This window comes from Pectobacterium peruviense (genome assembly GCF_002847345.1).
GTDB classification, from domain to species: Bacteria; Pseudomonadota; Gammaproteobacteria; order Enterobacterales; family Enterobacteriaceae; genus Pectobacterium; species Pectobacterium peruviense.
The window spans coordinates 173015-288357 of the sequence record NZ_LXFV01000001.1 but is presented as its reverse complement, the minus strand read 5'-3'; the positions used below and the strand labels follow the sequence as shown (position 1 = coordinate 288357).

The 115343-nt window shown below is 49.3% G+C and carries 110 protein-coding genes, 1 tRNA gene, 1 riboswitch and 1 other annotated feature (1 of these 113 cut by a window edge); of the genes, 64 read left to right on the top strand and 47 right to left on the bottom strand.

The genetic code is table 11. The features are described 5' to 3' along the window. Positions 1-101 precede the first annotated feature (101 nt). Both cysB and topA read right to left on the bottom strand, forming a co-directional pair. On the bottom strand, positions 102-1076 hold the full coding sequence (gene cysB / locus A0G03_RS01335) for an HTH-type transcriptional regulator CysB (protein WP_048260151.1): 975 nt from the start codon (positions 1074-1076) through the stop codon (positions 102-104). Positions 1077-1727: 651 nt separating this feature from the next. Next, positions 1728-4328 (bottom strand): type I DNA topoisomerase, encoded by a 2601-nt coding sequence (topA, locus tag A0G03_RS01325; RefSeq protein ID WP_048260152.1) that lies wholly within the window; start codon positions 4326-4328, stop codon positions 1728-1730. 370 nt (positions 4329-4698) lie between these two features. On the opposite strand from topA, the gene A0G03_RS01320 reads away from it, so the two are divergent. Next, positions 4699-4968, top strand: coding sequence for a YciN family protein (locus A0G03_RS01320; RefSeq protein WP_039291754.1), 270 nt, complete (start codon positions 4699-4701; stop codon positions 4966-4968). A 115-nt stretch (positions 4969-5083) separates the two neighbouring features. Here A0G03_RS01320 and sohB read toward each other — a convergent pair whose 3' ends face one another. Then, positions 5084-6130: a protease SohB gene (sohB, locus tag A0G03_RS01315; RefSeq protein ID WP_039294973.1), complete on the bottom strand. Its 1047-nt coding sequence runs from the start codon at positions 6128-6130 to the stop codon at positions 5084-5086. 357 nt (positions 6131-6487) lie between these two features. Here sohB and A0G03_RS01310 point away from each other — a divergent pair, with 357 nt between their 5' ends. Together A0G03_RS01310 and cobO are read left to right on the top strand one after the other, a co-directional pair. After that, positions 6488-7249: a YciK family oxidoreductase gene (locus A0G03_RS01310; RefSeq protein WP_039294970.1), complete on the top strand. Its 762-nt coding sequence runs from the start codon at positions 6488-6490 to the stop codon at positions 7247-7249. Between the two features lie 18 nt (positions 7250-7267). Further along, positions 7268-7858 (top strand): cob(I)yrinic acid a,c-diamide adenosyltransferase, encoded by a 591-nt coding sequence (cobO, locus tag A0G03_RS01305; protein ID WP_039291749.1) that lies wholly within the window; start codon positions 7268-7270, stop codon positions 7856-7858. Positions 7859-7940: 82 nt separating this feature from the next. Here cobO and rluB read toward each other — a convergent pair whose 3' ends face one another. From rluB to A0G03_RS01285, 4 genes are all read right to left on the bottom strand, one after another. Beyond that, positions 7941-8825 (bottom strand): 23S rRNA pseudouridine(2605) synthase RluB, encoded by an 885-nt coding sequence (rluB, locus tag A0G03_RS01300; protein WP_039291746.1) that lies wholly within the window; start codon positions 8823-8825, stop codon positions 7941-7943. 161 nt (positions 8826-8986) lie between these two features. Next, a complete protein-coding gene (locus A0G03_RS01295; RefSeq protein WP_014915351.1) occupies positions 8987-9607 on the bottom strand; it encodes an L-threonylcarbamoyladenylate synthase in 621 nt (206 codons plus the stop codon). Positions 9608-9758: 151 nt separating this feature from the next. After that, positions 9759-10655 (bottom strand): RNase RNM, encoded by an 897-nt coding sequence (gene rnm / locus A0G03_RS01290; RefSeq protein ID WP_173361608.1) that lies wholly within the window; start codon positions 10653-10655, stop codon positions 9759-9761. Positions 10656-10758: 103 nt separating this feature from the next. Then, positions 10759-12597: a glycosyltransferase family 2 protein gene (locus tag A0G03_RS01285; RefSeq protein ID WP_011093852.1), complete on the bottom strand. Its 1839-nt coding sequence runs from the start codon at positions 12595-12597 to the stop codon at positions 10759-10761. 318 nt (positions 12598-12915) lie between these two features. Between A0G03_RS01285 and A0G03_RS01280 the strand changes: the two genes are divergently transcribed. The 8 genes from A0G03_RS01280 to A0G03_RS01245 all read left to right on the top strand — a co-directional run bounded on the left by A0G03_RS01280 (position 12916) and on the right by A0G03_RS01245 (position 21972). Continuing rightward, complete coding sequence (locus A0G03_RS01280) at positions 12916-13953, top strand: AraC family transcriptional regulator (protein ID WP_011093853.1); 1038 nt, start codon at positions 12916-12918, stop codon at positions 13951-13953. A gap of 167 nt (positions 13954-14120) precedes the next feature. Then, positions 14121-14225, top strand: a sequence feature (Trp leader region). 31 nt (positions 14226-14256) lie between these two features. Then, entirely contained in the window at positions 14257-15819 is a 1563-nt protein-coding gene (locus A0G03_RS01275) for an anthranilate synthase component 1 (RefSeq protein WP_011093854.1), read from the top strand. Next, positions 15819-16397, top strand: coding sequence for a glutamine amidotransferase-related protein (locus tag A0G03_RS01270; protein ID WP_010275261.1), 579 nt, complete (start codon positions 15819-15821; stop codon positions 16395-16397). Before A0G03_RS01275 ends, A0G03_RS01270 begins: the two co-directional genes overlap by 1 nt. Before the next feature lie 83 nt (positions 16398-16480). After that, positions 16481-17479, top strand: a complete 999-nt coding sequence (gene trpD / locus A0G03_RS01265; protein WP_011093855.1) for an anthranilate phosphoribosyltransferase — start codon at positions 16481-16483, stop codon at positions 17477-17479. Positions 17480-17486: 7 nt separating this feature from the next. Continuing rightward, positions 17487-18854: a bifunctional indole-3-glycerol-phosphate synthase TrpC/phosphoribosylanthranilate isomerase TrpF gene (gene trpCF / locus A0G03_RS01260; RefSeq protein ID WP_011093856.1), complete on the top strand. Its 1368-nt coding sequence runs from the start codon at positions 17487-17489 to the stop codon at positions 18852-18854. A gap of 13 nt (positions 18855-18867) precedes the next feature. After that, positions 18868-20061: a tryptophan synthase subunit beta gene (gene trpB / locus A0G03_RS01255; RefSeq protein WP_173361630.1), complete on the top strand. Its 1194-nt coding sequence runs from the start codon at positions 18868-18870 to the stop codon at positions 20059-20061. Continuing rightward, positions 20061-20867, top strand: a complete 807-nt coding sequence (gene trpA, locus A0G03_RS01250) for a tryptophan synthase subunit alpha (RefSeq protein WP_048260156.1) — start codon at positions 20061-20063, stop codon at positions 20865-20867. The genes trpB and trpA overlap by 1 nt, the downstream gene beginning before the upstream one ends. Before the next feature lie 385 nt (positions 20868-21252). Then, the gene (locus A0G03_RS01245; RefSeq protein WP_048260159.1) at positions 21253-21972 is read left to right on the top strand and encodes an oligogalacturonate-specific porin KdgM family protein; all 720 of its coding nucleotides are present in this window, start codon (positions 21253-21255) and stop codon (positions 21970-21972) included. 137 nt (positions 21973-22109) lie between these two features. On the opposite strand, the gene ompW is transcribed toward A0G03_RS01245, so the two are convergent. Further along, a complete protein-coding gene (ompW, locus tag A0G03_RS01240) occupies positions 22110-22745 on the bottom strand; it encodes an outer membrane protein OmpW (RefSeq protein ID WP_048260161.1) in 636 nt (211 codons plus the stop codon). A gap of 348 nt (positions 22746-23093) precedes the next feature. On the opposite strand from ompW, the gene A0G03_RS01230 reads away from it, so the two are divergent. The 3 genes from A0G03_RS01230 (at position 23094) to yciA (ending at position 25060) form a co-directional block, all read left to right on the top strand. Next, positions 23094-23846 (top strand): YciC family protein, encoded by a 753-nt coding sequence (locus A0G03_RS01230; protein ID WP_048260162.1) that lies wholly within the window; start codon positions 23094-23096, stop codon positions 23844-23846. A gap of 200 nt (positions 23847-24046) precedes the next feature. Next, a complete protein-coding gene (locus A0G03_RS01225; protein WP_048260165.1) occupies positions 24047-24613 on the top strand; it encodes a septation protein A in 567 nt (188 codons plus the stop codon). Between the two features lie 24 nt (positions 24614-24637). Further along, complete coding sequence (yciA, locus tag A0G03_RS01220; RefSeq protein WP_048260167.1) at positions 24638-25060, top strand: acyl-CoA thioester hydrolase YciA; 423 nt, start codon at positions 24638-24640, stop codon at positions 25058-25060. A 131-nt stretch (positions 25061-25191) separates the two neighbouring features. Here the strand turns inward: yciA and tonB are convergent, their stop codons facing one another. Further along, positions 25192-25950, bottom strand: coding sequence for a TonB system transport protein TonB (gene tonB / locus A0G03_RS01215; protein WP_048260170.1), 759 nt, complete (start codon positions 25948-25950; stop codon positions 25192-25194). Positions 25951-26202: 252 nt separating this feature from the next. Between tonB and A0G03_RS01210 the strand changes: the two genes are divergently transcribed. Continuing rightward, positions 26203-26499 carry a YciI family protein gene (locus A0G03_RS01210; protein WP_048260172.1) on the top strand — a complete coding sequence of 99 codons (297 nt, stop codon included), beginning with the start codon at positions 26203-26205 and terminating at the stop codon, positions 26497-26499. 331 nt (positions 26500-26830) lie between these two features. Beyond that, positions 26831-28504, top strand: a complete 1674-nt coding sequence (locus A0G03_RS01200) for a Tar ligand binding domain-containing protein (RefSeq protein ID WP_048260173.1) — start codon at positions 26831-26833, stop codon at positions 28502-28504. 68 nt (positions 28505-28572) lie between these two features. Here A0G03_RS01200 and A0G03_RS21720 read toward each other — a convergent pair whose 3' ends face one another. Next, positions 28573-28749, bottom strand: a complete 177-nt coding sequence (locus tag A0G03_RS21720; RefSeq protein WP_005968698.1) for a YciY family protein — start codon at positions 28747-28749, stop codon at positions 28573-28575. 195 nt (positions 28750-28944) lie between these two features. On the opposite strand from A0G03_RS21720, the gene cls reads away from it, so the two are divergent. Then, entirely contained in the window at positions 28945-30405 is a 1461-nt protein-coding gene (cls, locus tag A0G03_RS01195) for a cardiolipin synthase (protein ID WP_048260174.1), read from the top strand. Between the two features lie 55 nt (positions 30406-30460). Then, positions 30461-30784, top strand: coding sequence for an HI1450 family dsDNA-mimic protein (locus A0G03_RS01190; protein ID WP_005968702.1), 324 nt, complete (start codon positions 30461-30463; stop codon positions 30782-30784). A gap of 89 nt (positions 30785-30873) precedes the next feature. On the opposite strand, the gene oppF is transcribed toward A0G03_RS01190, so the two are convergent. The 6 genes from oppF to oppA (A0G03_RS01160) all read right to left on the bottom strand — a co-directional run bounded on the left by oppF (position 30874) and on the right by oppA (A0G03_RS01160) (position 38272). Beyond that, positions 30874-31908: a murein tripeptide/oligopeptide ABC transporter ATP binding protein OppF gene (gene oppF / locus A0G03_RS01185; RefSeq protein ID WP_048260175.1), complete on the bottom strand. Its 1035-nt coding sequence runs from the start codon at positions 31906-31908 to the stop codon at positions 30874-30876. Then, positions 31905-32900 carry an ABC transporter ATP-binding protein gene (gene oppD, locus A0G03_RS01180; RefSeq protein WP_048260178.1) on the bottom strand — a complete coding sequence of 332 codons (996 nt, stop codon included), beginning with the start codon at positions 32898-32900 and terminating at the stop codon, positions 31905-31907. Before oppD ends, oppF begins: the two co-directional genes overlap by 4 nt. Before the next feature lie 11 nt (positions 32901-32911). Beyond that, a complete protein-coding gene (oppC, locus tag A0G03_RS01175; RefSeq protein ID WP_011093879.1) occupies positions 32912-33820 on the bottom strand; it encodes an oligopeptide ABC transporter permease OppC in 909 nt (302 codons plus the stop codon). Positions 33821-33831: 11 nt separating this feature from the next. Beyond that, positions 33832-34752: an oligopeptide ABC transporter permease OppB gene (oppB, locus tag A0G03_RS01170; RefSeq protein WP_048260180.1), complete on the bottom strand. Its 921-nt coding sequence runs from the start codon at positions 34750-34752 to the stop codon at positions 33832-33834. Between the two features lie 53 nt (positions 34753-34805). Continuing rightward, entirely contained in the window at positions 34806-36443 is a 1638-nt protein-coding gene (oppA, locus tag A0G03_RS01165; protein WP_048260182.1) for an oligopeptide ABC transporter substrate-binding protein OppA, read from the bottom strand. Between the two features lie 191 nt (positions 36444-36634). Then, entirely contained in the window at positions 36635-38272 is a 1638-nt protein-coding gene (gene oppA / locus A0G03_RS01160; RefSeq protein WP_072062029.1) for an oligopeptide ABC transporter substrate-binding protein OppA, read from the bottom strand. Between the two features lie 1040 nt (positions 38273-39312). On the opposite strand from oppA (A0G03_RS01160), the gene adhE reads away from it, so the two are divergent. Then, entirely contained in the window at positions 39313-41988 is a 2676-nt protein-coding gene (gene adhE, locus A0G03_RS01155) for a bifunctional acetaldehyde-CoA/alcohol dehydrogenase (protein ID WP_048260187.1), read from the top strand. Between the two features lie 135 nt (positions 41989-42123). On the opposite strand, the gene A0G03_RS01150 is transcribed toward adhE, so the two are convergent. Next, positions 42124-42720 (bottom strand): thymidine kinase, encoded by a 597-nt coding sequence (locus A0G03_RS01150; protein WP_048260188.1) that lies wholly within the window; start codon positions 42718-42720, stop codon positions 42124-42126. Between the two features lie 393 nt (positions 42721-43113). Between A0G03_RS01150 and hns the strand changes: the two genes are divergently transcribed. Next, the gene (gene hns, locus A0G03_RS01145; RefSeq protein WP_048260190.1) at positions 43114-43521 is read left to right on the top strand and encodes a histone-like nucleoid-structuring protein H-NS; all 408 of its coding nucleotides are present in this window, start codon (positions 43114-43116) and stop codon (positions 43519-43521) included. 144 nt (positions 43522-43665) lie between these two features. Here the strand turns inward: hns and galU are convergent, their stop codons facing one another. From galU to rssA, 3 genes are all read right to left on the bottom strand, one after another. After that, positions 43666-44577 (bottom strand): UTP--glucose-1-phosphate uridylyltransferase GalU, encoded by a 912-nt coding sequence (gene galU, locus A0G03_RS01140; RefSeq protein ID WP_048260193.1) that lies wholly within the window; start codon positions 44575-44577, stop codon positions 43666-43668. Between the two features lie 205 nt (positions 44578-44782). Then, positions 44783-45799, bottom strand: coding sequence for a two-component system response regulator RssB (rssB, locus tag A0G03_RS01135; RefSeq protein WP_048260194.1), 1017 nt, complete (start codon positions 45797-45799; stop codon positions 44783-44785). A 137-nt stretch (positions 45800-45936) separates the two neighbouring features. After that, entirely contained in the window at positions 45937-46842 is a 906-nt protein-coding gene (rssA, locus tag A0G03_RS01130; RefSeq protein WP_048260196.1) for a patatin-like phospholipase RssA, read from the bottom strand. A 132-nt stretch (positions 46843-46974) separates the two neighbouring features. On the opposite strand from rssA, the gene A0G03_RS01125 reads away from it, so the two are divergent. The 3 genes from A0G03_RS01125 (at position 46975) to A0G03_RS01115 (ending at position 48613) form a co-directional block, all read left to right on the top strand. After that, positions 46975-47442 (top strand): YchJ family protein, encoded by a 468-nt coding sequence (locus A0G03_RS01125; RefSeq protein ID WP_072062030.1) that lies wholly within the window; start codon positions 46975-46977, stop codon positions 47440-47442. A gap of 83 nt (positions 47443-47525) precedes the next feature. After that, positions 47526-48374, top strand: coding sequence for a formyltetrahydrofolate deformylase (gene purU, locus A0G03_RS01120; protein ID WP_039291718.1), 849 nt, complete (start codon positions 47526-47528; stop codon positions 48372-48374). Positions 48375-48528: 154 nt separating this feature from the next. Next, positions 48529-48613, top strand: a tRNA-Tyr gene (locus tag A0G03_RS01115). A 189-nt stretch (positions 48614-48802) separates the two neighbouring features. Here A0G03_RS01115 and A0G03_RS01110 read toward each other — a convergent pair. After that, complete coding sequence (locus tag A0G03_RS01110; protein ID WP_011093891.1) at positions 48803-49429, bottom strand: trimeric intracellular cation channel family protein; 627 nt, start codon at positions 49427-49429, stop codon at positions 48803-48805. 21 nt (positions 49430-49450) lie between these two features. Beyond that, positions 49451-49546, bottom strand: a riboswitch (glycine riboswitch). A gap of 326 nt (positions 49547-49872) precedes the next feature. Between A0G03_RS01110 and xthA the strand changes: the two genes are divergently transcribed. Continuing rightward, positions 49873-50679: an exodeoxyribonuclease III gene (gene xthA / locus A0G03_RS01105; protein ID WP_048260199.1), complete on the top strand. Its 807-nt coding sequence runs from the start codon at positions 49873-49875 to the stop codon at positions 50677-50679. 104 nt (positions 50680-50783) lie between these two features. On the opposite strand, the gene A0G03_RS01100 is transcribed toward xthA, so the two are convergent. From A0G03_RS01100 to A0G03_RS01090, 3 genes are all read right to left on the bottom strand, one after another. Further along, the gene (locus tag A0G03_RS01100; RefSeq protein ID WP_048260202.1) at positions 50784-51071 is read right to left on the bottom strand and encodes a YnjH family protein; all 288 of its coding nucleotides are present in this window, start codon (positions 51069-51071) and stop codon (positions 50784-50786) included. Beyond that, a complete protein-coding gene (locus A0G03_RS01095) occupies positions 51068-52993 on the bottom strand; it encodes a DNA topoisomerase III (RefSeq protein ID WP_048260205.1) in 1926 nt (641 codons plus the stop codon). Before A0G03_RS01095 ends, A0G03_RS01100 begins: the two co-directional genes overlap by 4 nt. A 96-nt stretch (positions 52994-53089) precedes the next feature. Continuing rightward, complete coding sequence (locus A0G03_RS01090) at positions 53090-53641, bottom strand: NAD(P)H nitroreductase (RefSeq protein WP_048260207.1); 552 nt, start codon at positions 53639-53641, stop codon at positions 53090-53092. Between the two features lie 268 nt (positions 53642-53909). Here A0G03_RS01090 and sppA point away from each other — a divergent pair, with 268 nt between their 5' ends. The 3 genes from sppA (at position 53910) to pncA (ending at position 57552) form a co-directional block, all read left to right on the top strand. Continuing rightward, the gene (sppA, locus tag A0G03_RS01085) at positions 53910-55760 is read left to right on the top strand and encodes a signal peptide peptidase SppA (protein WP_048260211.1); all 1851 of its coding nucleotides are present in this window, start codon (positions 53910-53912) and stop codon (positions 55758-55760) included. A gap of 105 nt (positions 55761-55865) precedes the next feature. Beyond that, positions 55866-56885, top strand: coding sequence for an asparaginase (gene ansA / locus A0G03_RS01080; protein ID WP_048260214.1), 1020 nt, complete (start codon positions 55866-55868; stop codon positions 56883-56885). 19 nt (positions 56886-56904) lie between these two features. Beyond that, on the top strand, positions 56905-57552 hold the full coding sequence (pncA, locus tag A0G03_RS01075; RefSeq protein ID WP_048260218.1) for a bifunctional nicotinamidase/pyrazinamidase: 648 nt from the start codon (positions 56905-56907) through the stop codon (positions 57550-57552). Positions 57553-57641: 89 nt separating this feature from the next. On the opposite strand, the gene A0G03_RS01070 is transcribed toward pncA, so the two are convergent. Both A0G03_RS01070 and msrB read right to left on the bottom strand, forming a co-directional pair. Then, complete coding sequence (locus A0G03_RS01070) at positions 57642-57914, bottom strand: YeaC family protein (RefSeq protein WP_048260221.1); 273 nt, start codon at positions 57912-57914, stop codon at positions 57642-57644. Between the two features lie 132 nt (positions 57915-58046). After that, a complete protein-coding gene (msrB, locus tag A0G03_RS01065) occupies positions 58047-58466 on the bottom strand; it encodes a peptide-methionine (R)-S-oxide reductase MsrB (protein ID WP_048260223.1) in 420 nt (139 codons plus the stop codon). Positions 58467-58823: 357 nt separating this feature from the next. Between msrB and gapA the strand changes: the two genes are divergently transcribed. Continuing rightward, a complete protein-coding gene (gene gapA / locus A0G03_RS01060; RefSeq protein ID WP_048260224.1) occupies positions 58824-59819 on the top strand; it encodes a glyceraldehyde-3-phosphate dehydrogenase in 996 nt (331 codons plus the stop codon). 107 nt (positions 59820-59926) lie between these two features. After that, the gene (locus tag A0G03_RS01055; protein WP_011093902.1) at positions 59927-60796 is read left to right on the top strand and encodes a D-hexose-6-phosphate mutarotase; all 870 of its coding nucleotides are present in this window, start codon (positions 59927-59929) and stop codon (positions 60794-60796) included. 61 nt (positions 60797-60857) lie between these two features. On the opposite strand, the gene A0G03_RS01050 is transcribed toward A0G03_RS01055, so the two are convergent. Further along, positions 60858-61709, bottom strand: a complete 852-nt coding sequence (locus A0G03_RS01050; RefSeq protein WP_048260227.1) for an aldo/keto reductase — start codon at positions 61707-61709, stop codon at positions 60858-60860. A 136-nt stretch (positions 61710-61845) separates the two neighbouring features. Further along, positions 61846-62595: a MipA/OmpV family protein gene (locus tag A0G03_RS01045; protein WP_048260230.1), complete on the bottom strand. Its 750-nt coding sequence runs from the start codon at positions 62593-62595 to the stop codon at positions 61846-61848. Between the two features lie 453 nt (positions 62596-63048). Between A0G03_RS01045 and yeaG the strand changes: the two genes are divergently transcribed. From yeaG to A0G03_RS01025, 4 genes are all read left to right on the top strand, one after another. Beyond that, positions 63049-64983 carry a protein kinase YeaG gene (gene yeaG / locus A0G03_RS01040; protein WP_005968768.1) on the top strand — a complete coding sequence of 645 codons (1935 nt, stop codon included), beginning with the start codon at positions 63049-63051 and terminating at the stop codon, positions 64981-64983. A gap of 36 nt (positions 64984-65019) precedes the next feature. Next, positions 65020-66294 (top strand): YeaH/YhbH family protein, encoded by a 1275-nt coding sequence (locus tag A0G03_RS01035; RefSeq protein WP_048260579.1) that lies wholly within the window; start codon positions 65020-65022, stop codon positions 66292-66294. Positions 66295-66439: 145 nt separating this feature from the next. Next, entirely contained in the window at positions 66440-66850 is a 411-nt protein-coding gene (locus A0G03_RS01030) for a hemerythrin domain-containing protein (protein ID WP_048260231.1), read from the top strand. Between the two features lie 197 nt (positions 66851-67047). Further along, positions 67048-68247 carry a multidrug effflux MFS transporter gene (locus A0G03_RS01025; protein ID WP_048260233.1) on the top strand — a complete coding sequence of 400 codons (1200 nt, stop codon included), beginning with the start codon at positions 67048-67050 and terminating at the stop codon, positions 68245-68247. Positions 68248-68278: 31 nt separating this feature from the next. Here the strand turns inward: A0G03_RS01025 and A0G03_RS01020 are convergent, their stop codons facing one another. Further along, entirely contained in the window at positions 68279-69532 is a 1254-nt protein-coding gene (locus tag A0G03_RS01020) for a D-amino acid dehydrogenase (protein WP_048260235.1), read from the bottom strand. Between the two features lie 743 nt (positions 69533-70275). Here A0G03_RS01020 and A0G03_RS01010 point away from each other — a divergent pair. The 8 genes from A0G03_RS01010 to A0G03_RS00975 all read left to right on the top strand — a co-directional run bounded on the left by A0G03_RS01010 (position 70276) and on the right by A0G03_RS00975 (position 76956). Continuing rightward, positions 70276-71256: a 6-phosphofructokinase gene (locus tag A0G03_RS01010; protein ID WP_048260237.1), complete on the top strand. Its 981-nt coding sequence runs from the start codon at positions 70276-70278 to the stop codon at positions 71254-71256. A gap of 10 nt (positions 71257-71266) precedes the next feature. Further along, positions 71267-71560 carry a PTS sugar transporter subunit IIB gene (locus tag A0G03_RS01005; protein WP_048260239.1) on the top strand — a complete coding sequence of 98 codons (294 nt, stop codon included), beginning with the start codon at positions 71267-71269 and terminating at the stop codon, positions 71558-71560. 13 nt (positions 71561-71573) lie between these two features. After that, complete coding sequence (locus A0G03_RS01000; protein ID WP_039295716.1) at positions 71574-72911, top strand: PTS sugar transporter subunit IIC; 1338 nt, start codon at positions 71574-71576, stop codon at positions 72909-72911. A gap of 73 nt (positions 72912-72984) precedes the next feature. Next, positions 72985-73263, top strand: coding sequence for a hypothetical protein (locus tag A0G03_RS00995; protein WP_048260241.1), 279 nt, complete (start codon positions 72985-72987; stop codon positions 73261-73263). 6 nt (positions 73264-73269) lie between these two features. Then, positions 73270-73707 (top strand): PTS sugar transporter subunit IIA, encoded by a 438-nt coding sequence (locus tag A0G03_RS00990; RefSeq protein WP_048260244.1) that lies wholly within the window; start codon positions 73270-73272, stop codon positions 73705-73707. After that, positions 73704-74237: a P-loop nucleotide/nucleoside kinase family protein gene (locus tag A0G03_RS00985; protein ID WP_048260246.1), complete on the top strand. Its 534-nt coding sequence runs from the start codon at positions 73704-73706 to the stop codon at positions 74235-74237. The genes A0G03_RS00990 and A0G03_RS00985 overlap by 4 nt, the downstream gene beginning before the upstream one ends. A gap of 36 nt (positions 74238-74273) precedes the next feature. Then, positions 74274-75173, top strand: coding sequence for a tagatose-bisphosphate aldolase (locus A0G03_RS00980; RefSeq protein WP_048260248.1), 900 nt, complete (start codon positions 74274-74276; stop codon positions 75171-75173). Between the two features lie 241 nt (positions 75174-75414). Next, positions 75415-76956, top strand: a complete 1542-nt coding sequence (locus tag A0G03_RS00975; RefSeq protein ID WP_048260251.1) for a SpoVR family protein — start codon at positions 75415-75417, stop codon at positions 76954-76956. Positions 76957-77062: 106 nt separating this feature from the next. On the opposite strand, the gene fadR is transcribed toward A0G03_RS00975, so the two are convergent. Next, positions 77063-77782, bottom strand: a complete 720-nt coding sequence (gene fadR, locus A0G03_RS00970; protein WP_039300136.1) for a fatty acid metabolism transcriptional regulator FadR — start codon at positions 77780-77782, stop codon at positions 77063-77065. Between the two features lie 230 nt (positions 77783-78012). Between fadR and nhaB the strand changes: the two genes are divergently transcribed. Beyond that, complete coding sequence (nhaB, locus tag A0G03_RS00965) at positions 78013-79593, top strand: sodium/proton antiporter NhaB (RefSeq protein ID WP_048260254.1); 1581 nt, start codon at positions 78013-78015, stop codon at positions 79591-79593. A gap of 194 nt (positions 79594-79787) precedes the next feature. After that, positions 79788-80318 (top strand): disulfide bond formation protein DsbB, encoded by a 531-nt coding sequence (gene dsbB / locus A0G03_RS00960; RefSeq protein ID WP_048260256.1) that lies wholly within the window; start codon positions 79788-79790, stop codon positions 80316-80318. Positions 80319-80412: 94 nt separating this feature from the next. On the opposite strand, the gene A0G03_RS00955 is transcribed toward dsbB, so the two are convergent. After that, positions 80413-80610, bottom strand: a complete 198-nt coding sequence (locus tag A0G03_RS00955) for a DNA polymerase III subunit theta (RefSeq protein ID WP_010275471.1) — start codon at positions 80608-80610, stop codon at positions 80413-80415. A gap of 365 nt (positions 80611-80975) precedes the next feature. Between A0G03_RS00955 and A0G03_RS00950 the strand changes: the two genes are divergently transcribed. Next, complete coding sequence (locus A0G03_RS00950) at positions 80976-81386, top strand: hypothetical protein (RefSeq protein ID WP_053075312.1); 411 nt, start codon at positions 80976-80978, stop codon at positions 81384-81386. A gap of 75 nt (positions 81387-81461) precedes the next feature. Here A0G03_RS00950 and A0G03_RS00945 read toward each other — a convergent pair whose 3' ends face one another. From A0G03_RS00945 to A0G03_RS00935, 3 genes are all read right to left on the bottom strand, one after another. Beyond that, the gene (locus A0G03_RS00945) at positions 81462-81908 is read right to left on the bottom strand and encodes a YcgN family cysteine cluster protein (RefSeq protein ID WP_048260258.1); all 447 of its coding nucleotides are present in this window, start codon (positions 81906-81908) and stop codon (positions 81462-81464) included. 106 nt (positions 81909-82014) lie between these two features. Next, positions 82015-82671 (bottom strand): fumarylacetoacetate hydrolase family protein, encoded by a 657-nt coding sequence (locus A0G03_RS00940; RefSeq protein ID WP_039300151.1) that lies wholly within the window; start codon positions 82669-82671, stop codon positions 82015-82017. Positions 82672-83012: 341 nt separating this feature from the next. Next, a complete protein-coding gene (locus tag A0G03_RS00935; protein WP_048260261.1) occupies positions 83013-83270 on the bottom strand; it encodes a YcgL domain-containing protein in 258 nt (85 codons plus the stop codon). A gap of 136 nt (positions 83271-83406) precedes the next feature. On the opposite strand from A0G03_RS00935, the gene minC reads away from it, so the two are divergent. The 3 genes from minC to minE are packed head-to-tail and all read left to right on the top strand — an operon-like array spanning position 83407 to position 85199. After that, positions 83407-84093, top strand: a complete 687-nt coding sequence (gene minC / locus A0G03_RS00930; RefSeq protein WP_048260263.1) for a septum site-determining protein MinC — start codon at positions 83407-83409, stop codon at positions 84091-84093. Positions 84094-84113: 20 nt separating this feature from the next. After that, the gene (gene minD / locus A0G03_RS00925; RefSeq protein WP_048260266.1) at positions 84114-84926 is read left to right on the top strand and encodes a septum site-determining protein MinD; all 813 of its coding nucleotides are present in this window, start codon (positions 84114-84116) and stop codon (positions 84924-84926) included. A 3-nt stretch (positions 84927-84929) separates the two neighbouring features. Further along, entirely contained in the window at positions 84930-85199 is a 270-nt protein-coding gene (gene minE / locus A0G03_RS00920) for a cell division topological specificity factor MinE (protein ID WP_011093926.1), read from the top strand. A gap of 220 nt (positions 85200-85419) precedes the next feature. Here minE and rnd read toward each other — a convergent pair whose 3' ends face one another. The 5 genes from rnd to yoaA form a co-directional block, all read right to left on the bottom strand. Next, entirely contained in the window at positions 85420-86544 is a 1125-nt protein-coding gene (gene rnd, locus A0G03_RS00915) for a ribonuclease D (protein WP_048260268.1), read from the bottom strand. Between the two features lie 143 nt (positions 86545-86687). Continuing rightward, positions 86688-88373 (bottom strand): long-chain-fatty-acid--CoA ligase FadD, encoded by a 1686-nt coding sequence (gene fadD, locus A0G03_RS00910; protein WP_048260584.1) that lies wholly within the window; start codon positions 88371-88373, stop codon positions 86688-86690. Positions 88374-88711: 338 nt separating this feature from the next. Beyond that, complete coding sequence (locus A0G03_RS00905) at positions 88712-89341, bottom strand: Slp family lipoprotein (RefSeq protein WP_048260270.1); 630 nt, start codon at positions 89339-89341, stop codon at positions 88712-88714. Positions 89342-89439: 98 nt separating this feature from the next. Then, on the bottom strand, positions 89440-90141 hold the full coding sequence (gene tsaB, locus A0G03_RS00900; protein ID WP_048260272.1) for a tRNA (adenosine(37)-N6)-threonylcarbamoyltransferase complex dimerization subunit type 1 TsaB: 702 nt from the start codon (positions 90139-90141) through the stop codon (positions 89440-89442). Positions 90142-90255: 114 nt separating this feature from the next. Then, positions 90256-92175, bottom strand: coding sequence for a DNA repair helicase YoaA (gene yoaA, locus A0G03_RS00895; RefSeq protein WP_048260274.1), 1920 nt, complete (start codon positions 92173-92175; stop codon positions 90256-90258). A gap of 195 nt (positions 92176-92370) precedes the next feature. On the opposite strand from yoaA, the gene A0G03_RS00890 reads away from it, so the two are divergent. Then, a complete protein-coding gene (locus tag A0G03_RS00890; protein ID WP_048260276.1) occupies positions 92371-92715 on the top strand; it encodes a RidA family protein in 345 nt (114 codons plus the stop codon). A gap of 29 nt (positions 92716-92744) precedes the next feature. Here the strand turns inward: A0G03_RS00890 and A0G03_RS00885 are convergent, their stop codons facing one another. Then, entirely contained in the window at positions 92745-92987 is a 243-nt protein-coding gene (locus A0G03_RS00885) for a YoaH family protein (RefSeq protein WP_048260587.1), read from the bottom strand. A 130-nt stretch (positions 92988-93117) separates the two neighbouring features. Here A0G03_RS00885 and pabB point away from each other — a divergent pair, with 130 nt between their 5' ends. The 3 genes from pabB to sdaA all read left to right on the top strand — a co-directional run bounded on the left by pabB (position 93118) and on the right by sdaA (position 96870). Then, a complete protein-coding gene (gene pabB / locus A0G03_RS00880) occupies positions 93118-94572 on the top strand; it encodes an aminodeoxychorismate synthase component 1 (protein WP_048260278.1) in 1455 nt (484 codons plus the stop codon). Then, on the top strand, positions 94573-95166 hold the full coding sequence (locus A0G03_RS00875) for a CoA pyrophosphatase (RefSeq protein WP_048260279.1): 594 nt from the start codon (positions 94573-94575) through the stop codon (positions 95164-95166). Positions 95167-95505: 339 nt separating this feature from the next. Continuing rightward, the gene (gene sdaA / locus A0G03_RS00870) at positions 95506-96870 is read left to right on the top strand and encodes an L-serine ammonia-lyase (protein WP_048260281.1); all 1365 of its coding nucleotides are present in this window, start codon (positions 95506-95508) and stop codon (positions 96868-96870) included. A gap of 158 nt (positions 96871-97028) precedes the next feature. Here sdaA and A0G03_RS00865 read toward each other — a convergent pair whose 3' ends face one another. Continuing rightward, positions 97029-97970 (bottom strand): LysR family transcriptional regulator, encoded by a 942-nt coding sequence (locus A0G03_RS00865; protein ID WP_048260284.1) that lies wholly within the window; start codon positions 97968-97970, stop codon positions 97029-97031. 102 nt (positions 97971-98072) lie between these two features. Here A0G03_RS00865 and A0G03_RS00860 point away from each other — a divergent pair, with 102 nt between their 5' ends. Further along, positions 98073-98705, top strand: a complete 633-nt coding sequence (locus tag A0G03_RS00860) for an NADPH-dependent F420 reductase (RefSeq protein ID WP_048260286.1) — start codon at positions 98073-98075, stop codon at positions 98703-98705. A gap of 30 nt (positions 98706-98735) precedes the next feature. Next, entirely contained in the window at positions 98736-99566 is an 831-nt protein-coding gene (locus tag A0G03_RS00855) for an isochorismatase family protein (RefSeq protein ID WP_223250519.1), read from the top strand. 199 nt (positions 99567-99765) lie between these two features. Here the strand turns inward: A0G03_RS00855 and A0G03_RS00850 are convergent, their stop codons facing one another. Further along, positions 99766-101322 (bottom strand): TerC family protein, encoded by a 1557-nt coding sequence (locus A0G03_RS00850; RefSeq protein WP_048260288.1) that lies wholly within the window; start codon positions 101320-101322, stop codon positions 99766-99768. Positions 101323-101891: 569 nt separating this feature from the next. On the opposite strand from A0G03_RS00850, the gene manX reads away from it, so the two are divergent. From manX to mntP, 5 genes are all read left to right on the top strand, one after another. Next, positions 101892-102860: a PTS mannose transporter subunit IIAB gene (manX, locus tag A0G03_RS00845; protein ID WP_048260290.1), complete on the top strand. Its 969-nt coding sequence runs from the start codon at positions 101892-101894 to the stop codon at positions 102858-102860. Between the two features lie 177 nt (positions 102861-103037). Continuing rightward, positions 103038-103835, top strand: coding sequence for a PTS mannose/fructose/sorbose transporter subunit IIC (locus A0G03_RS00840; RefSeq protein WP_048260292.1), 798 nt, complete (start codon positions 103038-103040; stop codon positions 103833-103835). 14 nt (positions 103836-103849) lie between these two features. Then, positions 103850-104692 carry a PTS mannose transporter subunit IID gene (locus A0G03_RS00835; protein WP_048260294.1) on the top strand — a complete coding sequence of 281 codons (843 nt, stop codon included), beginning with the start codon at positions 103850-103852 and terminating at the stop codon, positions 104690-104692. 73 nt (positions 104693-104765) lie between these two features. After that, positions 104766-105224, top strand: coding sequence for a DUF986 family protein (locus A0G03_RS00830; RefSeq protein WP_048260296.1), 459 nt, complete (start codon positions 104766-104768; stop codon positions 105222-105224). Positions 105225-105652: 428 nt separating this feature from the next. Then, on the top strand, positions 105653-106225 hold the full coding sequence (mntP, locus tag A0G03_RS00825) for a manganese efflux pump MntP (RefSeq protein ID WP_048260298.1): 573 nt from the start codon (positions 105653-105655) through the stop codon (positions 106223-106225). A 247-nt stretch (positions 106226-106472) separates the two neighbouring features. Here mntP and rlmA read toward each other — a convergent pair whose 3' ends face one another. From rlmA to A0G03_RS00810, 3 genes are all read right to left on the bottom strand, one after another. Beyond that, positions 106473-107303 (bottom strand): 23S rRNA (guanine(745)-N(1))-methyltransferase, encoded by an 831-nt coding sequence (gene rlmA / locus A0G03_RS00820; protein WP_048260300.1) that lies wholly within the window; start codon positions 107301-107303, stop codon positions 106473-106475. Positions 107304-107431: 128 nt separating this feature from the next. Beyond that, entirely contained in the window at positions 107432-107641 is a 210-nt protein-coding gene (gene cspE, locus A0G03_RS00815) for a transcription antiterminator/RNA stability regulator CspE (RefSeq protein WP_005968829.1), read from the bottom strand. Between the two features lie 41 nt (positions 107642-107682). Continuing rightward, positions 107683-107799: a DUF2627 domain-containing protein gene (locus tag A0G03_RS00810; protein ID WP_085996916.1), complete on the bottom strand. Its 117-nt coding sequence runs from the start codon at positions 107797-107799 to the stop codon at positions 107683-107685. 949 nt (positions 107800-108748) lie between these two features. Between A0G03_RS00810 and A0G03_RS00805 the strand changes: the two genes are divergently transcribed. From A0G03_RS00805 to A0G03_RS00785, 5 genes are all read left to right on the top strand, one after another. After that, complete coding sequence (locus A0G03_RS00805; RefSeq protein ID WP_048260302.1) at positions 108749-109663, top strand: metal ABC transporter substrate-binding protein; 915 nt, start codon at positions 108749-108751, stop codon at positions 109661-109663. Then, positions 109660-110550, top strand: coding sequence for a manganese/iron ABC transporter ATP-binding protein (locus A0G03_RS00800; RefSeq protein WP_048260304.1), 891 nt, complete (start codon positions 109660-109662; stop codon positions 110548-110550). The genes A0G03_RS00805 and A0G03_RS00800 overlap by 4 nt, the downstream gene beginning before the upstream one ends. Further along, positions 110550-111413, top strand: coding sequence for a metal ABC transporter permease (locus A0G03_RS00795; protein WP_048260306.1), 864 nt, complete (start codon positions 110550-110552; stop codon positions 111411-111413). Before A0G03_RS00800 ends, A0G03_RS00795 begins: the two co-directional genes overlap by 1 nt. After that, positions 111410-112267, top strand: a complete 858-nt coding sequence (locus A0G03_RS00790; RefSeq protein ID WP_048260308.1) for a metal ABC transporter permease — start codon at positions 111410-111412, stop codon at positions 112265-112267. Before A0G03_RS00795 ends, A0G03_RS00790 begins: the two co-directional genes overlap by 4 nt. Before the next feature lie 398 nt (positions 112268-112665). Beyond that, a complete protein-coding gene (locus tag A0G03_RS00785; protein ID WP_048260310.1) occupies positions 112666-113526 on the top strand; it encodes a fructosamine kinase family protein in 861 nt (286 codons plus the stop codon). A 71-nt stretch (positions 113527-113597) separates the two neighbouring features. Here the strand turns inward: A0G03_RS00785 and A0G03_RS00780 are convergent, their stop codons facing one another. Then, on the bottom strand, positions 113598-114146 hold the full coding sequence (locus tag A0G03_RS00780; protein WP_048260312.1) for a YniB family protein: 549 nt from the start codon (positions 114144-114146) through the stop codon (positions 113598-113600). A gap of 307 nt (positions 114147-114453) precedes the next feature. On the opposite strand from A0G03_RS00780, the gene hxpB reads away from it, so the two are divergent. After that, entirely contained in the window at positions 114454-115119 is a 666-nt protein-coding gene (gene hxpB / locus A0G03_RS00775) for a hexitol phosphatase HxpB (protein ID WP_048260314.1), read from the top strand. A gap of 87 nt (positions 115120-115206) precedes the next feature. Here hxpB and A0G03_RS00770 read toward each other — a convergent pair whose 3' ends face one another. Further along, a protein-coding gene (locus A0G03_RS00770; RefSeq protein ID WP_048260592.1) for a cupin domain-containing protein crosses the window boundary here: on the bottom strand, positions 115207-115343 show its final stretch. 196 nt of this gene lie beyond the right edge of the window; only the last 137 of its 333 coding nucleotides appear in the window; its start codon lies beyond the right edge, outside the window; the stop codon is at positions 115207-115209.

The window sequence follows — 115343 nt, the reverse complement described above, 5'->3', positions numbered from 1 at the left end:
TTGAGGATAGATAGATAGATAGATAGATAGATGATAGATGATAAAAAGCCAGACACTGTCTGGCTTTTTTGCTTTCAAGGCTTAAGTACGGCTGTTGATGCTTACTTCACTGGCAGCGTAATGTCTTTAAACATCGCTTCAATTTCATCATTCGAGCGCAGCGCAACGGCAGAATCGACAACATCACGCGTTAAATGCGGAGCAAAACGCTGGATGAAATCGTACATGTAGCTGCGCAGGAATGTGCTGCGGCGGAAACCAATTTTCGTGGTGCTATAGCTAAAGATGCTGTTCGCGTTGATGGTCACCAGATCGGTTTCCGTCTGCGGATCAACCGCCATGTTGGCAATCACCCCCACGCCCAGTCCTAAACGCACGTAGGTCTTAATCACATCAGCATCTGTTGCGGTAAAGACGATGCGCGGCGTGAGACCCGCTCGGTTAAACGCGGTATCCAGCTCAGAACGCCCCGTAAAGCCAAAGGTATAGGTAACGATGGGATAAGCGGCCAGCTCTTCAATAGTGATGTCTGTTTTGGATGCCAGCGGGTGATCCGGTTTTACGACTACTGCGCGATTCCAGTGGTAGCACGGCAGCATGATCAGATCGTCGTACAGATGCAGCGCTTCCGTCGCAATAGCAAAATCAGCAGATCCTTTCGCAACAGCCTCGGCAATCTGCGTCGGCGAGCCCTGATGCATGTGCAGCGACACGCGAGGATAGCGGTCGATAAAACCTTTGATAACGCTTGGCAGCGCGTAGCGGGCCTGTGTGTGGGTAGTCGCGACGTACAGTGACCCTTTATCGGGATAGGTATGCTCTCCGGCAACCGCTTTGATGGCATCGACTTTCGACAACACTTCGCGTGCAATGCGGATGACTTCCTGTCCAGCGGGGGTCACCTGTGTCAGGTGTTTTCCACTACGGGCAAAAATCTGAATGCCCAATTCATCCTCCAGCATGCGGACCTGTTTACTGATCCCTGGCTGAGAGGTGTACAACCCTTCTGCGGTAGAAGACACATTTAGGTTGTGATTAACAACTTCAACAATATAACGAAGCTGTTGTAGTTTCATAATTTATCCCATTCCCAATTGAAGTGTGCGCGTGGCATCTCACAACGTTCTAACGACGTTCCGTTTTATACCCGTAATACTTCAAGTTGCATGTGCGTTGGCTGCGTTCAAATACTCGGCCCGTCGTGGGCCTCGCCCTGAAGGGCCGCTGCAAGCAGCGTTCAAATCTGCTCCCGGCAGATTTGTCACCCGAATCAATTACCTAAGTAAGCTCATCGGGATGAAATGAGAGACATCCTGTCTCTCACCGAAGGCCAGTCGCTGGCTGGTCAAATTCGTTCCAGACGAATTTGTCCCTCTCTTGCCGCCTTCCTGCAACTCGAATTATTTGGGATATATTGATCTTGATTACGCCTTAATCGTCCGGCGCATATTTCCATCAATTAATGTCATTTAATCATAAAAATTATTTTTATATAACCATTTTTACATGACGTAGGTGATTAAAGAACGCAGTGCGTGCGATTATCACCGAGGTAAACCGCATCATTCTCTATCACGGATCAACAATCCTCATGCTACCGCAGACAATCTTCATACATCTGTTTTATCAAGAGATATTCTGGGATAAAAAAAGCCAGCCTTGCGGCTGGCTTGATTTAGCTATTTTCTCTGCACAACCACAGTTGGTCAGAGGATGGCGGAAAGAGATTACTTCTTCCCTTCAACCCATTTTCCATCAACATAAAACGCGGACCAGCCTGTTGCCTTGCCGTCTTTCTCTGACGAGACGTATTGCTGTTTGGTTTTACGGCTGAAACGTACTTGGGTTTTATTGCCGTCTTTATCCGTCGCTGGGGCATCTGCCAAATAGCGCAGTTTTTCCGGCAAACGATCCTTGAATCGAACCAGTTCTTCTACCAGCGGCGCTCGCGTTTCACGAGATTTCGGGAACGTATTGGCCGCAAGGAAGACCCCTGCCGCACCGTCACGCAATACGAAATAGGCATCAGACTTCTCGCAAGGTAACTCAGGCAACGGCACCGGATCTTCTTTCGGCGGCGCAACATCGCCATTGCGCAGAATCTTACGCGTGTTGCTGCAAGTCTCGCCGGTGCAGGACATGTATTTACCGAAACGTCCCATTTTGAGGTGCATTTCGGAACCACATTTTTCGCACTCAACAATCGGACCATCATAGCCCTTGATGCGGAACTCGCCAGCTTCGATTTCATATCCGTCACAGGCTGGGTTATTTCCACAAACGTGCAGTTTGCGCTGATTATCAATCAGGTAACTGTCCATCGCCGTACCACATTTTTCACAGCGACGACGGGCACGCAATGCGTTAGTTTCGGCTTCATCACCTTCTAACACGTTCAGCACTTCAGCTTCCGGTATCAGGTTGATCGTGGTTTTACAGCGCTCTTTCGGCGGCAGTGCATAGCCGGAACAGCCCAAGAACACACCGGTACTGGCGGTACGAATACCCATTTGACGAGAGCAGGTTGGGCAGTCAATGCTGGTCAACACCATCGCATTGGGTCGCATACCGCCTTCTTCAGGATCCTGCTCAGCCTTTTCCAACTGCTGGCTAAATTCCTTGAAGAACTCATCCAGCACTGCTTTCCATTCCGCCTGATTATTGGCAACCTGATCGAGACGGCTTTCCATTCGCGCGGTGAAATCGTAATTCATCAATTCGCGGAAGTTTTCTTCCAGTCGATCGGTAACGATTTCACCCATTTTCTCGGCATAGAAACGGCGGTTTTCCGCACGGACATAGCCGCGATCCTGGATGGTTGAAATAATAGAGGCATAGGTAGATGGACGACCAATCCCACGTTTTTCCAACTCTTTAACCAGAGAGGCATCGCTATAACGTGCAGGTGGTTTGGTGAAGTGTTGCCCTGGCAGCAGTTTCTGCAGTGACAGCGCCTCGCCCACGGCCACAGTTGGCAACGTGCGATCTTCATCATTTTTACGCAACGCTGGCATGACTTTCGTCCAGCCATCAAAACGCAGCGTACGGCCTTTCGCACGCAGTTGATAATCTGCCGCTTCCACGATTAACGTGGTGGAATCGTATTGCGCAGGCGTCATTTGACAGGCAACGAACTGACGCCAAATCAACTGATACAGCTTCTGCGCATCGGCTTCCATATCTTTCAGACTGTCGGCCAGTACGCCAACATCGGAAGGACGAATGGCTTCATGCGCTTCCTGCGAATTTTCTTTGCTGCTGTAGGCGGTCGCCGCCTCAGGCAAATAGCGCTTGCCAAACTCTTCGCCGATATAGCCACGCACCATCGTCAGCGCATCCTGACTGAGGTTCGTTGAGTCGGTACGCATGTAGGTAATGTAACCCGCTTCGTACAGACGCTGGGCCATCATCATGGTCTTTTTCACACCAAAGCCGAGGCGTGTACTGGCAGCCTGTTGCAGCGTGGATGTGATGAACGGCGCGCCCGGTTTGCTGCTGGTCGGTTTATCTTCACGGTCACCAACGACATAGCGTGCGTTTTCAAGCAGACTGACCGCCGCATGCGTTTGCTCTTTATTAACCGGCTTAAACGGCTTGCCGTTGTGGTGCGTTACCTGCATTTGCAGTTGAATATCGCTGCCCGCCAACAAATCGGCGTGCAATTCCCAGTATTCTTCTGGCACGAACGCTTTGATTTCACGTTCGCGATCGACAATCAGTCGTACTGCAACCGACTGTACGCGCCCAGCGGACAGGCCACGGGCAATTTTTTTCCACAGCAGCGGGGAAACCATGTAACCCACCACGCGATCCATAAACCGACGCGCCTGCTGTGCATTAACGCGGTCAATATTCAACGTATCTGGTTTTTCAAACGCCTGTTTAATGGCATTTTTCGTGATTTCGTTAAACACTACACGGCTGAAACGCTGCTCGTCACCACCAATAATTTCCCGCAGGTGCCAGGCAATGGCTTCCCCTTCGCGGTCAAGGTCGGTTGCGAGATAGATGTGGTCAGCATTTTCCGCCAGCGTTTTTAATTCGGAGACAACCTTCTCCTTACCCGGCAGTATTTCGTAGTTGGCTTTCCAATCATGATAAGGATCGATGCCCATACGATTAACCAGCGCGGATTTCTCATCCTTTTTGACTTTCTTTTTCGTTTTATCTTTAGTCGTTGAGTCCGCGCTCTTTTTACTAACTGAGCCGCTCGTCGGCAAATCGCGCACATGACCGACGCTGGATTTCACCACGTAGTCATTGCCTAAATACTTATTGATCGTTTTGGCTTTTGCCGGGGACTCGACGATAACGAGAGCTTTACCCATATGTACTATTACCTGCTGAATTCTTCTGAAAATCAGATATTTTTCGGGGCATTCAGAGCGGATTCTACTGACTGCGCAAAATCCCACACTCTACCTGATAAATACTGCCACGCAACCTAATTAGCATGGAAATCCAGTTTTATCCGCTTCCTGCTAAATTGAATATCGGCAGGTAAGCCCCTAAAATGTAGCCCATTTGCATCATAATCTGCACTTTACGCTGAAACCGGATCGCAGTACCCTTTATCTTGATGCAGTTTTTGAAATAACAGTGTTTATTTTTGAAATAGCCGCATTGGTTTTCGAAATAACATTGTTGATATAGTGTAACTACCCCCCTTTTTCAAGGGTGAGTACAGGAGTAGTAATCATGTCACCTGAACACCAGGTTAATGAAGAAAAACGTCCTATTGACCGCCAGAGCTTATTAGTTGAAGCCAATGACATCATTAAACATCACGATGATTATTTGCACGGAATGGTCGCTGATAGCGTAGAACAAAAAAGCGGCGTGCTCGTTTTTCGCGGTGAGTTTTTTCTCGATGAGAGCGGAATACCAACCTTAAAAAGTACTGCTGTATTTAACATGTTCAAACATCTTGCGCATGTTTTATCCGAAAAATATTATTTGGTCGATTAGACGCAAATGCCCGCAGTTTGCGGGCATTTCCCCGTCATACTTCAAGCTGCATGTACGTTGGCTTTCCTGCAACTCGAATTATTTAGGGGAGATTGATAGGCATAACAATTATCGGTTACAGCAGAGGCTTCGAACCACGCTGCCACCAGCGTAGCATCAGACGTTCAGCGGTATCTCCCGCACTGCCCGTCAGACGATCCAGCAGACGTTTACGGCGCGTATAGCGTACGCTTAATACTTCATGATTCGCCATTTCGGCAATGAGCAGATCGTCACTGGTGCCGATAGCATCTATCAATCCTAAATCTTTCGCCTGAGTGCCAAACCAGTGCTCTCCGGTTGCAACCGAATCAATATCCAGGGACGGACGCATCTGCTGTACAAAGTCCTTAAACAGCGTATGCGTGACATTCAGATCTTCGCGGAATTTCTCGCGGCCTTGTTCAGTATTCTCACCAAACAGCGTCAATGTGCGTTTAAATTCACCCGCGGTATGCAGTTCAACATCAATGTCTTTGTTTTTCAGCAAACGGTGGAAATTGGGGATTTGTGCCACAACGCCAATAGAACCCACAATGGCAAAAGGCGCTGCTACGATACGGTCGGCCACGCAGGCCATCATATATCCACCGCTGGCAGCCACTTTATCGACCGCAACCGTCAAACGTACGCCGCCTTGGCGCAGACGTTGTAATTGCGACGCAGCCAACCCATAACCGTGTACTACACCGCCGGGGCTTTCGAGACGCAACAACACTTCGTCTTTCGGTTTCGCCACGGCGAGTACGGCGGAGATTTCTTCACGTAGCGAACTGACTTCTCCCGCATCCATACTGCCATTGAAATCGAGAACGTACAGGCACGGTTTTACACTTTTCTCTTCGCCACGCTTGGCGCGCTGTTTATCTTGCTTAGCCGTTTCTTTTTCTTTCTTTTTTTCTTGTTTAGATAACAGCTTACGTTCGGTGTCGCTCATACAGGCGGTCTGCATTTCACGCTGCATTTCCTGATATTGCTCGCCCAGATTCGTGACCTGCAACTCACCCTTATGCTGGCGCTTACGCTGCGTCATCCCGAATGCCAGAACGACTAAGGCACCAATAGCCACCACGATGGTGAGTGCCTTAGCCAGGAATAAACCGTACAGAGAAAGTAATTCCACAAACACCGTCCTCATTGACTGAGTATTAATTAATGTTGGCCTACTCACCAACCATGGCCTTGACGTCGCACGCCATTCCCTTCCTATAACCTAACTGATGGCACGCAATATGGCGATGTTATTCCTGTGGTTTTTATGCCTATTGCTGCTTTTTACAACAGCACAGGGATAAATAGAGGCAGTCTCATTGAAAACGTGCGGTATTTGAGGCATAACACCCCCATTCGCCCTGTTTGGATGCGCCTTCACCTGACGTTCCGAACCGCACGCCCCGACAGCTCGCATCGGGTCGATATGCTATGGCAGGTCTATTATCTGAAGCGTGAACGTTCTGCGTCGCGGCAAGAGGAATTCATTGTGCACTACCAACCTAAAATCGATTTACTGCAAAACCGCATCATTCTGGTCACCGGCGCGGGTGACGGCATTGGTCGGGAAGCCGCACTGACTTATGCTCGGTATGGCGCACACGTTATCTTATTAGGACGAACGGAAAGCAAACTGCAAACGGTTAAGCAGCAGATCGAACAAGAACACGGTACGACAGCACACGTTGTCGTCTGCGATATGCTGGCCTTATCCTCTGCACAGTGCTTTCAGTTGGCAGACGAGCTGTCACAGGTTGTACCCCATCTGGATGGCGTGCTTCACAACGCCGGATTGCTCGGGGAAATTGTCCCTGTTGTACAGCAAACACCGGAGATCTGGCATCAGGTTATGCAGGTCAACGTCAACGCGACTTTCATGTTGACGCAAGCGCTACTGCCGCTGTTATTGAAATCGCCATGCTCTTCTCTGGTTTTCACCAGTTCCAGCGTCGGCCGCGAAGGTCGTGCTAACTGGGGAGCCTACTCCGTATCCAAGTTCGCTACAGAAGGCCTGATGCAGGTGCTGGCAGATGAGTATCGTTCGCACAATCTGCGGGTGAACTGTATTAATCCCGGCGGAACGCGTACGGGTATGCGCGCGTCGGCATTCCCCAGCGAAGATCCAATGAAGCTGAAAACGCCAGCAGATATCATGCCGCTGTATCTCTACCTGATGGGCGATGATAGCCGCCGTAAAACAGGGATGAGTTTTGATGCTCAGCCGGGTAGAAAAGCCGGTCCAGCCGAATAATAGACAAGAGCACTCAATATGAGCGATGAACGCCACCAGCAACGCCAACAGCGTCTGAAAGAAAAGGTCGATGCCCGTATTGCCGCCGCGAATGAAACGCGCGGTATCCTGATTGTGTTCACTGGGAATGGGAAAGGGAAAACGACAGCCGCGTTTGGCACCGTCACGCGGGCGATAGGCCACGGGTTACAGGCTGGTGTGATCCAGTTTATTAAAGGTGAATGGCCAAACGGTGAAAAGAACCTGCTGCAGCAGCACGGCGTAGAATTTCAGGTGATGGCAACCGGTTTTACCTGGGATACGCAGAATCGCCAGACGGATACCGAAGCGGCACAACATGTCTGGCAAGCAGGGAAACGGATGCTGGCCGATCCACTGCTTGACCTCGTCGTATTAGATGAGCTGACGTATATGATTAGCTATGATTATCTAGATTTAAGTGACGTTGTCACTGCATTGAAGCAGCGCCCCGCAGGACAGACTGTGATCATCACCGGTCGTGGCTGCCACCGTGATTTGCTCGAAATGGCCGATACCGTGACGGAAATGCGTCCAGTAAAGCATGCGTTTGATTACGGGATTCAGGCACAACAAGGCATTGACTGGTAGTCTTTAGTCCCATAGCTATCAGTAATGGGCTAAATGAAAACGGGCAGCGAAGGCTGCCCGTGAAGCGTATATAGAGAAAAGCTTAGCCGTTACGTTTCGGCTTTGGAGATGTACGACGTGCTGGCGCGCTGTTGATCTGGCTGTGACGTTTTACCGCACGGCGGATCTGGTTCGCTTTCACCCGACGGCGTTCACGCTCAACCGGCAGTTTCGACACTGTCTCTGCTGGAAGCTGCACTAATTCACGCAGATAGTTCAGCTGTTCCAGCGGCATTTCTGCCCAGCCACCGCGTGGAATACCTTTTGGCAACGTAATGTCGCCGTAGCGTACGCGAATCAGGCGACTAACCTGCACGCCAACCGCTTCCCACAGACGACGAACTTCACGGTTACGCCCTTCTGTCAGCGTTACGTTATACCACTGGTTCAGACCTTCACCGCCCTGATAGCGGATAGTGCGGAATGATGCCGGGCCGTCTTCCAGCTGTACGCCTTTGCTCAGCTGTTTGATCTTTTCGTCGTCAACTTCACCGAAAACACGCACGGCGTATTCACGCTCAACCTCACGGCTGGGGTGCATCAGGCGGTTGGCTAACTCACCGTCGGTCGTGAACAGCAGCAGGCCGGAGGTATTCACGTCCAGACGCCCTACTGCAACCCAGCGAGAACCCTGAATTTTTGGCAGACGGTCAAATACTGTCGGGCGGCCATCAGGATCGTTACGGGTGCACAACTCACCTTCCGGTTTGTAGTACATCAGTACGCGGCACACGGACTCTTCGGTTTCCTTAACGGTAACCACATGACCATCAATACGGATTTTGGTGGCTTTCGTCACTTCAACGCGATCGCCCAGAGTGGCAATCTTACCGTCAACGCTGACGCGTCCAGCCTGAATGATACCTTCAATTTCGCGGCGTGAGCCATGTCCGGCACGCGCCAGAACTTTTTGTAACTTTTCGCTCATTGAGCAACCTCTAGTGTCGCCTTCCCAGGCGTCGGGGGGAGTCATAACTGCTTATAAAAATCAGCAGGTTACGTAAAAATCGTTTGTCGTATTAAAAACTGGCGCGATTATACCGATCTTCACGCCATTTGTATTCCCATTGTTACCGCTCGTCGCCGCGTTTATAAGAACGGCGTGACATCACCGGTACCTTCGCGGGCGACGCGCGGCACGGACTCGGTCAAGTCGATAACCGTCGTCGGCTGTTGACCCAGCGAACCGCCATGAATAATCAAATCCACCTGTTTTCCCAATCTGTCCTGAATTTCTTCTGGATCGGATTCGGCGAAATCATTTCCCGGCAGCATCAGCGTCGTCGACATCAACGGTTCATTCAGCGCGGCCAGCAGCTCCAGTGCGATAGGATTGGACGGCACGCGCAGGCCGATGGTTTTACGCTTTTCATTCATTAAGCGGCGAGGAACCTCTTTCGTCGCTTTCAGAATAAATGTGTAATTACCGGGTGTATTATTTTTAATCAACCGAAAAGCCGAGTTATCAACATGGGCATACGTCGACAGTTCGGACAGATCGCGACACATCAGCGTGAAGTTATGATCGCTCCCCAGATCGCGAATCCGGCAGATGCGTTCCAGTGCGTTCTTTTCGCCCAACATACAGCCCAACGCATAACCGGAATCCGTTGGATAAACAATCACCCCACCTTTATGCAAAAACTCGACCGACTGATTAATCAATCGCGGCTGCGGATTCTGTGGGTGAATATAGAAAAACTGGCTCATGACCCTACCTCGTACGTCTGACATTTCGCGGCGCTGTTCATTCCAACCCGCTTCATCGTGCAATAAGGATTATTATAGAACGTGTTGACGGTAAAAGATTGTTATTCCATGAATTTGTTATTTCAAAAAGAGTGTCGTGGCATCAACGCGGCTATGCGCTGCCAGCCTCCACCAATAGCGGATGGTGCCAAACGGGTTCGACATCGGCAGGCAGCCACAGCTTGCGGCCCAGCTCAATCCAGGCGCACGGCAGGTGGAAATCCGATCCTTGCGACGCCATCAGGTTGTAGTCACGCGCATAGCGTCCCAACTGTGTTCGCTCATCCGGTGCCTGCTGGCATTGCGCCACTTCCATCGCGATCCCGCCGCTTTCTGCGAAGGTAGCTAACAGGCGCTTTAGCCATTTGGCCGTCAAATCGTAGCGCCCCGGATGCGCCAACACCGACACACCGCCGGATTGATGAATCGCCTCAATCGCTTGCGGGATGGTGCACCACTGCGGTGGCACGTAACCGATTTTGCCTTTCGCCAGATATTTTTTGAACACCTGATTCATATTCGCCGCGATACCCAGTTCGATCAGATAACGTGCAAAATGCGCGCGTGTAATCTGCCCTCCGGTCGCCAGACGCTGTGCGCCAGCCAGCGCATCAGGAATGCGGTTTTTTTCCAGTCGAGCCGCGATCTGCTCCGCCCGACTTTGCCGACACGCCGCCTGCTGTTGCAGCAACCTCGTCAATGCAGGGTGTGCAGTATCCATCCCCAATCCGACAATATGGATCTCATGGTTTTCCCACAGCGTGGAGATCTCCACGCCGGAAACCAATCTCAGCGGCAGCCCCTGTTGTGCAATCGCATGTTGCGCTTCGTCAAGTCCAGCCGTCGTGTCGTGATCGGTAATGGCCAGCACGCTCACCCGCATGTCTACCGCCCGACTGACCAGCGCCGTCGGCGTTAAAAGACCATCAGATGCCGTGGTATGGCTATGCAAATCATAAAGTGGGAACGACGATATCGGTTGAGAATCTTCTGGCACAAGCCTATCCATTAACAAGAATAATGCGAAGGCCGCATGATGCCATCAATAGGAGGAAAAGGGTAATTCTCATCTTCTCTGCGTGCCCTTTTCTCTCCTTTCCCCTACGAGATTTTTAAGGTGCTTCCAGGATACGCAAATTGTTTTCCAGTAAGGAAGCCACAAGCAGCGCACACAGGAAACCTATCCCTTTAACAAGGCATGCAATACCTGTAAGGAAAACAAAATCATTATAACCAGAATGATTTCCGGATAATAAAAAAAATGAGTATAAGAAAAAAAAGACACTCATTACCACCTCTATTTTTGATGCTAAAAATGCACGCTTAATGCTCTTCGAATTTTCAAATTTATTTGTCCTATCCCATTTCATTGAAAAACCAAACAGTGATGAAATGACTCCGTAAATAAAAGTCCACTCTAACGCCCGAGCCATAATCCCATGATAGAAAACGGGAAGAATCCCTGAGCAATTAAATAATCTAAAATAGGCCATTTTTTCAATAAAGGTGCTTATCAACATGCATAAAAAGAAAACGATAAATTCATAAGGAATAGATAAATAAACATTCCCGCTCAAGAGAAAGAAGCTCACCACCACCATAATATGAAGTGATATTAGCGAAAAAACGGGTTTGATTCTGGATGTACTATGTCTAATTTCCATGACTCTTTGATTGAGGGTCATTTTATTTTCACTCGAAAAACCGAAGTACAGCCGCCAATGTTTAAGTAATTGTTGAACAGGCCCCGCAGTCCATCTAACTTGCTGTTTTTTCATATCAGAAAAAGTTGTAGGAATCAGTCCTCTTCCTACCGTATCAGCGAATACGTAACCTATATATCCCTGCGCATGCATTCTTACTGCAAGCTCAGAATCCTCTGTCAATGCAGTTTCATCCCACCCTCCTACCTTCTCCAATATATTCCGCCTCAAAATACACATCGTCCCGACGGTAAATGCAGCGTTAATTTCGGTATATGATGGCAGTTCTATTTTATGGAATAATGTCCAGAAATAATAGGCGCCTTCCATAACAGGGCTTGATTGATGATTATAGTAATCATGGCTAGTCTGAACAAAACCGACGTTTTCATCTTTAAAAATTTTGACGTAGCGTCGAATAAAATCGGGTTCGGTGATATAATCCGCATCAATAACAGCGATCAACTCAGTATCAGAAGACGTGATTTTCAATGCATAATTCAATGCTCCAGCTTTTGCTCCTGCTAGTACAGGAACATGATAAAATCTGAATTTCTCACCCAACATGCTACAGTGTTTTTCCACGGGTTTCCAGAGTGTTTCATCCCGAGTGTTATTATCTATGACGATAACTTCATAATTGTCATAATCTAATGCGGAAATACTATTCAGCGTATTGATTACTATTTCTGGCGGTTCAGAATAGCAAGGCAGATGGATAGTGACTTTGGGTGAGTAGACTTCACTAACACTCTGGATATGCATCACTTTTTTATTTCTCTTGAAATTAAGATAAAACAAGGAGTTTTGAGAAAATGGCAAATAGTAAAATGAATAAATCGATGTTATTATCGAAAATAAAAAAATAGCAATAAAAATAGCCTGAAAACCATGTTCGACAAACGTTTCATAAAAAGAAAGCATGTAGCTGAGCAGACATAAAAGCAAAGTAGTGCTAATTGCTGTAAGTCCCGACCCAAACGGGGTTATCATTCCTGAGTATGTGAACCATGTGAAAGAGATAATACTGCCGACGAAAAACAGTGCCAAAAAATAAATAAGCGGCCACGATGAAAGGGAGGATGCTGTCATAAAGAGCAGAAAAAAAACCAGCATCAATATGTTGACATTGGCCTTATCAACATTGTTTCCTTTCGAAAAAATATAGAGTGACACAGATCTTATTATCACCAAGAAAGCAGCAATATATAAAACACCATCCCTATCAAGAGAGATAAATTCAAACATTAAAAGCCCCATTAAGAAATATTTGTAATAATCAGGGGGTGATAGTTTTCACACCATTAAGATGGTGATATCAAAACACGCCCTGAATGATGATAATCATCATGATTAACGCAATATTAATATCTTATTCGCCGATTTATTATTAAGGGAAATGATGACATTATTTTGATTATCTATGCCAAAAAAAATATTCTACATTTGACAATGTTTAACGATGACACTTATTTGCCATTAAATGACATTTTTGATAAATTAAACCTGTTCCCATAAAGTTACTTATTGGATGAGATAAAAAATAAAACAAGGAGTGTACCCACCATGTATTTAATAAGAAAAAAATATATAACATCATTAGAGAATATATTAAAAAAGGAAGGGGTAATCGTAGACGCGCTATCAAACGATGCAACAATACGCTATAGGAGTGAAGAAATCGGTGATGAATTCACCAGTGTTTATAACATTCAAAAATTGCTTAACATTGCCTATGCCAGTCAGGGAAAAGAAAGTTTTGGGTTACTATCTTATGAATACTTTCACCCTGGTGATTATGATATCGTTAATTATATTATGATGAGTAGTGACAATTTATTACATGCACTTGAATGCCTTTGCCGTTTTTCTAGACTGTTATACAGCGGCTGTCAGCTAACGTTAGATAAGAAAAACACAAACACATACTGCATAGGATTTACTTATCTTTACCCACAAGATAAAAACAAAGAAATCACTCGTCAATTTCATGAATTAACGGTTGCCAGTTTACTGGCTTATTGTCAGTGGCTCACTGCTGCTAATTTTACTCATTTTTCTTCCATGGAATTTAGTTATCCACAACCCTATGGCATAAGAAAATATGAAACGCTATTTGCTTGCCCAATGACCTTTGGCACACATCGAAATTGTGTTTATCTGAATGCAGAGATCCTGTTAATGCCATTGGTTACTTCCAATGCGTCACTTTTCAAATTGCATGAAAAACACGCAACCTGCTTGATCGACATTCTTTTTAATAAAACAATAAAGAGCCGAGTAAGAGACAGCATTAACAAAAAACTAGAAACCGGTTCGTGCAATATTCATTCTGTCGCATCTGACCTTTTTATGACTCCCCGGACATTACAGAGGCGTCTGGAAGAAGAAGGGGCTTATTTCAAGGATATACTTGAGGACGTTAAAATGAATCTTGCAGAATATTATCTCATATATAGCCAATATTCGCTTTCTCAAGTTGCTGAATTGGTTGGATATAAAGATCTCAGTAGTTTCCACCGTGCATGCCTACGCTGGTTCAGGTCATCTCCTGGGTTCTTTCGTGAAAGAGGTTGTAAGAAGGCATGCTTGCCTATGAAATGACATAACTGCTGCCTTTTTATGATGTAAAGCATCGATAAAATAATCCTATTGAAGGTGTTGACATTTTATCCCCGAACCAGTTAACTAGTACACAAGCGCAGTGCGCAGACAGTAATCAGTATACAAACAGTGAGATGATGATAATGGCAACGCAGAAAATGATGAAGCATGGTTGGTGGCGCTCTTCCCTCTCGCGGGTGGACTAATCACGCATCGCTGTTATCACACATGCAGATATTCCCAGGCCCGCTTAACTAAGCGGGCTTTTTATTTGATGGTCACAACATTAAACGGGTAGCAAGAATGCAAACAACACAACCTAAACTGGAACTGCTGCGTATTGAGGCCGTTTACCGTAACGACCCCAGCGCCATCTTCCATCAGCTCTGCGGTGCCAGACCGGCAACGTTGCTGTTAGAGTCGGCTGAAATCGACAGCAAGGAAAACCTGAAAAGCCTGTTGATCGTAGATAGCGCACTACGCATCACCGCACTGGGTCAGCACGTTTCCATTCAGGCACTCACGGCAAACGGCGCCAGCCTTCTGCCGCTTCTGGATGCCGCGCTGCCAGTGGAGATTATCAATCAGCCGCGTCCGAACGGTCGTGAACTCACGTTCCCACTGGCAGACGCCATGCAGGACGAAGATGCTCGCCTGCGTTCGCTGTCCGTGTTTGACGCCTTACGTCAGATTCTGACGCTGGTCGCCTGCCCGATAGATGAGCGTGAAGCTATGTTTCTCGGCGGCCTGTTCGCCTACGATCTGGTCGCCGGGTTTGAAGAATTACCTGCGCTGAACCAGCAGCAGCGTTGCCCGGATTTTTGCTTCTATCTGGCAGAAACGCTGCTGGTGCTTGACCACCAAAAACGTGTGACCGCTCTGCAAGCCAGCCTGTTTACACCGAACCATAGCGAAAAGCAGCGTCTGCAACAGCGTCTGGAACAGCTGCAACTTCAGCTCACTCAGCCCGCGCCCGCGCTGCCGCGTCAGTCCATCGAAGACATGACGCTGAGCTGCAACCAGAGCGATGAGGCTTTCGGGGAAGTCGTCAGCCAGATGCAGGAAGCTATCCGCATCGGTGAAATTTTCCAGGTCGTGCCGTCACGTCGTTTCTCTCTGCCGTGTCCTTCACCGCTGGCCGCCTACCAAACGCTGAAGGATAGCAATCCCAGCCCTTACATGTTTTACATGCAGGATCAAGACTTCACGTTGTTCGGTGCCTCGCCGGAAAGCTCGCTGAAATACGATGCAGACAGCCGTCAAATCGAAATCTATCCGATTGCCGGTACTCGCCCGCGCGGTCGCCGTGCCGATGGCTCGCTGGATCGCGATCTCGATAGCCGTATTGAACTGGAAATGCGTACCGACCATAAAGAGCTGGCTGAGCATTTGATGCTGGTAGATTTAGCCCGTAACGATCTGGCGCGCATCTGTCAGCCGGGTAGCCGTTACGTTGCTGACTTGACCAAAGTGGACCGCTATTCCTTTGTCATGCATCTGGTCTCCCGCGTTGTGGGGACATTGCGTGAAGATTTAGATGTGCTGCACGCCTACCGCGCCTGCATGAATATGGGCACGCTAAGCGGCGCGCCGAAAGTTCGGGCCATGCAGCTGATTGCCGAAAGTGAGAAAACCCGACGCGGCAGCTACGGCGGCGCGGTGGGCTACTTCACCGCTCACGGCGACCTGGACACCTGCATCGTCATTCGCTCCGCCTATGTCGAAGACGGTATTGCCACTGTTCAGGCCGGTGCGGGCGTGGTGCTGGATTCTAACCCTCAAGCCGAAGCCGACGAAACACGCAATAAAGCCCGGGCCGTACTGCGAGCCATTGCCAGCGCGCACCATGCAAAGGAGATTTTCTGATGGCCGATATCCTGCTGCTCGATAACATCGATTCATTCACCTACAACCTGGTGGATCAGCTGCGTGCCAGCGGTCATCAGGTCGTGATTTACCGTAACCATCTGCCTGCCGACGTCATCATCGCGCGGTTACAGCAAATGGAAAAACCGATCCTGATGCTCTCCCCCGGCCCCGGCACGCCAGCCGAAGCGGGTTGTATGCCTGAGCTGCTGCAACGTTTGCGCGGTCAGTTGCCGATTATCGGCATTTGCCTCGGCCATCAGGCCATTGTGGAAGCCTACGGCGGCCATGTCGGTCAGGCGGGTGAAATCCTGCACGGCAAGGCGTCTGCCATCGACCACGATGCCAGCGGCATGTTTAGCGGTTTACCGCATCCATTGCCCGTCGCTCGCTACCACTCGCTGGTCGGCAGCAACATTCCGTCGACGCTGACCGTCAACGCACACTTCAACACGATGGTCATGGCCGTGCGGAACGATGCCGATCGCGTCTGCGGTTTTCAATTCCATCCTGAGTCGATCCTGACCACGCACGGCGCTCGACTGCTGGAACAAACGCTGGACTGGGCGCTGGCTTAACGAGGGATACGATTATGCAACTGTCTTCTACACAACCGTCGTCTAAGACCCAGGAACCGTCTACTGCTCAGGATGTCATTACCATGCAACACATACTGGAAAAATTATACGGCGCGAACAGCATCAGCCGTCAGGAAAGTCAGGCGCTGTTTGGTGCCATTATTCGCGGTGAACTGGAAGCCAGCCAACTGGCAGCGGCGTTGATTAGTATGAAAGTGCGCGGCGAACATCCCGATGAGATCGCCGGTGCTGCCACGGCTCTGCTGGCCGATGCGCAGCCGTTCCCGCGCCCTGACTATTTATTTGCCGATATCGTCGGCACAGGCGGTGACGGCACCAACAGCATCAATATTTCGACGGCCAGTGCCTTCGTTGCTGCCAGCTGTGGTCTGAAAATCGCCAAGCACGGCAACCGTAGCGTATCCAGCCGTTCCGGTTCCTCTGACTTACTCTCCGCTTTCGGCATTAAGCTGGATATGAGCGCACAGGATTCCCGTCAGGCGCTGGACGACCTGGGCGTGTGTTTCCTGTTTGCTCCGCAATACCATCTGGGCTTCCGTCATGCCATGCCGGTACGTCAGCAGCTCAAAACACGCACCGTCTTCAACGTGCTGGGGCCGTTGGTTAACCCCGCTCGTCCACCGCTGGCGCTGATTGGCGTGTATAGCCCCGAATTGGTTCGCCCTATCGCCGAAACGCTGAAAGTGCTGGGCTACCAGCGTGCCGCGGTTGTACACGGTGGCGGAATGGATGAAGTCGCGATTCATGCACCGACGCAGGTTGCCGAGTTGAACCATGGCGAGATCGAAACCTACGAACTGACGCACCGCGATTTCGGGCTGGATACGCATCCGCTATCGGCATTACAAGGCGGTACGCCAGAAGAAAATCGTGACATTCTCGCGTCACTGCTACAAGGTAAAGGTGAACGCGCGCACGCCGCGGCGGTTGCCGCCAACGTTGCGCTGCTCCTGAGATTATTCGGACAAGAAGATCTGCGCCAAAATGCGCAACAGGCGCTTGAAGTCATTCATAGTGGACAGGCTTATCAGCGCGTTATCGCCCTGTCCGCCAGAGGATAATGGAACCATGCAGGAAACCGTATTACATAAAATTGTGCGTGATAAAGCGCTCTGGGTTGCGGAACGAGAAAAAGCACAGCCGCTGGCCTCTTTTCAGCATGAGATCGTTCCCAGCCAGCGCGACTTTTATCAGGCGCTGAAACAAGATAAGCCCGCCTTTATTCTTGAATGCAAAAAGGCGTCACCGTCGAAGGGATTGATTCGCGATGATTTCGACCCGGTAGCGATAGCTCAGGTCTATAAAGATTACGCGTCTGCTATTTCCGTTTTGACTGACGAAAAGTATTTTCAGGGCGATTTTGCCTTCCTGCCGCAGGTTAGCGCGGCAGTCCATCAGCCGGTGTTGTGCAAAGACTTTATTATTTCGCCCTACCAGATCTATCTGGCACGCTACTATCAGGCCGATGCCATTCTGCTGATGCTATCCGTGCTGGACGACGAGCAATATCAGCAACTGGCCGAAGTGGCGCACAGCCTGAAGCTGGGCGTGTTGACAGAAGTTAGTAATGAAGAAGAGCTGCTGCGGGCCATTCAGCTCGAAGCACGCGTCGTTGGGATCAACAACCGCGACCTGCGCGATCTCTCCATTGACCTCAACCGTACCCGGACGCTCGCACCGCGTCTGCCTGCTGGCGTCACCGTGATCAGCGAATCCGGTATCAACTGCCAGGCACAGATTCGTGAACTCAGCGCTTTTGCTCAGGGCTTCCTGATCGGCAGTTCACTGATGTCTGAACCGGATCTGAACGGCGCGGTACGCCGCGTTATTCTGGGTGAAAACAAGGTCTGCGGCCTGACGCGCGCAGCTGATGCACAGGCCGCCTATCATGCGGGTGCGCTCTACGGCGGTTTAATCTTCGTCGCCAGTTCTCCACGCTATATCGACGCCAAACAAGCGGCCGATGTCATTGAGGGTGCGCCACTGCGTTATGTCGGCGTTTTCCGCAATGCGCCCGTCGCTCATATCGTTGCTATCACGACGCAGTTGGGGTTAGCGGCTGTTCAACTACATGGCGATGAGGATCAACAGACGATCGACCAGCTACGCCAGCAATTACCTGCAACGTGCCAGATTTGGAAAGCACTGAGCATCACGGATGTGCTGCCAGAGCGTAATCTCACTCACGTCGATCGCTACGTGTTTGACAACGGTCAGGGCGGCAGCGGTAAAACCTTCAACTGGTCGCTGCTGGACAATCAGTCACTGGATAACGTGCTGTTAGCCGGTGGACTGAATAGCGATAACTGCGCACTGGCGGCACGGCAAGGTTGCGCAGGACTGGATTTCAATTCCGGGGTGGAAAGCGAACCGGGGAAAAAAGATTCACATAAAATTGCTGCCGTTTTTGCGACGTTACGTCAGCAGCAACACTAAAACAGACGGGAAAATTATGACATTACTCAACCCTTATTTCGGTGAATTCGGCGGACAGTTTGTTCCGCAGATCCTCATCCCGGCGTTGCGCCAGCTGGAAGAGGCTTTCGTCAGCGCACAAAAAGATCCTGAATTTCAGGCTGAATTTACCGATCTGCTGAAAAACTATGCGGGTCGCCCGACAGCATTAACCCTATGCAAAAACCTGACGGCTGGGACGAAAACCAAGCTGTACCTGAAGCGTGAAGATCTGCTGCACGGCGGCGCGCACAAAACGAATCAGGTGCTTGGACAGGCATTGCTGGCTAAGCGCATGGGTAAAAGTGAAATCATCGCTGAAACCGGTGCGGGACAACACGGCGTCGCGACGGCGCTGGCTTGCGCCCTGCTTGGCCTGAAATGCCGCGTTTATATGGGTGCAAAAGACGTTGAGCGTCAGTCGCCGAACGTCTTCCGCATGCGCTTGATGGGTGCAGAAGTGATTCCAGTTCATAGCGGTTCTTCCACGCTGAAAGATGCCTGTAACGAAGCGCTGCGTGACTGGTCTGGCAGCTATGAAACGGCACACTATCTGCTGGGAACGGCGGCAGGTCCGCACCCTTACCCGACTATCGTACGCGAATTCCAACGCATGATTGGCGAAGAGACGAAGGCGCAGATCCTGGAAAAAGAAGGTCGCTTACCGGATGCAGTGCTGGCCTGTGTCGGCGGCGGCTCTAACGCAATTGGCATGTTCGCTGATTTCATCGACGATACTCACGTTCGCCTGATCGGCATTGAGCCGGGCGGCTTAGGCATTGAATCTGGGCAGCACGGTGCGCCGTTAAAACATGGCCGCGTCGGTATTTATTTCGGTATGAAGTCCCCGATGATGCAAACATCTGACGGACAAATTGAAGAGTCCTACTCTATTTCTGCTGGGCTGGATTTCCCATCCGTAGGGCCGCAGCACGCCTACCTGAACAGCATCGGCCGTGCAGACTATGTCTCGATTACCGATGATGAAGCGCTGGATGCCTTCAAAGCGCTCTGCCGCGGTGAAGGTATTATCCCTGCACTGGAATCATCCCATGCGTTGGCGCACGCCTTGAAGATGATCAAAGCGGAGCCGGAGAAAGAGCAACTGCTGGTCGTCAACCTGTCCGGCCGTGGTGATAAAGACATCTTTACCGTGCACGATATTTTGAAAGATCGGGGAGAAATCTAATGGAGCGCTATCAACAGCTGTTTACACGCCTGTCAGAGAAAAAAGAAGGCGCGTTCGTCCCCTTTGTCACGCTAGGCGATCCGTCCCCTGATCAGTCACTGAAGATTATCGATACGTTGATTGCCGCCGGTGCCGATGCGCTAGAGTTGGGTGTCCCCTTCTCTGACCCGCTAGCGGACGGCCCAACCATTCAGGATGCTAACCTGCGCGCCTTTGCCGCAGGCGTCACGCCAGGGCAATGTTTCGAAATGCTGGCGACTATACGTCAGAAATATCCAGAAATTCCGATCGGTCTGCTGATGTATGCCAATCTGGTTTTCAGCAACGGCATTGATGCGTTTTATCAGCGCTGTGCAGAGGTTGGCGTCGATTCAGTTTTAGTAGCGGATGTTCCCGTCGTGGAATCTACCGCTTTCCGTACGGCAGCGCTGCGACACGGCATTGCTCCTATCTTTATCTGCCCACCCAATGCCGATGATGAACTTCTGAGAGAGATCGCCTCTTATGGCCGTGGCTATACCTATCTGGTTTCACGCGCAGGCGTAACCGGGGCAGAAAAGCGTGCTCAGTTGCCGCTGAATCATCTGGTGGCCAAACTGAACGAGTATCATGCTGCTCCACCGCTACAGGGATTTGGCATTTCTGACCCTGCTCAAGTGCGGGAAACCGTAGCGTCAGGTGCCGCGGGTGCCATTTCCGGTTCTGCGATCGTACGTATTATCGAAAAAAATCTGAACCAGCCCGATGTCATGCTGTCAGAGTTACACACCTTTGTGAGTGAAATGAAAGCGGCTACGCGTTCATAACACCTTTCAGGCGCGCGATTTGTATTTCACGCAAGCAATGTCGCGCGCCAAATAGTGTTTCAAATTATTTCTTATTTAATTAGCGAAAAATATATTCAATTATTATTTAATGTCCAATTCATTATAAATGTAAGAATTAATTTCAAATTGAAATAATTATTTACCCCCATTTTAAAGAAATAAATAAAATAACCATTATTTTTTAAACCGCATAAATCCCACCAATAAAATACGAAGAAAATCACATAATTGAGATCATTTGAAATTTTCTCTTTTTAACGATCTTGTTCACATTACTGTAAGAAATAATAAATAGAATGGAACCGCTGAACAAAAGTGGCAGCGCGTTTTTAAATAATAATTCTCTTTGACTTGGGATAATAAAATGAAAGTTAAAATATTGACGATGGTGGTAACCTCCTTAATCAGCTTAAGCTCCATGGCTGTGACGATTGATTATCGTCACGAAATGAAAGATACGGCAAAGAACGATCATAAAGATCGCCTGCTGATATCTAACCGTTTTGATAACGGTTTTGGCCTGTCAATGGAAGCCAAGTGGGGTCAATCTGACAAAGACACTACGCCAAATAAACCGTATAATGAAACCGTCAGTACCGGTACTGAAGTGACCGCCAGTTACCTGTACAAGTTCGATAAAACTTTTGGTTTGGAAGCTGGCTTAAATATGGTTTCCTCTTCAAAAGACAACAACTATCGTCCTTATATCAAAGGTACAGCCAACATCACCGATTCTCTGTACTATGGCTTGCGCTACCGTGCATCCTACCTGCGCAGAAGCGACCAAATCGGTTCAACAAATCCTACTGATATGAAAGGCTACACCATCACCAGTACATTGGGTTACAAACTGCCAGCGAATTTTGTCATTGAATACGAATTTGAATACGACAAGAAAACTAAAGCTGGTTCTGTTGGCTACCTCGCTGACAACGAGAACTATGACATGACCCACGATGTTAAACTGGCTTACAAATTCGACAAAAACTGGACGCCTTACGTTCAAGTCGGTAACGTTTCTGGTAGCAAAACTACTGACGAACGCCAGACTCGCTACCGTGTTGGTGTTCAGTACAGTTTCTAATGGTTAACGCCATTTAGAAAATAGCTTCAATAGTAAATAGTATTTCTTTATTGGTTTGTTATTTCCTGTCTATAAAAACGGCGAAGTATTAACTTCGCCGTTTTTTTATTCTTCTTCGCACAAGATTACGTTCGTAATCAGAAACGATAACCTGCACCAATCATAAACGCCCACGGGTCGAGACGGGTATGCACGCTTTGCTGATCGTTACCGGCTTTAAATTTCACATCGGTATCAATATCCATCCACCACACGGACATATTGAGCAGCCAGTTCTTATCCAGGTTGTAATCCAATCCAGCCTGAGCAGCAATACCCCAGGAGTTTTTCAGGCTCAGATCGCTTAGCCCTGCACTTTTCCCTGTATCATTAAATTTCTCATCGAAGAACAGGGTGTAATTCACACCTACGCCGAGATACGGGCGCAGCGTATCTTCTTTATCACCAAAGTAATATTGTGCCACCAGAGACGGCGGCAAATGTTTCACTTCCGCGATTGTTCCAGTGCTTTGCAAACCGACTTTGTGGTTAAACGGGGTTGCAGCCAGCAATTCAACACCAATGTTATCCGTCACCATGTAGCTGAAGGTCAGACCCAACTGAGTATTGTTATTAACCTGAAACGATCCCAGGCTACCCAGCACATTATCTGAGCTTTCAACGGGACGTACCGTCGTTGCTCCTGCCCGAACAATGAAATCACCCGCTTGATGAGCCTGCGCCAATGCGGGCATTAATGCCGCCGCCAACAATAAGAAAGATGTCTTTTTCATTACCCACTCCATATATAGGGTTTAAATTTCGAGCGAAATATACCCCTAAGTAGGTATTCTTGTTTTAAACCAGATCACATCTTTTAAAAATTCCACGCCCAAATTGAACTGAATCATTTATCACTAACCAATTAAATTTCATGGAATTGATCCAGATCAAAAACCGCATAGCGTCATAAAACACGTCACCGATAACAAGGAGAACGACTATGGGTAGCAATGTCACATTGATCTTGAGTGAAGGGAAAAGCAGCATTGTATCGTTGACGGGGTGCCACAGCGCGGATTAACAGGTTACAATCGCGAGTTAAGTTCTTTCGGTCGATTTATCTTTTTCAAGGAGCCTGCATGCCTATCACGGCTAACACGTTGTACCGTGACACAATGAATTTTACCCGTAACCAGTTCATCAGCATCTTAATGATGTCACTGTTGACGGCATTCATTACTGTCATACTGAATCATGCGTTATCGCCTTCTGGAGACGAGTTACAGATTCTGAGCAGTTCCAGCAGCGATCTGTCATCTTCTGTCGAATCTGGCTTAATGGATTTGATTCAGCAAATGACACCGGAACAACAAACCGTGTTGCTGAAAATGTCAGCGGCAGGCACTTTTGCTGCGTTAGTGGGCAACGTACTGCTGACGGGCGGGGTTCTGATGTTAATCCAGTTGGTTTCTGACGGACAACGCACCAGTGCCCTGCGCGCCATTGGCGCATCCGCACCTTTTTTACTGCGTCTGCTTTTCCTCATCCTGCTGTGCACCCTGCTCATCCAGCTTGGCATGATGCTTCTGGTCATTCCTGGCGTGTTGCTGGCTATTGCGCTGAGTTTATCACCCGTGATTGTCGTCACTGAAAAAAGCGGGATTTTCAGCGCCATCAAAACGAGCACCAAACTGGCCTATGGCAACTTACGTGCCACCGCACCAGCCATCGTGATGTGGCTGCTGGCTAAAATCGCTATTTTGCTGATCGTATCAAAGTTACCGATTTCCTCACCCACGGTGCTCAGCATAGTTCTGAACGGGTTAAGCAATCTGATCTCCGCTATCCTGCTTATTTATCTGTTCCGCCTTTATATGCTGCTGCGCGCTTAATTTCTCGTATTCCGCCTATGTCACTGCTCTGGTGGCATAGGCCTCGCCAAATTCTCGTTCGCTATCTACCCAATCGTAATTTTCTGCAAATTATTACAATATCTCGGGAATGGTGTTCCACAATAAAGGATAATGGCATGCGCTATCGGATAACTCTCGCGGGTTATGATTACGACACTGTTGAGTGATGGATTGACATAATGAAGCAACTTCTTGATTTTATACCGTTGGTCGTTTTTTTTGCGGCCTATAAACTTTATGACATCTATATCGCATCGGGCGCATTGATTGCGGCAACCGCGCTGTCACTGGTGGTTACCTGGGTGGTGTATCGCAAAATAGAGAAAATGACGCTGGTCACCTTTGCGATGGTTGTCGTTTTCGGCTCACTCACGCTGGTGTTCCATAACGATCTGTTCATCAAGTGGAAAGTCACCATCATCTATGCGTTGTTTGCCATTGCCCTGCTGGTTAGCCAGTTTGTCATGAAACAAACACTGATTCAGAAGATGCTGGGTAAAGAGCTCACGTTACCGCAGTCCGTCTGGGGAAAATTGAATCTCGCCTGGGCCATGTTCTTTCTGGTGTGCGGATTGGTTAATATCTATATTGCTTTCTGGCTACCGCAAAGCGTTTGGGTCAATTTTAAAGTCTTTGGTCTGACCGGTGTGACGCTGCTGTTTACGCTGATTTGTGGCATCTATATTTATCGCCACTTACCTAACGACCAAGAGAAATCAGAAGAAGAAAAAAGCGAGCAACAGTAACCGCACTAAACCGAGGCATACACAATGAGCACACAAAACGTGTTACCACAGGGTGAACTGGTTCTCCGTACGCTGGCAATGCCAGCCGATACCAATGCAAATGGCGATATTTTTGGCGGCTGGCTGATGTCGCAAATGGACATGGGCGGTGCGATTTTGGCGAAAGAAATCGCCGAGGGACGTGTCGTTACTGTACGGGTTGATGGAATGTCATTCTTAAAACCTGTTGCCGTGGGCGATGTGGTTTGCTGCTATGCGCGTTGCTTACGCACTGGCCGTAGCTCTATCAACATCAACGTTGAAGTGTGGGTAAAGAAAGTGTCGTCTGAGCCGATTGGTCAGCGCTATCGGGCAACCGAAGCGTTATTCACCTACGTTGCAGTGGATGAAGACGGTCACCCACGCGAGTTGCCAGCAGGGAAAAGCAACTTCACGCCAAGCGAGTAAACTCGGCATCATTTTTGGGCGTAGCTGTAACACTACCTACCCTGAATAATTAACGGATAGGAAGAACTAACGAAAACGGGGCGTCATCTTTAGCTGATGACGCCCCGTTTCTTTTTTTGTCCTGACGTGAATTATTCGACGGCTGCACCGCCATCAATTTTAAAGACGATGGTCACAACCAGATCTTTACCCGGTTTGCCTGCTTCGTAACGCCATTTGCGCATCGCCTGTTTAATGTCGCGCTCAAACATATTGCGCGGTTCGGCAGAAAGCACGCGAACGTTATCAACGCGTCCAGAGTCGTCCACATCAAACTGCATTTTCACTCGACCTTCAACACGCAAAGAGAACGCGCGTGCAGGATACTGTGGCTGTGCGCGGCTCAGCGGGCGCGGCCCACTTGACTGTGAACTTGCTGCGGGCGCAGGCGCCTGCTTCACTGGCGCATTATTGATATTGCGCGTCGGCTCTTCGCTGGTAAACGGCGAAGGCGGCTGTTTTTCAACGGTTGGCTCCCGCTTAACCGGCTTCGGCTGCTCAACCTTCTTCACGGGCTTAGGTTCCGGTTTAGGTTTCGGCGGCTTGGGCTTAGGCTCGGGTAATGGTATAGGAACCGGCTGCGGCACTGGCTCCGGTTCTGGAATCGGCTCCGGCTCAGGTTCTGGTTGCTTAACTGGCTCTGGTTCAGGCGCAGATTTGGCAGCGGGTGCCGCTTCATAGGCCGCAGGGTTAACCATCACAACGCTGATAGGCTTAGATTCCTGCGGTAATTCGATTGAATTATTAAACGATGCGTACAGCAAACCTGCAATCAGTGAACCGTGAAAACCAACTGAAAGTATGAATGGCCATGAGTAACGGCGGGTTAAAAAAAACTTTTTTTGCGGCATAGTCTGTCTTTATCCTCTTATGCCGCCCAAGTTTAAATGCAAATAGCAATCATATTCAATAACAACGCATGGAATTGTAAAAAAAACAGAAACCGTGGGGGGATTAGTCTGGCAAATCAACCTATTGTCCTCGAACAACATCACGTATGATGATAAAAACACGTTTTTCTTACCCGATAGCGTTTGGCCGCTGGGGATCTCTACCCGGTATCCCAAACGAGAAAGGGTATCTTCCTAACCAGTGAGGTCGCTATGCTCTATGTCATTTATGCTGAAGATAATGTTGATTCATTAGCAAAACGCCTGTCGGTAAGACCAGACCACCTTGCCCGTTTACAGACATTACGCGATCAGGGTCGACTGATTACCGCAGGCCCGTTACCCGCTATCGACAGCGAAGATCCCGGTCAGGCTGGTTTTAGCGGTTCCGTGATTATCGCTGAATTCGCGTCGTTGGGCGAAGCAACAGAATGGGCCGACGCCGATCCCTATATCACAGCCGGTGTCTATCAACACGTCAGCGTGAAACCTTATAAAAAAGTGTTTTAAGAGTCACACTCTAAATAATTCGAGTTTCAGTAAGGCGGCAAGAGAAGGAATCCCGATGAGCTTACTCAGGTAAGTGATTCGGGTGAGTGACAAATCAGCCAGAGGCAGATTTGAACGCTGCTTGCAGCGACCCCAACGGGGCGAGGTCCACGTGAGTGAGCCGAGTAGCGCAGCCAACGTACATGCAACTTGAAGTATGACGAGTATATTGATACAGGTCATGATTGGAGGGGAAAATCATGGCCTCTTACCTCCCTGTCAAAAGCTGAAATATTTTAGTCATTTAACAGTGATAGTTTGACCGCTATTCATCTATAGAGGGTCGACAATCATGTTAATGCCTGCGATTTTGCGAAACGGAGTTGCTACTATCCGCCGCCGTCATCGCCTCAGTATTCTCTCCGGATTGTTATTGATCATTGGGTTATTTTCTTTATTACAATTGGTTTCCGTCGGCATCATTTCTCAAACGATGACGCAGGTTCGGCAAGATATTTCTGCTAACGAGAGCCTGCGCCAGCAACAAGCGTTAATGGATAAAGCGCGGATGGAAGTGATGAATGCCAGCGACAAACTGAATCGCGCTGGCATTTATCTGTTGGTAGACAAAGAAACCGGGTCTGAAGGCAGCTGGCATAGTCTGATGGATGAGGCGGAGGTGTCTCTAAAACAGGCAAAAGAACATTATCAGTTACTGGAAACCACCACGACGGCGGAAGCCGACACAACAGCATTTGTCGATCTGAAAAAGAGTTACAACCAGCTTTATTCTGGGCTTGTCGAGCTGGCTGAGGGAATAAAAACCACCAATCAGATTGATATTTTCTTTGCTGTCCCAGTTCAGGCCTATCAAAGTGATTTTACTCAGAAGTATTCACACTATCTGCAAGATACCGATGCGCTGCAAAAGCAACATGGACAACAATTTTTATCCTCACTCGATCAAGCGAAAACCATTTTCATCACGGTGTTAGGGCTCTTACTGGCGATCGCCATTGCCGTCTGGGTTGGCGTTAATCAGGTCATTATTCGTCCGCTCACGCACATTATTGCTCATTTAAAACTGATCGCCGCAGGCGACCTTTCCCATTCGGTCAACACAGAGACACGCGGAACTCGGGAAGTTGAACAGCTCAACACCAGCGTCATCCAAATGCAGGAAGGTCTGGTGACCTTGGTTAATCAGGTTCGTCAGGGCGTTGATCACATGGTGACGCAGGTCGATCGCGTGGCTGAGGATAACCATCGACTTTCCGAGCAGGCGAATCGTCAATCCCACGAACTTAAAGTGACGACTGAACACGTGATTCAGCTTAGCCACCATCTCGAGCAAAACACGCAACATACCCAGCAGGCTAATTTGCACGCGGAAGACACCAGCAAAATCGCCGCGCAGGGTGAGACGATGATGAATGACGTCAAGGCGGCGATGTCGGATATTGCAGGCAGAACACGCGAAATGACGGAAGCGATTGGGATGATTGAGAACGTGGCATTCCAGACACATATCTTGTCATTGAATGCCGCAATTGAAGCAGCGCGAGCTGGGACGATGGGACGAGGCTTCGCCGTTGTTGCCCGTGAAGTCGGCACGCTGGCTTCGCAAAGCAGCCATTCTGCACAAAGTATTAATGTGCTGATTCGTGATTCAGACAACAGCGTTACCGCCGGAACACGGCTGGTGAACAAACTGAATGACAGCTTGCAGAATATCATCCAGACGGCGAAAGGCACTGGCACGTTCCTGAGTGAAATCTCAGAAATATCGCACCAGCAGAATGAAAGCATTCATGAAGTGACCGCTCGGCTCAGCACGCTGAACGACACCGTCAGAGAAAACGCAGGACAGGTTGAAGCCTCCGCACACACCTTCTCCTCACTGTTGGAGCAAACGGAACGCTTAAATACCTCGGTGTCGCTGTTTATTCTGCCCTCGACAGAGGCTGATGTGAACCCGATGATTGACCAGAGAGAAATAACGCAGCGCATTCCCGTGATGGGATAAGCGGAATAAGATCCGTTATGTGATAAAAAATAGCGACCATACTTCGGGTCGCTATTTTCCTCACTGGTTTACCACTCGTAGGCTACCGCATAGAGTAATGCCCGCCGTTGATGCTTCTGCTGCAAGTAACGGGCAGAGCGAATATGGCGGTAAGTACGCGATTGCGCCTCCAACCAGCGACTTCTTCTACGCTGGACCTGACGCAACATCCGCCAGCGGCCCACTTCATTCCGACTGCGTTTCATTATGCGACTCTTGTTAATCCACTCGCGCTGGGCATTATATACCCCTAATGCGTGACCACAATCGGTGAATCACCCTCTCCGTCATTCTCTTCTTATCCAATTACGCTATTTTATTCAGAGGAAAGGCATTTCCCCTTTTATAAATCTATGCGTACACTTTGTTAATTCTTTGCAAAAGGGAACTGTGCTGCTTTTATGTCGACATTTTATACCGTAATAAGTTGGTTACTGGTTTTTAGCTACTGGTTGCTGATCGCAGGTGTGACCTTACGTATTCTGATGAAACGTCGGGCAGTGCCTTCAGCGATGGCCTGGCTACTGGTGATTTATATTCTGCCACTTGTCGGCATTATCGCTTATCTTTCATTTGGCGAACTCCATCTCGGCAAACGTCGGGCTGAGCGCGCCAGCAAAATGTGGCCATCAACGGCAAAATGGCTACGTGAATTAAAGGAATATCGCCGTATTTTCGCGACGGAAAACAGTGAAGTCGCCAGCGCGTTATTCCAGCTCTGTGAACGCCGACAAGGGGTTGGCGGCGTCAAAGGCAATCAGTTGCAGTTGATGACCACGTTTGATGACACGATTAAGGCGCTATTACGTGACATTGAACTCGCGCGTAATAACATCGAAATGGTGTTCTATATCTGGCAGCCCGGCGGGTTGGTTGAGCAAGTCACCTCTTCTCTTATCTCGGCCGCACGACGCGGTGTACATTGCCGCATCCTGCTGGATTCGGCTGGCAGCGTTCAATTCTTCCGTCAACATCATCCTGAGCTGATGCGCACCGCAGGGATAGAAGTAGTCGAAGCCCTGAAAGTGAATCTATTTCGTGCTTTCCTGCGCCGCATGGATTTGCGACAACACCGTAAAATTATCCTGATCGACAGCCGTATTGCTTATACCGGCAGCATGAATATGGTTGATCCCCGTCTCTTCAAACAGGATGCTGGCGTTGGGCAATGGATTGACCTGATGGCACGTATTGAAGGCCCAGTAGCGACCACGCTAGGCATTATTTACTGCTGCGACTGGGAAATGGAAACCGGCAAACGCCTGCTTCCGCCGCCGCCTGATGTTAACGTCATGCCGTTCGAACAGGAGAGCGGTCACACCATTCAGGTTATTGCCTCCGGCCCCGGTTACCCGGAAGAAATGATTCATCAGGCGCTGCTGACGTCCGTCTATTCGGCGCGCAAGCAGTTGATCATGACGACTCCCTACTTCGTGCCCAGCGACGATCTGCTACATGCCATCTGTACCGCCGCCCAGCGCGGCGTTGATGTCAGCATTATTGTTCCACACAAGAACGACTCCGTGTTGGTCGGCTGGGCCAGCCGTGCGTTCTTCACGGAACTGCTGGCCGCAGGTGTGAAAATTTACCAATTCAAGGACGGACTGCTGCACACGAAAAGCGTGTTGGTTGATGGACAGCTCAGTCTGGTCGGTACGGTGAATCTGGATATGCGCAGCCTGTGGCTGAATTTTGAAATCACGCTGGTGATTGACGATGCCGGATTCGGCACCGATTTGGCCTGCGTGCAGGAAGACTATATCGCCCGTTCACGCCTGTTAAACGCGACGCAGTGGCAAAATCGCCCTTATTGGCAACGTATCGTCGAGCGGCTGTTCTACTTTTTCAGCCCCCTGCTGTAAATACGTGTTTTCCCGTGTTCTAATAAGGCCATTGGGAATTAACAGGAATCGCTTTATGGATTTGAATAACCGCCTGACCGAAGACGAAGCATTGGAACAGGCCTACGACATTTTCTTGGAACTCGCTGCTGACAACCTCGATCCGGCAGATATTCTGCTGTTCAACCTGCAATTCGAAGAGCGCGGCGGTGCTGAGTTATTCGACCCCGCTGAAGACTGGGCGGAGCACGTTGATTTCGACCTGAATCCGGATTTCTTCGCTGAAGTCGTGATTGGGTTGGCCGAACAAGACGGTGAAGAAATTACCGATATTTTTGCCCGCGTACTGATTTGCCGAGAAAAAGACCACAAGCTTTGCCACATTCTGTGGAAAGAATAAGCCCTGTTAAAAGAATAAGTTATCTCGCCTAAACGCAAGGCGTCTCCCGCAGGAGACGCCTTTTTTACATGAATAACCGATAAAACCCGTTACTGTGCTTCCGCTTCCGAGACCGGTAGCAGCGCTTGCGGATCGACTTTCAGACACGAAACCGCGTGTGTAAAGCTCCCTTCCAGCAATGGCCGCGTTTTCGAGCACTCAGGGCCGACTACGGGACAACGAGTGCAAAATACGCAACCTGATGGCGGATTGATCGGTGACGGCAAATCCCCCTCCAGCAGTTGTATCTTCTTGTTGCGTTCCTGATCGGGATCGGGAATCGGTACAGCAGACATCAGCGCGCGGGTATACGGATGCTGTGGGTTTTGATAGACCTGATCGTACGTTCCCAGCTCTACCGCATGACCCAGATACATGACCAACACACGGTCGGAAATGTGCTTCACTACCGATAAGTCATGAGCGATGAAAATCAGCGACAGGTGCATTTCACGCTGTAGCTGACGCAGCAGGTTCACTACCTGTGCCTGAATTGATACGTCCAGTGCAGAAACCGGCTCATCACAGATAATCAGCTTCGGCTCCAGAATCAGTGCCCGCGCGATCCCAATACGCTGACACTGTCCGCCAGAGAATTCATGTGGATAGCGGTTGATCAGGCTCGGCAGCAGTCCAACCTTCAACATCATCGTTTTAACGCGATCTTTCACCGTCTGTCGATCAAGCTCTGGATGATAAACTTTCAACGGCTCGGCAATAATTTCGCCGATATTCATACGCGGATTCAGCGACGCCAGCGGATCCTGAAATATCATCTGAATATCGCTACGCGCTGCGCGCCATTCGGCGGCGCTCATCCCTAGCAGATCTTTCCCCAGCCACGTGACTCGCCCGTCGGTCGCTTTTACCAGCCCGATAATGGCACGTGCCAGCGTAGACTTGCCGCAGCCTGATTCCCCTACCACGCCCAGCGTTTCACCTTCATACAAACGCAGCGTCACACCATCGACCGCTTTCAGTTTTTTCGGCGGCTGCCAGAACCACTGCTTATCATCTCTGACATCAAAGTGGACTTTCAGATCGTCCACTTCTAACAACACCTTTTTCTCGTCCGCGTTGTTCATACCACCTCCTCAATCGCTCTAAAGCAGGCGCGCAAGCGGCCATCACCAAAAGATTCCAGCGCAGGTGCGCTATGGCAGACATCCATTGAATACGGGCAGCGCGGTTGGAACGGACATCCTTTCGGCAAGCGTAATAAGTTAGGCGGGTTACCCGGAATAGTCGCCAACACCTCATCTTCCGCATCCAGACGCGGTACGGCATTAAGCAGGCCGACGGAATACGGATGGCTCGGATGATAAAAGACATCGCGTGCAACGCCATATTCCATCGTGCGCCCTGCGTACATCACCAATACTTTGTCACAAATACCGGCAACCACGCCCAGGTCATGCGTGATCATAATAATAGCGGTATTAAACTCGCGCTTCAGCTCGTTCAGCAGCGTCATAATCTGCGCCTGAACCGTTACATCCAATGCTGTTGTCGGTTCATCGGCAATCAGCAATTTCGGCCGACACAGCAGCGCCATCGCAATCATCACGCGCTGACGCATCCCACCGGAAAATTCATGCGGGTACATCTTCATACGCTTACGCGCTTCCGGCATTTTGACCGCATCCAGCATTTTGACCGACTCTTCAAACGCTTCGCTTTTGCTCAGACGTTTGTGCAGCATCAGCACTTCCATCAGTTGTTCACCGACGCGCATGTAAGGGTTCAGCGAAGTCATCGGATCCTGGAAGATCATACTGATTTCTTCAGCACGCAGCTTGTTCAGCTGGTTTTCAGGTAAATTGAGGATCTCTCTGCCACGAAAACGCGCCGATCCGCCAATACGGCCATTGCGGGCCAGCAGCCCCATCAACGCAAATGCTGTTTGTGATTTACCGGAACCAGACTCACCGACAATCCCCAGAGTTTCACCAGCATTGAGCGTGAAGTTCAGGTCATTAACCGCCGTCACGTCTCCATCCTGTGTTTTAAACGTTACCCGTAGATCCTGAACATGTAGCAGCGCGTCTTGCGCGCCCGTTAAATCAATCTTGCTCATGTTAATGCTCCTCAGCGATCTTTCGGGTCGAGGGCATCACGCAGGCCATCGCCGATAAAGTTAAAACAAAACAACGTGACAACAAGAAACGCCGCCGGATAGAACAGTAACCATGGCGACACTTCCATTGAGTTCGCCCCATCATTCAGCAAGGCACCCCAGCTGCTTAACGGCTCCTGCGTTCCCAGCCCCAGGAAGCTCAGGAAGGACTCAAACAGAATCATGCTTGGCACCAGCAAAGAGGCATAAACCACTACGACACCGAGCACGTTAGGAACAATGTGGCGCAGCACGATACCGCGCGTGGAGACACCGGAAACCATCGCCGCTTCAATAAACTCTTTACGTTTCAGGCTCAGTGTCTGGCCGCGCACGATACGCGCCATATCTAGCCAAGACACCATGCCGATGGCCACGAAGATCAACAGCATGTTTTGCCCGAAGAACGTGACCAGCAGAATGACGAAGAACATGAACGGGAACGAGTTGAGGATCTCCAGTAGACGCATCATCACTGAATCCACTTTTCCGCCCAAATAACCGGACATCGCGCCATACAGCGTTCCAACGACCACGGCAACCAGCGCTGCCGCGACACCCACCATCAGCGAGACGCGGCCACCAATGGCAACGCGGACCAACAAATCACGACCGGAGGAGTCTGTACCAAAATAGTGTCCAGACGTCATATCCGGCGCGGCTGACATCATTCCCCAGTCCGTATCGGCATAGTCAAATGCAGACAGCAGAGGTGCAAAAATCACAAACACAGTAATCACAGCCAAAACAAACAGACTGGCCAGCGCAGCACGGTTATGGATAAAGCGCAGGCGCGCATCCTGCCACAAACTACGGCCTTCAATCTCAGCCTGCTCGGTGAAGTTCTCTAACGCTTCAACGTTTTTTCGATTCCAAAACATAACGCCTCCAATTAATAGCGAATTTTCGGATCGATAACAGCGTAGAGCACGTCAATGATCGCATTAAATAAAATGGTTAAGCCGCCGACCAAAATCGTCAAGCTCAGTACCAGTGAATAGTCGCGGTTCAGCGCGCCGTTCACGAACAATTGCCCAATACCGGGTAAACCAAAAATGGTTTCAATGACCATTGAGCCGGTAATAATCCCTACAAACGCGGGTCCCATATAGGAAAGCACGGGCAGCAACGCAGGCTTTAACGCGTGGCGCAGAACGATGCGGCGCATCGGTAACCCTTTGGCGCGCGCGGTGCGGATAAAGTTAGAGTGCAAAACCTCGATCATAGATCCTCGGGTAATACGCGCGATACTGGCGATATAAGACAAAGATAGCGCCACCATCGGTAAAATCATGTATTTGGGTGCCCCGCCGTTCCAACCACCGCCGGGCAGCCAACGCAGCGTAATGGCAAAAATCAGCACCAATAACGGCGCGACGACAAAGCTGGGAATAACCACCCCCGTCATGGCAAACCCCATCACGGTATAATCCCATTTCGTATTTTGATTCAGTGCGGCGATCACGCCCGCACTCACACCAAAAACAATGGCGAGAATGAATGCCGCGAACCCTAACTTTGCAGAAACAGGGAAAGACGTCGCGACCAGATCGTTCACGGAATAGTCTTTGTATTTAAAAGAGGGGCCGAAATCACCCTGCACCAATTGCAGTAAGTAGTTACCGTACTGCGTGAGTATTGGATCGTTCAGATGATATTTAGCTTCAATATTCGCCATCACTTCCGGCGGTAAATTACGCTCGCCGGTAAACGGGCTGCCGGGTGCCAATCGCATCATGAAGAACGAGATGGTGATCAGAATAAATAACGTTGGTATCGCCTCTAAACAGCGGCGAAAAATAAATTTTAACATTGCTCGTACCTATAAAAGGCTGGCAGCACAGCTGCGTGCGCCAGCCATTATTATTAGTGCTTGATGATATAAAGATCTTTCACGTAAACATTATCCTGAGGATCGTTACCCGTTAATCCACCAACATAAGGTTTCACCAGTCGGGTATTCGCATAGTAATAGACCGGTATGGTGACAGCGTCTTTATCCAGCTGTGATTCCGCCTGCTGGTAAACCGCAGCGCGCTCCTCGTCAGTTTTCACCTGCAAGGATTTCGCCACCAGTGCATCAAACTCTTTGCTCTTATAGTGCGAGGTGTTACTGCTGCTGTCGGACAGCATGCTGTTCAGGAAGGTTGAAGGTTCGTTATAGTCCGCACACCATCCGGCACGAGCTACATCATAGGTTCCCTGATGACGGGTGCTGAGGAAGGTTTTCCATTCCTGGTTTTCCAGTTTAACGTCCACACCGATATTCTGTTTCCAGATAGAAGCGGCGGCGATCGCCATTTTCTTATGCAGATCGGACGTGTTGTACAGCAGGCTCAGCGTCAGCGGTTTTTCTGCGGTATAGCCCGCTTCGGCCAACAGTTTTTTCGCTTCTTCATTACGTTTGGTCTGTGACCAGGTAAACCACTCAGGTACAGCGGCTTTCAGGCCATCGATATACGGTGGTACAAAACCATAAGCAGGAATATCGCCCTGATTCTTCACTTTGTTGGTCAGGATATCCTGACTCAGGCCCAGACGCAGCGCAGTACGTACGCGTACATCATTAAACGGCGGCTTCTGGTTGTTAACTTCGTAGTAGTAGGTACACAGGTACGGGTTAACCTTCACTTCATCCGGGATTTCTTTCTTCAGTTTTTGGAAGAGTTCGATTGGCAGGTTGTTGTACGTCATGTCGATTTCACCGCTGCGGTAGCGGTTGACGTCCGTCACTTCAGACGCAATCGGCAGATAGGAGACCTGATTAATCACAGTATGGGCGTTGTCCCAATATTGCGGGTTACGCTCCAGTACCATTTTTTCATTCACCACCCAACTTTTCAGTTTGTAGGCACCATTGCCGACCCAGTTTTGCGGCTGTGTCCATTTTTCGCCGAACTTTTCGACAACAGTTTTATTGATTGGAGACATTGCGACGTAAACAGGCAGCTTATAGAAGTAAGGTACGGCTTCTGACAGCGTGACCTCAAACGTATGGTCGTCGATCGCTTTCACACCCAGCGTATCTGGGGATTTTTTGCCAGCGATGATGTCATCGATATTCAGCAAATGACCATATTGCAGGTAGCTGGCGTAAGGCGATGCCGTTTTTGGATCAGCCAGACGCTGCCAGCTGTAAACGAAATCTTGCGCGGTAACGGGCTCACCGTTGGACCATTTGGCATCTTTGCGCAGGTGGAATGTCCACACTTTAAAATCTTTGTTATCCCAGCTTTCCGCTACACCAGGGCTGGTTTTGCCGTTAACGTCAGAAATGACCAACCCTTCCAGCAAATCGCGCGACACGTTAGATTCCGGCACACCTTCAATTTTATGCGGGTCAAGAGAGGAAACTTCAGCGCCGTTGTTACGAACCAATTCTTGTTTGTCTGCTAACTGAACGCCTGCGGGAACGGTCGCGGCGAAGGCAGAAACAGCCATCGTGCTACTTAATGCCGCGATAATAGCGGCAGCTACTCTTTTTTTAGTTGTGATGTGTGTCATTATTTTCTCCTGTAATGTTGTCGTGTTAGTTATCCCAGCACGATTCCTGAATTAGAGTCCTGTGAGAAAACGATTAATCGATTCGACTCACGACCCATTCCCACAGAGTAGGAATGGGTAACCAGAGATTAAACACCAAATTAATCGCTGCTCGCTCACTTCATTTGCATCAAACCGTAAATAGCTGCGGATTAATGCTTAATGATATAGAGATCCTTCACCCGTACATTGTCCAACGGATCTTTGCCGGTAATGCCACCGACATACGGTTTTATCAGCCTGGCGTTCGCATAGTAATAGACCGGTACAATGGCCGCATCGTTATCTAACTGCGATTCTGCCTGCTGATAAACTTGTGCACGTTCATCGTCCGTTTTCGCCTGAACAGCCTGCTCCATCAGCTTGTCGAACGCCGGGCTCTTATAATGCGCCGTGTTGTTACTGCTATCTGACAGCATACTATTCAGGAACGACGTCGGTTCGTTATAGTCCGCACACCATCCCGCACGCGCGACATCATAATTGCCTTGATGACGTGTGCTGAGATAGGTTTTCCACTCCTGATTTTCTAACTTCGCGTCGACGCCCAGATTCTGTTTCCAGATCGATACCGCCGCAATCGCCATTTTTTTATGCAAATCAGACGAGTTATAAAGCAAATTAAACGTCAACGGCTTCTCTGCGGTATAACCCGCTTCCGCCAGCAGTTTTTTCGCTTCTTCATTACGTTTCGCCTGTGGCCAGGTAAACCACTCTGGCGTATGCGCTTTCAGGCCATCAGTAAAGGGTGGAATATAGCCATAGGCAGGAATGTCGCCCTGATTTTTAACTTTATTGGTCAATATGTCCTGATCAAGCCCCATGCGCAGAGCTGTACGTACCCGTACATCGTTAAATGGCGGTTTCTGGTTATTGATTTCGTAATAATACGTGCAGAGATAGGGGTTGATGTTAACTTCTTGTGGGATTTCTTTTTTTAGCTTCTGAAAAAGCTCGATGGGTAATTTATTATTGGTGACATCAATTTCCCCCGCACGGTAACGGTTAACATCCGTAACTTCAGAAGAAATCGGCAGGTAGGTGACCTGATTAATCACGCTCTTGGCGTTATCCCAATATTGGGTGTTACGCTCCAGCACAAGCCGTTCATTCACTACCCAGGATTTAAGACGGTAGGCGCCGTTCCCTACCCAGTTTTCCGGCTGGGTCCATTTATCACCAAACTTCTCCACTGCCGCTTTATTTACCGGAGACATGGATGAGTGATTCAGTAATTTATAAAAATAAGGGATCGGCTCGCTTAAGGTGACTTCCAACGTATGGTCATCGAGCGCTTTTACGCCCAGCGTATCGGGAGATTTCTTGCTGGCAATAATGTCATCGATATTCAACAGATGACCATATTGCAAATAGCTGGCATAAGGGGAAACGGTTTTCGGATCGGCCAGACGCTGCCAGCTATAAACGAAATCCTGTGCGGTAACGGGTTCGCCATTTGACCACTTGGCATCTTTACGTAAATGGAACGTCCAAACTTTAAAATCACTGCTTTCCCAACGCTCAGCCACACCGGGAATCGGGTGTCCATCAGGATCGGAAATCACCAATCCTTCATATAAATCGCGCGCGACGTTGGATTCCGGTACGCCTTCTATTTTATGTGGATCCAGTGATGACACCTCGGCGCCATTGTTTCTCACCAAAACCTGTTCTTTCGCCAGCTCAACATCGGCAGGTACATTAGCAGCTTGAACATTCACGCATGACGCCATCACTGCTGCGGCAATCATACTGGTAACAAAGCATCGTTTTGTTTTGCAAATTTTCACTTTATAAACGCCCCTGTCTGATACAACGCCATACCGGACTCTATGCGTAAAATTGCCGTCACATAGAGCAGAAAAGAACGCCTATTATCCAAATAAATCATAAAATTAATTTATGGGTGAATAACGAATAACAGGTCGACACTCGAAGCTATCAAAAGCGGACACATTCGCCAATATTTTTACATTGATGTTGCTTAATTTTCTTTACTACAGGCGGGTAGATGTTTTATTGCAATAGCGTGATACAAACATTAACCCCATGATAATCAATGTCTTTTATCTTATTTTGCAAGTATTTTTTAAATATTCAGCAATTTATAGATTTTGAACAAAAAAACATCGTAGTGGGTTTCATCATTTTCACAGCACAAAAATGATGACGCATGCTTACCTATCCGCGTCATTATCTGAACGAAATGTTATTATTTTAACAATTCCATTACTAACCATACACGCTTTATGGTCCCCAACCTCCCAGCGATAGGCGGCACGTAAAATAACTAACCCGATTAAGATATAAGCAATATTTATACGAACACGTTTTATACGACGGGTTGTCTCTATTATACGAACAGGCTGAGCTCGGAATTGACGCCGACAATTATCGGCATCACCGCCGTCGATTCTACCTTCCCGCTCCGTTGTGAGTAGAAAAGCGCCCGTCTTTACTCAATGAATGATATTGATTATCAACACTATCATGCTGAATGGTGTCAGCTTAAAGAAAATTCGATATTGATCACAAAAAAGGCACCCACAAATAGGTATGCTCATTCCATACCGTAGTGAACGCGTAAATCCTCTTAATTTTGACCTATTTTCAAAACAATATTTCAAAAATTTACGATATCGGCGGTTACAGTATTTTAAAAAGTAGAAATCGCGCCATAACGGCGTCTGACAAGCTCTTTGAGTCAATTAACGTGAGGTCGGCAGGAAAGAATAGCTTGGTAACGGAAACGTACCCCGCTCGTTTATCTATACTGTTCTATCCGGCGAACAATTGACTGAAAGAGTTTAACATTTATCAGGAGAGCATTATGGCCGTAACCAACGTTGCTGAACTTAACGCACTGGTCGAAAGAGTAAGAAAGGCACAGCAGGAATTTGCCACTTACAGTCAGGAACAGGTGGATAAGATCTTCCGTGCTGCCGCACTCGCGGCATCGGATGCCCGTATCCCGCTAGCAAAAATGGCAGTTGCTGAATCCGGTATGGGGATCGTCGAAGATAAAGTCATCAAAAACCACTTCGCATCCGAATACATTTATAACGCCTATCAGGATGAAAAAACCTGTGGCGTCCTCTCTACTGATGACACTTTCGGTACCATTACGATTGCAGAGCCTATTGGCCTGATTTGCGGTATTGTTCCCACCACCAACCCCACTTCTACCGCGATTTTTAAAGCGCTGATCAGCCTGAAGACCCGTAACGGGATCATCTTCTCTCCTCATCCACGAGCAAAAAACGCGACCAATAAAGCCGCAGACATTGTTCTGCAAGCCGCGATTGCCGCAGGTGCCCCGAAAGATATCATCGGCTGGATCGATCAACCGTCCGTCGATTTATCCAACCAGCTTATGCACCACCCGGATATCAACCTGATTCTGGCTACCGGCGGACCGGGTATGGTGAAAGCGGCATACAGTTCAGGTAAACCAGCGATCGGCGTAGGTGCCGGTAACACCCCCGTTGTTATTGACGAAACGGCGGATATTAAGCGTGCCGTTGCCTCTATCCTGATGTCGAAAACCTTCGATAACGGCGTCATTTGTGCATCAGAGCAGTCAGTCATCGTGGTAGACAGCGTCTATGATGCCGTGCGTGAGCGTTTTGCTACCCACGGCGGCTACATGCTGAAAGGCAAAGAACTTCATGCCGTACAAAGCATTCTGCTGAAAAACGGTTCACTGAATGCCGACATTGTTGGCCAACCAGCACCGAAGATCGCCGAAATGGCAGGCATCACCGTCCCTGCAAACACCAAAGTGCTGATCGGTGAAGTGACGGCAGTCGATGAATCCGAACCGTTTGCCCATGAAAAACTGTCTCCAACGCTGGCAATGTACCGAGCGAAAGACTTCAATGATGCCGTCATTAAAGCGGAAAAGCTGGTCGCAATGGGTGGCATCGGTCACACATCGTGTCTGTACACCGATCAAGACAATCAGCCAGAGCGCGTGAATCATTTCGGTAATATGATGAAAACGGCGCGTATCCTGATTAACACACCGGCGTCTCAAGGTGGTATCGGCGATCTCTACAACTTCAAACTCGCTCCGTCTCTGACGCTGGGCTGTGGCTCATGGGGCGGAAACTCCATCTCCGAAAACGTCGGTCCGAAGCACTTGATCAACAAGAAAACGGTAGCCAAGCGAGCAGAGAATATGTTGTGGCATAAACTTCCTAAATCCATTTACTTCCGTCGTGGCTCACTGCCTATCGCACTTGAAGAAGTCGCATCCGATGGCGCAAAACGCGCATTTATCGTGACGGATCGCTTCCTGTTCAATAACGGGTATGTCGATCAGGTAACTTCCGTATTGAAACAGCACGGACTGGAAACCGAAGTTTTCTTTGAAGTTGAAGCGGATCCAACACTGAGCATCGTACGCAAAGGCGCGGAACAAATGCACTCCTTCAAGCCTGATGTGATTATTGCGCTGGGTGGCGGTTCTCCAATGGATGCCGCGAAGATCATGTGGGTGATGTATGAACACCCTACAACACACTTCGAAGAGCTGGCACTACGCTTTATGGATATCCGTAAACGTATCTATAAATTCCCGAAAATGGGCGTCAAAGCCAAAATGGTGGCGATTACCACCACATCCGGTACCGGTTCCGAAGTCACGCCGTTTGCCGTCGTGACCGACGATGCAACGGGGCAGAAATATCCGTTGGCGGACTATGCGCTGACGCCGGATATGGCGATTGTTGATGCCAATCTGGTAATGAACATGCCGAAATCACTGTGTGCGTTTGGTGGACTCGATGCCGTAACACACTCACTGGAAGCCTATGTTTCCGTGCTGGCAAATGAATATTCAGACGGACAGGCGTTACAAGCGCTGAAGCTGCTGAAGGAAAATCTGCCAGACAGCTACCGTGACGGTGCGAAAAACCCGGTTGCCCGTGAGCGCGTGCATAACGCTGCGACGATTGCAGGTATCGCGTTTGCCAACGCATTCCTCGGCGTCTGCCACTCAATGGCGCATAAACTGGGCTCGGAGTTCCATATTCCGCATGGCCTGGCTAACGCCCTGCTGATCTCTAACGTGATTCGCTATAACGCGAACGACAACCCGACCAAACAGACGACATTCAGCCAGTATGACCGTCCGCAAGCGCGTCGCCGTTATGCAGAGATAGCTGACCATCTGCGTTTGACTGCGCCTAGCGACCGGACTGCACAGAAAATCGAGAAATTACTGAACTGGTTGGAAGAAATTAAGACCGAGTTGGGGATCCCAACGTCCATTCGTGAAGCGGGCGTACAGGAAGCCGATTTCCTGGCCAAGGTTGATAAGCTGTCAGAAGATGCATTCGACGATCAGTGTACTGGCGCTAACCCACGCTACCCGCTGATTTCCGAGCTGAAACAGATTCTGCTGGATACTTACTATGGACGTAAGTTCTCTGAAGAGGTAAAAGCGGAAGCCGTTGAACCTGTAGCAAAAGCCGCCAAAACTGGCAAGAAAGCCGCACATTAAGGTGTAAGCCGTTACGGCCTCATCGTTTAGTCCACTACAAATGCCCAACGCTTTTAAGGTTGGGCATTTTTATTACACGCGCAGGTCTCAATGCACCGTTTATTAATCATCCCGCAAGCCGGATATTTAACCGCCTTACACGCTTTCCTTACGGGTTAATCCCAACGCAATTTTATAATGCTTACGACACACAGAAACATAACTCTCATTGCCACCAATAACGACCTGCTCTCCTTCGTGGACGGCATTACCCTGCGCATCTAACCGCAATACACAGTTGGCTTTACGGCCGCAATGACAGACCGTTTTTAACTCAATCAGCTTATCAGCCCACGCTAATAAATAGTGACTCCCGGAAAACAAGTCACCACGAAAATCAGTACGCAACCCGTAACACAATACCGGGATATCTAATTGGTCCACGACATCGGAAAGCTCGTTCACCTGCTCGCGGGTTAAAAATTGACATTCGTCAATTAATACACAATCTACGGGCTGAGTGCGGTGCTCTTTCTCCAGCAGTTCAAATAAGGATGTCTGCGGATTAAACAATAATGCTGGGGAAGAAAGACCGATCCGTGAACTTACTATCCCTACTCCATGCCGATTATCTATTTCTGCGGTGAACACCAGCGTGCGCATCCCGCGTTCCTGGTAGTTATATGACGACTGCAATAGCGCCGTCGATTTCCCTGCATTCATTGCAGAATAATAAAAATAAAGTTGGGCCACTCAGCTACTCCAAACACAGGCTATATGATCGTCGTGTCGTAAAAACTTATTGTAACAACTCGTCTTCATGCTGTGCAATGGGCTATTCCCCGACCATATCTTGTCCATACGGCCGCCACTGGCTAACCATTACGATAAAAGATATAAACATTCCTTATAACAACGGCGCGGCATCAATAAGCCATTCACTGTCGTTTGAGAGAGAAAAACGGCATACAAAATGTATTTTTTTGATAACAGGAAAGTATTTATATTTATGTAACATACGATGTGAGTTCTGTTTTAAAAATGATGTTTTTTAACAAACTTACAAATTTGACTATTGCAGAAAAGAAAATAGCACTCTATTATCACACTACACGCCACCAATAATATTAATTTGAGATTATCACAATGAGCGAAGCACTAAAGATTCTTAACAACATCCGTACTCTGCGTGCCCAGGCAAGAGAATGTACCCTGGATACTTTGGAAGAAATGCTGGAAAAACTGGAAGTCGTGGTTAATGAACGCCGCGAAGAAGATACCCAGGTTCAGGCTGAAGTTGAAGAACGTGCGCGTAAATTGCAACAATACCGCGATATGCTGATTGCCGATGGTATTGACCCTAACGAATTATTGCAATCTTTAGGTTCAGTGAAAGTTGCAGGTAAAAGCAAACGCGCTGCCCGTCCGGCAAAATATCAATACATTGACGAGAACGGTGAAGCTAAAACCTGGACTGGTCAAGGTCGTACTCCAGCAGTAATCAAGAAAGCAATCGAAGAGCAAGGTAAATCGTTAGACGATTTCCTGCTGTAATTGTTTATAAGTACTGAATACTAAAAACCCCCGATACTTATCGGGGGTTTTTCTTTATAACGCATTGTGTAAAGAGAAAACAGATATGTCGCCGTTTTAGGCTACCCTCTGTTTTTGTAAACAGAGGGTAATTATTACATTCTGTTATTTTTCTTCTGCGTCAATCGTTTCCTGCAACCATTGCGCGAAGTCTTCGCCTAAACCATCATGACGTAAGCCATATTCTACGAATGCCTGCATATAGCCTAATTTGTTACCACAGTCATGGCTCACACCTTTCAGGTGATACGCTTCTACCGTTTCTTTTTCCATCAGCATCGCAATGGCATCTGTTAACTGAATTTCATTACCCGCGCCTGGCGGTGTTTTCTCCAGCAGAGACCAAATATCCGCAGAGAGGACATAACGACCAACAACGGCTAAATTAGATGGCGCTTCGGAAGCTTTCGGTTTTTCAACCACACCAACCATCGGTGCGCTATCCCCTGCTTTTAATTCCACGCCTTTGCAATCAACCACGCCGTAGCTACTTACATTCTCAACTGGTTCAACCATAATCTGGCTGTGACCTGTAGTAGAAAAACGCTGTAGCATTTCGCTCAGGTTATCTTTCTTCAGATCGGATTCATATTCATCAATAATCACATCAGGCAGAATAACCGCGACTGGCTCATCCCCAACTAGCGGATGCGCGCATAATACGGCATGGCCTAACCCTTTCGCCAATCCCTGACGGACTTGCATAATGGTGACGTGTTTAGGGCAGATGGATTGGACTTCTTCCAACAGCTGACGTTTAACACGCTTTTCCAGTATCGCTTCCAGCTCAAAACTGGTATCGAAATGGTTTTCGATGGAATTCTTAGAGGAGTGCGTAACCAGAATAATTTCAGTAATCCCTGCGGCGATACACTCATTAACGACATATTGGATCAGCGGTTTATCTACCAACGGCAGCATTTCTTTAGGAATGGCTTTGGTGGCAGGCAGCATACGCGTACCTAATCCAGCAACCGGTATGACCGCTTTTTTTACTTTTTTATTCACAATAGACATAAACAGCCTCTTATATACCGTTCAAATAATGAACTTTATTTATCTAATCAAGATAACCGGAAGAGTATAACGACTTTAACAAGGGTACGCTTGTCCCAACGTTGGGGTTCAATAAAAATAAGATAACTCCCTACAGAGTAGGAAATAAAAAATAGTACCGAAAGAGAAGTATTACGCGAAACCAGCGCCCGTCTCGTCTATCAGACTATTCTGTCGCCAACATGAGCCGTAAACGACCGCCGCCACCCCATATCTGACACTGCCACGCTTCGCACTGATAATTTAGCTGGTTGAGATAAGCGCCTTCAAGCGTTCCTAAAGGGATACCGCTATTCAATGCTATTTGCTGCTCGTTAACATTCAACGTCGCGTTTAACCCAGCAGAAATCAGTATCAGCTGTTTTAATTGCCGATGGTAATATCCCACAAGCAAAGGAAAACGACCGTCTAGGCTCGCCTGTCGCAGCAGCTGGTTTACCTGCTTTAATAACGTCGGCAGATACGGTAAACGATGTTGCTGATCGGCCAAATGCTCCTGAAGTAACCCATTAAACAACGTCCGAAGCAGCAACGCTGCCAACGTCCCATTATTATTGACGCCCTGAGTGACATCAAGGCAATAGAACGCTAGCTCTGTGTCCGACAGCGCGGCAATATCCAGCACCAGACCCGGTTGTTCCGCTGTCGTCAACTGACGATAATTAACACGGCAGCGTGCAAGCGTTTGCTGAACGGGCGGCTGCAACTGAGCGAGCAGTTTCGTTACCGCGTCAGGAGATTGATTTAAGGAATCCATATCCTGCATCAGTTGATCCATCTCATTCAACTGTGAGGTGAACATGTCAGGATAGAGGCAAGACATAACCGCCTCACGCAAACGCATGTAATCACGAATCGGTTTCAGCAATACATCCTGAACACCAAGGCGCAGGACTTTGGCGATGTCCGCCATCTGGCTGGTCGCAGAAATAACCAGTATTGGCGTATCGTTATCCTTCAAACGCAGACACTCAAGGAATTCAATACCTCCCATCGTCGGCATCTTCAGATCGCAAATTATTAAATCGGGTTGGTAATGTTCAAGAATACGTAGTGCATCTAATCCATTAACCGCCTCCTGAACTAAAGCGCCAAGAGAAGTCAGATAACCAGCGAGCACAGATCGAAAAACGGCCTCGTCATCAATGACTAAAATATGCTTACCCGCTAGTGGTTGTTCCATCAGTACCCCTTACTTCAAACACCGAATAATCACATCTGCTTTAGCGTCAATGCGCCGGATAGACGGCACACTATATCTTCTTAATACATGTCTTCTTCGCTACGTGTGCGCTCTGAACGACATGCATAGGTTCTTCACTATGCCTCTTTCGCTAGCGGCAGCAATTCATCACGCATTTTTTCCACCGCCTTATAGCCCGCATCAATCGCCTCCTGCGCCCGATGAAAATCTAACGTAGCAATCTGGGGACAATGCGGTTGCAGCAACACGTCGGGCGGATCGCCCGCCATCCTTGTCATCTTCAATCGGTTTTCAAGAATCTGGATCGATGTACTCATTATCTCCATCGCCGTTGGAGAATTTTCTGCTGGATGACGTCGCCCACGCAGTAACCGTTCCCGAATCCTGCTACGCCAATCTTGTGGAACATTCTCCGCATCAATGTCCGATGCCGTCGGTTTGATCGACAGCAAATCCTGATGATTAAGGCTCGCGTCGTGCTGGAGATCAACCGCAATTACGATGTCCGCCCCCATTGCCCGTGCCAAAGAAACGGGAACAGGGTTAACCACCGCACCATCCACCAGCCAATAATCGTTAAATCTAACGGGAGATAGCAGACCTGGCATACTGCAAGAGGCCCGCATTGCCTGATGTAAATCACCTTCTGTCAACCAGAGCTCACGCCCTGTACTCAGGTTTGTTGTCACTACGCCATATTTGATATCACAATCTTCGATCTTTGTTGTATGTAACAAATGCTTCACACTGTTAAAAACGCGATCGCCACGTAACAAACTGCCGCGCTGCCAGGAAAGATCCATCAGACGAATCACGTCCCAGTAGCCAAAACTTCTCACCCAGCGATCCATTGAAGATAAATTGTTTGTGGCATACGCCGCGCCAACCAGCGCGCCAATAGAACAACCAGCAACAATATCAACCTCGATCCCCATTTCAGTTAACGCATTAAATACGCCAATATGCGCCCATCCTTTCGCGGCCCCAGATCCCAAGGCTACGCCAATTTTCTTCCGCTGCATGATTGTTCCACCTGTTTTCATTTTAGCGCACATTGCTACACGTAGAGTTTCTTAGGTAACATATCGGCATCCTGCATAGGGATCTGTTTATTATCTATCAGTTTTTATCTTAAATTTTCTTCAGGAGACATCGTGTCTGAATCTTGCCCCTGCTGCAGTGGGTTGCAGTATAACGCATGCTGTCAACCCTACCTCACGCACGCCTCCATAGCCGCCGAGCCTGCCATATTAATGAGGTCGCGCTACACCGCCTACGTCAGGCACGATGTCGATTACCTTATCGCTACCTGGCATCCCGATCTCCAACCCGAGAAATGGCGCGAGTCTCTCACTGAAAGCTGCCAGAATTCACAGTGGCTTGGCCTCACTATACTGGCAACGTCTCTAGGGAAAACCCCCAATGAGGGGTATGTGGAATTTGCCGCGCGTTATATATCGGAAATCGACAGTCAGCGTACAGAAGTGATGCGAGAGCGCTCACGCTTCCTTCGCCAGCATAATCGCTGGTACTATATAGACGGAGTTCATTTGCAGACAGGCAGAAATGAATCTTGCCCGTGTGGTTCCGGCAAAAAATACAAAAAGTGTTGCGGACAATAGAACACAGGCAGTCGCCCACGCGGCCTTACCGCTGCGTTACCATAAGATCGTTATTTTAGCTTTTGGACAGGATCCACACACTCATGCAATCCCAAAATATACAAAGAAAAGTATTACGAACCATTTGCCCCGACGCAAAAGGGCTCATCGCGAAAATTACGAATATTTGTTATAAGCACGAACTGAACATCGTGCAAAACAATGAGTTTGTCGATCATCGCACTGGACGCTTTTTCATGCGGACCGAGTTGGAAGGGATTTTCAACGACACCACACTGTTAGCCGATTTGGATAGCGCACTTCCCGAAGGATCGTCTCGCGAATTAACCGCGGCAGGCCGTCGTCGCATCGTCGTTCTGGTAACGAAAGAAGCTCACTGTCTGGGCGATCTGTTGATGAAAAGCGCGTATGGCGGTCTGGATGTCGAAATCTCTGCCGTCATCGGCAACCACGATACCTTACAGACGCTGGTCGAGCGGTTTGATATCCCTTTCCATTTGGTTAGCCATGAAGGGCTGACTCGCGAAGAGCACGATCAACAGATGATCGCGCAGATCGATCAATACAAACCTGATTATGTTGTGCTAGCGAAATACATGCGGGTACTGACCCCGGCGTTTGTTCAGCACTATCCGAATCAGGTGATCAACATCCACCATTCGTTCTTACCCGCGTTTATCGGTGCTCGTCCATACCATCAAGCATACGAGCGCGGTGTGAAAATCATTGGCGCGACAGCTCACTACGTCAACGATAATCTGGATGAAGGCCCGATCATCATGCAAGACGTCATTCACGTCGACCATACGTACTCAGGCGACGACATGATGCGTGCAGGTCGCGACGTTGAGAAAAATGTCCTGAGCCGTGCACTGTACCGCGTGCTGGCGCAGCGTGTTTTTGTCTACGGGAACCGTACCATTATTCTGTAATTGGTTGATCGGACATCTTTTTGTATAAGGATGCGCCGAACGGAATAAAAAAACGGCAGACGCATTTATTTTTGATATATACCGCTTTACAGGGGCGTGGCATTTGATATGATGCGCCCCGCTTGAAGCGAAAGCTTCTTGCAGCAAGGCCAGTGGTGGGGTTCCCGAGCGGCCAAAGGGAGCAGACTGTAAATCTGCCGTCACAGACTTCGAAGGTTCGAATCCTTCCCCCACCACCATTTCAAGCAACACTTCTGAAGTACATCCCAACACTAAAGCAGTAAATTCCCGTAAAGGGAAGGTGAGAACCTTCGACTAAGGTTCGACAAAACCGGTACGGTTTTGAGCAACGCTTGGCGTTATTTTTCCCCCACCACCACTTGCACCAACAATCAGAATGATATTATGGAATGGGGGAAAAGATACCCTTACGCCTTCCCTTTCCAGCGTCCGGGAACATAAGAGAACACGGGAAGCTGCCATGACCAGCGAATTGCTGCCAATCGCACAGCCAGACCGATAGTGAATGACGCCAGTAGGTTAATATCGTGATTGATATTAAGCGATTTTAGCCCCAGATATAAAAGTGCGACGAGGAGCGAGACGCTGGCATACAGCTCTTTCTTCAACACCATTGGCGTACGGTTACAGAAAATATCACGCAATATGCCACCGAAAATCCCGGTCACAATCCCCGCCATGACGACTACTGTCATCGAATAATTCAACTTCAGCGCCACATTGCAACCAATAATGGTAAAAGCAATGAGCCCCATCGCATCCAGCACTAGAAACAAGCGATGCAAATGGTGCATAAAGCGCGCAATAATAATCGTGAAAAGACCCGCACCAATGGTGAGGTAAATATAGCCGGGATGCTGCGTCCAGCCGATGGGATAATTACCGAGAAGAATATCGCGAACGGTGCCACCGCCAAGCGCGGTGATAAAGGCAATCATGCCTACGCCAAAAATATCCATATTGCGACGCCCGGCGGCCAGCGCCCCGGACATCCCTTCAGCCGTAATCGCGATCAGATAGATGTAAGTCAGCACACAAGTTATCCTGTGAAATGTGCCACTCCCTCTGTCCGCTTTACCTGAGAGTTTACGCAGCAGAGCTGCTTGCCCCTTCGGTGGGTTGCATCGCAACCTCTCTCCAGTTGGCTTCAATGGAATTCGCAGTTAGGGTAGCCTGAGCGATTATGGGAGTTTGCGCCTTCGGCGGAGCGTTATACTTTATGCCAACATACATGCAGCTTGAAGTATGCTGGAGTACACGCCCTCTCTCCTGCGAGGTGCGGAGTATAACGGTCGATAAGCCTCGTGTTCAACTGAATATAAGTGAATCTTATTTTCAACGATTTTATCTGCCTCACCCGTCAGTAAAGCCATAGCAATAAGCCTATCAACTCAGTCCGAAAGCGCAGCCTCGCCGTGACGCCACGCGCCATTTTCTGCTACCATCTGGTCACATTTTTTAGCGAATGGCAGCGAACATGAAAGTTGTATCTTTTAATATCAATGGCCTGCGGGCGCGCCCTCATCAGTTGGCCGCCATTATCGAACAACACCAACCGGATGTGATCGGGTTGCAGGAAACGAAAGTCCACGACGACATGTTTCCGTTAGAGGATGTCAGCAAGTACGGCTACCACGTTTATTATCATGGACAGAAAGGTCACTACGGTGTTGCTCTGCTGTGTAAAGAAAAGCCTCTTGCAGTCCGTCGCGGTTTCCCAACGGATGAAGAGGATGCACAACGTCGGATCATCATGGCGGACTTCGCCACCGAGCATGGCACGCTTACAGTAGTAAACGGGTATTTTCCTCAAGGAGAAAGCCGCGACCATCCGATAAAATTCCCCGCTAAGACACGTTTCTATCAGGATCTGCAAACTTATCTGGAACAGCACCATAGTGCGACACAGCCGCTGATTGTGATGGGGGATGTGAATATCAGCCCTACCGATCTGGATATCGGCATAGGTGAAGATAACCGCAAGCGCTGGCTACGCACCGGCAAATGCTCCTTCTTACCGGAAGAACGTGAATGGATGGCGCGTTTACAAGGTTGGGGGCTCATCGACACCTTCCGAGCTGCCAATCCAGAGAACAACGATCGTTTCTCCTGGTTTGACTATCGCTCTTCTGGATTTGATGACAACCGCGGTCTGCGTATCGATCTCATTCTCGCCAGTACCTTCCTGGCTGAACGCTGTATCGCCACTGGTATTGATTACGCTATTCGTGGAATGGAGAAACCTTCCGACCATGCGCCAATCTGGGCGGAATTTACGCTTTAAAAAGAGTGAGTGGTAAAAATGACATCACCGCTGGGCATCAAAGCCACAGCGGTGATTAATACCAACAGTCGTGCCGAATGTAATATTTTCTTGATTCACGGTTACTACTTAATCAACTGCCATATCAGGTTATTCGTTCCCAGCGTTTGCTTGTCCCGCACGCATTGCAGAATCACCCCTTCGACCTTTACTACCGCACCTTCAGAATAATTACGGTTTTCATACACACAGCAGCGCAGACAACTATTGCTTTGCTCACGAACCGTCGTTCCGGCTCCCCACACTTCTGGTGGAACAGGAACGACAATATCCGTTCCGCCGCGATTAGCCTGCGCCAGTGTGGGCAGCACCAGCATCACACTGACGAAACACAAAGACACTAACGATTTCATTGATCCTGCTCCTTCGCTTTTTTAGCCTGAGGCTTGCGCCGTTTTGAGGCACCCGACGGCGGCGCAGAAAGCCCTTTGAACGCTCTAACCGCACCGTTTTGTTTCGCTTGCTGAATCAGATCCTGTAAGGAATTCGTCAGCGGTTGCATAAAATCCTGATAGCGACATTTTTTCTCGCTAATCTGCGTCAACGTGGCTTCCCAATGTGCGGTCATATCAGGATGCGCCGCACTCGCAGGCAACGAGTGAATTAATGCTCGCCCCGCTTCACTCGCGTGAATATAGCGCGCTTTTTTAAACAGAAATGTCCGCTTAAACAAGAGCTCGATGATACCTGCACGCGTCGCCTCCGTGCCTAAACCATCGGTCGCCCGCAGGATTTTCTTTAATTCTTTATCCTGCACAAAGCGTGCGATCCCCGTCATCGCTGATAACAGCGTCGCATCGGTAAAAGGTCGTGGCGGCTGAGTTTGACGCTCAACAACCTCACCGCGTTCACACAGTAATTCATCACCCTTTGCCACCACGGGCAACGGCATGCCTTCGTTCTCTTCATCTCGCTCTTTGCCGCCTAACAGCGTTCGCCAACCGGCTTCGGCCAGGAATCGTGCTTTGGCAATAAATTTACCGCCCGCAATATCCAATTCAATAACACATTTACGAAACACGGCGTCCGGGCAGAATTGCATGATGTACTGCCGCGCGACTAAACCATACACCTTGCGTTCATTCTCTGTCAGCGAAGCACTTGCACTGCGAGCAGTGGGAATAATCGCGTGGTGAGCATCAACCTTGCCATCGTCCCAGCAGCGGTTGCGCCGATCGATATCCATAACTGGCTGTGGCAAGAGGTCAGGCTGGTGCACGGCGATCGCATTCAAGACAGCATGACGTCCGGCAAAATGTTCTTCTGGCAGATAGCGACTGTCAGAACGTGGGTACGTGATCAGCTTATGGGTTTCATACAACTTCTGACACACGTCCAGCACCTGCTGCGCACTCAGCCCGAAACGCTTCGCGGCTTCAATCTGTAGCGTCGAGAGCGAATAAGGCAGCGGTGCCGTTTCCGATTCCCGCTTATCATTATAGCTGGTGACGAACGCAGGCTGACCTTCGATTCGTTTAACGACGTGATCCGCTAGAGAACGGTGCAGTAGGCGCCCTTCTTCATCCTGATAAGGCTCGCAGGATTCGCTGGGCTGCCAGATAGCAACAAAGCGTTCATCGGCTGGCGTCACGATGTGGGCTTTAACTTCAAAGTAATCTTTGGAAACGAAGTTTTCTATCTCTTCATCTCGTCGTACCACCAGCCCCAGCACCGGCGTTTGCACTCGGCCAACCGACAGCACGCCATCATAGCCAGCGTTGCGCCCTAATATCGTATAGGCTCGGGTCATGTTAATGCCGTAGAGCCAGTCGGCACGGGAACGCGCCAATGCCGAAACGCACAAAGGAATGAACTCTCTGTTCTCACGCAAGCGAGAAACGGCACGCTCTACTGCCTGTGGATTGAGATCGTTAATCAGGCAACGACGTACCTGCTGACGCTTCTCTTCCGGTAGGGAAAGATATTCCAGTACTTCATCAACCAGCAGCTGTCCTTCACGATCGGGGTCTCCCGCATGAATCACTTCGCTGGCATCATTCAGGAGTTTCTTTATCGCGTTCAACTGCTTGCTGACCGATGGTCTCGGTTGTAACAGCCATTTTTGAGGAATGATAGGTAGGTCGGCGAGAGACCAGCGGGCGTAGCGCGCATCATAAACATCTGGCTGCGCCTGCTCCAGCAGGTGCCCTACGCACCACGTCACGACATCATGCTGGCCGCAAGCAATAAAGCCATCGCCGCGTCGATGCGGTTTGGGTAACACGTCTGCAATCGCCCGCGCAAGACTGGGCTTTTCGGCAATAAAAAGTCGCATTATTCACCATCAAGCAGACTGGGCATTTCCCGCGCAACTCGCGGGAAAGCACGCTGTAAAACGGGTGGGAAATCGATATTATTCAAAAGACGGCGATCAGAAGTAGTGAACAAACGCGTCGGTATCAAGCGGCGTGACCGTGGTCGATGCTTTCAACTGTGGTGTCCCAAGATAGAGGAAACCGACAATTTCATCCTGTTCGCGGCAGTTGAATGCTTCACGCACCAGAGTATTGTGCGTCCAGGCACCGCTACGCCAGATGCCATTAAAGCCTTGCGCCAATGCCGCCATCTGCATCGCCTGAACCGCACAGCCTGCGGAGACAATTTGCTCCCAGAGCGGGACTTTCGGGCTATCTTCACAATGCGCGACAACGGTGATGATCAGCGGGGCGCGATAAGGAGCCTGACGTGCTTTATCTATACCTGCCTCGTCCAGCCCTTCTTGCTGTGCAGCACGGGTCAGTAATGTACTAAAACGATCCAGACCCTCATTTTCGATCATAAAAAAGCGCCACGGCTGCATCGCCCCATGATCCGGTGCACGCATACCGGCGTGGATAATGTTATTCAATGCGTCACCTGTCGGTGCTGGCGCGGTCAGGCGCGAGGCCGAACGACGATTCAATAGCAATTCAAGAGCATCCATCGCACATCTCCTGTCTGGCAATATAATTTCTGCGGCACAACCCATTTCTCAGGAAGAAACAGCGGTACGGCAACGTTGCGCGCCACGTTAGCACAAGTAGAAGTTTTGTTACAAGATAACCCCGACAGGGCGCGCTACCACGGTGATTTAATGCTGACTTTTTACTGTCCGCTCATTAGGATACTATCACTCCTTGTGCTTCACCACTTGCCAGAAGGCGAGTTGAAGGACGTAGGGCACACGCTGTTTACCCGTTCATGGAGATATCATGCGCACATTGTGGCGAATTTTTAGCGGATTTTTTAAGTGGACATGGCGTCTGCTTAATTTTATCAGAGAATTTATTCTCAATATTTTCCTTATCGCGCTGATTTTAGTTGGCGTTGGGATCTACTCACAGGTAAAAACGACGCCGGAAGAGGCCTCGAAGGGGGCTCTGCTGGTCGATCTGACGGGCGTGGTGGTTGATCAGCCGACCGTCAACAATAAGCTGCGTCAATTAGGGCGCGAATTCTTCGGCGCGTCGAATAATCGCCGCCAGGAAAACTCACTGTTTGATATCGTCGACACCATTCGGCAGGCAAAAGGCGACGACAATATTACCGGAATGGTGCTGGATCTCAGCGATTTTACCGGTGCCGATCAGCCGTCTCTGCAATATATTGGCAAGGCGCTGCGTGAATTTCGTGATAGTGGTAAACCCATTTATGCCGTTGGTGACAGCTACAACCAGTCTCAATACTATTTGGCCAGTTTTGCCAACACGGTGTCATTGACGCCACAAGGCAGTGTTGATCTGCACGGTTTCGCGACCAACAACCTCTACTTCAAATCCATGCTCGACAAGCTGAAAGTGACCACCAATGTCTTCCGTGTGGGAACCTATAAATCAGCCGTTGAACCGTATCTACGTGATGATATGTCGCCTGCTGCGCGTGATGCAGATGGCCGTTGGATCAACGCGCTGTGGCAGCAGTATTTAAATACGGTTTCCGCTAACCGTCAGATTACGCCTCAGCAGCTCTTCCCTGGTGCAACCAACATTATTGCGGGTTTGCAGGCCGTTCAGGGTGACACCGCACGCTATGCGCTGGATAACAAGCTGGTCGATGAAGTGGCATCACGTTCCGTGACTGAACAATCGCTGGTGAAAACGTTCGGCTGGAATAGCCAGAAGAACAACTTTAATTTCGTCAGCATTTACGACTATGTCGTCAAACCGCCTGTGCAAAATAACAACCAGATTGCGGTTGTCTTTGCCAATGGCGCCATCATTGACGGACCGGAAACGCCAGGAATGGTCGGTGGTGATACTACGGCTGCACAAATTCGTGCCGCACGCCTCGATCCTAAAGTGAAAGCGCTGGTACTGCGCGTCAATAGCCCTGGCGGTAGCGTCACGGCATCGGAACTGATTCGCTCAGAACTGATGGCACTCCGTCTGGCGGGTAAACCGATCGTGGTATCCATGGGCGGTATGGCGGCATCGGGCGGCTACTGGATATCAACGCCGGCGAACACGATCATCTCCAGCGCCAGTACGCTAACAGGATCTATCGGTATTTTTGGCGTGATTACCACGTTCGAAGATTCGCTGGAAAACCTTGGCGTCCACACGGATGGCGTTGCCACCTCACCGCTGGCCGATCTGTCGATTACTAAATCACTGCCGCCTGAATTCTCGCAGATGATGCAGTTGAGTATCGAACGTGGTTATAAGAACTTCATCGATATCGTGGCGCAGGCACGTAAGAAAACGCCAGAGCAAATCAATGAAATCGCGCAAGGACACGTCTGGGTCGGTAGCGATGCGAAAGAAAATGGTCTGGTCGATCAGATCGGTGATTTTGATGATGCCGTGAAGAAAGCCGCTGAACTGGCAAAACTGGGGCAATATCAATTGAACTGGTATGCCGAACAGCCGGGTCTGCTCGATACCATGTTGAATCAGGTGAACGCCTCTGTTTATGCCCTGCTGCCGGTTGCTGTTCAGTCCATGCTGCCAGCACCAGTCGCACAGTTGGCGGAAGTCGTGCGCTCACAGCCGTCCATCATGAATAACCTGAACGACCCGCAGAACCGATATGCATTTTGTCTCACCTGCGGAGAAGTCCGGTAGCGTTTACATAAGTCTCAAATAGCCCGGTAATAGTCATTGCTTATGATGATATTGTCGGGCTGTTTTTCCCTCTATACTTGATTTTTAATCCTGACTCACACCACCATGCAAAAGAAATCCATTTATGTCGCCTATACAGGCGGCACCATCGGTATGCAGCGTTCCGCCAATGGCTATGTGCCGGTATCCGGTCATTTACAGCAGCAACTGGCAAAAATGCCCGAATTCCACCGCGAAGAGATGCCGTCATTCACGATTAATGAATACGCACCGCTGATCGACTCATCCGACATGACGCCAGCAGATTGGCAATCCATCGCGGACGACATTCAAGCCCACTACGATGATTATGACGGCTTCGTGATTCTGCATGGCACTGACACGATGGCGTTCACCGCATCCGCGCTCTCATTCATGCTGGAAAATCTTGCCAAGCCAGTGATCGTGACAGGGTCACAAATTCCGTTAGCGGAATTGCGCTCAGACGGCCAGACAAACCTGCTAAACGCGCTATACGTTGCCGCTAATCATCCGATTAATGAAGTCGCCCTCTTCTTCAATAACAAACTGCTACGCGGCAACCGCACGACCAAAGCCCATGCAGATGGTTTTGATGCCTTTGCCTCCCCCAACTATCCACCGCTGCTGGAAGCCGGTATCCATATTCGTCGGTTGGCACCCACCGTAGAATGCAGCAACTGTCCACCGCTGAAAGTCCATCACATTACGCCGCAACCTATCGGAGTGATTACGATTTACCCCGGCATTTCTGCCGATGTCATCAGCAATTTTCTCCGTCAGCCCGTGAAGGCGCTGATTTTGCGTTCCTATGGCGTTGGCAACGCGCCGCAAAGCCCTGGGCTGCTGCACGAATTGCGTGAAGCCTCCGCACGCGGCATTGTAGTCGTTAATCTGACTCAGTGTATTTCCGGGCGTGTGAATATGGGCGGCTATGCGACAGGCAATGCGCTGGCGCATGCGGGGGTGATTAGTGGGTTTGACATGACCGTTGAGGCCGCGTTGACCAAACTACACTATTTATTGAGCCAACAAGATTTAAGCGCAGATGACATTCGCCAGTTGATGCAGCAAAATCTGCATGGGGAATTGAGCGATAAAGATTGAGTTAATCACGGAGTAGGTAATGAAAAAAGCATTGCTATTAGTTGATTTACAAAATGATTTTTGTCCCTATGGCGCATTGGCCGTTAACGAAGGCGACAGCGTCATTGAGGTTGCTAACCGTGCCATTGAAGCCTGCGTGGCCGCTGGCGTCGCGGTGATTGCCAGTCAGGATTGGCACCCGGCTAACCACGGCAGTTTTGCCGTGAATGCGAATACCAAGGTCGGAGAAATCGGTGAGTTAAACGGGTGGCCGCAGATCTGGTGGCCCGTTCACTGCGTGCAGGGAACCACCGGGGCTGATTTTCATCCCGCACTAAATCAATCGGCCATTCAGTGGATCGTACAAAAAGGAACCCAGCCGGAAATCGACAGCTATAGCGCTTTTTTCGATAACGGGCATCGGGTTAAAACCGAATTGGATGCGTGGCTACACGCCAATCACATCACCCATTTGACTATTCTGGGGCTGGCGACCGATTATTGCGTCAAGTTCAGCGTATTGGATGCGATTGCTCTGGGCTATCACACCGAAGTCTTGGTGGATGGCTGTCGTGGCGTTAATCTTTCGCCAAGCGACAGTGAATCCGCATTGCAAGAAATGGTGCAGCGTGGAGCTACGCTTACAGACATGTCGCGGTTTCTTACCACACTCTCGTCAGTCAGCTAGCGCCACTCACAGCCTAAAATGACGGCAGCCGTCGGGTTCAGGGTAACCTGTGAGCAGGCAGATGTAAGAGTCATTGAGTTTAAGAGCAACTAGGGTTTAAGCGTAACAATCGCATCAGAACCGTTAAACTGGCGCTTCAGTTCCTGCTTGCTCTTCATCACGATTTCACCATTAGTGCCAATCGTCATGTGCTCAGCCTGTTCGTTATGACGAGCCTGCCACATCATCACCATTTGCAGGCAGTTTTCTTTCTGTTCAGCCGTCAACGCGACACCGTCTGGCCATTTGCCCAGCTCTACCGCCGTGACTAACCGCTGATAAATCTCTGGCGTCATGACGTCGATCAGATCATTGAGTTCCATATCCGGTTTCTGCTCCGAGAAAGATCAGGTTTATTATTACTGGATTCCTGTATTGACAGCGATCTTTAGTAGCTGAATCGTTTAAAGCAAGATATCATCTAGCTTATAGTCATCGCACTTATCGCAGACAGATTACCCGTCAACGCGTTCGCCATCAACGTCGTCGATAAAGCTCAGCGAAGCAGAATTCACGCAGTAGCGTTCGCCAGTAGTTTTCGGGCCATCAGGGAAAACGTGCCCCAGATGCGCATCACACTGCCCGCAGCGGATCTCAATACGGCGCATGTTGTGTGACTCATCCTCCAGATAGCGAATCGCCTCTGAGGAGACGGGCTGGTCGAAGCTCGGCCAGCCACAGCCAGAATCATATTTGCTGTCGGAATAAAACAGCGGAGCCTGGCAGCACAGGCAGTGATAAGCACCTGTACGCTTGTTATGCAGCAATTTGCCTGAAAACGCAGGCTCGGTACCGCGTTGCTGGGTGACATAGCGCTGCATCTCTGTCATTTCAGTATTGTCGGATGGGGTATGCGAAGCAGAGTCGTTAGTCATGGAAGTCTCACAGCGGTGTTAGCTATTCAATTAATCATTGATTATAACAAAAAATTAACAACCTAACAGGCCGTTTTGGCCTAATATTATGAATGTTATTAGCACGAATATTTAATTGTGACACACGTCACATATCGGGATAACACAGGCTTTATATGATGCATTCCGCCCTCATATCAGTCTTAGATGTTACTTAGTTACAGGGTCGAGCGGTTTTCGCACAAAGTTTGGTCATAGGTTTGACTTACAGCAACTATTGACACGATTCCGCTTGACGCTCAGCAAGGTTTTTGTAATTTTACAACCAACCTTTTATTCACAAATTTTCTATTCACAAACCAATAGCTGGTGGAATATATGACTATCAAAGTAGGTATCAACGGTTTTGGCCGTATCGGCCGTATTGTTTTCCGCGCTGCACAAGAACGTTCTGACATCGAGATCGTTGCAATCAACGACCTGTTAGACGCTGAATACATGGCGTATATGCTGAAGTACGACTCTACTCATGGTCGTTTCAACGGCACCGTTGAAGTTAAAGATGGCCACCTGGTTGTTAACGGCAAAACCATTCGTGTTACCGCAGAGCGCGATCCTGCAAACCTGAAGTGGAACGAAGTCAACGTGGACGTTGTTGCTGAAGCAACTGGCCTGTTCCTGACTGACGACACTGCACGTAAACACATCGCTGCTGGTGCGAAGAAAGTCGTTCTGACTGGTCCATCTAAAGATGACACCCCAATGTTCGTTATGGGCGTAAACCACAAAACTTACGCTGGCCAAGAAATCGTTTCTAACGCTTCTTGCACCACTAACTGCTTGGCTCCACTGGCAAAAGTCATCAACGACAACTTCGGTATCGTTGAAGCACTGATGACCACCGTTCACGCAACGACTGCAACGCAGAAAACCGTTGATGGCCCGTCTCACAAAGACTGGCGCGGCGGCCGCGGCGCAGCACAGAACATCATCCCATCTTCTACCGGTGCAGCTAAAGCTGTAGGTAAAGTTATCCCTGAGCTGAACGGCAAACTGACTGGTATGGCGTTCCGCGTTCCTACCCCGAACGTTTCTGTTGTTGACCTGACTGCACGTCTGGAAAAACCAGCTTCTTACAAAGAAATCTGTGCAGCAATCAAAGCCGCTTCTGAAGGCGAGCTGAAAGGCGTTCTGGGTTACACCGAAGACGAAGTGGTTTCTACCGATTTCAACGGTGAAAAACTGACTTCCGTGTTTGATGCTAAAGCCGGTATCGCACTGAGCGATAACTTTGTGAAACTGGTTTCTTGGTACGATAACGAAACTGGTTACTCAAACAAGGTTCTGGATCTGATCGCTCACATTTCTAAATAAGCGTCAGCGATGATTCGGTGAAAAAAGGGCGACGTGATGTCGCCCTTTTTTATTGTTAATTGCAGATTTCTTTTTACAACGAAAAACAATCAAAAAAAGGCTCTATCATGCATAACACAATTTTCTCACTCCCCGTCACTAAGCAAATTAGCGCAACCCTCAGCCAGCGTCAGTTGGACCAATTACCCATCATCGTCGTTGATCATCCTGAAGTTCGCGCAGCAGTAGCACTACAAGGGGCGCACCTGCTCAGTTGGCAGCCGACAAACGAAGAGCCAGTGCTTTGGCTGAGCGACAATACACCGTTTACTCATCACGTTGCTATCCGTGGCGGTGTCCCTATCTGTTTCCCTTGGTTTGGGCCTTTCGCCGAGCCTAACCACGGTTTTGCCCGTCTGCTGCCGTGGGAATTTACCGCTCACAGCGAAGATGAGCACGGCGTACAGCTCACGTTCACGCTGCGCGATAACGAAGAAACGCGTAAGAGCTGGCCGCATGAATTCACACTCATCGCCCGCTTCAAGCTGGGCAAGGAGTGCGGTATTGAACTGGAAGCGCATGGCGATTACAGCATTACCAGCGCGCTGCACACCTATTTCAACATCGGCAACATCAGCGATATTCGCATTGCCGGTCTGGGTGAACCATTCATTGATAAGGTCGATCAAGGCAAGCTGGCAACGCAGCAAGGCGATCTGGTCTTTACCGATCGTACAGACCGTATCTATACCAAGCCGCAGGACACTAGCGTGGTGCATGATGCAGTACTGAAACGCGCCATTGAAGTCCACCATACACACCATAGCGATGTAGTGTCATGGAACCCCGGTGCAGAGCTTTCTCGTACGATTAGCGATATGCCGGATGAGGGATATAAAACGTTCGTGTGCGTGGAAACAGCGCGAATTAACCAACCGTTTGTAGCGTCCGACAACGCTCCGGCTCGTCTGACGACGGTTATCCGCATCAAGAAATAACCACTGCTATACCGTGTATGGCGACGCTGTTCGCCATACACTCTTCTTCTAAATCCTTTCGTCACACCACATCCAAATGTTGTTTACGCGTTGGCGGTGGAAACGCCTGATCTAGCTGCGTGAGATCCTCCGTAGACAACAACACGTTCAGCGCTTTCGCATTTTCCTGAACATGCTTTACAGCACTTGCTTTTGGAATCGCGATCACGCCCGGCTGACGGATGACCCATGCCAATAAAAGTTGAGCTGGCGTAATATTGTGTTCGTGCGCAATGCGATTCACCACTGGATGTGAGAATAATCCATCACGCAACCGCCCCGCCTGCGCCAGCGGGCAATACGCCATTACGGGAAGCTGCTGTTGCTGACACCACGGCAACAAATCAAACTCAATACCGCGTGATGCCACATGGTACAGCACCTGATTGGTCATGCAGCGCTGCCCGCCGCTTAGCGACCATAGCTCCTGCATATCTTCAAGATCGAGATTGGATACGCCCCACTGACCAATTTTACCAGCCTGCTGCAACCGTTCCATCGCTGCAATCGTATCAACTAGCGGGATACCGCCGCGCCAGTGCAGCAGATACAAATCAATATGCTCGGTTTTCAGTCGCTTCAGACTACGTTCACATGCCTGTATCGCTTTTTCGCCTCCCGCATTGTGCGGGTAGACTTTTGATACCAGATAAACGCTATCGCGACGGCCACGTATCGCTTCCCCGACAACATCTTCCGCCCTGCCTTCTGCGTACATTTCAGCGGTATCAATCAACGTTAATCCAAGGTCGATGCCCGCTTGCAGCGCGGTCACTTCCTGCGCTTTCATTCGGGCATCTTCGCCCATGTACCACGTTCCCTGCCCGATTGCCGGTACGCGGGTATCATCTGGAAAATGAATCGCTTTTGTCATGAATCTTTCCCTTGTTTTCCGTCAACGCAACGTGTTTACCGTCAACCTAACATGGCATTCGGCGCACCATAAACGTGCAAATGGGGTGATATCACCCCATTATTGTACGGCAGATGCACCATGCTAACGAAAAGCGTTAGAAGCGATAGCTGACGCCTGCGCTCATTAAGATGCTGTGATTACTATCAACGATAGGGCTGTCTTTCATTTCGTCAGACAAACGCGTGTAACGGCCGACCGCCCAGGCGCTCCAGCTTTCGTTAATCTGATAGCCTGCGCTCAGTTCAAGATACGGAGCCCAGCCATCACCAGGGCTGTATTGGTTAAAGCCAGAACGCGAAGATTCTTGCGCACTCACGCCGTAGTAATACTGGTTCATGTTTTCACTGAACCAGGTTGCACCGATACCAGGGGTGATGCTCAGATCGCCCATTGAGAAACGGTAAAGGTAAGCGGTATCCCACGCGAAGCCGTTGCTGTAATCCAGCGTATCGCCTGCCAACACGGTACGAATTTCACCCCAGTCAGCAGTATGACGATAAGCCGCGCCCGCCATTAGCGTACCGCGGCGTTTGTCCAACTGCTTCATACGCTGATCGTCGCTATCTCCTGGCTTAAAGCCTAAAGGCAGGTAGTAAGCCGTTAAAGAGAAACGATTTGCGCCGTCATTCCACAGGTAGTATCCACCACCCAGCCCGCGGAAATAAAAACTTTCACTTTCATAATTCAGTACAGGAAGCGGATAAACATCATTATCAACACCACGGTACACGGACGTTGAGCCCGCAGCGCCGAGGCCCAGAGAAACATCGGCGGCATAGGCTGAAGGCAGGACCACAGCACCAGAAATCAGCGCGGCCAGCACACATAGTTGAGGTTTTTTCACAGTTTTCTATTTCCTATTACAGATAAACATCATGAAACATGATAGCCAATTACACACGTTCGCGTTCAGGTTATATAAAAATAACATTAACGAATAACCGATATATTCGATAGGTTTTACGTGCGCTAACGTCGGTAATAGGCAGTGTTCTTAAGGCTGAGAGCCTATTAACGGTAATGTTACACGGATTTTCCTGAAAGTGAGTCATTGAAATATCTTAAAAATACGTCTGTGGACTAGAGGAAATTTTACGGATGCAAACTACGCTTTAATACAGAAGGTGACGTCTTACTGACCAGCAGGTATGAATAAAATTACGACGCCCTGAGGCTACAAGTTGGCATAAGGGTTGCTGGACTCAAAGACTTCTTCTTTCGGAGGGCAATACATTAATAGGCATATATTCCACACGCTCTCTTAATCTGTGCTAATCGACGAAGGACGGGCATCGCTATGAACATATTTGATCACTACCGCCAGCGCTACGACGCTGCCAAGGACGAAGAGTTCACTCTGCAGGAATTCCTTACCATCTGTCAGCAGGATCGCAACGCTTATGCAAACGCGGCTGAACGATTGTTAACGGCTATCGGTGAGCCTGTAATGGTGGATACCGCCCAAGAATCACGAATGTCGCGCCTATTCTCTAACCGGGTGATTGCTCGCTACCCTGCTTTTGAAGAATTTTACGGTATGGAAGAGGCTATCGAGCAGATTGTCTCTTACCTAAAACATGCAGCACAGGGTTTGGAAGAGAAGAAACAGATTCTGTATCTATTGGGGCCAGTCGGCGGCGGGAAATCTTCTCTGGCTGAACGCCTGAAAGCGCTGATGCAGCGCGTGCCCATTTACATCCTCAGCGCCAACGGCGAACGCAGCCCAGTCAATGATCATCCGCTCTGCCTGTTCAATCCGCAGGAAGATGCCGCAATACTCGAGAAAGAGTATACGATTCCGCGACGTTATCTCGGCACGATCATGTCGCCGTGGGCGGCCAAACGCCTACAGGATTTCGGTGGCGATATTTCCAAATTCAGAGTCGTCAAAGTGTGGCCATCGATTCTGGCGCAAATCGGGATCGCGAAAACCGAGCCGGGCGATGAAAACAACCAAGACATTTCAGCGCTGGTCGGTAAAGTCGATATCCGTAAGCTGGAGCATTTTGCCCAGAACGATCCCGATGCCTACGGCTACTCCGGTGCATTGTGCCGCGCGAACCAAGGCATTATGGAGTTCGTCGAGATGTTCAAAGCACCCATCAAGGTGCTCCATCCGCTGCTGACCGCCACACAGGAAGGCAACTATAACGGGACGGAAGGCATTGCTGCCCTGCCGTTCAACGGGATTATTCTGGCGCACTCCAACGAATCTGAGTGGGTGCAGTTCCGTAACAACAAGAACAATGAAGCGTTCCTCGACCGCGTATATATCGTGAAGGTGCCGTACTGCCTGCGTGTGTCCGAAGAGGTCAAAATCTACGACAAGCTGCTGGATCACAGTGAGCTGACGCATGCGCCTTGCGCACCTGGCACGCTGGAAACGCTGGCTCGCTTCTCCATTCTGTCGCGCCTGAAAGATCCTGAAAACTCCAGCATCTACTCCAAGATGCGGGTTTACGACGGGGAAAGCCTGAAAGATACCGACCCGAAGGCCAAATCCTATCAGGAGTATCGTGACTACGCGGGCGTGGATGAAGGGATGAACGGTCTGTCGACCCGCTTCGCCTTTAAGATTCTGTCACGCGTCTTCAACTTCGATCACAGCGAAGTCGCCGCCAACCCGGTACATCTGTTTTACGTACTGGAACAGCAGATCGAACGCGAGCAGTTCCCGCAGGAGCTGGCAGAGAAGTATCTGGAGCACCTGAAAGGCTATCTGACGCCGAAATACGCCGAATTTATCGGTAAAGAGATCCAGACTGCCTATCTCGAATCCTATTCCGAATACGGACAGAACATTTTTGACCGTTATGTTACCTATGCGGATTTCTGGATTCAGGATCAGGAGTACCGTGACCCAGATACGGGACAGCTGTTTGACCGTGAATCGCTGAACGCCGAGTTGGAAAAAATCGAGAAGCCTGCGGGCATCAGTAACCCTAAAGACTTCCGTAACGAGATCGTCAACTTCGTTCTGCGCGCCCGCGCCAGCAATAGCGGCCGCAACCCAAACTGGACCAGCTACGAGAAACTGCGCACGGTTATCGAGAAGAAGATGTTCTCCAACACGGAAGAGTTGCTGCCTGTGATTTCGTTTAACACCAAAACCTCAACGGATGAGCAGAAAAAACATGATGACTTCGTCGATCGCATGATGGAGAAAGGCTACACCCGGAAGCAGGTTCGTTTGCTGTGCGAATGGTATCTGCGGGTGAGGAAATCATCATAATGATGCACGATGCTGGCAACAGCGTTTGGGGGAAACATGGCCTATTTTATTGATCGACGGCTGAACGGCAAAAACAAAAGCACGGTGAACCGCCAACGCTTTCTGCGCCGCTATAAGTCGCAAATAAAACAGTCGATTTCCGAGGCCATTAATAAGCGTTCGGTGACCGACATCGAAAGCGGGGAGTCAGTCTCGATCCCCAATGCAGACATCAATGAACCGATGTTCCATCAGGGGCGCGGAGGCCACCGCCATCGCGTCCACCCAGGTAACGATCACTTCGTACAGAACGACAAAATCGAGCGGCCACAAGGAGGTGGCGGCAGTGGCTCCGGTCAGGGTGACGCCAGTAAAGACGGCGAAGGCGATGATGAGTTTGTCTTTCAGATCTCCAAAGACGAATATCTGGACCTGCTGTTTGAAGATCTGGCACTGCCGAATCTGAAGAAGACGCAGCATCGACAGATGAACGAGTACAAAACGCACCGTGCTGGGTACACCGCTAACGGCGTTCCTGCCAATATCAGCGTGGTGCGTTCGCTGCAAAATTCGCTGGCGCGCCGTATGGCGATGACAGCGGGGAAACGCCGTACGCTGCATGAGTTGGAAGAATCGTTAGAACAGTTGGCGCACACCGAACCGGCACAATTGCTGGAAGAGGAACGGTTACGGCAAGACATCGCTGAACTGCGCCAGAAAATCGCACGCGTGCCTTTTATCGATACGTTTGACCTGCGCTACAAGAACTACGAGCGCCGGGCCGAACCATCGAGTCAGGCCGTGATGTTCTGTTTGATGGACGTGTCCGGTTCCATGGATCAGGCGACGAAAGACATGGCGAAACGCTTTTATATTCTGCTGTACCTGTTCCTCAGCAGAAATTACAAAAACGTCGACGTTGTCTATATTCGCCACCACACGCAGGCCAAAGAGGTCGATGAACAGGAGTTCTTCTACTCTCAGGAAACCGGCGGGACCATTGTCTCCAGTGCGTTAAAGCTGATGGAGGAAGTGGTGCGCGAGCGTTACGATCCATCACAGTGGAATATCTACGCGGCACAGGCATCGGATGGCGATAACTGGGCTGATGATTCGCCGCTGTGTCATCAGATTCTGGCGAGTAAGCTTCTGCCGATGGTGCGTTACTACAGTTATATTGAAATCACCCGACGTTCACACCAGACGCTCTGGCGTGAATATGAAACGCTGCGCGATACGTTCGACAACTTCGCCATGCAGCATATTCGCGATCAGGATGATATCTACCCTGTCTTCCGTGAACTCTTCCGTAAACAAACCGTAGGACATTGAGCACACCTCAATTAGCCAGTTATCTGTTAGTTGTTAATAATTAACAGTTAGCTGGCTAATCTCTTCTCTCTAGGCACTTTTCCATAAACATGCATTTAAAATACATGTATTATAGATGGCATTATACCTGCACAGAGAATCGCTCATGAATATTGATAAATTCAAACACCAGCACACCGCAATCCTCGATAGTATTGATACCCTACGCCGCCTGTCGCGGGAAGGCGTGACGGAGAACGCCACTGATATCGCTCGCGCCATTGTTGCCATGAGCTCAACCATCAAACTGCATCTTTCGGCAGAAGATCGCGTGCTTTACCCTTCTCTTCAGCGCAGTGGTGATGAACAATTAACGAAAATGAGCCAGCATTATCAGAACGAAATGCAGACCATTGCCGCAGATTACGATGCATTTTCCCGACGCTGGAATACGGCCTCACAGTTGATTGGTCACGACCGCGATTTCCGAGCTGACGCCAATCACGTATTGCGTAAGGTCTATGAACGCATGCAGCGCGAGAATCATGATTTTTATCCTCGCATTGAAACGGCCTGAGTGCATTAAACACGCCTGACTAAAGGGCGGAGAGCCTCTGATAAACGACGCTCCGCCCTGTTAATAACTGCCCGCATTCGATCTCGTAAACACATTCCTGTCACATACTTGTGACACCGTCACAAAGATAACACTTCCTTTCCGCCAGTGTGCGCATTACCCTGTCGAACCCATAAAACATAGATTTCTGTATTGTTATGCAACGATTTGTTCTGATTTTACTGACTCTGGTTCTACTCGGCCCTCTGGGCATTGACATCTATTTACCGCTTATTCCCGCCATTGCCGTGGCGCTGAACAGCCCGGAATCGCTGATTCAGTCCACCGTCGCCCTCTTTATTCTGGTTATGGGATTAGGCCAACTTCTGGCCGGACCGCTGGTAGATAAATATGGCCGCCGTCCAATGGCGCTCGCTGGCGTGGTGATCTACATCATCGGCGCGATCATGGGCGCACTGGCCACCAGCGCCACACTGTTCATCCTCTCACGTCTTTTTCAGGGCATCGCCGTGTGCTGCACCGCCGTTGCCATTTTCAGCAGCGTGCGTGACAAACTGAACGGCGATGATGCTGCCAGAACCTATGGCTTTCTTAACGGCACGCTGAACATTGTACCCGCGCTGGCACCGCTATTAGGCGGGCTTTTGGCCGAAGCCTTCGGCTGGCGTGCGCCCTTCTGGTTCCTTGCTGGTTACAGTGTTTTGGTGCTGGCACTCGTTATCCGCTTTCTGCCAGAAACACGCCCAGATTCAACCTTACCTGTGCACGGTTTGCCGCTGCGCCAATATGCTCGCCTTTTATCCGATCGCCACTTTCTGGGGTTCGCATCAGTCAATACAGGCGCGATGGGGATGGCGTTAACCTACGTCACCTTTTCCCCCGTGGTGTTAATGAATCAGGCGCAACTCACGCCGCTTGAGTTTTCTATTGCCTTCGGCGCGAACGGTTTTTGGATCATGCTGGTCAGCTTCTTCGCGAATCGTATTATCCGTAAAGTCGGTCGGCCACGTTGTCTGGCTATCGGTAGCCTGCTGATGGGGGCGGGTTTTCTTTCGCTGCTTGCCGGTGTCGCGCTCTTACCCGAAGCGATGCAAGATACTTGGCCAACCTACATGTTGCCCGTCGCACTGGCCTGTGCGGGCTTGGCATTTTTGATCGGGCCGTCCACCAGCTATGCGCTGGAGCCTTATTCCAATGAAGCGGGTATTGCATCGGCGATGGTAGGCTTTGTGCAGATGGCAGGCGGTGCGGCGTTGGGACTGGGTGCGATGGCCATTCCTCTGCCGTCAAAAATATCACTGGCGCTGGTTATGCTCTGTGCAGCCCTGTTGGCGATACGCGCCCGTCTGCTCACGCGTCACCACAAGAGCAGCATTACGTCGCTGCCCCGCAGCTAATTCAAAACACCGAATGCAGAATACAGATACTCTAACGAGTATAGCGAGACACGGATAAATCATCGGCTTCAATCTCCGGTGATTTATCCGACAGAATATCCGCCAGCAATTTCCCCGACCCGCAGGCCATCGTCCAACCTAATGTGCCGTGACCGGTATTCAGATACAGGTTTTTCAGCGGTGAGCGCCCCACCAGCGGCGTGCCGTCTGGCGTCATCGGACGCAGTCCTGTCCAGAATGTCGCTTGCTCAATCGGCCCACAATGGGGATACAGATCGCGCACCACCATTTCCAACGTTTCTCGACGCTTGGGATTCAGATCGGTGTTGAAGCCCACCACTTCTGCCATGCCACCAACGCGAATGCGATTGTCAAAACGCGTAATCGCCACTTTATACGTTTCATCCAACACGGTAGACGCCGGTGCTGAGGCGTCATCCGCCAGAGGAATCGTCAGTGAATAGCCTTTCAGCGGATAAACCGGAATATCGAACCACTGCCGCAATAGCCCTGTTGAATAGGAACCGCAAGCCATCACATAGGCATCTGCCACGATCATACCGTCGTCGCACTGCACACCTGTGACGTTCTGCCCTTCGACCCGTAGTTGACGGACGTTACGCCCCAGTTTAAAGGTGACGCCAGCATCAGCAGCCATCGCCGCCAATTGGCGGGTGAACAGTTGGCAATCGCCCGTCTCATCATGCGGCAAACGCAGTCCGCCGGTTAGCTTCCCGACTACATTCGCCAATGCGGGTTCGACGGAGACAAGCTCATGGCGAGCCAACAATTGATACGGTACCCCAGCCTCTTCGAGTACAGCGATATCTCGTGTCGCATTGTCATATTGCTGTTCGGTGCGGAACAGTTGCAGCGTTCCACCTTGTCGACCTTCGTACTGGATATCTGTATCTCGCCGCAGCTGCTGTAGGCAATCACGGCTGTATTCAGCCAGACGCACCATTCGTGCTTTATTAGTTTTATAGTGGCGGGCATCGCAATTGAGCAACATTTGCCACATCCAGCAAAGCTGTGTGGCCGTGAAGTCTGGCCGAATGGCCAGCGGCGCATGGCGCTGAAACATCCATTTTATCGCTTTTAGCGGTATTCCCGGTGCAGCCCACGGTGCGGCATAGCCGGGGGAAATCTGTCCGGCATTCCCGGCGCTGGTTTCTAACGCAGGCTCCGGCTGCCTGTCGATAACGGTAACATCATGCCCTTCCTGCGCAAGATACCAGGCGGTACTTACACCAACTACGCCACTTCCCAGAATTACAACCCGCATGCTACCGCTCTCCCTTCCTTTCCGTTAAAGACCGTCTAATCTGCTGGAAAAATGCTTATTTAATGGAATAAAACACTAGTTAAAAGGTAAAACTGAAGACTACTCTAGCATTTGGGAGGGAATTGTCACTCGTCTCAGCGAGAACATTTCTTTATACCCGTCATACTTCAAGTTACATGTGCGTTGGCTGCGTTACTCGACACACACGTGTGTCTCGCTCCGTGGGAGCCGCTGCAAGCAGCGTTCAAACCTGCCTTTGGCAGGTTTGTCACTCACCCGAATCACTTACCTGAGTAATCTCATCGGGATTTCTTCCCTTGCCGCGTTATTCAGCCTTATGGCTTCACCCCCTTCGGGGCCAGCGCAAGCGCTGTTCAAAACGCTAACGTTTTGTCCTGAAACTCGAATTATTTAGGGTATATTTTTCTCTCTTCGATTCATCATTGAGATCGTAACGAAATAACTGTGAAATCATTCACAAAATATGTATTCATTTTTTAACAGAAAAGAACCGAAGAAATAAAAAAGATGAAAATGTTAAATCTCAAACTAATTAATAAGTTAGTCAGACTGCTTATTTTTAAATCGTGATAACCATCACAGCAATAGAACCAGCGACATCACTGTCAAGCCAAGTCTCAGCATAGTTAAATACAAATTTGCGACATTCATCAAAAAAACACTTCATCAATTTAATAACATTGTGTTCACACGATGGTTATTCATATTTTTAGAGGGCGACGATGAAAATTGGATTAGTCATTAGCGGCGGCGACGTTAGCGGAATAAATAACTTCATCTTTCAGGTGAATAGAATGACTGCCTCTGACATCGTCATTTTCGATGGTGGAATTAATGGCCTTATCGATAACTGCTGTAAAGCCCTCACTCGCCGCGATCTGGTGGATTATTCACTCGCATCAATGCCCTTGATTACATCAGGGAGAAAAACCGGAAAGTGTAGAAAAACAGACTACGAGAAAATTGTTAAAAACATCCAAAAACAAAAACTCGACGCACTCATTATGGCGGGAGGAGATGGATCATTTCAATTTCTAAAAAAATTAAGCCACTACGGTATTCATTGCTACGGCGTAGGAATGACGATTGATAATGATATCTCAGGAAATAGCTATACGATTGGTTTCTCCACCGCCTGCGAACAAGTAATGAGTGAAGTAGAGAAATTGCGTAATACGGGCCGTGGATTACAAGGTCGGGTATTCATGATTGAATTACTCGGTGGCTATTGTGGTGAATTAACACTACAGGCGGCATTAAAGAGTAATGCTGATATCGCACTCATTCCAGAATCACCGTGGGATATTGATGCGTTAGCACAATGTATTCGGGATAAAATCGCAGAACAAAATAGCGTGATCATTTTATGCTCTGAAGGCTACACCCATGAATACACTCCCGGTTTTCAGGGCGCTATCGATACTATTATCAAGAAACTCGAACATAAGGTTGGAATCCGTATCCGAAAAACTATTTTAGGATACGGCTTACGAAATGGCGCGCCCACTGGGGAAGAAATTATTCAGGGCACTCTGTTAGCAGAAGAAATGGTTCGGTGCATTAACGCTGGGCTGACTAATAAAATTATCATTATCAATAATAACAACAAAGCGATCCCTATCGATCTGGAAGATTCTGAACGACGCTTGGTTGATGTCGAAAGTCACTTTTATAAGCTCGCGAAAACTCATCATCTTATATGAGGCCATTATTATGTTGAAAGTACTTTGCGTTTGCGGCTGTGGATTAGGCTCCAGTTTCGCTATCGAAATGAGTGCGATATCCGTACTAAAAAAGCTGGGCATTGATGCGGAAATCAATCACACCACGATTTCAGAAGCCTCTGCCTTCAATTATGACGTCATCCTAACCCAGAAAATATTTGCTGACATTCTGAATAGCGATGCCAGTGAAGATGAGAAAAAAAGGGTCATCATTCTTAATAAACTTACCGACAAAGATGAAATAGAAGAAAAAATTTTAGCGTATATCCAGGCTCATAAATAGCATGAGGTGAAAAATGAACACCGTTATCAATTTCATTGTGAAAGATTTATTAGGCCAGGCATCCATATTAATCGCGCTGATCGCCATGATCGGGTTGATTTTACAGAAGAAGTCGGTAGGGAAAATTGCAGAGGGGACATTCAAGACACTGCTTGGGTTCCTCATCATGATGGCGGGGATTAACATCATCGTCGATGCCCTGACGTATTTGAACAGTATCTTTACCCACGGTTTCGGTATGAAGGGCTACATCACCGATGTCGCCGCCATCGCCGGATTGGCAAACCGCGAACTCGGCTCAGAAGTCGCGTTAACGCTGATGGTGATCTTTGCCGTCAACATCCTGATTGCACGAATTACCCCCTTTAAATATATCTTCCTGACGGGACAGGCTCTGCTGTGGATGGCAACAATCGGTACCGTGATCGGCTATAAGTCGGGCTTGACCGGCGCGACGCTGATCCTAACCGGAGGCATATTTGGCGGCATTATGGCCGTGCTAATGCCTGCGCTGGCACAGCCGATTGTCCGTAAAATCACGAATTCCGATGATGTCGCGCTCGGGCATTTTTGTACCATCGGGTATCTGGTGCAGGCCGCCGTCGCTCGGCTAGTCGGTAAAAACTCCAAATCTACAGAAGATTTAACGCTGCCCGATAACTTCAAATTCTTGCAGGATACCTACCTGTCGATGGCCGTCGTTATGGTACCGATGTACCTCATCCCTGCCGTGGCAGCGGGACCGGAATACATCGCGCAATATGCCAACGGCGTCAACTATCTGATGTATTCGTTTATGCAGTCCATGCAGTTTGTGGCGGGCGTTTTCGTTCTCTACAGCGGTGTCCGTCTGCTGCTTAATGAGTTGGTTCCCGCATTTCGAGGTATCGCCATGCGCCTGGTGCCTAACGCTAAACCCGCATTGGATTGCCCGGTGCTCTTCCCTTATGCACCCAACGCCGTGATTGTTGGCTTCCTCGCCACCACCGTCGGTTCTATTCTGGGAATGCTGATTTTCCCGATGTTTGGGTTGGCGATGATTTTGCCAGGTTTACTGACCAACTTCTTTGCGGGCGGCACGGCGGGTATTTTCGGTAACGCCATGGGAGGACGGCGCGGCGCTATTATCGGCGGTGTGGTTCATGGTCTTTTCATTACCTTATTGCCTGCCATTCTGGTGCCATTACTGGAAGTCTTCGGATTTACCGGCGTCACCTTCAGTGATTCTGACGTCATCGGTACTGGCCTGATATTAGGACACGCCTTCCAGCAGGACTGGTTATTTGTCGCCGCATTTGTCGCGTTCGTTGCAGCCATTGCCTTTATTGCGAATCGTAAACTATCGCAATAGCGCATAAACACGTCGTATGGCCTGTCGTCATTAATGTCATTGTGTCAATTGTGTCAATTGCTAAGGAGTCACTATGTTTTCTCTACTCAAACGTTTTTTATCGCCTGCCCCGTCTTCCGGTCACCGTGATAATACAAATGACAATCGCGTCAGGGAAATTGAGGAGGAATTAACGGAGCTTGAATCTCGTTTAGCACAAGATCCGACGCATAGTGAAACACAAAAAACGTTAATGATTAAATACAACCAGGCCATTCAATTATTTTCTTCCCATCCTGATTACCGGGATCGCGTTGATACTATTTTCATTCAGATCGATGAACTCAGAAACACCATTCGGAAAAATATATGAGGCTTTATGAGCATAAGAAATTTCCTTTTGCAGCACAATTGCATTCAACTCGGCATGATATGTGAAACATGGGAAGAAGCTATTTATTGTGCCGCACAACCATTAATCAACGCAGGGTGTATTACGGAAGACTATCCCATTGCGGTGATCGAAAGCACGAAGGAATACGGCCCTTATTATGTTTTTGATGAAGGCATCGCTATTCCACATGCACGCCCTGAGTGTGGCGTTATTGAGAATTGCTTCAGCTTATTGACGTTACGCACGCCACTCTCTATTCAGGGAAGTGAACCGGTAGATATTTTAATTATGTTCGGTGGCATTAACAGTGATGCTCATATCACAGAAGGCATCGCCTCCATCATCAATCTATTGGAGCAGGATGACATGCTCTCTCGGATTCGATGTGCCACCACGTCAGATGATATTGTCGGGGTATTATGAAAAAAATCATTTTAGTAAATGGCATACCTGCATCAGGGAAAAGCACGGTAGCGCGTATTATTTCTGATGAATTGCATCTCCCACGGTTAAGCCTCGATGAAATAAAAGAGCCATTCATGATGCAGTTCTGCGACATTATCGATAGAGCGTTAAATAGAAAACTGGGATGCGCCGCGTATCAGGCGATGTTTAACATCGTTAGGCAAGCGCCTAATAATAGTATTTTTATTCTTGATGCCTGGTTCGGCTTTCGCGAAAAATCGATATTACAGGAATATCTGACCTCGTGTGATATCGAACACCCGCTTGAAATATGGAATGCCATCTCATCTGATCGGGTGGCAGAACGATATCAAGCCAGAATGAATGAAAGAATAAAGGGTCATCCTGGTGATGAGTATCTCCCGGAATTAACTTCACTCGCACATCAGGCACAACCAATGTGCATTGGGAAGTGTTACACGGTTGATCAGGATAAGGAAATTAATCATCAGGAATTAATTCAATGGATCAAAACACACCTGGATTAATCGCTTATTTACATTAATTTTATGAGGATAATTATCATGAACACCATGACAACAGCTGAGCACCGGGGATATCAATTAATTTGTAACGCGACGGGCGCGATGATGGTTATTGCCTGCGATCAACGTGGCGGTATGCGAACGTTATTAGCACCGACCTCTGATGCGCAGGCTGCGATTACCAATGAAACATTAGGAAAAACAAAATATGACATCACTCGCTATCTGGCAGCTGAGGCGGGCTGTGTATTGGTCGACCCGATCTGCGCCATACCGGGTCTGATAGATGAAGATATTTTACCTCGCGATATCGGCCTGCTCATCGGTCTTGATGCTTCAGGCTGGGAAACGAGTCCGGAAGGTTACCGGATCTCCACGATGGTTGAGGGCGTTACGGCACGTAAAGTGCGCGAATGGGGGGCCACCGGTGGAAAAATCATGATCTACCTTCGCCCAGATATCCCAGAAGCCAATACGCGTAACCTTGCAACACTCCGTACCGTGATTCAGGATTTTGCGCAGGAGGATTTACTGCTCGTCGTCGAGTTCCTAACCTATTCTCTGGAAAATGAATCTCGCGACGCCTACACCCGCCTCCTGCCTGAACTCATTCCGGCGGGCTGTCAAGCCTGTATCGATCAAGGCGCGAAAGTCTTGAAGATTCCTTATCCTGGGTCGGATGAAGCCTGTGCGCGCGTGACCACACTCTGCGGTGAAATACCCTGGGCCGTTCTGTCTGCAGGAGTCGATCACGCCACCTTTCTGCCTCAGGTAGAGAGCGCGTTGAAAAATGGCGCTTCTGGCGTGATTGCCGGTCGTTCTCTGTGGAAGGATTGCATCTCGCTCGATCGCAACGTTTCTAAAGAGAAGCTATCCACGGTTGCCGTCTCCCGCCTTAACGATATTCAGGCACTGTTAAAACGGTACCAACGCCCCTAGTTCAGTCGGAATGTTGCGCTCTCTCAGGGGAGCGCACTTCTCGATTGATAGACAGCGCAAACACACGTCTTTTTTATCCCATCAGCGATATTTATCCATTGAATGCGGTCAATTCGTCAATTGCCGCGTGTCCAAAGCTCAGCTATAACTAAATGAACCACGATGATTTTTTGACAGGAGCTAGCGGGAAAGTAGTAAACGGGATCTCACGTACAGGCTTGTTATGTTAGGGGGCGCGCTGATGGCTATATCGACGGATAATCAGGTAAAAAAAACACTTCGCCTGAGTGATGGACCGGACTGGACATTTGAGTTATTGCGGGTTTATCTCGACGAGATTGATCGAGTAGCCAAGCTGTACCGTCTGGCGACCTATCCTCACCAGATTGAAGTAATCACCTCAGAACAAATGATGGATGCCTATTCCAGCATAGGTATGCCGATTAACTATTCCCACTGGTCGTTCGGAAAGAAATTTATTGAAACCGAACAACGTTACAAACATGGGCAACAGGGATTGGCATACGAAATCGTTATTAACTCCGATCCCTGTATTGCGTACTTGATGGAAGAGAATACGCTGCCGATGCAGGCGCTCGTCATGGCGCACGCCTGTTACGGACACAACTCATTCTTCAAGGGTAATTATCTGTTCCGCAGTTGGACCGATGCCAGCTCTATCGTCGATTACCTGCTCTTTGCCCGACAATACATCGCACAATGCGAAGAGCGTTATGGCGTGGACGAGGTAGAGCGACTGCTTGACTCCTGTCATGCTCTCATGAACTACGGCGTTGACCGCTACAAACGTCCGCAAAAAATCTCGCTCGAAGAGGAGAAATCTCGCCAGAAAAGTCGTGAAGCCTACCTGCAAAGTCAGGTGAACGATCTCTGGAAAACCTTACCGCGCCGCGAACAGGGTGCCGCACCGGAACAAGCGAGACGCTTTCCACAAGAGCCGCAGGAAAACCTGCTCTACTTTATGGAGAAAAACGCCCCGTTGCTGGAACCCTGGCAGCGAGAAGTCTTGCGCATCGTACGGAAAGTCAGTCAGTATTTCTATCCGCAGAAGCAGACTCAGGTGATGAATGAAGGCTGGGCGACCTTCTGGCACTACACCATTCTCAACCATCTTTATGATGAAGGCCGTGTCTCTGAGCGCTTCATGCTGGAATTCCTGCACAGCCATACCAACGTGATTTATCAGCCGCCGTATAACAGTCCGTATTACAGCGGCATCAATCCGTATGCGCTGGGCTTCGCGATGTTTCAGGACATTAAACGTATTTGTCAGTCGCCGACGGATGAAGATCGCTACTGGTTCCCTGATATTGCAGGTAAAGATTGGCTCGATACGCTGCATTTCGCGATGCAGAATTTTAAGGACGAGAGCTTCATCAGCCAGTTCTTATCGCCTAAATTGATGCGCGATTTCCGGCTATTCACCGTGCTGGACGATGATCGAAACAACTACCTGGAAATTGCCGCAATTCACGACGAAGAAGGTTATCGTTTGATCCGGCAGGAGCTGTCCGCACAGTACAACCTGAGCCATCTGGAACCAAACATTCAGGTCTGGAATGTGGATTTGCGCGGCAATCGGGCGCTAACGCTGCGCTATGTTCCACATAACCGCGCACCGTTGGATAAAAGCAGCCAGGAAGTGTTGAAACACGTTCACCGCCTGTGGGGCTTCGACGTTTATCTGGAGCAGGCTAATGCAGATGGGAGCATTGAGCTGATAGAGCGCTGCCCGCCGCGTAACGGAGCGGCATCTGCATAGCAGAACGCCGTTACACTGGTGAAAAGTCTCGCCGATAAAAAACAAAGGGGATTCAGGCAATACCTGAATCCCCTTTTCACGTTTTCGCGATGAAGCGTATGACGTCTTAGCGGCGCACTTCCGCGATATCTCGCGGGATCGCGCTCTGCATAGAATGCCAGATCGCTCCACTTTCTTTACCGTAATGTCTAACGACATCCATAACCTGATCGTACAACTCTTCGCTACGCAACGTTTCCAACCGACTGTAGAAGTTCACCGCCAGTTTGCGGGCTTCTGGGTTGGAGAAATAGTATCGCCCTACGCGAATATATAATCCTTTCAGACCGTTCAGGATCAGGCCATAAATCGGGTTGCCGGAGGCAAACGCCAAACCACGGAACACATTGTAGTCAAGTTGCGCAAAGGCTTCCGCGCTGTCGTCCACAGCGTTTGACTGGGTCAATACATCACGCACCTTTTCCGGATTATGCCGTAACGCCGTCCGAATAAAGATGGCGGCGATGTTGGTGCGCACAGCCAGCAGGTTATCGATCAATTGCGGCACGCTATCGTGATCGAGTCGGGCCAACGTTTCCAGAATATTGAGGCCGGAGGTTTCCCAAAAGTTGTTAATCTTTGTCGGTTTCCCGTGCTGTATCGTCAGCCAGCCATCGCGCGCTAAGCGCTGAAGCACCTCTCGCAAGGTAGTACGGGTCACGCCGATCAGTTCGGAAAGCTCTCTTTCCGCGGGCAAAATAGAGCCAGGAGGAAAACGGTTATTCCATATACTTTCGATAATGTATTCTTCCGCGAATCCAGCCGGACTTTGCGCCTTTATAACCATGTGTTTGATAATCCGTAGCGGTGATTGCCGAAAAAAGCCGAATCATAATACCAGACGAAAGAATCATGATATAGCGCCGTACTCAGACCCCGAACCATTTCAATGAAAAATTGTGACTGCAAACCGCTCTCTTACAGCGTAGAACGGTAGACTTATGGCCGTTTGTAAAGTTTTTACTATATGATAAAAACCATCAAACTATTATAACGAATAAGGATTCCCCTCCCATTATGATCGCCATGCCCTTCCACCGTGCACTGTTAAAAAACTTTCTGGGATACGCGCCAGACTGGTACAAACTGACTATTTTTGCTTTCTTACTGATTAATCCGCTGCTGTTCTATTTTGTCAGCCCGTTTTGGGCCGGTTGGTTATTGGTCGTGGAGTTTATTTTTACGCTCGGCATGGCGCTGAAATGTTATCCGCTACAGCCTGGTGGCCTGCTGGCACTACAGGCGATACTCATCGGCATGACCAACCCACAACAGGTGTGGCATGAAGTCACGGGGAACATTGAAGTTCTGATGTTGTTGGTGTTTATGGTGGCAGGTATCTACTTCATGAAGCAACTGCTGCTGTTTGTGTTTACCAAACTGCTACTGCGCATCCATTCTAAACCCCTGCTCTCACTCGCCTTCTGTATGGCGGCTGCGTTTCTCTCTGCTTTTTTAGACGCGTTGACCGTGATTGCCGTCGTCATCAGCGTCGCTATCGGGTTTTATGGTATTTACCACCGCTTCGCCTCTCAACAAGGTGAAGACGAAGCCGATATCAGCGATGACAGCGCGTTAAACGGCGAGGAACATCATCGTACGCTGGAGCAATTCCGTGCATTTCTGCGTAGTCTGATGATGCACGCTGGCGTCGGTACCGCGCTGGGTGGGGTGATGACGATGGTTGGCGAACCTCAGAACCTGATTATCGCGAAAAGCGCAGGCTGGGATTTCGTCAGCTTTTTCCTACGCATGTCACCAGTGACCGTGCCCGTCTTTATCTGCGGCGTTCTGACCTGTGTGCTGGTCGAACGCTTCAAGCTGTTCGGCTATGGGGTAAACCTGCCGGATAACGTGCGCCGCGTGCTTGAGGATTACGATCGGGACATGACAGAAAAGCGCACACCGCAGGATAAAGTGCGTTTACTCGTGCAGGCCGTGATTGGCGTCTGGCTCATTATTGCGCTGGCATTTCATCTGGCCGAAGTTGGGTTAATTGGCCTCTCCGTGATTATTATGGCCACAACGTTCTGTGGCGTGACCGAAGAACACGCTATCGGCAAAGCGTTTCAGGATGCCATGCCGTTTACCGCACTGCTGACGGTCTTCTTTGCCATCGTCGCCGTCATTATCGATCAGCAGTTGTTCTCACCGATTATCCATTACGTCTTACAATCTTCTGATAGCGCCCAGCTGACACAGTTTTATCTGTTCAATGGCCTGCTATCGTCGATATCGGATAACGTATTTGTTGGTTCGGTTTATATCAACGAGGCACGCAATGCGTTTGAGAATGGCAAAATATCCTTACCCCAATTTGAGCTGCTCGCCGTGGCGATCAATACCGGCACTAACCTGCCTTCCGTCGCCACACCAAATGGGCAAGCCGCATTTCTGTTCCTGCTGACCTCCGCGCTGGCTCCGCTTATCCGCCTGTCTTACGGACGCATGGTGATCATGGCGCTGCCTTACACGATTGTAATGACGCTGGTCGGGTTACTTTGCGTTGAGTTCACGCTCGTGCCGTTTACTGAGTTTTTGATGAATAATCATTGGATTTCTTTGCCAAATTTGACCATATCGGGCAGTCACTCATAATCACGATCGTGTATAGTAATCACGGTGGCGACAATTTCCGTCTTGATGACGTTATCAATAGCGGTTTCGCCGCCGTAAAATGATAGAAAAGCATCAAATAAACATATTGTTACGTTTTGCACAGTGAAATGATGGCAGTGAAACCTGAACGGTTTACACTGCTGCTTTAGTCATGTTTAGCATGGAATATTTTTATGTTGCGATTTCTTAATCGTTGCTCACGCGGACGTGGTGCGTGGCTGCTGCTGGCGTTTACTGCTTTAGCATTAGAATTGACTGCGCTCTATTTCCAGCACGTTATGTTATTAAAACCCTGCGTGTTGTGTATCTACCAACGCTGTGCGCTGTGGGGCGTCTTCGCGGCAGGTATTGTTGGTGCCGTCGCGCCATCAACCGCATTACGTTACCCGGCCATCGCGTTATGGATATACAGTGCTTACGAAGGGGTTCGACTGGCCTGGAAACACACGGATATTCTGCTGAATCCGTCGCCGTTTACCACCTGTGATTTCTTTGTCAGCTTCCCGTCATGGTTGCCTTTAGACAAATGGCTCCCAGCCATTTTCAATGCGACAGGTGATTGTTCAGTACGTCAGTGGGAATTTCTCTCTATGGAAATGCCACAATGGCTGCTTGGCATCTTCGCCGCTTATCTGGTGATTGCCGTGCTGGTGTTGATCGCTCAACCTTTCCGTCCGAAGCGACGCGACCTCTTCAGCCGCTAGTACATAATCTGTTAAGAAATAGACCGAAAAGCCCGACGAGACGATTGTCGGGCTTCTGGTAACTGTTTCTACGCTTCACAGGTTGTGCCAACCCTCACTGCTGTGGTCTGTAGATATCGCGATAATGGCCTAATCGTTCGTTGAAAAAAGGTCTCTTTTCCTGCGGAATTCTTCGTGATATTTCATCTGCGTCGATCTTTTTTTCCTGACTTTCCATAAAAGCAATGGTGGAGGCAGCAAAGTCGGTGTACTGCTCGCTGTACTCAAGAATGATTTTCTCAAAGTTAATCACATGCTCTCCCTCCTGCTGGTTTGATTGCTTTAAAATTATACAACACGCTAGCAATAACACAGGGAAGCCCTCAGCCTCCGCCACTCGACTTCTGCCGAAAAGAAGAAAAATACATTAACTCCTAGCAAAAACTTGAATGGAGTATGGAAGATAGACTTAGAAAACAGCAGATTAACATCATTAATGAAACATTGTGATGCGGGTTACAGTTTTACAATTCAATGCCTGCAATACCTACCTATTTATCGCTATCGATAGTGTAAATCCCCACTGCCATAACCTAAAAATATGAAGAAGAAAACCGCCATTCATTACAGTATAATCACTTAAAATTACTGTGGTTTTTCACAAGGAAGCAGTCTGTAATGAAATATCTTTTTGCCATTATTCCACTGATGTTGACGTCGTGTACAACAACAAGCGAGCTCCAATCTGCATGCGAAAAGCGGTACCCTCGCCTCAGCGATATGGCGACCTGTCTGGATTACTCAATAAAAGAAGAGCCCATACTCGCTTCAACACCTTGGCTGAAACTCTATGTCTTAAACGCAAAAGTGTTGGGAAAAAAAGTGGACAAAGGGGAAATGGATGATCTGGAAGCAAGAATTGAATTGCAAAATCAGTATATTGCTTTCAAACAAAAAGAAGCAGAGGCCGACGCCATTCGCTATCAACAGTCACAACAAAATCAGTTAGTGCAACAGGAAATTGACAGGAATCAGCAGTCGATAGACAGAGCAAAAATCATAAACGATAAAATCGCCGCACAGCAGTAGGACTTAATACCGCACAGCAACACGTCACCGTGGCGTCTACCCACATCACGGTGACAATCTCTTTACTTTACGGCCTCACCTAGCCCACGAAGGTTTGTTCAAAATATGCTCTTGCCAGTCCACCACCTCACTCTCACGCACGGCGATATGACGGACTGAGATACGCTCGCGGTGCAATTCTGTCTTCGTGCCACAGACCAGTGGATGCCACTGCGGTAAATTTTCACGTTCATGAATCAGACGATAGGCACAGGTCGCCGGTAGCCAATTAAACGTCAGCAGGTTTTCACGCGTCAGCTTGATGCAATCCGGTTCGTACTCGAAGCGTTTCTCATAGTTACGGCACTGACAGCTTTTAATATTGAGTTGATTACAGGCGACGTTGGTAAAGTAGATCTCCTCCGTATCCTCATCAATCAGTTTATGCAAACAGCACTGACCGCAGCCATCGCACAGCGACTCCCATTCATCGTCAGACATCTCAGACAACGTTTTTTGCTGCCAAAAAGGGCGTTCAGTCATGTTTCTTCCTGTTGTAAATCGATAGCGTTGTAAAAAAGATGCGTGATTCTGGCAGGCACTGCGGGGAAGTTTTGCTGCCCGTTGTTCAACACGGGCAGCCAGAGCGTTAGATAATACGCGTGCTCAGCGTCCGGTCATTGACCGTAATCGTCAGCATATCGCCTGACAGAATCGGGCCGACCCCTTTTGGCGTACCCGTTAAAATAATATCGCCCGCGCGTAGCGTAAAGAAACGGCTCATATAGGCAATCAGCGGCAGAATCGGCGTAATCATATCACGCGTGTTGCCTTGCTGGCGCACTTCATCATTCACTTTTACACCCAGATCGGTTTGCTGCGGATCGCCAAACTCGGCAACCGGAATAAAACCGGAGATCGGGCAGGAACCGTCAAAGGCTTTGGCCTTTTCCCACGGCTGGCCCACTTTTTTAAATTCGGACTGCAAATCACGCAGTGTCAAATCCAGCGCCACGCCATAACCTGCGATTGCGCGAGCAACGCGTTCTTCATTCGCCTGCTTTAACGGCGTACCGATCAGCACTGCCAGTTCGACTTCGTGGTGAACCGATCCCAGATTTTTAGGAATGGCGACGGGTTGACGTAAATCACACAGCGCGGTTTCAGGCTTGATGAATAAAACTGGCTCGCTTGGGGTCGCACTTCCCATTTCTTTGATGTGTTCTGAGTAGTTGCTTCCGACGCAAACGACTTTATTTACGGGGAAATCAAGTAGCGCGCCCTGCCAGTCTCTGTGTTGATACATGGGTATTCTCCTGCCCTGTCTGTTGGATTATCGCTGCCTTCATGGCGCAGAACTCGCCCAAAAGGAAAACAGCTATATAAGAACACGATGGTGCAAAACCATCGTTATATCATCGCAACGGGGGTTACCCCAACAGATTTCAGGAGCGCGGGCTGGCAATCGCGTGGTCTGAAGACGACGTCATCACGCATCAAAAATGGAAACAATTAAATTAGGGCGGAGTAAAACTCAAAAGGTGAATATTTATCGCGCGGAATATCATGTTAATGGTCGAGATATTCCACGCCAAATTATGTTTGCGGCTTTATCTGAAAGTACGTCTTGGTATTATTTCTTTACACTTACACGGGCGTGTTTAATAAGCTCTCGATCGGAGGTGGAACTTGCAGATAAAAACCTTGTTCCTGTAGCGCCAGTTTCACTTTTTCTATATCGGCATTCGCCAGTTTTTTACGTCCATTCAACGGTAAGAGCATCGCTAGCTGCGGCGTGCCAAAGCTTTTCATTAATTCTTCCGGCACACGTGAGAAATCGTCTTTTTTTTCAACATAAAGATAGGTCTGATCGCGTTTCGCACTTCGATAGATCACACAAAACATTTTTTTTACTCTATTTGATGGGAATGCCATCTTGCCTGTATATAATTGTGACTATAACATGCTTACAGCGCTCTGGAATATCATGCCTTAAATGTTACTCTAGGGATTAAAAGATGCTGAAACTGAGTCAGGATAGATGTCACAAACGCCAATAGAGCTAAAAGGCAGCAGCTTTACCTTATCGGTTGTTCATTTGCATGATTCCCAACCCGAGGTAATTTACCAGGCACTACAGGAAAAAATAGAGCAAGCGCCTGCTTTCCTGAAAAATGCCCCCGTTGTCATTAATGTTGCTGCATTAACAGCGGAAACCGACTGGATAAAATTGCAGCAGGCTATTTCGTCAACGGGCCTGCATGTCGTTGGCGTCAGCGGATGTACCGATGACGCATTAAAGAAAATCATTGCACAGGCGGGGCTTCCCCTCTTGAGCGAAGGTAAAGCACAACGCCGGGTAGTCGAACCCGTCGCCGCCGTTCCTGCTGCGGTGAAAACGAAAATTATCAACACCCCTGTTCGCTCCGGCCAACAGATTTACGCTCGGAACTGTGACTTAATCGTCATGGGCAGCGTCAGCGCAGGGGCAGAGGTGATTGCCGATGGCAATATTCATATTTACGGCATGATGCGCGGCCGAGCCCTCGCAGGCGTTTCTGGCGATGTTCAGAGCCAGATATTCTGTACGCATCTGGCCGCAGAACTGGTTTCTATCGCGGGTCGTTACTGGCTAAGCGACCAGATACCGGAAGCATATTTTGGGCAGCCAGCGCGGATCAACCTGAACCAGCTGGACAATGTTTTAACGATAAAACCTCTAGACTAGAATCTCCCAAGGAAACATTTATGGCACGCATCATTGTTGTTACATCGGGTAAAGGGGGCGTTGGCAAGACCACATCAAGCGCGGCCATTGCTACCGGTTTAGCCCAGAAAGGAAAAAAGACCGTTGTCATCGATTTTGACATTGGTCTGCGTAACCTCGACCTGATCATGGGATGTGAACGTCGCGTGGTCTATGACTTCGTGAACGTCATTCAAGGTGATGCCACGCTGAATCAGGCGCTGATCAAAGATAAGAGAACAGACAACCTCTACATTCTGCCCGCATCACAAACGCGTGATAAAGATGCGTTAACGCATGAAGGCGTTGAAAAAATACTCAACGACTTGGGCGATATGGAGTTCGATTTTGTCGTATGTGATTCGCCAGCTGGGATTGAAACAGGTGCGTTGATGGCGCTCTATTTCGCCGACGAAGCGATTATCACCACCAACCCAGAAGTCTCTTCCGTTCGCGACTCCGACCGTATCCTGGGCATTCTGTCCTCAAAATCACGTCGCGCGGAGCGTTCTGAAGACCCAATCAAAGAGCATTTGCTGTTGACGCGTTACAACCCAGGACGGGTGAGCCGCGGCGACATGCTGAGTATGGAAGATGTTCTTGAGATCCTACGGATTCCGCTGATTGGCGTTATTCCTGAAGATCAATCCGTACTTCGCGCCTCTAACCAGGGCGAGCCCGTGATTCTGGATGCTGAAGCTGACGCGGGTAAAGCCTACGCAGACACCGTTGAACGCTTGCTTGGCGAAGAGCGTCCTTTCCGTTTTATTGAAGAAGAGAAGAAGGGTTTCCTTAAACGACTTTTTGGGGGATAAATTATGGCTTTACTGGACTTCTTTCTGTCCCGCAAAAAAACGACAGCCAATATTGCCAAGGAACGGCTGCAAATTATTGTCGCGGAGCGACGCCGGGGTGATAACGAGCCTCATTATCTGCCGCAATTAAAGCGAGACATTCTTGAGGTTATCTGTAGATATGTACAGATTGATCCTGAGATGGTGACAGTTCAACTTGAGCAAAAAGGAGATGATATTTCCGTGCTTGAGTTGAACGTTACATTACCGGAAGCGGAAGAAACGCCTAAATGATTTTTCTGCTGTAATATCCCCTGCTTTCACGCAGGGGATATCTATTCCCGTCATACTTCAAATCACATGCGTTTCGCTTCACAATATAACTGTATATTTAGCCAGTTATATTTCTCTTATTTTGTTTTTTCGCCATATTCTCGTCACCCTATTTGCTGCATTTCCATAATTGAAGCATCACAACAAATAAGGCGTATTGAGAATACTCATTTCCCAGTGATTAATAGCTCTGCACAATTTCACGCAGCTCAGCGCCATATAGCTGCCCACGCCAGCCGGACAACATTTCCGGCGTACTCGCATCTTGCCCCGTTAATTTCCAGTGCCAGTTCAGCAGGCGATTAATTTGGCGACGTGATGCCAACAATTCGGCGGATAGTCCACTCTGCTCGCTCGCGCGCTGCACCAATGCCTTGATATCTTTAAACGCTTTTTTATAGCCGGGATAGTCGACCAAATTAATCACTGGCGGAGGACAATCCGCGTCAGAGATACCTTCTGTCTGCGCCACACAATCCAGCAACGTTTTCCCGTGGTAGCGGATCTCTGGGCCGCTCAGCCCTAGTGAACTTAACTCTCCCAGCGAAGAAGGCAGACAGCGCGCTACCTGCAAGAGGTTCTCTTCACGTACGACAAAATTCACCGCGCTGTCCCGCTCACGCGCTTTGCGCAAACGCCACTCAGCCAGACGCTGAAGGCAAGCCAGATTCCGGCCACGTAGCTGCCAGGCATTGCCAAATTCACGATAGGCCAGCTCCGGGGCTAAAATAGCCTGTTTACGCTGACAGAGCAGGAGACATTCGTCCAGCGCGGCGTTCATCCACCCTGCGGTTTCCGTATCTGCCACCAGTTGAATGGCCATCGGCAGCAGGTAGAACACATCGGCAGCGGCATAGTCACACTGCTTTTCGCTCAGCGGTCGGGCAAGCCAGTCCGTTCTCGACTCGCTTTTATCCAGCGATACGCCCATGTAGTCAGCCACCAGCGCAGCGAAACCATAAGAAAGCGGCTTACCCAAAAATGCGGCCAGAATCTGAGTGTCAATGAAAGGCGTCGGCAATGTTCCAAACGTATTGAGAAACACCTCCAGATCTTCGCTGCCTGCATGAAGGAATTTAGTGACCTGCTCGTCACGCAGTAACGCCTGAAAGGGTGCCCAGTCTGTAATTGTTAACGGGTCGATAAGTGAAAGCTGTTCGCCGTCATACAATTGAATCAACCCTAATTGCGGGTAATACGTGCGGGTTCTGACGAACTCCGTGTCCAATGCCACCTGCGGAAAGCGTCGCGCCTGAGAGCAAACCTGTTGTAACCCGATGTCGGAAGTGATCAACTGATAATTCAAAACGTCATTCTCTTGGTTGTTTTTACTTTACGGTTCTGGGTCAAATCCATATCGCCATAAAAAAGAACGCCGGATAAACCGGCGTGAAAACATCATATCGCGTCCTGCCTCTCTCTCTGGCAGTCGTTTTTCGCGGAAAATCGTCAGGCGGCAGCGTCTTTCTTTGCCGTCTTATCGTCACGTAATTCACGACGCAGAATTTTCCCGACGTTAGATTTTGGCAGATCGTCACAGAATTCGATCTCTTTCGGCACTTTATAGCCTGTAAGATTACGGCGACAGTGCGTAATAAGTTCCTCTTTCGTTAACGAGTTATCGCGTCTGACTACAAAGGCTTTTACCGCCTCACCGGATACCTCATTCTCGACCCCTATCACCGCCGACTCGGAGACTTTTGGATGACGGCTGATCACGTCTTCAATCTCCGTCGGATAGACGTTAAAACCGGAAACCAGAATCATGTCTTTTTTGCGGTCGATCACCCGCAGAAATCCTTCGTCATCAGCCGTGACAATGTCACCTGTCGCCAGCCAGCCGTCTTTTAATACGTCATCCGTGGCGGCAGGCTGCTGCCAATACCCTAACATCACCTGCGGCCCGCGCACCCACAGTTCACCGGATTCGCCCGGCCCCACATCGTTGCCGTTATCGTCAATGATTCTGACATCCGTTGATGCCACGGGCAGCCCGATGCTGCCGCTGTAATGCTTGAGATCGTAGGGGTTCACGGCCACCAGAGGGGAACTTTCTGTTAACCCATAGCCCTCAAGCAGATGTTTACCCGTTAGTTTCTCCCAGCGTTCCGCTACGGCCCGTTGCACTGACGCGCCTCCGCCAACGGATAATCGCAGTGTAGAGAAATCAAGTTCATGGAATTCTTTATTATTTAACAACGCATTAAACAACGTATTGACGCCCGTAATCGCAGTAAAAGGATACTGTTTCAGTTCTTTTACCACTGCGGGGATATCTCGGGGATTGGTGATCAGCAGATTCTGTCCACCCAGCTCAAAGAACAGCAGACAGTTAGCCGTCAAAGCAAAAATATGGTACAGCGGCAACGCCGTGACCACCCATTCATTCCCTTCCTTCAACACCGGGCCATAAGCGGCAAGACACTGTGCCACATTCGCCTGCATATTGCGGTGCGTGAGCATGGCACCTTTCGCCACGCCTGTAGTACCGCCAGTATATTGCAGAAAGGCGAGATCGCTATTGATGATGTCAGGCCGAACGTACTGCTGACGTCGCCCTTCCTGTAACACGCGACGAAATGATATTGCATCCGGCAGATGGTATTTGGGCACCAGTCGCTTAATGTATTTCACGACAAAGTTAACTAACGTGCCTTTTGCCGTGGATAGCTGGTCGCCCATGCGGGTCAGGATAACGTGTTTCACCGCCGTGTTATGAACGACTTTTTCCAGCGTATGCGCAAAGTTAGACACAATAACAATCGTGCTGGCCCCGCTATCTTTTAGCTGATGTTCCAGTTCCCGTGGCGTGTACAGCGGGTTAACGTTGACGACCACCATACCCGCACGCAACACACCAAACAGCGCAACGGGGTATTGCAGCAGGTTGGGCATCATCAACGCCACGCGATCGCCTTTCTGCAATTTAAGCTGATTTTGCAGATAGGCCGCAAACGCCCGGCTCCGCTCTTCCAACTTGCGAAACGTCATCACCTCACCCATGTTGATGAATGCAGGTCGATCGGCATAACGCCTCACGTTATTTTCAAACATGTCAATCAATGACGAATAGCGATCCGGGTCAATTTCCGCAGGTACGTCCGCCGGATAGCGTGATAACCAAATTTTTTCCAAGACGTCACTCCCGAGATATTTTTTTAGTGGCATCGTCGTCGCCCTCAGAGGCATATTGTTATTAACATAATTTTAACTCAGCCTACCAGTTAGCTAACAAACAATGTTAAGGTTGCGAGAACGATCACTAATTTATTCTTTATTCAAAAAAAATCAGGCGACCTGCGTCGCCTGATCTCTTTATGTCCAACAAAATAATTTTAGAGCCTACCCCATAGGGCGTTATTGGCGCAGTCAGTTTGGACACGGACAGCGCGGAAAAACCGGAGCGTACACGTAGTACGTGAGGATTTTGAGCACTGCCCAGGTTCAAAATGACAAGTAAAATAGCCCTATTCTTATTCTGTCACGATATTCTCAATCCGTGCCGGACCGTGCCAACCGCCGTCAAATCCCCATCCGGGGCCCCAACCGTAGCCGTAACCCGCGCGCCATCCCCACGGCCCATAGCCATAACCACCGGGCGGCACCATCAGACGCTGCACGACATTCCAGCGTTTGTAGCCTTGCGCATCGATCACAACATAGCGATAGGGTTTATCACCGATAGCCCCCTGTTCGGTACCAGTAATCGGCCCAACAACGGTTACCAGTTGGTCTTTAAAATCGACGGGTTCCAGAAAGCGATTCACATAGGCAATAAAGCGCCCTTCTGACGGCATATCCAGCCGTGGTTTCGCCCCGCTATCTAGCGGCATACTGGCTATCTCAAGGCGCGTTTTATTCACGTCATTGCGGATGCTGACTACCCGTCCGCCAAAGCGAGATTCCTGCCCGACATAAATCTGCGGCGCATTCATCACACGAACGAGATCGTCCTGCGGCGTTGGCGACGTGCCTTTGATGGCATCCGGCACCGTGACACAACCTGAAAGCAGCAGCGCTGTCGCCGCCACCATACAGAGGCGTGCTTTTTTCTGATTCAGATGCAGACTTTTCATTTGCATACTTTTTATCTGTACACGCATGGCACAACCCCTCTTCAGATATCTGATCGTTAGACTGCTCAGCATCGAATAAGTTGCTGTTTATTCCCGTTATACTTTATGAAAAATGTGCGTTTTAGCTACTCGCGGCCAGGCAGTTTTTTCCAGGTCACTTCATTGCGCAGATAACGCGGTTGCGCATTTTCAACGCTGACTGCTTTTCCTGCGTGCCATAGCTGACAGGCCAGCGGCAACATGTCCTGCGCCTGTGGCAACAGCACGTCACCTTTCGCTAACACCAGCGAGGAATGATTGACCAGCTCAGGGTAGGTTTCCCACCCAGTTCCTACCGTGACCCATTCGCCTGACAGCGCGGCAGTTAACGCCTGCACCTGTTCAGGTTTTAATACGGCCTCTTCGGATTCCCCCTGCCAGCCGCCGTCAGCGTCACGCTGATAACAGCCCCAGTACACTTCTCCCATCCGCGCATCAATAGCAGCCAGCACTTGCGTCGCCTGCGTCAGGCGGAAAGCGCCCTGCGCCATGGCCGCCAGTGACGAGACACCGAGCAGCGGTAAATCCGCCCCCAGCGCCAGCCCTTGCGCAATACCAATACCAATCCGCACACCGGTAAAACTTCCTGGCCCCTGACCAAAGGCCAGTACATCAAGATCCTTGAGCGCCAGGCCGCAGTCAGCCAGCACTTGCTGAACCATCGGCAGAATACGTTGTGTGTGTTCACGGGGACAAATTTCGAACAGAGAATGAATTTCACCTTCATTCCAGAGTGCGACGGAACAGGCTTCCGTTGCGGTATCAAGCGCTAGAATTCGCGTAGACATGCCAACCTCAGGCAGGATAAATAAATCTTAATAACCCGTATCATAGCATAAGCCCCTGCCGTGCCGCAGCCCTTCCCACCATCGGTCAGGCCATACGGCAATCGTCAGCGGGGATTATGTGTTACGCGTCAGGAAAGTAATCGCTTGCTGAATATCACGGGTACGCGGTGTCGGCGGTAAGCTGTTAAGAAACACTGCGCCGTACGGCCGCATCACCAACCGATTATCGCAAATCACAATCACGCCACGATCCTCAACATCACGGATGAGACGCCCCACGCCTTGTTTCAAGGTAATCACCGCATCAGGAACCTGCACATCGTCGAACGGTTCACCGCCGCGCAGGCGACAGTCTTCTATGCGCGCCTTCAACAGCGGATCGTCCGGTGAGGTAAACGGCAATTTATCGATAATGACGCAAGAGAGCGTATCGCCGCGCACATCCACGCCTTCCCAGAAGCTGCTCGTCGCCACCAGCAAGGCATTCCCCGCCGATACAAACTGCGATAGCAACTGTGCTTTGCCGGTTTCCCCCTGCAACAGCACCGGTAGCGTCAGCGAGGCACGGAATTCGGCAGCCAAATCGCGCATCATTTGGTGCGAGGTGCACAGCATAAAGCAGCGTCCCTGATTCGCTTCAATCAACGGCCGCAGCATTGCTGCCAGCCTTTTCGCCGCACCGGGACGATTAGTTTCCGGCAGGTTACGAGGAACGCAGAGCAGTGCCTGATTGGCGTAATCAAACGGGCTGGGTAACAGGAGCGTCTTGGCGTTATCCAAACCCAGCCTATCGGTGAAGTGAAAGAGTTGATCGTTAACAGACAGCGTCGCAGAGGTAAACACCCAGGCTGCGGGCTTATCTTTGATCAATTCACGAAAGCGATCGGCGACGGACAACGGTGTCAGCGCCAACACGAAATGACGCGAATTGCATTCATACCAGTAGCTATAACCCGGCAACTGGACGTCTTTCAGTCGTTTCAGACGGTTGCGGTAAAGAGTGGCACGTTCAAAGGCAATATCCAGCAGCGCAGAACGCCCGAGCGACAGTTTCGCGACGTCGTAACACAGCTCCAGTGCATCATCCAGCAACAGTAACGCACGCTGAAGCGACGGCTGCTCAAGCACATCGCGGAGATTGCCGCGAAACCCCGGATCGCCCAGCGCTAGCCGGAAGTCCTGCGTACTTTGCGTCAGGCGATCGGCGCTTTTTTGTAGTTGAGAGGCATCACGTACCTCGGTGCGGTAGGCAATGATGATGTCTTTTGCCAGATCCAGCAGTTGGCGGCTGGAAAGCTGTTGGCCAAAATATTGGCTGGCGATATCGGGTATCTGATGGGCTTCATCGAAAATAACGACATCGCTTTCAGGAATCAGCTCCGCAAAGCCCGTCTCCTTCACCACCATGTCAGCCAGATAAAGATGATGGTTGACCACCACGATATCGGCATCCATCGCTTTGCGCCGCGCCTTCACTACGAAGCATTCTTTATAATGCGGACAGTCGCTGCCCAGACAGTTATCGTTGGTGCTGGTCACTAATGGCCAAATCGCGCTGTCTTCTGCCACGCCTGCACAGGTCGTAACATCGCCTTCCTTTGTTTCCGACGACCAACCGCGCAGCCTGACTAGTTCGCTCAGCGTTTCGCCGGGTAAATCACCGCCCCCCAGCGATTGCTGTTCAAGCCGTTCCAGACAGAGATAGTTCGAGCGGCCTTTCAACAGCGCTAATTTGCCTTTGTACTTGAGCGCCTGTGCAATCGTCGGCAAATCACGGCTATAGAGCTGATCCTGTAGCGCTTTCGACCCGGTAGAAATGATGACTTTTTTATCTGAACGCAACGCAGGCGCAAGGTAAGCATAGGTTTTACCCGTTCCGGTTCCTGCTTCCACCACCAGCGCCGTTTTGTCGTCAATGGCCCGCATGACAGCCTGCGCCATCTGCCGCTGTGGTTCACGAGGCTTGAAGCCCGTGATCGCTTTCGCCAGCGCGCCGTCATTAGCAAAATCATCGATTACCCGATCGTTCGTCACGCCTGCTCTCTTTTTCAAAGGAATGCTTTATTTATAAAATCTATAAGCCCCTAACCGTTTCAGGTCGCGGCAAAATATCGCGCTGATTATGCCAAGAGTCACCCGCCGCTACCACCCTAAATCAGGAACACGTGCCAGCACCTACTGTGTTAGGCTTGGCGATTCGCTTTTATTACGTTAGGAGAAACCTCACCCATGGCGATCACACGAATTAATCCTGAAGCACGCTGGTCAGATGCTGTCATCCACAACAACACGCTCTATTACACCAGCGTGCCGGAGAATCTGGATGACGATGCTCAGTCGCAGACGGAAAACGCGCTGAGCGCGATAGATGCGATCCTAAAACAGGCGGGAACGGATAAGAGCAAGCTGCTGGACGTGACGATCTTTCTCGCCGATGCCGATGATTTTTCCGCGATGAACGCCGCGTGGGATGCCTGGGTCGTGGCTGGCAGCGCGCCTGTACGCTGCACCGTGCAGGCGAAGTTGATGCATCCGAAATTTAAAGTCGAAATAAAAGCAATCGCGGCGGTATAAACCACCAACGTCTTGCAGGGGAAGCGCGCTTACTGTTCTTCCTCTTCTTCACCATCGTCAAAATGGTGCTCTTCATCGCTATCATTAACCATGTCATCATCGTCTTCGTCAAACATCATCGCGACGTTGCCACCCTTATGGTTTTCGCGAATTTCTGCCGCGACGAGCGCGATAGCCTGTCCACTACTCATGCCCTCAGACATCAATTCCTGAATGCGCTCTACGGCATCTTGTTGCTGCTTGTGTGTCAGCGCGGGCATACCTGCAATCATGATTGTTTCCTGGTTGATAAATTCGCGCGTATCATCGCATGCCCGCTTCGGCATACACCAGCATTTCTGCTTTGTGGTACGCTGTGGTCAGTAAAATCGACACCATAATAGTAGACACAACACGAAAAACATGACTGCCGCCAATACGACTCACGTCACTAATAAAAGAGATTCTATAAGCGATTCGGCCACAGCAACGGGCTCCGCCGTTCTCTATCACGCGCTGCCTTATTATCCGACTGTGCTGCTCGATCGCTTTGCGCCCTTTTCCCAACAGCCGTGGGCTATGTTGCTGCATTCTGGGTTTGCCGATCATCCGCACAATCGTTTCGATATCATGGTCGCTGACCCACTAGCCACGCTGTGCACACGCGGAGGCAAGACGGAAACCACAAGTGGCGGTGTAACCAATACCTCAGAGAGTGACCCGTTTGATCTTCTGCAACAACAGCTGGATGCATTGGCGCTGACTACCGAAACGCACGCTGATTTCCCGTTTCAGGGCGGCGCACTTGGCCTGTTCGGCTATGATTTGGGGCGTCAGATTGAAACGCTACCTACACAGGCAGAACAGGATATCGACCTGCTGGATATGGCGATTGGTTTATACGACTGGGCGCTGGTTGCCGACCATCACAAGCAAACATTAACGCTGATCGTACATCATTCTCTTCAGGCCCGGCTCGACTGGTTAGCCAATCCGTCCGTTGATCCCCCGAAAGCCGATTTCAGTCTCGCCAGCGCCTGGCAGCCGAATATGTCACGCGACGCATACGGCGAAAAATTCCGCAAAATACAGGACTATCTTCTGGCGGGCGATTGCTATCAGGTCAATCTGGCGCAGCGTTTTTGTGCGGCTTATACGGGCGATGAATGGCAAGCATTTTTACGACTGTCCGCAGGCAATAAAGCGCCTTTTTCTGCTTTCCTGCGTCTGCCGGAAAATACGGTAATCAGCGTATCGCCAGAGCGCTTCCTCTGGCTGGAAAATAATCACATTCAAACTCGCCCGATTAAAGGTACATTACCGCGCCTCGCAGACCCGGATGCCGATAAACGACAGGCCATGCGGCTCGCCAGCTCCGAGAAAGATCGCTCTGAAAATTTGATGATTGTCGATCTTCTGCGCAATGATATCGGCCGCGTCGCGGTTCCGGGCAGCGTTCGCGTACCTGAACTGTTCGTCGTCGAACCTTTTCCCGCGGTACATCATCTGGTCAGCACAATTGAAGCACTGCTACCGGAAAATTGCCCTGCCACCACGCTGCTACGCGCTTGTTTCCCCGGTGGATCGATTACCGGTGCACCAAAAATCCGCGCGATGCAGATTATTGAGGAACTAGAGCCTCAGCGTCGCAATGCCTACTGCGGTAGTGTCGGTTACATTAGCGTGTGTGGAACCATGGACACCAACATCACCATCAGAACGTTATTAACCGAACGCGGCAGAATCTACTGTTGGGCAGGTGGCGGCATCGTCGCCGACAGTCAGGAACAGGCTGAATATCAGGAAACGTTTGATAAAGTGGGCCGCATTCTTCCCCTGCTGGATGGTTCCCAGACCAACAATTCAGGTACCGAGTAAATGAGTGAGATCGCCTTGCCGCCAACGGCGTTTGCGCTGAACGACTTTATCACGCGCTTTCAGCTACAGCTTCCACCACCGCTACGCCCCGTTCATCAACAACGGCAGGCGGCGGTTCTGGTGCCGATTATTTGTCACCCGACACCCACGCTATTATTGACTCGCCGTTCTGCCGATCTCCGTAAGCATGCCGGACAAGTTGCCTTTCCCGGCGGTGCGGCAGACAAAACGGATCGTTCTATCATCGAAACAGCGCTGCGTGAAGCGCAGGAAGAAGTGGCTATCCCACCGGAGAATGTACAGGTGTTGGGTGTCTTACCGCCGTTGGACAGCGTTAGTGGCTTTCAGGTGACGCCCGTCGTCGGGCTGATCGCCGCACAGACTCGTTTCCACCCTAATGAAGATGAAGTCGCCGACCTGTTTGAAATGCCGTTGGACGAGGCTTTTGCGTTGACACGCTATTACCCACTGGATATCGAGCGTAAACAGCAGCGGCACCGGGTTTACCTCTCCTGGTATCAGCAGCAGTTTGTCTGGGGACTGACCGCCGCCATCATCCACCAGCTTGCTTTACAAATTTCCGACAGGCCCTAAGCACGGGCCACATTCGGCAGTTTTTGTCTCGACACTTCTTTTCCCCCACTAATTATCCCCATATTAAAAGCGTCCTTACCGAATAAAAATCATTCAGACATAACATTTACAATGACTTAGGTCATATTTGAGATAAGTTAAATTATGCATAGGCATAAGTTTATTTCATGCGAAAAAGAAAGCTATGCAACATATTCCACACTACAATAGCGCGATTTGACGAGTTTTATTCTAATCTTTGGGTATATATCCACTACAATTCAGGTCATGTCTCGCCAGAACTAAAAGCAGGCGACCAGAGAATTCCGGATACGATCCTGAGTCTTTAAGGAGTTTCGCGTGATAAGCGTTTTCGACATGTTTAAGATCGGTATTGGCCCCTCTAGCTCTCATACGGTTGGACCGATGAAAGCCGGTAAGCAATTTGTCGATGAATTGATCAATCAGGATTTACTGACCGCGACTACGCGTATTGCCGTCGATGTGTATGGTTCTCTGTCGCTGACAGGTAAAGGACACCATACGGATATCGCCATCATCATGGGCCTGGCGGGAAACATGCCGGATACCGTTGATATTGATGCGATTCCCGGCTTTATCCGCGATGTTGAGCAACGCGGACGCCTGCTGCTGGCTAACGGACAGCACGAGGTCGATTTCCCACGCGAAGGTGGGATGGTTTTCCGCAGCGAAAATTTACCGTTGCATGAAAACGGTATGACCATCACCGCCTTTGCCAGCAATAAAGAAATTTATAGCAAAACCTATTACTCTATCGGCGGTGGCTTCATCGTTGATGCCGAGAATTTTGGCAAAGACGCCGCCAACGACGTCTCCGTTCCTTATACATTCAATTCCGCCAAAGAGATGCTGGACCATTGTAAACAGAATGGCCTGTCGCTTTCCGGGATGGTGATGCGGAACGAGCTGGCACTGCATAGCCGACAGGATATTGACGCGTACTTTGCCGACATTTGGCAGACAATGCGTGCCTGCATCGATCGCGGCATGAACACCGAAGGCGTTTTACCCGGCCCGCTGCGCGTTCCTCGTCGCGCTTCAGCGCTGCGTCGTATACTGGTGTCTTCCGATAAGCTATCCAACGACCCGATGAACGTGGTGGACTGGGTTAATATGTTCGCGCTGGCAGTGAATGAAGAAAATGCCGCGGGGGGCCGTGTGGTAACCGCACCAACGAATGGCGCATGCGGTATCGTCCCAGCCGTCCTCGCCTATTACGACCACTTCATCGAGCCGGTTAGCCCAACCATTTATATTCGTTATTTCCTCGCGGCAGGCGCAGTTGGCATTCTGTACAAAATGAACGCCTCTATCTCCGGTGCTGAAGTAGGCTGTCAGGGTGAAGTGGGCGTAGCCTGCTCCATGGCAGCCGCTGGGCTGGCAGAACTGATGGGCGCTAGCCCAGAACAAGTCTGCGTCGCTGCCGAGATCGGGATGGAACACAATCTGGGCCTAACCTGCGATCCGGTTGCGGGCCAAGTACAGGTTCCGTGCATCGAACGCAACGCGATTGCCTCCGTTAAGGCGATTAACGCCGCTCGCATGGCTACCCGCCGCACCAGTGAAGCCCGTGTATCGCTGGATAAGGTCATTGAAACCATGTACGAGACGGGTAAAGACATGAACGCCAAATACCGTGAAACCTCACGAGGCGGGCTGGCGATCAAAGTGCAATGTGATTAAAAGTACGACACGATCGAACAGGAGGCGGGGTATCCCCGCCATCCTTTCCCACACCTTCTGGCTACCTCTGAAAATTCAATTTATTTAATAAAGCCGTCTTAATCATAAAGCGCTAAGCGCTATTTGTCGTAATAGGCAGATATTCAATGATTGAACATTCAGTTTCCTGTTAACAATTTTTCCCACGGGTCATAAGCGGGCGATAGCCATGGCTTGGGACGTAAAGAGTCCGATAAAAAATCACGTAAAAGTTGCACTTTGAGGGGCAATAGGACACGTGTAGGGTAAAGGGCATGTATTTCCAGTGTTTGCGCTTGCCATTCCGGGATAATTTCGACTAATTTCCCTTTTATAATATCACTGTGTACCAGAAAATCTGGTTGCAAGATTATCCCCTGGCTTTCGATAGCGAGAAGTCGGCATGTTGCGCCGCTATTAACATTGAGACGCGGATGGGTGCTAACTTTTATCTGTTCTCTTTTTTCCTTGCAGAATAACCATTCGTTGCCACTGGCGTTATAACTATAAGCAATGACTACATGTTCATCTAAGTCTGTCGGGTGTGTTGGTGTCCCCCGTAAGCGAAGGTATTCGGGTGAGGCGCACAATACCAGACGCGTTGTTGCCAACAGAGAGGATACCAGCGTTGAATCAGGTAAATTGCCGATGCGAACCACTAAATCGTAGCCTTCTTCCACTGGATCGACGTTACGATCAGAAAGAACAATATCGAGCTCAACTTTCGGATTTCTATCCATAAACTGTCCCCATAGCGGAGCCAATTGAAGTACACCGAAATCCTGCGGTACACCGATTCGCAAACGCCCATGTGCTTGATTGGCTCGTGCGCAAACTTGGTTTTCGGCCTCCTCGATAACCGATAACACCTCTTTACAGCGTTGATAATAAATCTGCCCCTCACTCGTCAAAGAAATACGCCGGGTGGTACGGTGAAGTAATCTCACTCCCAAAAACTTCTCAAGTTCAATAACCTGGCGTGATACTGCCGGTTTAGAAAACCCCGTACTTTCTACCGCTTTGACAAAACTTCCAGCCTTAACTACCGCAACAAAGGTCGTCATCGCTTGCAATTTATCCATAGTCTCCTCCAGAGAGAGAATATATCTATTTATCCCTTATTTATCATTATCAACATTACTAATAAAGTGTCGTGGATACTTTTATTACACGAGGATTACACAATGAGAATTGCCGTTATAGGTACTGGAAATATGGGACAGGGGTTCGTCAAGCAACTTACCTTGGCTGGGCATGAAGTCCGTGTAACCGCGCGCGATCTCACAAAAGCCAGAGCGCTTGCAGCTCAATACCCGGGGGCTGTGGCAGTCGAGTCTGGTGACGCGTTGCAGGATTCAGACATAGCGATTTTAGCGGTAGGTTACAACGATGCGCACTCCGCATTACGCTCGCTTGGCGATCTAAAAGGGAAAGTGATTGTTGATATAACCAACCCACTCACAGCCGATTACATGGGACTAACCCTTGGGCATAACACCTCGGCAGGAGAAGAAATCGCAAAAATGGTTCCGGAGGCTATTGTTGTTAAAGCATTTAACACCATTTTTGCTCAAGTTTTGTCAGAGGGGGCAAATTTTGCCCAGAATGCCACTGTCCCTGCTTTTTATGCCACAGATAGCGAATCCGCCAAAGAATCTGTCCGCGAATTAATCGAAAGTATAGGGTTCTCTCCAATATATTCGGGTGGCCTAAAAAACTCACGTTATCTGGAGCCGCTTGGCGGACTCAATATTTATTTTGGGTACGGTGCAAATAAAGGCACTCAAATTGCGCCGACTTGGATTAGTCGTATTTAAATCACTGTTTATTATTTTCTCAGGATAACTATGCCACGTACAAAATTGACTCAACTCTCTCTCGCTTTAACAATACTTTGCGTTTCTTCATTTTCTTTTGCGGAACAGAAATCAACCGATATTGTTAGCCCTATTACGGACAAAGTTTTGCCATATAAAACAAGCCCTTCAGACGCACGTAAATCGGGTCGCGTGGCTTATGATAAACCGATGCCTGAAAATAGCATTATGTTATTTGTCGATCACCAAGTGGGGTTGATGGCTAGCGTTCGAGATTTTCAACAGGCATCAGGCTATAAAAACAATGTTATTGCCTTAGCGCAGATGGCGAAGGCATTGAATATTCCCGTATTAATTACAAGTTCCAATGCGCAATGGCAAAATGGCGATACGCTGCCGGAATTGAAAGAAATATTCAAAGATCAGCCGATTTACCGTCGTACGGGTATTATCAATGCTTATGAAGATCCGACGTTCCGTAAAGCTTTAGAAGATTTAGTGGCTAAAACTGGGCGTCGACACATTATCATTTCCGGTGTCACATTGGGAACGTGTGTAACCTTACCGACGTTGGCAATGATAAATGATGGGTACCAAGTGTATCCCGTTGTTGATGCATCTGGCGCATGGAGCAAATACGAAGCAGATGCCGCGATGCAGAGAATGACTGCGGCAGGCGCTGAACTTGAAAGCGTGTTTGCACTTGGTGCAGAGCTGCAGGCAGACTGGAAAAACCCAACCGCTGACTCGATGCTTCCACCATTTATCAATGGATTGCCAGAATATGGCTGGGTATTACAGAACTATTGGAACAATGCTAACCAACATACCGTTCCAGACCCGTTCAAAGTGGTGAAGTAATAGACATCCGAACCAATCGAGTAAACACCCTGTCAGCGCACCGCTCACAGGGTGTAATCATCACGCCGTTCATCTGGAATCAGAGACCTGATTCCAGATTGTTTATGACTCGCAGAAACGTACCAATACACTCAACCGACTGGCATTACACCAAATCATTGGCGGAGCTTTATTCTACAATCGCCCCGCAAAGCGCTAATTACGCGTCTTCATCCTCTTCCCGATCGACGATACGTTCTACACGCACCAGTTCAATACGGTATTCGGAAACCTCAATGATATGGAAGCGCAGGTTGTACAACTCAATGATGGCACCGACTTTCGGGAACTCATCGCTATGTGCCAGCAGCATCCCCGCTAGTGAAGCATACTCTTCCTTCGGATCAACCAGAACGCTGCTATCCACTACCTGTTGTAAAGCGTGGAGGTCCGTTCCGCCTTTCACCAACCAGCCTTCGCCGTCTGGGATGATATCCAACGTTTCGTCTTCATCCGGGAATTCACCCGCAATCGCTTCTAGTACGTCCAACGGCGTTACCAACCCTTGCACCACACCAAACTCGTTGGCGATGATAACCAGACTACCTTTCGCACGGCGCAGAACAGGCAGCAGGTTTATCACATCCAGCGTTTCCGGCACCACAATTGGCGGATTAGCAGCGGCAAAGCTTTCCACATCGGTCTGAGTTTCCAGCGCCACCAGCAGATCTTTAGCACGGACGACACCGATAATTTCATCCAGAGAGCCGCGACATATTGGGAACAGGCTGTGAGGCGTGTCCAGCAATTGCATCCGGATCTGTTCGACAGAACTGCCACTATCTACCCAGGAAATTTCAGTACGCGGCGTCATCACGCTACGCAGCGAACGCGAGGCTAATGTCAGCACACCGCTGATCATATTGCGCTCTTCCTCAGCAAATTCTTCTGTCGTGAGCTTCTTCTGCGGTTCATCCGCATCCACATCGTCCATGTTTTTCCGTGAGCCCATCAGGCGCAGAATGGCCTCTGCGGTACGTTCACGCAAAGGACGGTGCGACTGATGCTTCATAAAGTTATGACGGGCAATTTGGTTAAACAGTTCGATCAGGATAGAGAAACCAATCGCTGCATACAGGTAGCCTTTCGGAATATGGAAGCCAAAACCTTCCGCCATCAGGCTCAGACCAATCATCAGCAAGAAGCTGAGACACAGGACAACCACCGTTGGGTGCTCGTTGACGAAGTTGGTCAGTGGTTTAGAAGCAATCAGCATGACGCCCATTGCAATGATCACCGCCGTCATCATGACGCCCAGGTGATCCACCATCCCCACCGCGGTAATGACGGCATCCAGTGAGAACACCGCATCCAGCACGACGATCTGCGCAACCACGGCCCAGAAGCTGGCATGCGCGCGATTACCGTTGCCATCGTGCGTTTTATTCTCTAGCCGTTCATGCAATTCCACTGTGGCTTTAAATAGTAGGAATACCCCACCGAACAGCAGAATCAGGTCACGACCCGAGAAGCTGAAATCGCCAACGCTAAACAATGGACGCGTCAGTGTGACCATCCAGGAAATCAAAGACAACAGGCCCAGACGCATGAACAACGCCAGGCTTAAACCGATAATGCGGGCTTTATCTCGCTGCTTGGGGGGTAATTTATCCGCCAAAATGGCGATAAACACCAAATTGTCGATACCCAGAACAATTTCAAGTACCACCAGCGTCAATAGGCCTGCCCAGATTGAAGGATCTAGCAAAAATTCCATGTCAGACTCCAGAAAATGAACGAGCAGATGACATCAATGCATGAGCCGCATTGAATGGTAATAAAAAGAGTTGGTGTGAATCAGAGAGATTCTGAATGTGGTCTGAGTGACCAGCTGAGTACAGAAAACCGCCAGCATTAGCGGGGAAACAGAGAACAGTTTGTCGGTGACAGTCCATGGGAAGGGCTGATGCCCGGTGCTCCTAAGCAATTAATGGGATGTTTACTCTAACAGGTTGTTACCATTTTTCACAAAGAATTTCGTAGACCCGCTTCGCATTGATAACACGTTCAAATTTTCCTATTCCGCGCCATTTTAGTCCCCTGCTTAACTGGTCAGCATTAGAGCATCATCACACTATTTATTTTTTCGATAAGTAAAATAAATCCGTCAGTCACGATTTCTCGCCTGACAACCTGGAGGAATACAGTGAATGTCATGAATCCACGGTAAAATTTTTTCTTGCAGCCATACTAATACCGCGACGGTTAACGTTTTCACTACCGGAACGTTAACTCTGTTTCCTGACACATTGACTCTTTTTGATCGTGAACGTGAGGAGGTAGCAAGTGAGTATTGCAATCATGTTATGCACTCACGGCGCCACTGCGGGACCGCTGTTAAAGACAGCAGAAATGATTCTTGGTGAACAAAGTAATGTCGCCTGGATTGATTTCGTTCCCGGAGAAAACGCCGAAACATTGATAGAAAAATATCAGGAAAAACTCACGCACTTAGACACATCGCAAGGCGTGCTGTTTCTCGTTGATACATGGGGCGGCAGCCCGTTTAACGCCGCCAGTCGCCTCGTCACGGATAAAGAAAACCATGATGTTATCGCCGGCGTGAATATCCCCATGCTGGCGGAAACCTTTATGGCTCGGGATGATAATCCGTCCTTCTCCGATCTGGTTTCTATTGCACTGGAGGCTGGCAGAGATGGCGTCAAGGCGCTGAAGCATCAGGAAAAACCCAAAGTCCCCCATCTTTCTCCTCCACCGCCCCCCAAAGCCAACGCTGTACCCACACCGGCAGGTCCCGGCGAACATATGAAGATTGGGTTGGCACGCATCGACGACCGTCTGATTCATGGTCAGGTCGCCACCCGTTGGACGAAAGAAACCAATGTTTCGCGCATTATTGTTATCAGCGATGAAGTCGCTGCCGATCACGTGCGTAAAACGTTGCTGACTCAGGTTGCGCCACCGGGCGTTACCGCGCACGTGGTGGATGTAGCAAAAGCCGTTCGTGTTTATGACAACCCGAAATATGCCACCGATCGTGTGATGTTACTGTTCACCAATCCGACGGATGTATTAACGCTGATCGAAAATGGCGTAAAAATCACCTCGGTCAATATTGGCGGCATGGCGTTCAAACAGGGGAAAACTCAGGTAAATAATGCCGTTTCTATCGATGAGAAGGATATTGTGGCATTCCGTGAATTAGATAAACGCGGTATTGAATTGGAGGTTCGGAAGGTATCAACCGATTCCCGGATTAAAATGATGGACTTGATTAACAAAATGCCGCGTTGATGCCTGTCTCGATACGAAGGTTATTAACGTTAACATCACCATCAATAATAGTTTTATAGACCTGGAGATTTTCAAAATATGCATTTATGTCGATATTGAAAAGCTTTATGTCGACATAGAAAATCAATGGGGATGGCGATTTATTTTTACTCAGACGCATTTTATAGGAGAAGTACGATGGAGATTACCACACTTCAAATTGTGCTGATATTTATCGTCGCGTGTGTTTCGGGGATGGGTTCGATTCTCGATGAATTCCAGTTCCACCGTCCACTCGTTGCTTGTACGCTGATTGGCGCAGTATTAGGTGATTTAAAAACCGGGATCATCATTGGCGGTACGCTGGAAATGATCGCATTAGGCTGGATGAACATCGGTGCGGCAGTCGCACCCGATGCGGCGCTGGCTTCCATTATCTCAACCATTCTGGTTATTGCCGGTGGTCAGGGGATTGGCGCCGGGATTGCTCTGGCGATTCCACTCGCTGCCGCTGGGCAAGTATTAACCATTATTGTTCGTACCATCACCGTCGCGTTCCAACATGCGGCAGACAGTGCGGCAGAGCGAGGTAACCTGACGGCTATCAGTTGGATTCACGTTTCCGCCCTGCTACTTCAGGCGATGCGTATCGCGATTCCTGCCGTTATTGTCGCAGTTTCTGTGGGTACTGACGCTGTTCACGCCCTGCTGAACTCCATCCCAGAGGTTGTCACCAACGGCTTGAATATCGCAGGTGGGATGATTGTTGTCGTCGGTTACGCGATGGTCATCAACATGATGCGTGCGGGCTACCTGATGCCGTTCTTCTATCTTGGCTTCGTTACCGCCGCGTTCACTGAGTTCAATCTGGTCGCTCTGGGCGTAATCGGTATTGTGATGGCGGTGCTGTATATCCAACTCAGCCCGAAATATAACAAGGTTCAAGGCCAGTCTGTTACATCAGGCAATAATGGTCTTGATAACGAACTGGATTAACAGGAGTGAGAAAAATGATCGAAAATAAGAATGTCAAAAAACTCACTGACAGCGACATCCGCGCGGTGTTTATCCGTTCCAACCTATTTCAAGGTTCCTGGAACTTTGAACGTATGCAGGCACTCGGTTTCTGTTTTTCCATGGTGCCAGTGATTCGCCGTCTTTATCCTGAAAATTCGGAAGAGCGTAAACAAGCGATCAAGCGTCACCTGGAGTTCTTCAACACGCAGCCTTTTGTTGCCGCTCCAGTACTCGGCGTAACCATGGCAATGGAAGAACAACGTGCTAACGGCGCGCCCATTGATGACGCAGCGATAAACGGTCTGAAGGTCGGGTTGATGGGGCCACTGGCTGGCGTCGGCGACCCGATATTCTGGGGCACCGCACGTCCGGTATTCGCTGCGCTAGGCGCGGGGATTGCCATGAGCGGCAGTCTGCTGGGGCCGGTTCTCTTCTTTGTCCTGTTTAACCTGGTTCGTCTGTTGGTACGTTACTATGGCGTCGCCTACGGTTACCGCAAAGGGATCGATATCGTCAGTGATATGGGCGGCGGCTTCCTGCAAAAAATGACCGAAGCGGCGTCAATCCTCGGCTTGTTTGTCATGGGGGCATTGGTCAATAAATGGACCCACGTCAATATACCGATGGTGGTGTCGACAGTGACGAACCAGAACGGGGAAACCACGGTAACCACGGTTCAATCCATTCTTGACCAGCTCATGCCGGGGCTCGTGCCTCTACTGCTGACGTTCGGCTGTATGTGGCTGTTACGGCGCAAGGTGAACGCGCTGTGGCTGATTATGGGCTTCTTCGCCATTGGTATCTTCGGATACTGGATCGGCCTGCTAGGCGTGTAGAATCCAACAGCCGGGCGTCAATGCGTCCGGCTGTTTTTTTATTCACTGATACAAACCGACAAAGGTAATACGGATGACGATAACGGATATCGCACTAGTGGTACTGATTGCCTTAGCACTGACGTATGCCATCTATGACGAATTCATCATGGATAAACTCAACGGGAAAACAAAACTCCTCGTCCCTCTAAAGCGGATGAACCGTCTCGACACGCTGATTTTCATTGGTTTAGTGGGTATTCTTATTTATCAGAATGTGATGAGTAATGGCGCCATTATCACGACCTATCTTTTGATTTCTCTAGCCTTCATAGCATGCTATCTGGCCTATATTCGCCGCCCTAAACTACTTTTTAAATCGACCGGTTTCTTTTATGCAAATATATTCATTCCTTATACCAGAATTAAAAATATGAATTTATCTGAAGATGGCGTATTAGTTATCGATCTTGAGAAACGCCGTTTATTGATACAGGTTACTCAGCTCGATGATTTAGAAAAAATATATAAATTTATGATTGAAAATCAATGAGGTAAATTTCCCTTTCAAATTATCTAAAATAGCTTCAGATATACACCTCATGTTTTGATGGTATTTTAACCCCAATAACATTGTCGTTATTTTATACGATCCCTCGTCATCGATAACCAAATGAAAATAATTATCAATTGCATTGTTAACACTTAAAACTTTTAGTGTTGTTTGCATCATAAATAATATGGTAAGGTTGCGCCGTCATTGGGGAGTAGCCGATTTCTGATTAGTAAATACTCATTAGTAACTTTTCAGAAATGCTCGTATCAACATACTCGTTCTATCTCCATATTACTGGGGTATAAAACGTGGTGCGGGCGGCCAAGCGTGATTGGCAGGCGAGACCATAGACACGTAAGATCATCATTCGGGTTGGGGATGATCTGCGTGTATATGGTTAATCGTCCAGCCGAGGCTATTTTACAATGAATATGTCAGCAACACTTATCCTAGCATTTGGTATGTCAATGGATGCCTTCGCCGCGTCAATCGGTAAAGGTGCCGTCCTGCATAACCCTCGTTTCCGTGATGCGATCCGTACTGGTCTCATTTTTGGCGTTATCGAAGCCATTACCCCGCTCATCGGCTGGGCGCTTGGTTTTTTTGCCAGCCAATATATTCTCGAATGGGATCACTGGGTTGCCTTTACGCTGTTATTGATTCTCGGTGGCCGCATGGTCGTTGAAGGATTTAAAGGTTCCTCAGACTGTCGCTGCGAACCAGTCAAAAATCATAGTTTGGCGCTGTTAGTTTGTACTGCGATCGCCACTAGCCTGGATGCCATGGCAATTGGCGTCGGTTTAGCATTTCTTCAGGTCAATATCTTCCATACTGCGATGGTTATTGGCTGTGCCACCATGATTATGGTTACGATTGGGATGATGATCGGCCGCTATATCGGTCCAATTCTCGGTAAAAAAGCAGAAATTATAGGTGGGCTGGTTCTGATTGGTATCGGCTGTAATATCCTGTACGAACATCTCGGCTACGCCGCCTGATATACCCGTCATACTTCACGTTGCTTGTGCGTTGGCAGCCCTTACTCACCCCAGTCACTTACTTATGTAAGCTCCTGGGGATTCGCGCAGTTGCCGCGTTACAAGGCCCATAAATGAGCCTTGCCCTAGAGGGCCAACGCTTTGACGTTGTTCAAAACGCTAGCGTTTTGTCACGCAACGCGAATTATTTAGGGTATAAAAGCAATGGGCAGCCCGCTACCGCGCTGCCCGTTTTTATTCTTCCCGATCACGCGTCAGCATCGCTCTCAACACGCTGATGCAGGCGAATAATAAAATCCGTTTCACAGCTAAACGCTGTGGTTGCCTGCAACCGCTCGCTCACGTCAGGTGTTGCCCGCCAGGCGAAAGGTGTCATTTGCAATAGCGCAGCAGCCTCACGTCCAGATAACTGCATGGGGTACGCGAGCGTCTGCCGATCCATCAGTTGAAAACCTGCGAGCACTTCATCTTTGCTCGGGTGCAACAGCACCTCATCGTAGACTTCCGACTTCAGTTGATAAAGATGTCGTGGCCCCGGAGACACCGTCACCACCCAGCCGCCAATCTTAATCGTACGCTGCAACTCTGCGTCATTACACGGCGCATAAATCTTTACCACAGCATCAAGAGATTGATCGCGAAAAGGCAATCTCTGGCTAGAAGCAACACAGAACTCAACGTTGTCATACCGCTTTGCCGCACGCTGAATCGCTGCTTTGGAGACATCTAACCCATATATCATCATCGCCCTGCGCGATGTAAGACGATGTGCAAGCTCTGCGGTGTAATACCCTTCCCCACAGCCGATATCCAGCAACGCAGCGGCATCATCCACAACAATATTATCAATATGTTGTGAGACTGCATCGCGTAGCGGTTGATAATGACCGGCTTCCAGAAAGTTGCGCCGGGCTTGCATCATTTCCGCGCTATCGCCGGGTTGTTTCGAACGCTTAAACTGTACTGGCAACAGGTTGACGTAACCTTCTTTCGCACAGTCAAAGCTATGTTTACCGCACGTCCATTGCCGCGGGTGTCGCTCCAGAGGTAACTGGCATAGCGGACACTGATAACTCATCGGCACATTTTCCTCATTAAAAACGTCTTTATCGTATTACGGGTGTAGATAAAAGTATCACGAGTGCATATAAAACGCAGACAACAAAAAACCCGCACCATGGCGGGTTTTGCAACAGAGCTGTAAAATTACAGCGCAGTGACGTTTACTGCGGAAGGACCTTTCTGGCCATCCTGAATTTCGAATTCTACGTTCTGGCCTTCAGCCAGAGTTTTGAAGCCGTTGCCTTGAATTGCAGAGAAATGTACGAATACATCTTTGCTGCCGTCAGCAGGAGTGATGAAACCAAAGCCTTTAGACTCGTTGAACCACTTAACCTGACCTTTAATCTTTGCCATTTCAAATATTTCCTTTAATTGTTTAAACCGCCAAAAAGGCGTTATACAGACAAACCAAAGTCGTTACTGCTTGAGGCACTAAGATAAGGATCGGCAGAGAAGCAACATGCAACGCTAAAGGTTGTACTTAAGTCTTCTTTACTGAAAATGCCATTCATATACAGAACTGTACCTCGTTTTACCCAGAAGCGTTATTACACACTATGTAAACGATGGCAAGGGCTTTTTTATCAGTCGTGGATGTGCCGCACAAATTCACATCATCATTGGTTCATTAATACGCGATAACACAGTCTGACTGCCTATATTCACATGCACCTTCTGACGCTAAGCAATAAGTGAATTTCAGATTCTATTATGTAAAAAAATACGCGACGACTGTCGCAATTCGAGCCAAAACGCCCATGCAATCATAACAAAAAGCTATAATTAGCGTTCTTATATGAAGAGATATTGACCACTAGCGAAAAGCGAGCCAGACATCGACCACGCTTATATCAATGTTTAAAATCGATTGTCATTTTTATGCTATCTATATCTTTTGCATTAATACATTACATAATAGAAATTATTTATAGCCTAACCTTTCATTATGCTGGAAATTAACTTGCTTGAACCAGCAGTGCTATTAGTACCATCAAAAAAGTCAATAAGACCAAACTTGCCAACTTCCAACGCCGTTCTGATTTTGTGCTCATATCACTGACAATCCTTTTGTATAAAATAGAGACATCTCTCACAGTCTTTATGGTTTATCGGCAAGCATCAGAATTTTCTTAAGTCTATAGAAGATTTATCTCGCTTTTTGGCGTAAATTTCGCCATGTGTATAGCTATGTATAGTTGCAAGACAGTTCACTACTGTTACCGTTAGACTTTCGTTGTAACCTTAAGTACGATTCATTAAATTAAAGCAACATTTCTGTTACTAAAGGAGCATGATGCGTTCCTTACCTACGCAAGCGCGTGCTGCGGGCCTGCGAACAGTGATTTCTTGTGTCATGAGACACCCTTCAATATTAACTCCCCGCTTTTTTCTGCCTCTTGACTTAAATGATATTGATAATTATTCTCATATAACTCTTTCACGGTTTGTAAGGATATCCGCATGATTGGCTTTCACCTCCCTTTGTCCGCTCTGTTTCGCCGTGTTGCGCTGCCGTGCGCATTGCTGCTTTTAGCCAACACATCCGCTCAGGCGGCTGAAAAACTTAAAGTCATCACCACCTTTACCATCATTCAGGATATCGCACAAAACATCGCAGGCGATGCCGCAACCGTTGAGTCCATTACCAAACCCGGCGCAGAGATTCACGATTATCAACCGACACCGCGCGATATCGTGAAGACACAGTCGGCACAACTGGTGCTGTGGAACGGTATGAATCTCGAACGCTGGTTTACGCGCTTTTTCGAGAATGTGAAAAATGTCCCCGCCGTTGTGGTAACGGAAGGCATCACCCCGCTTCCTATCCGTGAAGGTGCCTATAATGGCAATCCGAACCCGCATGCCTGGATGTCACCCTCGAATGCATTAATTTATATTGAAAATATCCGCAAAGGTCTGGTTCAAGCCGATCCGGCTAATGCAGAAACATACAACCGTAACGCAAAAACCTATGCTGAAAAAATTAAGGCTCTCGACGCACCGCTACGTGAACGTCTCGCCCGTATCCCAGAGCAGCAGCGTTGGTTAGTCACCAGTGAAGGTGCATTCAGCTATTTGGCGAAGGATTATCAGTTCAATGAAGTTTACCTCTGGCCAATCAATGCCGATGAGCAGGGTTCACCTCAGCAGGTACGCCGAGTAATTGACACCGTGCGTGAAAAAGCTATCCCTGTGGTATTCAGCGAGAGCACGATTTCCGATAAGCCAGCAAAACAGGTCAGCAAAGAAACGGGGGCGAAATATGGCGGCGTGCTGTATGTTGATTCGCTTTCTACAGAAAAAGGCCCCGTGCCGACCTATATCGACCTGTTACAAGTGACGGTGGAAACCATCGCTAAAGGATTTAATCAATGAGTAGTGATCGAGCAGTACAGTCATTAGAAGTCAATGATGTTTCGGTTACTTACAGCAACGGGCATCAGGCCATTCGCCACGCCTCATTTTCTCTGACTGGCGGAACGATTTGCGCCTTGGTTGGCGTAAACGGCAGCGGAAAATCGACGTTGTTCAAAAGCATCATGGGGTTGGTCAAGCCAACCTCAGGGCAGGTACTGCTCAATCAGCAACCAATTTATCAGGCGCTGAAACAGAATCTGGTTGCCTATGTTCCACAAACAGAGGATGTGGACTGGAACTTCCCCGTTTTGGTTTCCGACGTGGTCATGATGGGACGCTATGGAAGAATGAATTTCCTGCGTATTCCCAGTAAACAAGACCGTGCGATTGTGGCGGAATCGTTGGAGCGTGTCGGACTTTCATCGCTGCAACATCGCCAGATCGGTGAACTGTCCGGTGGGCAGAAAAAGCGCGTTTTCCTGGCGCGGGCATTGGCTCAACAGGGCAGTGTTTTGCTGCTGGATGAGCCCTTTACCGGTGTAGACGTCAAAACAGAGAACGCGATCATCGATCTGCTTCGCACCTTACGCGACGAAGGGCATTTGATTCTGGTGGCAACGCATAACCTCGGCAGCGTTCCCGAGTTTTGCGATAACGTTATTTTGGTCAATCGCACCGTTTTAGCCGCAGGACCGACGCACAGTACCTTTACCCAAAGCAATTTGGAGAAAACGTTCGGCGGCGTTCTACGGCACATTAACCTCGGGGGAGCTCACCTTCACGATGACGACGATGTCCGCTCTGTGACGGTGTTGACAGATGATGAACGTCCGGCCGTGTTCTATGGTTCGACCAAGAGCGACCCTCCAGCGTCACGTGTGATACCGGAGGAGAAAAAGCCCTGATGATCGATATCCTGTTGCAGCCATTCAGCTATAACTACATGGTCAAAGCGATCTGGGTCAGCGCAATAGTCGGCGGCGTGTGCGCTTTTCTTTCTGCCTACCTGATGTTGAAAGGCTGGTCGTTGATGGGCGATGCACTCTCCCACTCCGTCGTCCCCGGCGTTGCAGGTGCCTATGCATTGGGCCTGCCCTACGCGGCCGGTGCGTTTTTTACCGGTATGCTCGCAGCCTTGGCAATGACTCTCATCCGCCACATTACCCGATTACGCGAAGATGCGATTATCGGCTTTATTTTCTCAACGTTTTTTGCTGTCGGCCTGCTGATTATTTCGCTCAATCCGACATCGGTTAACGTGCAGTCCATCATTTTTGGCAATATTTTAGGCATCGCCGACGAAGATGTCCTGCAAGTTGAAGTCATTATCGGCGTGACGTTCGTGATTCTCTGTCTGCTGTGGAAGGATCTGCTGGCCGTGTTCTTTGATGAGAACCACGCACGCTCGATTGGTCTTTCCCCGCTGAAACTGAAAATTTTGTTCTTTACGCTGCTGAGTGCTTGCACTGTCGCAGCGCTGCAAACCGTCGGGGCGATTTTAGTCATCGCGATGGTGATTACGCCGGGTGCGACGGCTTACCTGCTCACTGACCGCTTTGGTCGTCTGGTTGTGATTTCTATTGCGCTCGGCGCTATCACCAGCGCAGCAGGCGCGTATCTGAGCTTCTTCCTTGATGGTGCAACCGGCGGCGTGATTGTCACCTTACAAACCATCGTCTTCCTGTTGGCGTTTGTCTTTGCACCCAAGCATGGGTTACTCGCATCGCGCCGCCTGCGGTTACGCGATCAATCAGGAGATGCATTATGACGCTCATTAGCTGGCTAATTGATCCCCTGTCCTACCCGTTCATGCAGCGTGCGCTACTCGCCGCTGTGGTAACAGGAACCGTTTGTGCGGTGTTGTCATGCTATCTGGTGCTGAAAGGCTGGTCGCTAATGGGCGATGCCATTTCTCATGCCGTGTTGCCCGGCATCGTTGTCGCCTTCCTGCTGGGGATCCCGTTGGTTATAGGGGCTTTCGTATCCGGTATTTTTTGTGCGGTAGCGACGGGATACGTGAAAGAGCACAGTCGGGTCAAAGAAGATACCGTAATGGGGATTATCTTTTCCGGCATGTTTGCGCTAGGGCTCGTTATGTTTGCGCGCATCGATACCGATCAGCATCTGAACCATATTCTGTTTGGTAACGTTCTGGGCATCACTCAGCAAGAACTGACGCAAATATTACTGATCGCCGGAGTGACGCTGGCTATCATCTTGTTAAAACGTCGAGATTTCATGCTGTACTGCTTCGATCCCAATCATGCTCGCGTCATTGGCCTCCCTGTTAAGCTACTGCACTACGGGTTGCTGAGCCTGCTGGCGATGACCATCGTCGCATCCTTACAGGCCGTCGGCGTTATTTTAGTGATCGCGATGCTGATTGCGCCGGGTATTATTGCCTTCATGGTCTGTAAACGTTTCGAACGCATGGTGCTTGTCGCCACGTTAGTTTCCGTCGTTTCCTGTATTGCTGGCACCCTGATTAGTTTCTATATTGATGGCGCAACCGGCCCTTGCATCGTCATCGTTCAGGCGGTGTTCTTCACACTGGCGTTGACTTACCACCAGCTTAAGCAGCGTCGTCAGGCTGCTTCTCAGACTGCCACCGACGCGCTGTAATCCCCCCGCTCCTCAGCCTTTTAGCATGACGTAACCGGAAAACAGCCGTCGGTTACGTCATTAAATGCTTTATTTTACTGCCTTATTTGCCGGATTGAGCATCATCCTAACTCCGTGATTTTTAATTACGGCTATACTTGTTTCTCGCTATCTCCACCTATCGGTATCACTGTGCTGTATACCTGTAATACTTCAAGCTGCATGCGCGTTGGCTGCGTTCACTCGCCCGAATCACTTACATGAGTAAGCTCATCGGGATGCTTTCTCTTGCCGCCTTCCTGCAACTCGAATTATTTGAGGTATAGATTCCATTTTTATTGCGCTCAATGGGTTACCGTAAACGAATCACCCCAGTGAACAGCATCGTTATCGGGCAACATCAACGGGAGGATGACCTTATGTGGCAAGCTATCAGCCGACTTTTGGAAGAGCATCACGGTACTGCGGATATTCAGGAACACCGCGAATTACCTGGCGGTGAAATACACCCAGCCTGGTACGTCCGCTACGGCGAGCATGACGTCTTCGTAAAATGCGATAGTCGTGAAATGCTGGCTAAATTCACTGCTGAAGCCGATCAGCTTCACTTACTGAGCCGCAGTAATACCGTTCGCGTGCCCAAGGTCTATGGTGTCGGCAGCTCACGCGATTACAGTTTCCTGCTTCTGCAATATCTTCCGGTCAAACCGTTGGATGCCCACAGTGCCTGGTGTTTGGGCGAACAATTAGCACGTCTACACCAGTGGAGCGATCAGCCACAATTTGGGTTGGATTTAGATAATGACCTCTCGACAACGCCACAGCCAAACAGCTGGCAGCGACGCTGGGCGACCTTTTTTGCCGAACAGCGAATCGGGTGGCAATTGCAGCTAGCGGCGGAAAAAGGGATGCATTTTGGCCACATTGAAACACTGATCGCTCGTGTCGATGAACGTCTCGCTGGGCATCAGCCACAGCCGTCGCTCTTGCACGGTGACCTGTGGCCGGATAATTGTGCGAATAGTCAGTACGGGGCGTATTTGTTCGATCCGGCCTGCTATTGGGGAGACAGAGAGTGCGATTTGGCAATGTTGCCACGCTATCCGTCCCTACCCGCGCAGATTTATGATGGTTACCAGAGCGTATGGCCGCTGGATAAAGGCTTTATCGATCGCCAACCCATTTACCAGATTTACTATCTGCTTAACCGCGCCAATCTTTTCGGCGGCAAGCATATTGTTGAGGCACAACAGCTTATAGAGCGACAGCTTTTGATCTAATGTAAGACGTTTGATCTAAGACAGGTAGGGTGTTTCAGCATCTGGCGCAAAAAGTTGCGCCAGACCGTCATTCAGACTGGCAACCCGAGTAGGCGTAATACCATGTAGCCAGCACCCGCGATAATCACCGGCAGGATGTAAAGCTGAAAGAATTGCACAAAAATCGTGTGCCCAGGAACCACAACTCGAGACTCCAGCGTCTCACGCGTGTTTCCTGCATCACCTTTCATCTTCTCTAAAATCAGTTGATCTTCAATACCTTCCCGAATTGCCTTCGCCTGACGAGACATCCGAGCCCCCGATACCTGCAATGCCAGGCCAATGAAAATCAGGATGTAGATCAGCCAAAACATCAGCGTCGCCGCACTGAAAAAACGCGTAAAATCCGGTACTGGCGAGTTGTACCAAAAAATGTTCAGGAAAGACGTATTAAAGCGCACCATGTCGACCATTAGATGCAGAAAATCCAGAAGAACAGCATCGATGCCCTGTTTTTTCTGGGTATAAGCGTAGAGATAGTTAGCCAGCGAGACGAGCGTTGAAAGCAGCGCAGGAATAAAAAGGATCCATCCGGCAATGCGTTTAACGACGGCAATACGGCCAGCCTGTTGATACGTCATGAGAACCCCTTCTTAGCGACGCAACATTAGTAATGTATCGTTTTAGTACGACGGGTAGCCTACTGTAAGTTTGGGAGCAGTCAATACTTTATCTCCCACGCCGCTTGATAAGCCACAATAGCAACGTTATACCCGCCATACTTCACGCAACGTGTGTTAACTGTATTACGCAGTCCTTCCATAGCCTCGCCCTGACGAGCCAACACTTCGCGTTGTTCCAAACGCTAGCGTTTTGTCCTGCAACTCGATTTATTAGGGTATAGTTTACCCTTAAATTTTCTTTTTCTTTGCTGACGGAGCAAGTGGTATGTCCTTTAATTCTTCTATACGCGCGGCAATTTTCGATATGGATGGGCTGCTGATCGACTCAGAACCATTGTGGGATAAGGCCGAGTTGGAGGTTATCGCCTCACTGGGCGTAGATATTTCGTTACGACACGCAATGAAAGATACGCTGGGTTTACGCATCGATATGGTTGTCGAGCTCTGGTATCAGCATTCTCCCTGGACTACTCCAAGTCGGGATGAAGTTGTCCGACGTATTATCGATCGCGCCATCGAACTCGTTGCCGAGCAGCGTCCTCTTCTGCCTGGCGTCGAACATGCGCTGCAACTGTGTCGTGAACAGAATCTCAAGATTGGACTCGCTTCAGCTTCGCCGCTCCACATGCAGCAGCAGGTACTGCGTATGTTTAATCTGGAGCACTATTTTGATGTCCTGATGTCTGCCGAGGCACTGCCATACAGTAAGCCTCACCCCGAAGTGTATTTGAATGCAGCAAACGGACTCGGCGTATCTCCTGCGCAATGCGTGACATTGGAAGATTCGGTGAATGGCATGATCGCAACCAAAGCAGCACGCATGCGTTCCATCGTTATTCCACAGGCTGAGTTTCGCGCTGACGCACGCTGGGTGCTGGCTGACTATCAGTTGGATTCTCTGAATCAACTGACTGCTGAACATTTAGTGTAGATGTAGGAATAAGAAGAATAGAAAAGCAGATGTCGCAGGATATGACGAAAGCGTGGCCGACGTATATCCCGGCCACGCTTTGAGGAATTACAGGAAATCAGCTCGCTTAGGCGAGAAAGCATCGATCAGTACGCTACCGTCTTCAAGCGAAACCACACCGTGCATCTCGTGTTTCACCGCCAGATAGGCGTCGCCCGTTTTCAGGATACGTTTCTCACCTTCGA

Excerpts from the sequence above, each read along its gene's own strand:
- cobO (WP_039291749.1), top strand. The coding sequence starts at position 7,268 with ATGAGCGATGAACGCCACCAGCAACGCCAACAGCGTCTGAAAGAAAAG.
- A0G03_RS00785 (WP_048260310.1), top strand. The coding sequence starts at position 112,666 with ATGTGGCAAGCTATCAGCCGACTTTTGGAAGAGCATCACGGTACTGCG.
- A0G03_RS00950 (WP_053075312.1), top strand. The coding sequence starts at position 80,976 with ATGAAATATCTTTTTGCCATTATTCCACTGATGTTGACGTCGTGTACA.
- cspE (WP_005968829.1), bottom strand. The coding sequence starts at position 107,641 with ATGGCAAAGATTAAAGGTCAGGTTAAGTGGTTCAACGAGTCTAAAGGC.
- rluB (WP_039291746.1), bottom strand. The coding sequence starts at position 8,825 with ATGAGCGAAAAGTTACAAAAAGTTCTGGCGCGTGCCGGACATGGCTCA.
- minC (WP_048260263.1), top strand. The coding sequence starts at position 83,407 with ATGTCACAAACGCCAATAGAGCTAAAAGGCAGCAGCTTTACCTTATCG.
- A0G03_RS00975 (WP_048260251.1), top strand. The coding sequence starts at position 75,415 with ATGGCTATATCGACGGATAATCAGGTAAAAAAAACACTTCGCCTGAGT.
- mntP (WP_048260298.1), top strand. The coding sequence starts at position 105,653 with ATGAATATGTCAGCAACACTTATCCTAGCATTTGGTATGTCAATGGAT.
- A0G03_RS00855 (WP_223250519.1), top strand. The coding sequence starts at position 98,736 with ATGCCACGTACAAAATTGACTCAACTCTCTCTCGCTTTAACAATACTT.
- A0G03_RS00865 (WP_048260284.1), bottom strand. The coding sequence starts at position 97,970 with ATGGATAAATTGCAAGCGATGACGACCTTTGTTGCGGTAGTTAAGGCT.
- A0G03_RS00945 (WP_048260258.1), bottom strand. The coding sequence starts at position 81,908 with ATGACTGAACGCCCTTTTTGGCAGCAAAAAACGTTGTCTGAGATGTCT.
- oppA (WP_048260182.1), bottom strand. The coding sequence starts at position 36,443 with ATGACACACATCACAACTAAAAAAAGAGTAGCTGCCGCTATTATCGCG.
- A0G03_RS01320 (WP_039291754.1), top strand. The coding sequence starts at position 4,699 with ATGTCACCTGAACACCAGGTTAATGAAGAAAAACGTCCTATTGACCGC.
- oppF (WP_048260175.1), bottom strand. The coding sequence starts at position 31,908 with ATGAACAACGCGGACGAGAAAAAGGTGTTGTTAGAAGTGGACGATCTG.
- A0G03_RS01030 (WP_048260231.1), top strand. The coding sequence starts at position 66,440 with ATGAATATTGATAAATTCAAACACCAGCACACCGCAATCCTCGATAGT.
- rlmA (WP_048260300.1), bottom strand. The coding sequence starts at position 107,303 with ATGAGTTATCAGTGTCCGCTATGCCAGTTACCTCTGGAGCGACACCCG.
- ansA (WP_048260214.1), top strand. The coding sequence starts at position 55,866 with ATGCAAAAGAAATCCATTTATGTCGCCTATACAGGCGGCACCATCGGT.
- A0G03_RS21720 (WP_005968698.1), bottom strand. The coding sequence starts at position 28,749 with ATGAAACGCAGTCGGAATGAAGTGGGCCGCTGGCGGATGTTGCGTCAG.
- A0G03_RS00990 (WP_048260244.1), top strand. The coding sequence starts at position 73,270 with ATGAGCATAAGAAATTTCCTTTTGCAGCACAATTGCATTCAACTCGGC.
- trpA (WP_048260156.1), top strand. The coding sequence starts at position 20,061 with ATGGAGCGCTATCAACAGCTGTTTACACGCCTGTCAGAGAAAAAAGAA.
- A0G03_RS01280 (WP_011093853.1), top strand. The coding sequence starts at position 12,916 with ATGTATTTAATAAGAAAAAAATATATAACATCATTAGAGAATATATTA.
- trpCF (WP_011093856.1), top strand. The coding sequence starts at position 17,487 with ATGCAGGAAACCGTATTACATAAAATTGTGCGTGATAAAGCGCTCTGG.
- sppA (WP_048260211.1), top strand. The coding sequence starts at position 53,910 with ATGCGCACATTGTGGCGAATTTTTAGCGGATTTTTTAAGTGGACATGG.
- dsbB (WP_048260256.1), top strand. The coding sequence starts at position 79,788 with ATGTTGCGATTTCTTAATCGTTGCTCACGCGGACGTGGTGCGTGGCTG.
- nhaB (WP_048260254.1), top strand. The coding sequence starts at position 78,013 with ATGATCGCCATGCCCTTCCACCGTGCACTGTTAAAAAACTTTCTGGGA.
- A0G03_RS00940 (WP_039300151.1), bottom strand. The coding sequence starts at position 82,671 with ATGTATCAACACAGAGACTGGCAGGGCGCGCTACTTGATTTCCCCGTA.
- yciA (WP_048260167.1), top strand. The coding sequence starts at position 24,638 with ATGAGCACACAAAACGTGTTACCACAGGGTGAACTGGTTCTCCGTACG.
- A0G03_RS01070 (WP_048260221.1), bottom strand. The coding sequence starts at position 57,914 with ATGGAACTCAATGATCTGATCGACGTCATGACGCCAGAGATTTATCAG.
- A0G03_RS01230 (WP_048260162.1), top strand. The coding sequence starts at position 23,094 with ATGCCTATCACGGCTAACACGTTGTACCGTGACACAATGAATTTTACC.
- minD (WP_048260266.1), top strand. The coding sequence starts at position 84,114 with ATGGCACGCATCATTGTTGTTACATCGGGTAAAGGGGGCGTTGGCAAG.
- A0G03_RS01200 (WP_048260173.1), top strand. The coding sequence starts at position 26,831 with ATGTTAATGCCTGCGATTTTGCGAAACGGAGTTGCTACTATCCGCCGC.
- cysB (WP_048260151.1), bottom strand. The coding sequence starts at position 1,076 with ATGAAACTACAACAGCTTCGTTATATTGTTGAAGTTGTTAATCACAAC.
- A0G03_RS00885 (WP_048260587.1), bottom strand. The coding sequence starts at position 92,987 with ATGATTGCAGGTATGCCCGCGCTGACACACAAGCAGCAACAAGATGCC.
- rssA (WP_048260196.1), bottom strand. The coding sequence starts at position 46,842 with ATGCAGCGGAAGAAAATTGGCGTAGCCTTGGGATCTGGGGCCGCGAAA.
- minE (WP_011093926.1), top strand. The coding sequence starts at position 84,930 with ATGGCTTTACTGGACTTCTTTCTGTCCCGCAAAAAAACGACAGCCAAT.
- oppB (WP_048260180.1), bottom strand. The coding sequence starts at position 34,752 with ATGTTAAAATTTATTTTTCGCCGCTGTTTAGAGGCGATACCAACGTTA.
- A0G03_RS00875 (WP_048260279.1), top strand. The coding sequence starts at position 94,573 with ATGAGTGAGATCGCCTTGCCGCCAACGGCGTTTGCGCTGAACGACTTT.
- A0G03_RS00860 (WP_048260286.1), top strand. The coding sequence starts at position 98,073 with ATGAGAATTGCCGTTATAGGTACTGGAAATATGGGACAGGGGTTCGTC.
- ompW (WP_048260161.1), bottom strand. The coding sequence starts at position 22,745 with ATGAAAAAGACATCTTTCTTATTGTTGGCGGCGGCATTAATGCCCGCA.
- xthA (WP_048260199.1), top strand. The coding sequence starts at position 49,873 with ATGAAAGTTGTATCTTTTAATATCAATGGCCTGCGGGCGCGCCCTCAT.
- A0G03_RS01285 (WP_011093852.1), bottom strand. The coding sequence starts at position 12,597 with ATGTTTGAATTTATCTCTCTTGATAGGGATGGTGTTTTATATATTGCT.
- A0G03_RS00835 (WP_048260294.1), top strand. The coding sequence starts at position 103,850 with ATGATCGAAAATAAGAATGTCAAAAAACTCACTGACAGCGACATCCGC.
- oppC (WP_011093879.1), bottom strand. The coding sequence starts at position 33,820 with ATGTTTTGGAATCGAAAAAACGTTGAAGCGTTAGAGAACTTCACCGAG.
- A0G03_RS01025 (WP_048260233.1), top strand. The coding sequence starts at position 67,048 with ATGCAACGATTTGTTCTGATTTTACTGACTCTGGTTCTACTCGGCCCT.
- A0G03_RS00890 (WP_048260276.1), top strand. The coding sequence starts at position 92,371 with ATGGCGATCACACGAATTAATCCTGAAGCACGCTGGTCAGATGCTGTC.
- A0G03_RS00795 (WP_048260306.1), top strand. The coding sequence starts at position 110,550 with ATGATCGATATCCTGTTGCAGCCATTCAGCTATAACTACATGGTCAAA.
- A0G03_RS01275 (WP_011093854.1), top strand. The coding sequence starts at position 14,257 with ATGCAAACAACACAACCTAAACTGGAACTGCTGCGTATTGAGGCCGTT.
- A0G03_RS01190 (WP_005968702.1), top strand. The coding sequence starts at position 30,461 with ATGGATTTGAATAACCGCCTGACCGAAGACGAAGCATTGGAACAGGCC.
- topA (WP_048260152.1), bottom strand. The coding sequence starts at position 4,328 with ATGGGTAAAGCTCTCGTTATCGTCGAGTCCCCGGCAAAAGCCAAAACG.
- hxpB (WP_048260314.1), top strand. The coding sequence starts at position 114,454 with ATGTCCTTTAATTCTTCTATACGCGCGGCAATTTTCGATATGGATGGG.
- A0G03_RS01245 (WP_048260159.1), top strand. The coding sequence starts at position 21,253 with ATGAAAGTTAAAATATTGACGATGGTGGTAACCTCCTTAATCAGCTTA.
- rssB (WP_048260194.1), bottom strand. The coding sequence starts at position 45,799 with ATGGAACAACCACTAGCGGGTAAGCATATTTTAGTCATTGATGACGAG.
- msrB (WP_048260223.1), bottom strand. The coding sequence starts at position 58,466 with ATGACTAACGACTCTGCTTCGCATACCCCATCCGACAATACTGAAATG.
- pabB (WP_048260278.1), top strand. The coding sequence starts at position 93,118 with ATGACTGCCGCCAATACGACTCACGTCACTAATAAAAGAGATTCTATA.
- A0G03_RS00995 (WP_048260241.1), top strand. The coding sequence starts at position 72,985 with ATGTTTTCTCTACTCAAACGTTTTTTATCGCCTGCCCCGTCTTCCGGT.
- A0G03_RS00805 (WP_048260302.1), top strand. The coding sequence starts at position 108,749 with ATGATTGGCTTTCACCTCCCTTTGTCCGCTCTGTTTCGCCGTGTTGCG.
- pncA (WP_048260218.1), top strand. The coding sequence starts at position 56,905 with ATGAAAAAAGCATTGCTATTAGTTGATTTACAAAATGATTTTTGTCCC.
- A0G03_RS01010 (WP_048260237.1), top strand. The coding sequence starts at position 70,276 with ATGAAAATTGGATTAGTCATTAGCGGCGGCGACGTTAGCGGAATAAAT.
- fadR (WP_039300136.1), bottom strand. The coding sequence starts at position 77,782 with ATGGTTATAAAGGCGCAAAGTCCGGCTGGATTCGCGGAAGAATACATT.
- A0G03_RS00935 (WP_048260261.1), bottom strand. The coding sequence starts at position 83,270 with ATGTTTTGTGTGATCTATCGAAGTGCGAAACGCGATCAGACCTATCTT.
- A0G03_RS00800 (WP_048260304.1), top strand. The coding sequence starts at position 109,660 with ATGAGTAGTGATCGAGCAGTACAGTCATTAGAAGTCAATGATGTTTCG.
- A0G03_RS00790 (WP_048260308.1), top strand. The coding sequence starts at position 111,410 with ATGACGCTCATTAGCTGGCTAATTGATCCCCTGTCCTACCCGTTCATG.
- rnm (WP_173361608.1), bottom strand. The coding sequence starts at position 10,655 with ATGGATAGGCTTGTGCCAGAAGATTCTCAACCGATATCGTCGTTCCCA.
- gapA (WP_048260224.1), top strand. The coding sequence starts at position 58,824 with ATGACTATCAAAGTAGGTATCAACGGTTTTGGCCGTATCGGCCGTATT.
- A0G03_RS01000 (WP_039295716.1), top strand. The coding sequence starts at position 71,574 with ATGAACACCGTTATCAATTTCATTGTGAAAGATTTATTAGGCCAGGCA.
- yeaG (WP_005968768.1), top strand. The coding sequence starts at position 63,049 with ATGAACATATTTGATCACTACCGCCAGCGCTACGACGCTGCCAAGGAC.
- A0G03_RS01020 (WP_048260235.1), bottom strand. The coding sequence starts at position 69,532 with ATGCGGGTTGTAATTCTGGGAAGTGGCGTAGTTGGTGTAAGTACCGCC.
- tsaB (WP_048260272.1), bottom strand. The coding sequence starts at position 90,141 with ATGTCTACGCGAATTCTAGCGCTTGATACCGCAACGGAAGCCTGTTCC.
- A0G03_RS01270 (WP_010275261.1), top strand. The coding sequence starts at position 15,819 with ATGGCCGATATCCTGCTGCTCGATAACATCGATTCATTCACCTACAAC.
- A0G03_RS00780 (WP_048260312.1), bottom strand. The coding sequence starts at position 114,146 with ATGACGTATCAACAGGCTGGCCGTATTGCCGTCGTTAAACGCATTGCC.
- A0G03_RS01005 (WP_048260239.1), top strand. The coding sequence starts at position 71,267 with ATGTTGAAAGTACTTTGCGTTTGCGGCTGTGGATTAGGCTCCAGTTTC.
- A0G03_RS00830 (WP_048260296.1), top strand. The coding sequence starts at position 104,766 with ATGACGATAACGGATATCGCACTAGTGGTACTGATTGCCTTAGCACTG.
- A0G03_RS00980 (WP_048260248.1), top strand. The coding sequence starts at position 74,274 with ATGAACACCATGACAACAGCTGAGCACCGGGGATATCAATTAATTTGT.
- A0G03_RS01095 (WP_048260205.1), bottom strand. The coding sequence starts at position 52,993 with ATGCGACTTTTTATTGCCGAAAAGCCCAGTCTTGCGCGGGCGATTGCA.
- trpD (WP_011093855.1), top strand. The coding sequence starts at position 16,481 with ATGCAACACATACTGGAAAAATTATACGGCGCGAACAGCATCAGCCGT.
- oppD (WP_048260178.1), bottom strand. The coding sequence starts at position 32,900 with ATGAGCAAGATTGATTTAACGGGCGCGCAAGACGCGCTGCTACATGTT.
- A0G03_RS01210 (WP_048260172.1), top strand. The coding sequence starts at position 26,203 with ATGCTCTATGTCATTTATGCTGAAGATAATGTTGATTCATTAGCAAAA.
- adhE (WP_048260187.1), top strand. The coding sequence starts at position 39,313 with ATGGCCGTAACCAACGTTGCTGAACTTAACGCACTGGTCGAAAGAGTA.
- A0G03_RS01050 (WP_048260227.1), bottom strand. The coding sequence starts at position 61,709 with ATGACAAAAGCGATTCATTTTCCAGATGATACCCGCGTACCGGCAATC.
- A0G03_RS00810 (WP_085996916.1), bottom strand. The coding sequence starts at position 107,799 with ATGAATGGCATTTTCAGTAAAGAAGACTTAAGTACAACCTTTAGCGTT.
- A0G03_RS00985 (WP_048260246.1), top strand. The coding sequence starts at position 73,704 with ATGAAAAAAATCATTTTAGTAAATGGCATACCTGCATCAGGGAAAAGC.
- A0G03_RS01090 (WP_048260207.1), bottom strand. The coding sequence starts at position 53,641 with ATGGATGCTCTTGAATTGCTATTGAATCGTCGTTCGGCCTCGCGCCTG.
- A0G03_RS00905 (WP_048260270.1), bottom strand. The coding sequence starts at position 89,341 with ATGCGTGTACAGATAAAAAGTATGCAAATGAAAAGTCTGCATCTGAAT.
- cls (WP_048260174.1), top strand. The coding sequence starts at position 28,945 with ATGTCGACATTTTATACCGTAATAAGTTGGTTACTGGTTTTTAGCTAC.
- purU (WP_039291718.1), top strand. The coding sequence starts at position 47,526 with ATGCAATCCCAAAATATACAAAGAAAAGTATTACGAACCATTTGCCCC.
- A0G03_RS01295 (WP_014915351.1), bottom strand. The coding sequence starts at position 9,607 with ATGAGCCAGTTTTTCTATATTCACCCACAGAATCCGCAGCCGCGATTG.
- A0G03_RS00840 (WP_048260292.1), top strand. The coding sequence starts at position 103,038 with ATGGAGATTACCACACTTCAAATTGTGCTGATATTTATCGTCGCGTGT.
- tonB (WP_048260170.1), bottom strand. The coding sequence starts at position 25,950 with ATGCCGCAAAAAAAGTTTTTTTTAACCCGCCGTTACTCATGGCCATTC.
- galU (WP_048260193.1), bottom strand. The coding sequence starts at position 44,577 with ATGTCTATTGTGAATAAAAAAGTAAAAAAAGCGGTCATACCGGTTGCT.
- hns (WP_048260190.1), top strand. The coding sequence starts at position 43,114 with ATGAGCGAAGCACTAAAGATTCTTAACAACATCCGTACTCTGCGTGCC.
- A0G03_RS01225 (WP_048260165.1), top strand. The coding sequence starts at position 24,047 with ATGAAGCAACTTCTTGATTTTATACCGTTGGTCGTTTTTTTTGCGGCC.
- A0G03_RS01035 (WP_048260579.1), top strand. The coding sequence starts at position 65,020 with ATGGCCTATTTTATTGATCGACGGCTGAACGGCAAAAACAAAAGCACG.
- A0G03_RS01100 (WP_048260202.1), bottom strand. The coding sequence starts at position 51,071 with ATGAAATCGTTAGTGTCTTTGTGTTTCGTCAGTGTGATGCTGGTGCTG.
- A0G03_RS00850 (WP_048260288.1), bottom strand. The coding sequence starts at position 101,322 with ATGGAATTTTTGCTAGATCCTTCAATCTGGGCAGGCCTATTGACGCTG.
- A0G03_RS01055 (WP_011093902.1), top strand. The coding sequence starts at position 59,927 with ATGCATAACACAATTTTCTCACTCCCCGTCACTAAGCAAATTAGCGCA.